The sequence below is a fragment of the Burkholderia sp. LFS061 genome (assembly GCF_047978125.1).
GTDB classification, from domain to species: Bacteria; Pseudomonadota; Gammaproteobacteria; order Burkholderiales; family Burkholderiaceae; genus Burkholderia; species Burkholderia pyrrocinia_C.
This window is the reverse complement of record NZ_JBFPFS010000017.1, coordinates 1-112969: the sequence shown is the minus strand read 5'-3', so window position 1 is coordinate 112969 and position 112969 is coordinate 1. Positions and strand designations below refer to the sequence as shown.

The 112969-nt window shown below is 65.1% G+C and carries 107 protein-coding genes, 2 tRNA genes and 1 pseudogene (1 of these 110 cut by a window edge); 61 read left to right on the top strand and 49 right to left on the bottom strand.

Annotated elements, in window-relative coordinates:
* The 23 genes from ACNQQL_RS17450 to ACNQQL_RS17340 all read left to right on the top strand — a co-directional run.
* On the top strand, window positions 1-206 hold the 3' end of the coding sequence (locus ACNQQL_RS17450) for an ABC transporter permease (protein ID WP_059888999.1). The gene continues 634 nt to the left of window position 1, outside the view; 206 of the gene's 840 nt are visible here — the last part of the coding sequence; its start codon lies off the left edge, out of view; the stop codon is at window positions 204-206.
* A 4-nt stretch (window positions 207-210) separates the two neighbouring features.
* Window positions 211-969 carry an ABC transporter ATP-binding protein gene (locus ACNQQL_RS17445; RefSeq protein WP_059888998.1) on the top strand — a complete coding sequence of 253 codons (759 nt, stop codon included), beginning with the start codon at window positions 211-213 and terminating at the stop codon, window positions 967-969.
* 72 nt (window positions 970-1041) lie between these two features.
* Window positions 1042-2424: a phenylacetate--CoA ligase family protein gene (locus ACNQQL_RS17440; protein ID WP_347064882.1), complete on the top strand. Its 1383-nt coding sequence runs from the start codon at window positions 1042-1044 to the stop codon at window positions 2422-2424.
* Window positions 2421-3995, top strand: coding sequence for a polysaccharide deacetylase (locus ACNQQL_RS17435; RefSeq protein ID WP_347064881.1), 1575 nt, complete (start codon window positions 2421-2423; stop codon window positions 3993-3995). Before ACNQQL_RS17440 ends, ACNQQL_RS17435 begins: the two co-directional genes overlap by 4 nt.
* On the top strand, window positions 3992-5113 hold the full coding sequence (wecB, locus tag ACNQQL_RS17430) for a non-hydrolyzing UDP-N-acetylglucosamine 2-epimerase (protein ID WP_347064880.1): 1122 nt from the start codon (window positions 3992-3994) through the stop codon (window positions 5111-5113). The genes ACNQQL_RS17435 and wecB overlap by 4 nt, the downstream gene beginning before the upstream one ends.
* Entirely contained in the window at window positions 5106-6347 is a 1242-nt protein-coding gene (locus ACNQQL_RS17425) for a glycosyltransferase (RefSeq protein ID WP_347064879.1), read from the top strand. Before wecB ends, ACNQQL_RS17425 begins: the two co-directional genes overlap by 8 nt.
* Before the next feature lie 13 nt (window positions 6348-6360).
* Entirely contained in the window at window positions 6361-7329 is a 969-nt protein-coding gene (locus ACNQQL_RS17420; RefSeq protein ID WP_347064878.1) for a glycosyltransferase, read from the top strand.
* Window positions 7330-7377: 48 nt separating this feature from the next.
* Window positions 7378-8532 carry a 2-deoxy-scyllo-inosose synthase gene (locus ACNQQL_RS17415; RefSeq protein ID WP_347064877.1) on the top strand — a complete coding sequence of 385 codons (1155 nt, stop codon included), beginning with the start codon at window positions 7378-7380 and terminating at the stop codon, window positions 8530-8532.
* 51 nt (window positions 8533-8583) lie between these two features.
* Window positions 8584-9876 carry a glycosyltransferase family 1 protein gene (locus tag ACNQQL_RS17410; protein WP_347064876.1) on the top strand — a complete coding sequence of 431 codons (1293 nt, stop codon included), beginning with the start codon at window positions 8584-8586 and terminating at the stop codon, window positions 9874-9876.
* Window positions 9876-10628 carry an SDR family oxidoreductase gene (locus ACNQQL_RS17405; protein ID WP_347064875.1) on the top strand — a complete coding sequence of 251 codons (753 nt, stop codon included), beginning with the start codon at window positions 9876-9878 and terminating at the stop codon, window positions 10626-10628. The genes ACNQQL_RS17410 and ACNQQL_RS17405 overlap by 1 nt, the downstream gene beginning before the upstream one ends.
* A gap of 138 nt (window positions 10629-10766) precedes the next feature.
* The gene (locus tag ACNQQL_RS17400) at window positions 10767-11768 is read left to right on the top strand and encodes a glycosyltransferase family 4 protein (protein ID WP_347064874.1); all 1002 of its coding nucleotides are present in this window, start codon (window positions 10767-10769) and stop codon (window positions 11766-11768) included.
* Window positions 11765-13522: a glycosyltransferase family 1 protein gene (locus ACNQQL_RS17395; protein WP_347064873.1), complete on the top strand. Its 1758-nt coding sequence runs from the start codon at window positions 11765-11767 to the stop codon at window positions 13520-13522. The genes ACNQQL_RS17400 and ACNQQL_RS17395 overlap by 4 nt, the downstream gene beginning before the upstream one ends.
* A gap of 88 nt (window positions 13523-13610) precedes the next feature.
* Window positions 13611-14807 (top strand): hypothetical protein, encoded by a 1197-nt coding sequence (locus ACNQQL_RS17390; RefSeq protein WP_347064872.1) that lies wholly within the window; start codon window positions 13611-13613, stop codon window positions 14805-14807.
* A gap of 11 nt (window positions 14808-14818) precedes the next feature.
* The gene (locus tag ACNQQL_RS17385; protein ID WP_347064871.1) at window positions 14819-15934 is read left to right on the top strand and encodes a glycosyltransferase family 1 protein; all 1116 of its coding nucleotides are present in this window, start codon (window positions 14819-14821) and stop codon (window positions 15932-15934) included.
* A gap of 5 nt (window positions 15935-15939) precedes the next feature.
* On the top strand, window positions 15940-17049 hold the full coding sequence (locus tag ACNQQL_RS17380) for a glycosyltransferase family 1 protein (protein ID WP_347064870.1): 1110 nt from the start codon (window positions 15940-15942) through the stop codon (window positions 17047-17049).
* Window positions 17050-17057: 8 nt separating this feature from the next.
* Window positions 17058-18095: a GDP-mannose 4,6-dehydratase gene (gmd, locus tag ACNQQL_RS17375; protein WP_131947840.1), complete on the top strand. Its 1038-nt coding sequence runs from the start codon at window positions 17058-17060 to the stop codon at window positions 18093-18095.
* Window positions 18073-18981 carry a GDP-mannose 4,6-dehydratase gene (locus ACNQQL_RS17370; protein WP_347064869.1) on the top strand — a complete coding sequence of 303 codons (909 nt, stop codon included), beginning with the start codon at window positions 18073-18075 and terminating at the stop codon, window positions 18979-18981. Before gmd ends, ACNQQL_RS17370 begins: the two co-directional genes overlap by 23 nt.
* A gap of 11 nt (window positions 18982-18992) precedes the next feature.
* Window positions 18993-20147, top strand: a complete 1155-nt coding sequence (locus tag ACNQQL_RS17365; protein ID WP_347064868.1) for a glycosyltransferase — start codon at window positions 18993-18995, stop codon at window positions 20145-20147.
* Window positions 20148-20243: 96 nt separating this feature from the next.
* A complete protein-coding gene (locus ACNQQL_RS17360; protein ID WP_347064867.1) occupies window positions 20244-21389 on the top strand; it encodes a glycosyltransferase in 1146 nt (381 codons plus the stop codon).
* 316 nt (window positions 21390-21705) lie between these two features.
* Window positions 21706-22659, top strand: coding sequence for an SDR family oxidoreductase (locus tag ACNQQL_RS17355; protein ID WP_347064866.1), 954 nt, complete (start codon window positions 21706-21708; stop codon window positions 22657-22659).
* 5 nt (window positions 22660-22664) lie between these two features.
* Window positions 22665-23696, top strand: a complete 1032-nt coding sequence (locus ACNQQL_RS17350) for a glycosyltransferase family 4 protein (protein ID WP_347064865.1) — start codon at window positions 22665-22667, stop codon at window positions 23694-23696.
* Window positions 23693-25582, top strand: a complete 1890-nt coding sequence (locus ACNQQL_RS17345; protein ID WP_131947835.1) for a polysaccharide biosynthesis protein — start codon at window positions 23693-23695, stop codon at window positions 25580-25582. Before ACNQQL_RS17350 ends, ACNQQL_RS17345 begins: the two co-directional genes overlap by 4 nt.
* Before the next feature lie 382 nt (window positions 25583-25964).
* Complete coding sequence (locus ACNQQL_RS17340) at window positions 25965-28292, top strand: protease pro-enzyme activation domain-containing protein (RefSeq protein WP_347064864.1); 2328 nt, start codon at window positions 25965-25967, stop codon at window positions 28290-28292.
* A gap of 90 nt (window positions 28293-28382) precedes the next feature.
* Here ACNQQL_RS17340 and ACNQQL_RS17335 read toward each other — a convergent pair whose 3' ends face one another.
* Genes ACNQQL_RS17335 through ACNQQL_RS17315 form a run of 5 tightly spaced genes read right to left on the bottom strand, consistent with a single transcriptional unit; the run spans window position 28383 to window position 33820 of the window.
* Window positions 28383-29489, bottom strand: a complete 1107-nt coding sequence (locus tag ACNQQL_RS17335) for an MraY family glycosyltransferase (RefSeq protein ID WP_072436168.1) — start codon at window positions 29487-29489, stop codon at window positions 28383-28385.
* Between the two features lie 27 nt (window positions 29490-29516).
* A complete protein-coding gene (galE, locus tag ACNQQL_RS17330; protein WP_347064863.1) occupies window positions 29517-30539 on the bottom strand; it encodes a UDP-glucose 4-epimerase GalE in 1023 nt (340 codons plus the stop codon).
* A 14-nt stretch (window positions 30540-30553) separates the two neighbouring features.
* On the bottom strand, window positions 30554-31690 hold the full coding sequence (locus ACNQQL_RS17325; RefSeq protein WP_347064862.1) for a glycosyltransferase family 4 protein: 1137 nt from the start codon (window positions 31688-31690) through the stop codon (window positions 30554-30556).
* 52 nt (window positions 31691-31742) lie between these two features.
* A complete protein-coding gene (locus ACNQQL_RS17320) occupies window positions 31743-32567 on the bottom strand; it encodes a glycosyltransferase (protein WP_347064861.1) in 825 nt (274 codons plus the stop codon).
* Complete coding sequence (locus tag ACNQQL_RS17315) at window positions 32564-33820, bottom strand: oligosaccharide flippase family protein (protein ID WP_034183428.1); 1257 nt, start codon at window positions 33818-33820, stop codon at window positions 32564-32566. The genes ACNQQL_RS17320 and ACNQQL_RS17315 overlap by 4 nt, the downstream gene beginning before the upstream one ends.
* Before the next feature lie 247 nt (window positions 33821-34067).
* On the opposite strand from ACNQQL_RS17315, the gene ACNQQL_RS17310 reads away from it, so the two are divergent.
* The 4 genes from ACNQQL_RS17310 to waaA all read left to right on the top strand — a co-directional run bounded on the left by ACNQQL_RS17310 (window position 34068) and on the right by waaA (window position 38925).
* Complete coding sequence (locus ACNQQL_RS17310) at window positions 34068-35462, top strand: phosphomannomutase/phosphoglucomutase (RefSeq protein ID WP_347064860.1); 1395 nt, start codon at window positions 34068-34070, stop codon at window positions 35460-35462.
* A 174-nt stretch (window positions 35463-35636) separates the two neighbouring features.
* Window positions 35637-36632, top strand: a complete 996-nt coding sequence (waaC, locus tag ACNQQL_RS17305) for a lipopolysaccharide heptosyltransferase I (protein WP_072436161.1) — start codon at window positions 35637-35639, stop codon at window positions 36630-36632.
* A 24-nt stretch (window positions 36633-36656) separates the two neighbouring features.
* Window positions 36657-37541 (top strand): Kdo hydroxylase family protein, encoded by an 885-nt coding sequence (locus ACNQQL_RS17300; protein WP_347064859.1) that lies wholly within the window; start codon window positions 36657-36659, stop codon window positions 37539-37541.
* Between the two features lie 37 nt (window positions 37542-37578).
* Window positions 37579-38925, top strand: a complete 1347-nt coding sequence (waaA, locus tag ACNQQL_RS17295; RefSeq protein ID WP_347064858.1) for a lipid IV(A) 3-deoxy-D-manno-octulosonic acid transferase — start codon at window positions 37579-37581, stop codon at window positions 38923-38925.
* A 63-nt stretch (window positions 38926-38988) separates the two neighbouring features.
* Here the strand turns inward: waaA and ureG are convergent, their stop codons facing one another.
* The 12 genes from ureG to urtA all read right to left on the bottom strand — a co-directional run bounded on the left by ureG (window position 38989) and on the right by urtA (window position 50381).
* Window positions 38989-39636 carry an urease accessory protein UreG gene (ureG, locus tag ACNQQL_RS17290; RefSeq protein WP_072436159.1) on the bottom strand — a complete coding sequence of 216 codons (648 nt, stop codon included), beginning with the start codon at window positions 39634-39636 and terminating at the stop codon, window positions 38989-38991.
* 17 nt (window positions 39637-39653) lie between these two features.
* Window positions 39654-40334, bottom strand: a complete 681-nt coding sequence (locus tag ACNQQL_RS17285; RefSeq protein WP_347064857.1) for an urease accessory protein UreF — start codon at window positions 40332-40334, stop codon at window positions 39654-39656.
* Window positions 40321-40938: an urease accessory protein UreE gene (ureE, locus tag ACNQQL_RS17280; protein WP_347064856.1), complete on the bottom strand. Its 618-nt coding sequence runs from the start codon at window positions 40936-40938 to the stop codon at window positions 40321-40323. Before ureE ends, ACNQQL_RS17285 begins: the two co-directional genes overlap by 14 nt.
* Window positions 40939-40955: 17 nt before the next feature.
* Entirely contained in the window at window positions 40956-42662 is a 1707-nt protein-coding gene (gene ureC, locus ACNQQL_RS17275) for an urease subunit alpha (RefSeq protein WP_096472644.1), read from the bottom strand.
* Window positions 42663-42700: 38 nt separating this feature from the next.
* The gene (locus tag ACNQQL_RS17270) at window positions 42701-43006 is read right to left on the bottom strand and encodes an urease subunit beta (RefSeq protein WP_034182910.1); all 306 of its coding nucleotides are present in this window, start codon (window positions 43004-43006) and stop codon (window positions 42701-42703) included.
* A gap of 8 nt (window positions 43007-43014) precedes the next feature.
* Window positions 43015-43317 (bottom strand): urease subunit gamma, encoded by a 303-nt coding sequence (ureA, locus tag ACNQQL_RS17265; RefSeq protein WP_006406310.1) that lies wholly within the window; start codon window positions 43315-43317, stop codon window positions 43015-43017.
* Between the two features lie 236 nt (window positions 43318-43553).
* Window positions 43554-44429 (bottom strand): urease accessory protein UreD, encoded by an 876-nt coding sequence (locus ACNQQL_RS17260; protein ID WP_347064855.1) that lies wholly within the window; start codon window positions 44427-44429, stop codon window positions 43554-43556.
* A gap of 142 nt (window positions 44430-44571) precedes the next feature.
* Window positions 44572-45264, bottom strand: coding sequence for an urea ABC transporter ATP-binding subunit UrtE (gene urtE, locus ACNQQL_RS17255; protein WP_047900002.1), 693 nt, complete (start codon window positions 45262-45264; stop codon window positions 44572-44574).
* Window positions 45265-45268: 4 nt separating this feature from the next.
* Window positions 45269-46126, bottom strand: coding sequence for an urea ABC transporter ATP-binding protein UrtD (gene urtD / locus ACNQQL_RS17250; protein ID WP_347064854.1), 858 nt, complete (start codon window positions 46124-46126; stop codon window positions 45269-45271).
* Window positions 46123-47310, bottom strand: a complete 1188-nt coding sequence (urtC, locus tag ACNQQL_RS17245; RefSeq protein ID WP_347064853.1) for an urea ABC transporter permease subunit UrtC — start codon at window positions 47308-47310, stop codon at window positions 46123-46125. The genes urtD and urtC overlap by 4 nt, the downstream gene beginning before the upstream one ends.
* Window position 47311: 1 nt before the next feature.
* Window positions 47312-48931 carry an urea ABC transporter permease subunit UrtB gene (urtB, locus tag ACNQQL_RS17240; protein WP_347064852.1) on the bottom strand — a complete coding sequence of 540 codons (1620 nt, stop codon included), beginning with the start codon at window positions 48929-48931 and terminating at the stop codon, window positions 47312-47314.
* A gap of 142 nt (window positions 48932-49073) precedes the next feature.
* On the bottom strand, window positions 49074-50381 hold the full coding sequence (gene urtA, locus ACNQQL_RS17235) for an urea ABC transporter substrate-binding protein (RefSeq protein ID WP_034182917.1): 1308 nt from the start codon (window positions 50379-50381) through the stop codon (window positions 49074-49076).
* 233 nt (window positions 50382-50614) lie between these two features.
* Between urtA and ACNQQL_RS17230 the strand changes: the two are divergent.
* Window positions 50615-50743 (top strand): annotated as a pseudogene (locus ACNQQL_RS17230) (beta 1,6 glucan synthase); the annotation flags it as partial.
* Between the two features lie 105 nt (window positions 50744-50848).
* Here the strand turns inward: ACNQQL_RS17230 and ACNQQL_RS17225 are convergent.
* The 4 genes from ACNQQL_RS17225 to hemN form a co-directional block, all read right to left on the bottom strand.
* The gene (locus ACNQQL_RS17225) at window positions 50849-51172 is read right to left on the bottom strand and encodes a rhodanese-like domain-containing protein (protein ID WP_006488544.1); all 324 of its coding nucleotides are present in this window, start codon (window positions 51170-51172) and stop codon (window positions 50849-50851) included.
* Between the two features lie 14 nt (window positions 51173-51186).
* Window positions 51187-51843, bottom strand: a complete 657-nt coding sequence (locus ACNQQL_RS17220) for a protein-L-isoaspartate O-methyltransferase family protein (protein ID WP_072436152.1) — start codon at window positions 51841-51843, stop codon at window positions 51187-51189.
* Between the two features lie 104 nt (window positions 51844-51947).
* Window positions 51948-52205: a hypothetical protein gene (locus ACNQQL_RS17215; protein WP_049033582.1), complete on the bottom strand. Its 258-nt coding sequence runs from the start codon at window positions 52203-52205 to the stop codon at window positions 51948-51950.
* A gap of 84 nt (window positions 52206-52289) precedes the next feature.
* Entirely contained in the window at window positions 52290-53681 is a 1392-nt protein-coding gene (gene hemN / locus ACNQQL_RS17210) for an oxygen-independent coproporphyrinogen III oxidase (protein WP_347064851.1), read from the bottom strand.
* 174 nt (window positions 53682-53855) lie between these two features.
* Here hemN and ACNQQL_RS17205 point away from each other — a divergent pair, with 174 nt between their 5' ends.
* The 3 genes from ACNQQL_RS17205 (at window position 53856) to ACNQQL_RS17195 (ending at window position 55805) form a co-directional block, all read left to right on the top strand.
* Window positions 53856-54173, top strand: coding sequence for a YkgJ family cysteine cluster protein (locus ACNQQL_RS17205; RefSeq protein WP_347064892.1), 318 nt, complete (start codon window positions 53856-53858; stop codon window positions 54171-54173).
* Between the two features lie 144 nt (window positions 54174-54317).
* Complete coding sequence (locus tag ACNQQL_RS17200; protein ID WP_347064850.1) at window positions 54318-54899, top strand: DUF1439 domain-containing protein; 582 nt, start codon at window positions 54318-54320, stop codon at window positions 54897-54899.
* Between the two features lie 75 nt (window positions 54900-54974).
* The gene (locus ACNQQL_RS17195; protein ID WP_034182924.1) at window positions 54975-55805 is read left to right on the top strand and encodes an undecaprenyl-diphosphate phosphatase; all 831 of its coding nucleotides are present in this window, start codon (window positions 54975-54977) and stop codon (window positions 55803-55805) included.
* Between the two features lie 113 nt (window positions 55806-55918).
* Here ACNQQL_RS17195 and trmB read toward each other — a convergent pair whose 3' ends face one another.
* Together trmB and ACNQQL_RS17185 are read right to left on the bottom strand one after the other, a co-directional pair.
* Window positions 55919-56686 carry a tRNA (guanosine(46)-N7)-methyltransferase TrmB gene (gene trmB / locus ACNQQL_RS17190; RefSeq protein ID WP_347064849.1) on the bottom strand — a complete coding sequence of 256 codons (768 nt, stop codon included), beginning with the start codon at window positions 56684-56686 and terminating at the stop codon, window positions 55919-55921.
* A gap of 134 nt (window positions 56687-56820) precedes the next feature.
* A tRNA-Gly gene (locus ACNQQL_RS17185) sits at window positions 56821-56895 on the bottom strand.
* 336 nt (window positions 56896-57231) lie between these two features.
* Between ACNQQL_RS17185 and ACNQQL_RS17180 the strand changes: the two genes are divergently transcribed.
* Window positions 57232-57576, top strand: coding sequence for a cupin domain-containing protein (locus ACNQQL_RS17180; RefSeq protein ID WP_047900015.1), 345 nt, complete (start codon window positions 57232-57234; stop codon window positions 57574-57576).
* Between the two features lie 406 nt (window positions 57577-57982).
* Entirely contained in the window at window positions 57983-59143 is a 1161-nt protein-coding gene (locus ACNQQL_RS17175) for an enolase C-terminal domain-like protein (protein WP_347064848.1), read from the top strand.
* Window positions 59144-59262: 119 nt separating this feature from the next.
* On the opposite strand, the gene ACNQQL_RS17170 is transcribed toward ACNQQL_RS17175, so the two are convergent.
* Window positions 59263-60192, bottom strand: a complete 930-nt coding sequence (locus tag ACNQQL_RS17170) for a LysR substrate-binding domain-containing protein (RefSeq protein WP_347064847.1) — start codon at window positions 60190-60192, stop codon at window positions 59263-59265.
* A 170-nt stretch (window positions 60193-60362) separates the two neighbouring features.
* Between ACNQQL_RS17170 and ACNQQL_RS17165 the strand changes: the two genes are divergently transcribed.
* The 3 genes from ACNQQL_RS17165 (at window position 60363) to scpB (ending at window position 63776) form a co-directional block, all read left to right on the top strand.
* Window positions 60363-61685: an MFS transporter gene (locus ACNQQL_RS17165; protein WP_072436145.1), complete on the top strand. Its 1323-nt coding sequence runs from the start codon at window positions 60363-60365 to the stop codon at window positions 61683-61685.
* A 61-nt stretch (window positions 61686-61746) separates the two neighbouring features.
* Entirely contained in the window at window positions 61747-62970 is a 1224-nt protein-coding gene (locus ACNQQL_RS17160) for a CoA transferase (RefSeq protein WP_347064846.1), read from the top strand.
* A complete protein-coding gene (gene scpB, locus ACNQQL_RS17155) occupies window positions 62967-63776 on the top strand; it encodes a methylmalonyl-CoA decarboxylase (RefSeq protein ID WP_347064845.1) in 810 nt (269 codons plus the stop codon). Before ACNQQL_RS17160 ends, scpB begins: the two co-directional genes overlap by 4 nt.
* 50 nt (window positions 63777-63826) lie before the next feature.
* Here the strand turns inward: scpB and ACNQQL_RS17150 are convergent, their stop codons facing one another.
* From ACNQQL_RS17150 to ACNQQL_RS17140, 3 genes are all read right to left on the bottom strand, one after another.
* Window positions 63827-64369, bottom strand: coding sequence for a chromate transporter (locus tag ACNQQL_RS17150; protein WP_347064891.1), 543 nt, complete (start codon window positions 64367-64369; stop codon window positions 63827-63829).
* Window positions 64370-64371: 2 nt separating this feature from the next.
* A complete protein-coding gene (locus ACNQQL_RS17145) occupies window positions 64372-64983 on the bottom strand; it encodes a chromate transporter (protein WP_347064844.1) in 612 nt (203 codons plus the stop codon).
* Window positions 64984-65125: 142 nt separating this feature from the next.
* Entirely contained in the window at window positions 65126-65881 is a 756-nt protein-coding gene (locus tag ACNQQL_RS17140; protein WP_347064843.1) for a DeoR/GlpR family DNA-binding transcription regulator, read from the bottom strand.
* 81 nt (window positions 65882-65962) lie between these two features.
* Here ACNQQL_RS17140 and ACNQQL_RS17135 point away from each other — a divergent pair, with 81 nt between their 5' ends.
* The 3 genes from ACNQQL_RS17135 to ACNQQL_RS17125 all read left to right on the top strand — a co-directional run bounded on the left by ACNQQL_RS17135 (window position 65963) and on the right by ACNQQL_RS17125 (window position 68003).
* A complete protein-coding gene (locus ACNQQL_RS17135; RefSeq protein ID WP_347064842.1) occupies window positions 65963-66562 on the top strand; it encodes an NUDIX domain-containing protein in 600 nt (199 codons plus the stop codon).
* Complete coding sequence (locus ACNQQL_RS17130; protein WP_347064841.1) at window positions 66559-66939, top strand: DUF4406 domain-containing protein; 381 nt, start codon at window positions 66559-66561, stop codon at window positions 66937-66939. The genes ACNQQL_RS17135 and ACNQQL_RS17130 overlap by 4 nt, the downstream gene beginning before the upstream one ends.
* A gap of 197 nt (window positions 66940-67136) precedes the next feature.
* Entirely contained in the window at window positions 67137-68003 is an 867-nt protein-coding gene (locus ACNQQL_RS17125) for an SIR2 family NAD-dependent protein deacylase (RefSeq protein WP_347064840.1), read from the top strand.
* A gap of 37 nt (window positions 68004-68040) precedes the next feature.
* Here ACNQQL_RS17125 and ACNQQL_RS17120 read toward each other — a convergent pair whose 3' ends face one another.
* Window positions 68041-69228 carry a S53 family peptidase gene (locus ACNQQL_RS17120; protein WP_416392643.1) on the bottom strand — a complete coding sequence of 396 codons (1188 nt, stop codon included), beginning with the start codon at window positions 69226-69228 and terminating at the stop codon, window positions 68041-68043.
* A 441-nt stretch (window positions 69229-69669) separates the two neighbouring features.
* On the opposite strand from ACNQQL_RS17120, the gene crcB reads away from it, so the two are divergent.
* Both crcB and ACNQQL_RS17110 read left to right on the top strand, forming a co-directional pair.
* Complete coding sequence (crcB, locus tag ACNQQL_RS17115) at window positions 69670-70056, top strand: fluoride efflux transporter CrcB (protein WP_034182940.1); 387 nt, start codon at window positions 69670-69672, stop codon at window positions 70054-70056.
* Between the two features lie 23 nt (window positions 70057-70079).
* The gene (locus ACNQQL_RS17110; protein ID WP_347064838.1) at window positions 70080-70430 is read left to right on the top strand and encodes a DUF190 domain-containing protein; all 351 of its coding nucleotides are present in this window, start codon (window positions 70080-70082) and stop codon (window positions 70428-70430) included.
* A 27-nt stretch (window positions 70431-70457) separates the two neighbouring features.
* On the opposite strand, the gene ACNQQL_RS17105 is transcribed toward ACNQQL_RS17110, so the two are convergent.
* Together ACNQQL_RS17105 and ACNQQL_RS17100 are read right to left on the bottom strand one after the other, a co-directional pair.
* A complete protein-coding gene (locus tag ACNQQL_RS17105; RefSeq protein WP_072436135.1) occupies window positions 70458-71021 on the bottom strand; it encodes a YggT family protein in 564 nt (187 codons plus the stop codon).
* Between the two features lie 76 nt (window positions 71022-71097).
* A complete protein-coding gene (locus ACNQQL_RS17100; protein WP_347064837.1) occupies window positions 71098-72027 on the bottom strand; it encodes a Rossmann-like and DUF2520 domain-containing protein in 930 nt (309 codons plus the stop codon).
* Between the two features lie 513 nt (window positions 72028-72540).
* Here ACNQQL_RS17100 and ACNQQL_RS17095 point away from each other — a divergent pair.
* On the top strand, window positions 72541-72846 hold the full coding sequence (locus ACNQQL_RS17095) for a hypothetical protein (RefSeq protein ID WP_027783774.1): 306 nt from the start codon (window positions 72541-72543) through the stop codon (window positions 72844-72846).
* Between the two features lie 117 nt (window positions 72847-72963).
* On the opposite strand, the gene ACNQQL_RS17090 is transcribed toward ACNQQL_RS17095, so the two are convergent.
* Window positions 72964-73629 (bottom strand): LysE family translocator, encoded by a 666-nt coding sequence (locus ACNQQL_RS17090; protein ID WP_072436132.1) that lies wholly within the window; start codon window positions 73627-73629, stop codon window positions 72964-72966.
* 58 nt (window positions 73630-73687) lie between these two features.
* Window positions 73688-75244, bottom strand: a complete 1557-nt coding sequence (locus tag ACNQQL_RS17085; RefSeq protein WP_347064836.1) for a UbiD family decarboxylase — start codon at window positions 75242-75244, stop codon at window positions 73688-73690.
* A 595-nt stretch (window positions 75245-75839) separates the two neighbouring features.
* Between ACNQQL_RS17085 and ACNQQL_RS17080 the strand changes: the two genes are divergently transcribed.
* A complete protein-coding gene (locus ACNQQL_RS17080; RefSeq protein ID WP_174417811.1) occupies window positions 75840-76952 on the top strand; it encodes a lytic transglycosylase domain-containing protein in 1113 nt (370 codons plus the stop codon).
* Window positions 76953-77060: 108 nt separating this feature from the next.
* Here ACNQQL_RS17080 and ACNQQL_RS17075 read toward each other — a convergent pair whose 3' ends face one another.
* The 9 genes from ACNQQL_RS17075 to ACNQQL_RS17035 all read right to left on the bottom strand — a co-directional run bounded on the left by ACNQQL_RS17075 (window position 77061) and on the right by ACNQQL_RS17035 (window position 85269).
* Entirely contained in the window at window positions 77061-78257 is a 1197-nt protein-coding gene (locus ACNQQL_RS17075) for a pyridoxal phosphate-dependent aminotransferase (RefSeq protein ID WP_034182946.1), read from the bottom strand.
* A 67-nt stretch (window positions 78258-78324) separates the two neighbouring features.
* On the bottom strand, window positions 78325-78762 hold the full coding sequence (nusB, locus tag ACNQQL_RS17070) for a transcription antitermination factor NusB (protein WP_072436128.1): 438 nt from the start codon (window positions 78760-78762) through the stop codon (window positions 78325-78327).
* Window positions 78759-79277, bottom strand: coding sequence for a 6,7-dimethyl-8-ribityllumazine synthase (gene ribH, locus ACNQQL_RS17065; protein ID WP_011351235.1), 519 nt, complete (start codon window positions 79275-79277; stop codon window positions 78759-78761). The genes nusB and ribH overlap by 4 nt, the downstream gene beginning before the upstream one ends.
* A 53-nt stretch (window positions 79278-79330) precedes the next feature.
* Entirely contained in the window at window positions 79331-80473 is a 1143-nt protein-coding gene (gene ribBA, locus ACNQQL_RS17060) for a bifunctional 3,4-dihydroxy-2-butanone-4-phosphate synthase/GTP cyclohydrolase II (protein WP_347064835.1), read from the bottom strand.
* Between the two features lie 140 nt (window positions 80474-80613).
* On the bottom strand, window positions 80614-81132 hold the full coding sequence (locus tag ACNQQL_RS17055; RefSeq protein WP_175962608.1) for a DUF1993 domain-containing protein: 519 nt from the start codon (window positions 81130-81132) through the stop codon (window positions 80614-80616).
* Window positions 81133-81578: 446 nt separating this feature from the next.
* Window positions 81579-82208 carry a riboflavin synthase gene (locus tag ACNQQL_RS17050; RefSeq protein WP_347064834.1) on the bottom strand — a complete coding sequence of 210 codons (630 nt, stop codon included), beginning with the start codon at window positions 82206-82208 and terminating at the stop codon, window positions 81579-81581.
* 14 nt (window positions 82209-82222) lie between these two features.
* Window positions 82223-83344: a bifunctional diaminohydroxyphosphoribosylaminopyrimidine deaminase/5-amino-6-(5-phosphoribosylamino)uracil reductase RibD gene (gene ribD, locus ACNQQL_RS17045; RefSeq protein ID WP_347064833.1), complete on the bottom strand. Its 1122-nt coding sequence runs from the start codon at window positions 83342-83344 to the stop codon at window positions 82223-82225.
* Between the two features lie 15 nt (window positions 83345-83359).
* The gene (gene hemL / locus ACNQQL_RS17040; protein WP_347064832.1) at window positions 83360-84643 is read right to left on the bottom strand and encodes a glutamate-1-semialdehyde 2,1-aminomutase; all 1284 of its coding nucleotides are present in this window, start codon (window positions 84641-84643) and stop codon (window positions 83360-83362) included.
* 173 nt (window positions 84644-84816) lie between these two features.
* A complete protein-coding gene (locus tag ACNQQL_RS17035) occupies window positions 84817-85269 on the bottom strand; it encodes a hypothetical protein (RefSeq protein ID WP_072436123.1) in 453 nt (150 codons plus the stop codon).
* Window positions 85270-85507: 238 nt separating this feature from the next.
* Here ACNQQL_RS17035 and ACNQQL_RS17030 point away from each other — a divergent pair, with 238 nt between their 5' ends.
* The gene (locus tag ACNQQL_RS17030; protein WP_347064831.1) at window positions 85508-86725 is read left to right on the top strand and encodes a Bcr/CflA family multidrug efflux MFS transporter; all 1218 of its coding nucleotides are present in this window, start codon (window positions 85508-85510) and stop codon (window positions 86723-86725) included.
* 100 nt (window positions 86726-86825) lie between these two features.
* On the opposite strand, the gene ACNQQL_RS17025 is transcribed toward ACNQQL_RS17030, so the two are convergent.
* From ACNQQL_RS17025 to zwf, 3 genes are all read right to left on the bottom strand, one after another.
* Window positions 86826-88754, bottom strand: coding sequence for a bifunctional transcriptional regulator/glucokinase (locus ACNQQL_RS17025; protein WP_072436121.1), 1929 nt, complete (start codon window positions 88752-88754; stop codon window positions 86826-86828).
* Window positions 88732-89412 carry a 6-phosphogluconolactonase gene (gene pgl / locus ACNQQL_RS17020; RefSeq protein WP_347064830.1) on the bottom strand — a complete coding sequence of 227 codons (681 nt, stop codon included), beginning with the start codon at window positions 89410-89412 and terminating at the stop codon, window positions 88732-88734. Before pgl ends, ACNQQL_RS17025 begins: the two co-directional genes overlap by 23 nt.
* Before the next feature lie 88 nt (window positions 89413-89500).
* Entirely contained in the window at window positions 89501-90970 is a 1470-nt protein-coding gene (zwf, locus tag ACNQQL_RS17015) for a glucose-6-phosphate dehydrogenase (RefSeq protein WP_347064829.1), read from the bottom strand.
* Between the two features lie 432 nt (window positions 90971-91402).
* Here zwf and ACNQQL_RS17010 point away from each other — a divergent pair, with 432 nt between their 5' ends.
* The 4 genes from ACNQQL_RS17010 (at window position 91403) to ACNQQL_RS16995 (ending at window position 95803) form a co-directional block, all read left to right on the top strand.
* On the top strand, window positions 91403-92650 hold the full coding sequence (locus ACNQQL_RS17010) for an ABC transporter substrate-binding protein (RefSeq protein WP_347064828.1): 1248 nt from the start codon (window positions 91403-91405) through the stop codon (window positions 92648-92650).
* 138 nt (window positions 92651-92788) lie between these two features.
* A complete protein-coding gene (locus tag ACNQQL_RS17005) occupies window positions 92789-93727 on the top strand; it encodes a carbohydrate ABC transporter permease (RefSeq protein ID WP_034182958.1) in 939 nt (312 codons plus the stop codon).
* On the top strand, window positions 93717-94574 hold the full coding sequence (locus ACNQQL_RS17000) for a carbohydrate ABC transporter permease (protein ID WP_072436117.1): 858 nt from the start codon (window positions 93717-93719) through the stop codon (window positions 94572-94574). The genes ACNQQL_RS17005 and ACNQQL_RS17000 overlap by 11 nt, the downstream gene beginning before the upstream one ends.
* Window positions 94575-94684: 110 nt before the next feature.
* Window positions 94685-95803: an ABC transporter ATP-binding protein gene (locus ACNQQL_RS16995; RefSeq protein ID WP_105393440.1), complete on the top strand. Its 1119-nt coding sequence runs from the start codon at window positions 94685-94687 to the stop codon at window positions 95801-95803.
* Window positions 95804-95893: 90 nt separating this feature from the next.
* Here ACNQQL_RS16995 and ACNQQL_RS16990 read toward each other — a convergent pair whose 3' ends face one another.
* From ACNQQL_RS16990 to trxB, 3 genes are all read right to left on the bottom strand, one after another.
* Window positions 95894-96517, bottom strand: a complete 624-nt coding sequence (locus ACNQQL_RS16990) for a trimeric intracellular cation channel family protein (RefSeq protein ID WP_204425958.1) — start codon at window positions 96515-96517, stop codon at window positions 95894-95896.
* Window positions 96504-97283: a Smr/MutS family protein gene (locus tag ACNQQL_RS16985; RefSeq protein WP_347064827.1), complete on the bottom strand. Its 780-nt coding sequence runs from the start codon at window positions 97281-97283 to the stop codon at window positions 96504-96506. The genes ACNQQL_RS16990 and ACNQQL_RS16985 overlap by 14 nt, the downstream gene beginning before the upstream one ends.
* A 135-nt stretch (window positions 97284-97418) precedes the next feature.
* Window positions 97419-98381, bottom strand: a complete 963-nt coding sequence (trxB, locus tag ACNQQL_RS16980) for a thioredoxin-disulfide reductase (protein WP_347064826.1) — start codon at window positions 98379-98381, stop codon at window positions 97419-97421.
* Window positions 98382-98821: 440 nt separating this feature from the next.
* On the opposite strand from trxB, the gene ACNQQL_RS16975 reads away from it, so the two are divergent.
* The 3 genes from ACNQQL_RS16975 (at window position 98822) to ACNQQL_RS16965 (ending at window position 103361) form a co-directional block, all read left to right on the top strand.
* On the top strand, window positions 98822-101131 hold the full coding sequence (locus ACNQQL_RS16975) for a DNA translocase FtsK (protein ID WP_347064825.1): 2310 nt from the start codon (window positions 98822-98824) through the stop codon (window positions 101129-101131).
* 46 nt (window positions 101132-101177) lie between these two features.
* Window positions 101178-101867 (top strand): outer membrane lipoprotein chaperone LolA, encoded by a 690-nt coding sequence (gene lolA, locus ACNQQL_RS16970; protein WP_347064824.1) that lies wholly within the window; start codon window positions 101178-101180, stop codon window positions 101865-101867.
* Window positions 101868-102050: 183 nt separating this feature from the next.
* Window positions 102051-103361, top strand: coding sequence for a replication-associated recombination protein A (locus tag ACNQQL_RS16965; protein ID WP_152855477.1), 1311 nt, complete (start codon window positions 102051-102053; stop codon window positions 103359-103361).
* Between the two features lie 39 nt (window positions 103362-103400).
* Here ACNQQL_RS16965 and ACNQQL_RS16960 read toward each other — a convergent pair whose 3' ends face one another.
* Window positions 103401-103670 carry a DUF2164 domain-containing protein gene (locus ACNQQL_RS16960; RefSeq protein ID WP_034182967.1) on the bottom strand — a complete coding sequence of 90 codons (270 nt, stop codon included), beginning with the start codon at window positions 103668-103670 and terminating at the stop codon, window positions 103401-103403.
* Window positions 103671-103916: 246 nt separating this feature from the next.
* On the opposite strand from ACNQQL_RS16960, the gene serS reads away from it, so the two are divergent.
* The 5 genes from serS to ACNQQL_RS16935 all read left to right on the top strand — a co-directional run bounded on the left by serS (window position 103917) and on the right by ACNQQL_RS16935 (window position 107619).
* Window positions 103917-105218, top strand: coding sequence for a serine--tRNA ligase (gene serS / locus ACNQQL_RS16955; protein WP_034182968.1), 1302 nt, complete (start codon window positions 103917-103919; stop codon window positions 105216-105218).
* Between the two features lie 114 nt (window positions 105219-105332).
* Window positions 105333-105423: transfer RNA gene (locus ACNQQL_RS16950), tRNA-Ser, on the top strand.
* A gap of 151 nt (window positions 105424-105574) precedes the next feature.
* Window positions 105575-105745 (top strand): hypothetical protein, encoded by a 171-nt coding sequence (locus ACNQQL_RS16945; protein WP_347064823.1) that lies wholly within the window; start codon window positions 105575-105577, stop codon window positions 105743-105745.
* Window positions 105742-105999, top strand: coding sequence for a phosphatase PAP2 family protein (locus ACNQQL_RS16940; RefSeq protein ID WP_347064822.1), 258 nt, complete (start codon window positions 105742-105744; stop codon window positions 105997-105999). Before ACNQQL_RS16945 ends, ACNQQL_RS16940 begins: the two co-directional genes overlap by 4 nt.
* An 84-nt stretch (window positions 106000-106083) precedes the next feature.
* The gene (locus ACNQQL_RS16935; RefSeq protein ID WP_347064821.1) at window positions 106084-107619 is read left to right on the top strand and encodes a methyl-accepting chemotaxis protein; all 1536 of its coding nucleotides are present in this window, start codon (window positions 106084-106086) and stop codon (window positions 107617-107619) included.
* 114 nt (window positions 107620-107733) lie between these two features.
* On the opposite strand, the gene ACNQQL_RS16930 is transcribed toward ACNQQL_RS16935, so the two are convergent.
* Window positions 107734-108894, bottom strand: coding sequence for an alkane 1-monooxygenase (locus ACNQQL_RS16930; RefSeq protein WP_347064820.1), 1161 nt, complete (start codon window positions 108892-108894; stop codon window positions 107734-107736).
* Between the two features lie 517 nt (window positions 108895-109411).
* On the opposite strand from ACNQQL_RS16930, the gene ACNQQL_RS16925 reads away from it, so the two are divergent.
* From ACNQQL_RS16925 to ACNQQL_RS16905, 5 genes are all read left to right on the top strand, one after another.
* Window positions 109412-110074 (top strand): GNAT family N-acetyltransferase, encoded by a 663-nt coding sequence (locus ACNQQL_RS16925; protein ID WP_239483370.1) that lies wholly within the window; start codon window positions 109412-109414, stop codon window positions 110072-110074.
* A gap of 158 nt (window positions 110075-110232) precedes the next feature.
* Window positions 110233-111012 carry a septum site-determining protein MinC gene (minC, locus tag ACNQQL_RS16920; protein WP_347064819.1) on the top strand — a complete coding sequence of 260 codons (780 nt, stop codon included), beginning with the start codon at window positions 110233-110235 and terminating at the stop codon, window positions 111010-111012.
* A 59-nt stretch (window positions 111013-111071) separates the two neighbouring features.
* Window positions 111072-111887 carry a septum site-determining protein MinD gene (minD, locus tag ACNQQL_RS16915; RefSeq protein WP_034182973.1) on the top strand — a complete coding sequence of 272 codons (816 nt, stop codon included), beginning with the start codon at window positions 111072-111074 and terminating at the stop codon, window positions 111885-111887.
* Window positions 111888-111899: 12 nt separating this feature from the next.
* On the top strand, window positions 111900-112154 hold the full coding sequence (gene minE, locus ACNQQL_RS16910) for a cell division topological specificity factor MinE (RefSeq protein WP_006476634.1): 255 nt from the start codon (window positions 111900-111902) through the stop codon (window positions 112152-112154).
* A 159-nt stretch (window positions 112155-112313) separates the two neighbouring features.
* Window positions 112314-112715 (top strand): YXWGXW repeat-containing protein, encoded by a 402-nt coding sequence (locus ACNQQL_RS16905; protein WP_347064818.1) that lies wholly within the window; start codon window positions 112314-112316, stop codon window positions 112713-112715.
* Window positions 112716-112969: the final 254 nt, after the last annotated feature.

Here is a 112969-nt window from a genome sequence, read left to right as displayed (position 1 = left end):
GGTCGCCTGAAATTCTGAAGGACCGCGCTTGGGTGGCTGAATACAATCCACTCTATCACTTGATGGAAATTGTGCGTGCACCGATTACCGGTCGACCGATGCATTGGGAGTCTTGGGTATGGTCGGTGGCAATGCTTGTCGCAGGGCTTGCATTCTCGCAATTCTTGATGCGACGCACCCGTAATCGGGTTCCATACTGGCTTTGATACCGTGAGCTCATCTATTGTTGCAGAGGGAATATTTGTCGAATTCCCTATTTACGAAAATTCCCATCGCTCACTGAAGAAGGCGGTACTGAACCTGACGACCGGTGGTCGTATCGGTCAGGATGCGGGAAAACATACGATTGTTCGTGCGCTCGATGACCTGAGTTTCGAGTTCGCCGACGGTGCGCGTGTCGGCCTTGTCGGGCATAACGGCTCAGGAAAGACTACGCTGTTGCGTACGCTTTCCGGGGTCTACGAGCCGGTCCGAGGCAAACTGAAGGTGCATGGTAAGGTTGCGTCGCTGCTGGACGTGTCCATGGGGCTGGATCCGGATGCCACTGGGTTCGAGAATATCTACCTGCGTGGCATTCTTGACGGCCTGTCGCCAAGCAGAATTCGCAGCAAGATCGACGAAATTGCTGATTTCAGCGATCTCGGAGAGTACTTGAACCTGCCGGTCCGGACTTATTCGAGCGGGATGATGCTGCGCCTAGCGTTCGCGATCTCGACGAGTGTTGAGGCGGACATTCTGATCATGGACGAGTGGCTCAGCGTCGGCGACGCGGAGTTCAGTGCTAAGGCAGCGCGGCGTCTTGAAACCTTGGTGGGGAATGCATCCATTGTCGTGATCGCGTCCCATGATCCGACGTTGGTCGCGCGCGTGTGTACCCGAAGAATCAGCCTTGAGCACGGGAAGATCGTGGCGGACGAGCCGATCACCCCCGCGGTGCAAGCACCGCCCACCACATCGTCGCTTTCCTGAAAGCGCTCCTACGCTGCAGGTGATCGAATATCAAACGGCGGCTCACCCGGTGAGCCGGGAAAGGCATCAAACATGCGTTCAGACCATCCTTTGATTCGCTATGGCGGGTCGTTGTTCAGGCACCAGCCTTTCCGCTTTCTGAAAGGTGCTGCGGGAGCGTACATCGCGTACCCGATCGCGGAGAGTCGCGAAAAGCGCAACGTCCGTCCCAAGGTCGCGGAATTGCACCGTCACTATGCGCTGCCGGTCGAGCAACGCAGGAGGATTGCGCTCGCCCGCTTGGTGCAAATCCTGCAGTTCGCCGGCGAGCACGTGCCTTACTACCGAGATCTATTCCGCGAAAGGAATTTCGATCCGCTGAAAGCCGGACTGGATCCGCGCTATCTCGAGTCTTTACCGTATCTGACCAAAGACATCATACGGGAGCAGGGGGCACGCCTGCTTTCAAAGCCACTGGAAGCGGTGCGGCATCATGCGTGCAAGACGGGGGGGTCCACCGGACTTTCTTGTACGATTTACTACGATCAGGAGGCTGCCGATTATTCGTCGGCCGTGACGTTCTACGCGCGTCAACGGATCGGTAAGCGCGGTTACCAGCCGGAGTTGCATTTTGCCTGCCGCTTTCCTGACGAGGTTACTCCGAATTGGCCATCCCGCGAAGACTTCAAATGCTTCGCGATGAATCGAAGCAACATCTTTTTTGACAGCATCGACGACAAGGGCCTCGAAGAGATCTGGCAAACGCTCAAGGCACGGCGACCGTTTCTCGCGCACGGGCATCCATCGACCATGTATGCGCTCGCATGTTACGTCGAAAGGAAATACGGGAGCGGCAAGGCATTCGAAATTTTCGAGTCGAGCGGCGAATTGCTTGAGCCCCAGGCGCGCTTGATCATCGAGCGTGCGCTGCAGTGTCGCGTGATCAACCGCTACGGCCTCGCCGAACTCGGAGTGATGGCGTACGAGCTCGACGGCCATGACGCAGGATTTCAGATTCTCGAATCCGAAGGGTGGCCCGAAAGTCGCCATCTCGATGCGGAAGAAGACGGCGCCAGCGAGCTGGTATTCACGGGATTCCGCAATCACCTCATGCCGTTGATTCGCTACGCAACGGGTGACCTCGCTCGTGTCGTGGAGCGCAATGGCGCAATGTATCTGAGCGACGTGGTTGGCCGGATTCACGACGTCGTACCGATCAACGGTGTGGCTCACGCGACGCATCACATTCAGGACATGCTCGATCATCGGGTGGGCGGCATTCAGGAATTTCAGATCGATCTACGTACCGTACCGCCTACACTACGCATCGTGCTTGAGCCGTGGGCGACCGAAGAGGACACGACACGTAAGCTGTGCGGCTATTGGGGTGACGCATTCGCAATCGAGTTTGTCGGTCATGATGCGCTGGTGCGGGTAGGGAGCCGTGCCAAATTCCGCCATGTGGTGACCGCATGATCGGCGTTATCTATTCAGCTGCCTCGGCGGTTGCGGGGCAATTGGTGCTGGCGTCTCTGCGTCGTTCCGTCGGGTTGGGGCAAGCGCGCGCACTTAGTTTTAGCGCGCTGAGCACCTGCTCCGCATCGGTGCTGGTTGCTATCGATGTGCCAGATGAGTTTGGCAACGCGTTGATTAGCTGGCTTGGGACGTCTGGGCGCAAATTGATAGTGTTTGGGCGAATGCCGCATGCGCTTGCAACTCGCTTGAATTGTCGGCAGATCGAGCATGTGGAAGGCTTTGCCGATGCAGCACGTAGTGCGCCGGCGGCAAGCCGTTGCACCAGTCAGAGTAGCGCAACAGTGCGTTATACGAGGTTCACCGCTTCTGTCGGCGGGCGGGAGTGGGTGCGGCCATTCGAGCGTTTCGATTTCGCTGATGAATGGAACAACCTGGGTTTTGGTGCGATTCGATCGGATGATTCAATCTGGTCGGTCGGTGCTCCGCTGGATGTCCCGGAGTCCGCTCGACTCGCGTCCGTGTATATAGAGCAAGACCGCCAGTTTGCGTATGCAGCCTTGTGGGACGACGAAGCGACGAGCGTGCTGTGGTTCAATCGGCCAGTCGGGCCTTGTGATTCGTTCGAATGGCGCATCGTCGAGAACTTCCTGTCGGGTTACAGGGCAGATGAATTGCACTGTCAACCTGTGTTGAGCGAAGTCCCGTGGGGCTATGACGCCGTGATTACCTCGCGCCTTGATTGCGACGAGGACGTCGAATCCGCCCGCCCGCTTTGGGACGCATATCGCCGACTTGGGGTGCCGTTTTCGCTGGCGGTGCATACCGCCAACCTCGGGAACACGACGCATCACGTGATCCTGAAGGAGTTGGCCGCCGATCCGAGCGCGGCGATACTTTCCCACACTGCGACGCACGCGCCAAACTGGGGAGGGAGCTACGCGGCTGCGCTTGCGGAAGGTCGTGAATCCGCGCACCTGCTCGAGTCGGTCATTGCTAGACCGGTGCGATACGCGGTATCCCCTTTTCACCAAACGCCGCACTATGCGCTCGAGGGGTTGGCCGATGCGGGTTATGCCGGATGTATCGGCGGAATCATCCGAAACGATCCGGAGTTCCTGTTGGCCCGCGGCGGCATCCTGGCTGGGATGCCGGAGGGGTTCGTAGGACATAGCCAGCAATGTATGCTTCACGGCGATTGCATGCTGGCGGAGGGCGATCCGCTCGCCGTGTTCAAGGCCGCATTCGACCTCGCCTATGAGACGAAGACGCTGTTCGGCTATCTTGATCATCCGTTTTCCGAACGATATCAATACGGCTGGCGGACCGAGGACGAACGGATTTCGGCTCACGAGGAATTCGTTCACTACATGCGCGCTCGTGCCAAACGACCGCTCTTCATCAACGAAGAAGTCGCAATGGATTTCCTGCTTGCAAAGTCGATGCATGACCTGATCGAGGACGGCGACACTTACGTCGTGACACCGATGCGTGGCGTTACATCGCCATTTCCGTTTGCGGTCGAATATCGTGGTGAACTTCTTGAGGTCAACGATAGCGGGCGGCTGCAATGAGAGTCATGGTCATAATGGGCACCCGGCCCGAAGTGATCAAGTTGGCGCCCGTCGTTGCGGCATTGCGTGGTAACGTCGACTTGATAGTGTGCACGAGCGGCCAGCACCGGGAGATGCTCGCTCAGGCGCTTGCCTATTTTGGTATCGAACCGGACATCGGCGTCGATACGATGAGCCCTGGGCAGTCGTTGAACGTCTTGTCGGCACGCATCCTGACCGAGATGGATGGTGTTCTCGCGCGAGAGAAACCGGACTGGGTGCTTGTACAAGGGGATACGACGACTGCAATGTGCGCCGGCCTCGCTGCATTTCATCGCGGCATCGCGGTCGGTCACGTCGAGGCGGGACTTCGAACTGGTGATCTCTCCAGCCCATTTCCCGAAGAAGCCAATCGCAGCCTGCTGGGACGGATTGCAACTCGCCACTTTGCGCCGACCGAATCTGCCCGCCAGAACCTGCTGCGCGAGGGGATCGACGACGCGTCCATTGTTGTGACCGGTAATACGGTCGTGGATGCGATTGCGCTGGCGAAACATGAATGGCTCGATGCGCCTGCGTCCCTTCGTTTGCCCGAGTCGTGCAATGTGACACGGCCATTCGTTCTGGTGACTTGTCATCGTCGCGAGAACTTCGGCGAAACCCTGTTGGGTATCTGCCAGGTTCTGCGGCGCTTGTGCGAGCGTTACACGCAGTACCAATGGATTTTCCCGGTCCACCTTAATCCTTCGATTCGGGAGCCCGTCATGCGCGAGTTGACGGGGGTGCGGAATCTCGCATTGATTGAGCCCGTCGATTATCCGTCCAGCCTTTATCTGATCAGCCGCAGCGCGCTTGTCATCAGCGATTCCGGGGGTATCCAGGAAGAGGCGCCGAGCTTCGGTGTTCCGGTGGTCGTGATGCGCAATCACACCGAACGAGAGGAAGGCGTCGAAGCAGGATTCGCCACGTTGGCCGGACAGACTGCCGATCGGATCGAGGCGGCAGCGTCGTCGTGGCTCGATGACGCGGAACGACGCGGGGCGCTGCGCGATCGCCCGAACCCGTATGGAGACGGGCGAGCGTCGCAGCGTATCGTTGCGAACCTGCTTGACCAGCCACAGGAGGTGTTTGGTGGCTGAAGTGAAAGGGCGGCCTGGCTCGCGTGGCGATTGTGTGCTCTTTTCGACAGCTGACTGGGACGAGCCATACTGGACGAACAAGCAACATACTGCGCGGGTGCTCGCGAAGAGCGGCTGGCGCGTACTGTATGTTGAGAGCGTAGGCTTGCGCTCGCCAAAGCTCACAAGCGGCAAGGATTGGGGGCGTATCTGGCGCCGTTTGTGGCAAGGTGTGCGGTCCAATTTCGTTGCACCGCCGCAGCGGGAGTCCAATGTCTGGGTGCTTTCGCCGCTGATGATTCCGGCAAAGCACCATTGGCCGCTGGTGCGTCGCTTCAACCAGACGTTGCTGCGGTGGAGCATCACTCGGTTTGCGCGCCGGCGTTCGTTTCAGCAGCCGATTATTTGGACTTACCACCCATTCATGCTCGATGCCGTGCGAAATCTGGAGAGTGGCGCACTTGTCTATCACTGTGTAGACGATCTCGCTGCTATTCCGGGCGTCGATGTCCCTGCCTTCCGAAGCGCCCAGCAGGACTTGCTCAAGCAGTGCGATTCGGTATTCACAACGGCTGTCGCGTTGCGAGACCAGTGCTTGCCATTTAATCCGAATACGCACTTTTTCTCCAACGTAGTCGACGCCGACCATTTCGGGAGGGCGTTGGAGCCCGGACCATTGCCACGCGACGTGGCCGATATTTCGGGCGTGCGACTCGTGTACCACGGTGTCTTGTCCGATTTCAAGGTCGATTTCCCGCTTGTTCTGGCCGCCGCGCGTGCGAGGCCGGATTGGCAATGGATCTTCATCGGAGAGGAGCGGGAAGGGCAGCGCAGCGAGCTGATCACACAGCTGAAGCGATTGCCGAACGTGCATTTCCTGGGGTATCGGCGCTATGAAGAGTTGCCTGACTATCTGCGAGGCATGGACGTCGGGTTGCTGCCGACCCTGCTGAACGACTACACGCGTTCGATGTTCCCGATGAAGTTTTTTGAGTATTTGGCAGCAGGGGTGCCGGTTGTTTCGACCCCGCTGGATTTTACCCGCGAGCGGCTGGATGGTCTGGATGTCGGCGACACGCCCGAGCGCTTCGTGGAGGCGATCGAACGGCAGCTGCAACGCGGTAGACTGACGCCCGCAGAGGCGCAGGCCGGCGTGGGCGACAATACTTGGGAAGCCCGAACCGTTAAAATGCTGAATCACGTGTGGCGGCAGGCCGGCCGGGAAAGGCCGCAGCCGCTTGCTTCCGAACATTAAACTGGAGTGTTGAATGAGCGATTCGCGTGTCTTTATCACGACCTATCCTGCCGCATTTCTGCATCGAGGCGGTGGGGAGCTTGAGCTGGTGGATCTGCTGGCGAATCTGCGGCAACTTGGCGTTCGCGCGGATCTTTACGGGCCGGGCTGCCAGCCGCTCAACCGGTACGACGTCGTCCTGCATTACTCGGTTGTGCCAACGGGTATGGAGTTCGTCCGTGAAGTGAAGGCCGCTGGCAAGAAGCTGGTCCTGTTGCCCGCAGTGTGGTGGTCGAAAGCGCCGGCGCAGGGCGAGAAGGACTCGGTCGCGGCGTTCTTCGACCTCGCCGACGTGGTTGTATTCAAGTCGAAATCTGAGTACGCGAACATCGCGCAGCACGTTTCGCTAGACGAAGCGAAAGTGGCGTATTGCCGGTGGGGTGTCGATTCGTGTTTCGAGGAGCTGGTCGACGGGAACCTGTTCAAGGAAACCTACAAGCTTGACGAATACCTGTTGTCGGTTGGAATCATCGAGGAACGCAAGAATCAATTGGCGGCGATCCACGCGCTGCGTGACTCGAAGATTCCCCTTGTGTTTGTCGGGGACTATCGTGACCGTGCTTATTACGAAGCGTGCGTGAAGGCAGCTCCATCACACTTCAAATTTTTGCCGTATATACAGCCGAAGTCGGAAATTTTGCGATCGGCCTTGCAAGGCTGTAAGGCGTTCGTTGAAGTCTCGCTTGAGCCGGCCGGTTTCTCTGCGTTTGAGGCTGCGCTGGCTCGCGTGCCAATGGTTCTCTCAGCGGGCGCGTGGGCACAGGAGCATTTTGGTGAATTGGTGCATCAGGTCGATCCGATGTCGCCGGCATCGATTCAGGCGGGGGTCAAAGCCGCTCTCGAGACACCGGTCTCGCCGCAACTGCAGCGCAACGTCCACAACCAGTACCTGATGCCGCAATGTCTTGAGCCTCTGGTTCGCGTGCTGCGCGTGCGAATCTGACCCAATTCGATACTCATTGCGACACGTTGAGTGGTCCTTTGGAAATATATGAGCGAACATACAGTACCGCGAACCTTCAACTTCCATGCTGATCGCAAGCTGGAAAGCGAAGTCATCGTGAAGAAAGATGCCCTCCGCCATCTGGATACGATGGGGATTTTCGACCATATCCGAAAGGAGTCGAAACACCTGCTGGTAACCGACAAAAATGTGGAGAAACTTTACCTGCGTCGCGTGCTGGAATGTATCGAGCGTTCGGGCCGTTCGGTTCGCACGTTGGTCGTTCCGGCAAGCGAAGGCTCGAAGAGCTTCAAGTGGTACTCACAGCTGGTCGAGAAGGCACTCGATTACGGTTTCGACAAGTATTCGGTGATCTTCAGTCTCGGCGGCGGGGTGGTGAACAACCTCGCGGGTTTCTTGGCTTCGACGCTTTACCGTGGTATCGGTCTCGTGCATTTCCCGACTAGTCTGCTGTCGCAGGTCGACGCGGCTATCGATTTCAAGCAAGCGATCAATTACGACCACGGCAAGAATCTGATCGGGAGCTATTACCCGGCCTCCAAGATTGTGGTCGACCCGCTGGTGTTGCGTACGCTGGACGTTCGTCTCATTCGGGACGGGCTGGCCGAGGCGATCAAGCACGCGATCTGCCAAGATACGAAATTCCTCGATTACATCTGTTCCAACAGCGAGCATCTCGTCGATCCAGACTTTCTGTCCGAGGTTGTGACGCAATCGATCGAACTGAAACTCGAGGTGATGAGCGGCGATCTGGATTCGGATTACGACGAAACGCTGAAGCAATACGGCCATGCGATCGGTCACGCGGTCGAGCACCTCTCGGAGGGAGAGGTGTACCACGGCGAGGCGATTTCGATCGGTATGTGCGTTTCCGCGGAAGTAGCCTTGCTGCTTGGATTGTCGGATGAGGAGACCGTTGCGATGCACTACGACGTGTTTCGCAGGGTCGGTCTGCCTACTACGGTGCCCGAGGCATTTTCGCTGTCCGATCTGTGGGAAAAGATTCGCTACGACAAGCACTTCCTCGGCGGAAAGGCCTACATGGGCTTGGTTCGTACGGCAGGCGTCATGGCACCGACCAACAACGGGAACTTCGGGCATTACATCGAGCAATCGGTGGTATTTGAGGCGATCGAAAGGAACCGTCGCCAAGGACAGCGCGACGCCCTGCGGGTCAGTTGATCGGAGCTTAGTGGGGTTTGTGGCGGGCGGCCTCATCTTATCTGAGGCTGCATGGCTCACGAATACTCGTCTTGGCTGTTTGTTTGCACCGCCGCTGATGTCGAGCGGCGGTGTCTGTTTATTTTGAGATTGAAGTTCATGCGCCACCGTTTATTCTTCGACGTGACCGAACTGGCCGGGTTTGACAAAGGGACCGGCATCCAGCGTGTCACGCGTGCTTTGCTTCATGCGTTGAGGCAAAGAACGCCTGTGGACTGGAAGGTCATTCCGGTACGAGGGGACGGGGCAAAGGGTCATTTTGTAACTGCCACCGCGCTAGCCGAGCGTCAACTGGCGGGGAATCTCGATCCGTCTGTTGAAATTGCGATCGAACCGGCGAAGGGCGATATTTTCCTCAGCGTTGATCTTGCGTACAACATCACGCCTTCGCTGCGTCAGGAACTCGTCCGATTCCGTGCGCACGGAGTCGGCGTGTATTTCGTTGTGTACGACCTCATTCCGTTGATGTATCCGGAGTGGTTCGAAGGAACCAACGCGTGGTTCGAAGGGAACGACTATCTCAAGCTATTCAATTTCTGGTTTGAGTGCGTCAGTGAAGAAAGCGATGGAATGATCTGCATCTCCGATGCCGTACGCAAGGACGTTGCTTCCTGGCTGGAGCGGTTTCCTCCGGCTCGCCAAGATCGACCGAAGCTCGAGTATTTCCATCTCGGTTCGGACATCACCGAGAGTCTCCCTTCCCACGGATTGCCGGCCAACGCACGGGACGTCCTGGAGCAACTCAGTTCGTCGACGACATTTCTCATGGTCGGCACGCTCGAACCTAGAAAGGGGCACGAACTCGCACTCGATGCGATAGAGATGCTCTGGGCGGAGGGCCGAGACGTGAAGCTCGTGTTTGTCGGGAGAGCGGGTTGGAAAATCGGGCATCTGACCGAGCGCATTGAGCGTCATCCCGAACTGAACAGGCGGCTGTTTTGGCTGGACGGCATCAGCGACGAGTACCTGCGAGAGGTATACATGGCGTCATCTGCGCTGTTTGCCCTTTCTCTGGCGGAGGGCTTTGGCTTGCCGCTCGTTGAAGCGGCGCATTTCAAACTACCATTGATCGTTCGCGACATTCCGGTATTTCAGGAAATTTGCGGCAATGCGGCAAGCTACTTTTACGGCGTGTCGAGCGAGGACTTGAAAGGCTTGCTTGTCGAGTGGCTTGCCAAGTGGAACGCTGGGCAACGTATGTCGCCCGACGGTATGGAGGTGCTCACTTGGCCGGATTCCGCCACGCAGTTGATGGCGGCTATCGGAAGAATGCGAAACAACGAATCTTTCTGGGATGCTGACTAATGCGTAAACGCGTCATCGTAACTGGGGCAAGTCGTGGCATCGGCCGTGCGATTGCCGAGGTGCTAACACTCAAGCAATACGACCTCGATCTCTTGGTCAGCAGCGAGGCGTCGGCAGAAGAGCTGCGATGCGCTGATTTCGTGAAAGAATCGGGTGCGAACGTGTTTGCGGTTGATCTGGCGAGCAGCGAGCAGATTGGTCAGTTTGTGGCCGGCTGGCGAGAGTCGTTTTGGGGTATCGTGAACAATGCGGGCATTTGCAAGACGTTCGGTATGCTCGATGAAGGTGATGATCCTTTAAATGAGGTACTGAGCACCAATCTGACCGGCCCATATCTCCTGACAAAAGGGTTGCTGCCGCGCTTGAGCCGGCCCGGTCGGATCGTCAACATTGCATCACAGCTCGGTCAGGAGGGGCGGGCCGGATACTCTGCCTACTGTGCATCCAAATTCGGCTTGATTGGCATGACGAAATGTTGGGCGAAGGAGCTTGGAGCGGAAGGTGTGACGGTCAACGCGGTCTGCCCAGGTTGGGTTGGTACCGAGATGTCATTCAAGGATGTTGATCGTATGGCTGCTGACCTTGGCATGGGCTCGGAGCAGTTCTACCAGGATACGTGTGCACCACTCGAATTGAAGCGCTTCAATACTCCGGTTGAGGTGGCCAACTTGGTCGCGTTTCTATTGTCAGACGAAGCATCGGGCGTGACGGGGCGAGATTGGCTGATGCATACGATTTGGAATCAACAGTAGTAGTGGATCGAATTTCGCGTCGTGCCGGCGACATCGGCACATGAAGGATATTTCGCGGCGCGGACGCCCGGCAAGGCCAGTGGTGACGAGCGCATATTGTCCGATGGTTTGGAAATCTATCTGTAGCGAGTGGGAATCTTGAGAGTTCTGATCGGAAGCTATCCTTGGGCCTTTGACTGCCCCGGTGGGGGGGAGCGCCAGCTATGTGCCTATTACGAGCACTTGCGTTCGCTTGGCGTTTCGGTCAATCTTTTCGACCAATGGAAGCCGGAGTTTAGAGAGCACGATGTGTTCCATTTTTTTTCGGTGATGCCGGGGTCATTTCAGTTGTGCGAGCACGCTAAGAAGCAAGGTTTACGGCTCGTGATCAGCCCGAACCTTTGGGTTACTGAAGAAACTAAATATTGGTACCCGCACGACGAGATCAAACGACTCCTTGCGATTGCCGATCGTGTGGTTGTCAATTCGAAATTAGAGGCCGAGAGTCTTGCGCGTGTTTACGAATTGCCGCGCGAGCGCTTTTCGGTCGTGTACAACGGTGTCGAAGACATGTTCCTCGGCACCGCGGATGGTCGCGATTTCAAATCTCGTTATGGGCTAGAGAACCAGCGATATCTGTTGAACGTGGCGAACATCGAGTCTCGGAAGAACCAGCTTCGGCTCATCGATGCGATCAAATCGTTTCCGGATATGAAGCTCGTCGTCGTTGGTTTGGCCCGTGATGAAGTTTATCGCGACGAATGTTTCAAACTCGCGGGCGATCAACTCATATTTGTTGGCGAACTGCCATATGGATCGCCTTTGTTGCGTTCTGCATATGCGGGGTGTGAAGCGTTCGTTATGCCAAGCACGCTGGAAACTCCGAGTATCGCTGCGCTTGAGGCAGCCGCCACCGGGGCAAAGATCGTGATTACAAGTGTTGGGTCCACTGTCGAGTACTTCGCTGACCAAGCTGAGTACGTTTCTCCGGATTCTACCCAATCAATTTCGGAAGCCATCGAGCGAACGCTTCAGTCGGCCGGTAGTTCGGAACTCAAGAACCGAATCGAACGAAATTTCACATGGCGAACAATCGCGAATGATCTCCGTGAAGTCTATCGGAATGAACTTGATATTGCGGGGCGCGCAGACGCGTCATGACTGCTATGAATGACGATCCGAAAATTTATTTCGACTGCACTTCTACGATTCGTGGAGGGCTGAACACTGGTGTTCAGCGCGTAGTGCGTGGCTTGCTCGAGCAGAAAGATGTATTCGAGCGCGAACTCGCAGCGGAGTTTGTGCCGATCTGTCATCAGTTTGACTGGTACTATCGGTTGGATGATGCGCTGAAGATGGCGGAGGCTGGCCGTACAGATCCGTCATGCTCGAAGATCTCGTTTGGTTATCGCGATATTTACTTATGCGCGGACGCTTTCTGGACCATGGGTATGACGGAATGGTTGCCGTTTATCCGCAGCCGCGGCGCGACAGTAGTAAATGTCGTGTATGACCTTATTCCGCTTACGCATTCGCAGTTTTTCGAGCCGAGTGACATCGATGGTTTTCGCCATGCGCTTGACGTCGTAATCGAAAACGCGGATCTTCTGCCATGCATTTCGCGGGCGACGCAGGCAGATTTGCGGAAGTATTTGGAAGAGAAATCGTGCGGAAAAGTCGCACCTTGCACCGGCGTATTTGCCCTGGCACCTGGCTTGCGGCCCGACGTGGTGCGGGCTACGCACGTTGATGTAGAGACGCCCGCGGCATATATGCTGACCGTCGGGACGGTGGAGCCCCGCAAGGGCATCATGCGATTGCTCGACGAACTGGAGACTGTCTGGTCGCGTAACGACGATATGCCGCTCGTGCTGGTAGGAAAGCGCGGAGCTGGTGCGGACGAGATAGTCGCGCGCATCGATTCGCTCATGGAGAGAGGGCGACCGATATCATGGCGGTCAAATGTGTCGGATAGCGAACTCAAGGTGTTGTACGAGCGGGCGACGGCCGTCATTTGCCCTTCGCATGCCGAAGGCTTCGGTTTGCCGCTCGCAGAGGCGCTGAACTATGGCAAGCCGGTCTACGCAAATCGCTTGCCGGTTTTCGGCGAGTTTGCTGGCAGCTATCCGTTTTATTTTGACGTCAGTAAGCCGGGAGATCTCGCGCGTCTTATTGGTGAGCGGGCCGGATGTTCGGTGGTTGATCATTCGCAACTCGAATTCGCGGGTTGGGCGGAATCGGCCAAGGAACTATCGGCACTGGTTCGTCAGGTCGCGCCGCAATACGCATTCGGACTGCCGCCGTTCAAGCAACAGACTTCGATCGAAGCCGTTGCGTGGGCCTATCGACTGATTCTTGGACGTGAATTGGACGACGTCGAGATAGCGCAACGATGGGTTGAACAGTGCCCGGTGATTCCGAGTCTTGCGACGGCGCTTCACGGTGAACTCCGGAACTTCGAAAGCCCGCTTGATCAAGAGGCTATCCGATGGGCGTATCGAATTCTTCTTGATCGAGAAATCGATAGCGACGAGACGCTAAAGTTCTGGCAGGAGCGCTGCCCGACCCTTGCTGATCTCAAAGGTGAACTGCAGGCTGGGTTGCTCGAATCGGACGGCGTCCTGTCTCCAGAGTCCATTAAGCTTGCATATGAAATCATCCTGGGCCGAGCAGCGGACGCCGACGCGGTAAATTACTGGATGGGGTCGAAGGCCAGCCTGGGTTATCTGCGCGACCACTTGGTATTCGGGGTGCTTCTTGATGCGGATAATGCGGTAACGCCAGCATCAATTAATTTTGCTTACCGGATTATTTTGGGTAAGCCTGCGGACGCTGATGCTATAAATTACTGGATGGGTGCGGGGGTGAAATTGAGCGGGCTGCGAGATCATTTGATGTCTGCGCTAGCCCATTGATTTGCCTGATGAGATATATATTATCGTCCTTGGGTGTGGGTGATTGGGGCGATAGGAGATTATTTTGGCTGCGGATTGGGTGTAAATCATGATCGCGAAAATACTTCAAGTTACGACGTACCCCATTGATCGCCCGGATCATGGTGGAAAGCTGCGATCTTTTTATATTAGAAAATCACTTCGGGAGAAATTTCGTGTCGAGACCCTTTCGTTCTCGCTGGGTCAGGGGGATTCGATTGCGGGACTGAGCGTCAATCTTGATCATGACGGCTGCATGCAGGTCATCAAAAATGGATACCTGGCAGATTGGGGGATAAATGATTATCTTGGAAATCGGCCGGAGTTGAAGGCGCGAGTCGTGAGCGCTGTGAAAGAGTTTTCGCCGGATATTGTCCTGATTGAGCAGCCATTTATGTGGCCTTTGATCGAGGAGATGCTTCGTGATCGCGCTATCGGTGATGCTCTTGTTGTTTATGGCTCTCATAATAATGAATATGCGCTCAAGAAAGATGTTTATGAGGGTATTTTTCGAGGGGCTGATCTTGAATCGAATCTTGCGCGCGTCGCTGAAATCGAGCGTGGTATCGCCCGGCGTGCTGATCTGTCATTGGCGGTTACGGAGGGAGACGTCGAGTATCTGAAATCGATGGCGCCGGCGACAGATGTTCTACTTTACCGAAACGGCCATCAAGGGATCAATGACGCACCAGCGAAGTCACGCTGGTTGCAAAAATTTAAAGATTACGAGCGAAATTGGGTTTTCGTCGGTAGCTGGCACCCGCCTAATATTGACGGTTTGCATGCACTGATTGGAGGCGGAATTAATGATCTGCCGAGTGGCAGGCTCAAGGTTTGGGTGTTTGGGAACGCTGGGCCGGGTTTGATGGCGACGTATGGCCTTAAGGAATCGGACCTCCCAAATTTTAGCATTCAGGGGCTCGCTGAAACGGACGAAATAAATTCGGCGATCGCCGCCGCGGCTGGTGTCGTGTTGCCGGTATGGGGGGGAGGCGGGAGTAACTTGAAGACTGCGCAGGCACTTCTCTCGGGTAAAACGGTTGTTGGGTCGAAGTATTCGTTCCGCGGGTTCGAGAATTATATGCGCGAGCATGGTGTCTTTCTGTTCGATTCACCTGCCGAACTGGTGGCAGGGATGGATTCAGTGCGGGTGGAGGAATCATATGTTCGACCGAGCGTCGAGCAGGAATTGAAATGGGAGAATCTGTTGGGCGATCTTCCGGAAAAGATTGAAGAATATTTCTTGAAAAAAAGCGTTGCGGGATAATTGAGTGGAATATGGCAATTTATTTCGACTACACCACATTGGCGCGCTGGACGGGTAATCCCACGGGAATAAGTCGCGTGGTGCATCTGATTGGTGCCGAGCTTGTGAAACTTGATGGTGATGTCGTGCCTGTTAGTTTCTCTGAGCAGGAGGGGTTGCGTTACTATGATCCAAGCGCCAAGGCGATGGGCGATCGTGTGCATCTCTCGCCGAATGACGTCATTTTTTCGGCTGGCGCAAATTGGGATATTCCAGGGTTCAATGAGTGTCTGAGGAAAGTACGAAAGGAGGGCGCGAAAGTGTCCATTCTTTTTTATGACACGATTCCGGATAAATTCCCCTATTTTTATGGTCCGGGATTTCCGGATATTTATCGCGCGTGGCTGCGAGAGACGTTGTCGCTTGCTGATTTTTCATTTTCGATATCGGAAAACACGAAGCGGGATGTTATTGAATTCGCGGAAAGAAGTGGCTTGTCGGCACCAGAGATCAAGGTGATTCGGCTGGGCGATGAAATCCATCGCGGCGAGGCGAATTCGGTAGTGCCCCGTCCTGAGATTTCGGGCCTGGGTAAGTATGTCCTGTCGGTCGGTACGGTTGAATGTCGAAAAAATCATATCGCACTATTGAATGCGTATCGCTTGCTTGCGAGCGAGGGGAAGAGCGACCTGCCGAAACTGGTGATTGTTGGTCGACAGGGATGGCTCGACTATTCGATCAAGTTCCAGGTTGAAAACGATCCGGCGGTCTCTGGCATCATTTTTGTGATGTCCGATGTTTCTGATGCGGAGCTGGACTATCTTTATGCGAACGCGATGTTTACGCTCTACCCCGCGCTTTACGAGGGGTGGGGCCTGCCGGTCGCGGAGAGCCTGCGCTATGGGAAGCAGTGCGTGACTTCGTCGACGTCGAGCATGACGGAGATTGCCCCCGAATTGACGCGCTTCGCGCACCCGTTGAAGGTGGAGCAATGGGCGCGGCAAATTGAGGAGCTTTATCTGAATCCGGCTCAACTGTCGGAGGAGACCGCTCGTGTTGTGACCAGCTACCGCGGGACGTCCTGGATGCAAAGTGCCGAGCAGGTGTTGACCGGGCTCCGCTCCGATAAGACGGTATTCAATGGATGAGCGCCATGGGACGACTATTTTTTGACTATTCGACGATGGTTCGGTGGCATGGCCGTCCCACGGGTATCCCCAGGACGGTGGAACGTCTCGCGCATTCGTTCAAGGCGATCTATCCTGAGACGATCTTTATTGCGATGGACGAGGAACTGCAAGGCTTCCGCAATTTCGATCTGGAGACGCGTCAAGCTAGCGCCGCGGTTGAGTTCGTGCGCGGAGACAGGGTATTTTCGTGTGGCGCTAACTGGGCGTTTGCTTGCTACAACCCCGTCGTCCGAGGGATGGTCGCATCGGGCGTCGACTTTCATCAACTGTTTTACGACATGATTCCCACGTTGTTTCCGCACTTTTATGAGCAGGCGGAAGGCTACGGCAACTATATGGGGAACTGGACGCGGGAAACGCTGGATCTTGTGAAATCTTCGTTCGCGATTTCCGAGGCCACGCGGCACGACGTATACGCCTGGACGGGGGTGACGGAAGAGGCAAAAGAGATCGCAGTTGTCAGGCTCGGCGATGAGCTAGATGTCCCCGAGTCTGTCGACGCAGGGGACGCCGAAGGAAAATTCGGTTACCTCGGAGATTTCATTTTGTCGGTTGGCACGCTCGAACTGCGCAAGAATCATGTGGCGCTCATGAATGCGTATCGACTGCTGAATGCTGATGGCAAGAGAGAACTCCCGAATCTCGTCATCGTCGGCCGGCCCGGATGGCTGAATAATTCGCTCGAATTCCAGTGCCAGCACGATCCAGCCATCAAAGGCAAGGTTTTCGTGCTTTCCGATATTTCGGACGGCGAACTCGATTATTTGTATCGGAAGTGCCAGTTTACGGCATTTCCTTCCTTGTACGAAGGTTGGGGATTGCCGATAGCCGAGAGCTTGCGATATGGAAAACAGTGCGTTGCTTCGTCGACTTCGAGCATGGTAGAAATCGCGCCCGACCTAGTCCGGTTGGCGCACCCCTTGAAGCCAGACGAATGGGCTTGCCACATTTTTGAGCTGACGAGCAATCCGATAAAGCTCGCATCCGAAAACGAGCTCATTCGATCGACTTACGTCGGAAGTACTTGGGACGCATGCGCACGAACCATTCTGCGCAAACTTATTGAACAGTGAGAAACAAGATGGAAAAGATTGCAATCGTTACCGGCATCACGGGCCAAGACGGTGCGTATCTCGCGGAGCTTTTGCTCGAGAAAGGCTATGTCGTACATGGAACGTATCGCCGTACGAGCTCGGTGAATTTCTGGCGGATCGAGGAACTTGGTATCGACAAGCACCCGAACCTGCATCTCGTCGAATACGATCTGACCGACTTGTCGGCCAGCATCCGGTTGTTGCAGCAAACCGGCGCGACCGAGGTCTACAACCTTGCGGCGCAGAGCTTTGTCGGCGTTTCGTTCGATCAACCTGTCACCACGGCTGAAATCACGGGTATCGGACCGCTGAACCTGCTCGAGGCCATCCGCATCGTCAATCCGGCGATCCGCTTCTATCAGGCATCGACGTCGGAAATGTTCGGCAAGGTTCAGGCGGTGCCGCAAATCGAGAGCACGCCGTTCTATCCGCGAAGCCCATATGGCGTTGCGAAGCTTTACGCACACTGGATTACCGTCAACTATCGCGAATCCTATGGCATCTTTGGATGTAGCGGAATTTTGTTCAACCACGAGTCCCCGCTGCGTGGGCGCGAGTTCGTGACGCGCAAGATCACGGACTCAGTGGCGAAGATCAAGCTTGGCATGCTCGACGTTTTGGAGCTGGGAAACCTCGATGCGAAGCGCGACTGGGGTTTCGCGAAGGAGTATGTCGAGGGGATGTGGTTGATGCTGCAGGCCGACAAGCCTGATACGTACGTTTTGGCGACGAATCGCACCGAGACGGTCCGTGATTTCGTGACGATGGCGTTCAAGGCAGCCGGTACGCAAGTCGCATGGAAGGGAGAGGCGGAGAACGAGATCGGCGTCGATGAAGCTACGGGTAAGGCCGTGGTGCGCATCAACCCGAAGTACTATCGCCCGGCTGAAGTGGAACTGCTGATCGGGAACCCGGAGAAGGCAAAAAGCGAACTCGGCTGGCAACCTCAAACTACGCTCGAGCAACTATGCGCGATGATGGTAGAAGCGGATCTGCGCCGCAATGAACAAGGGAAGTCGTTCTGACATGCCGAGCGTCCTGATAACAGGAATCGCGGGGTTCACGGGCAAGTATCTCGCGGACCTGTTGCGTATGCGTGGTTACGGCGTCAGCGGAATCGCACACAACGTGTGCTCCGAGGAGGAGCACATTTACCAGTGCGACCTGCTGGACCGGAGTGGTCTTGCGAACGTGGTGCGCGAAGTGAAACCCGACTACGTGGTTCACCTGGCTGCTATTGCGTTCGTAGCCCACGGCGATGCGGATGCCATGTATCGCACCAACGTGGTCGGCACGCGCAACTTGCTGGAAGCAGTGACGGCGGCTGGCCACATTCCTCGCTCGGTGTTGCTGGCCAGCAGTGCAAACATTTATGGCAATACTGCTATCGATCCGTTGGTCGAGACGGTCGCGCCTTCGCCTGCCAATGACTACGCAGTCAGCAAGGTTGCAATGGAGTACATGGCGAGCCTCTGGGTTTCGCGTTTGCCAGTCACGCTCGTGCGTCCGTTCAATTACACCGGAATTGGTCAGTCGGTGAATTTCCTTTTGCCGAAGATCGTCGACCATTTCAAACGAGGCGCACGCGAAATCGAACTTGGAAATCTCGATGTCGCTCGCGACTTCTCCGATGTCAGGACGGTTGTGGATGCTTATGCGCGCCTGCTCGATGTCGAGCCCACGGGTGATGTTTTCAATGTGTGCTCGGGCGACGCGGTCACCTTGCGGGACGCAATTTCGATCCTCGAGCGAATCGCCGGCTATCAGATCGACGTGAAGGTCAATCCGGCGTTCGTGCGCGCGGGGGAGGTAAAGTACCTCCGCGGCAGCAACGAAAAGCTGCGAAACCGGATCGGCGAATTGAAGGCGATTTCGCTCGAGGAAACCCTGCAGTGGATGTATGAAGCGTAAAGGCGGGCATCTTGAAGGCGCTTCATATTTATCGTACGTATTTCCCCGATCCACCGGGGGGATTGCAAGAGGCGATCCGGCAGATCAGTCTCGCCACGCGGGACTGTGACGTCGAGTCGCGGATATTCACGCTGTCGCCCACGCCAGCGCCGCGCGAATTGCGGTTCGCCGAAGGAAGCGTGATCCGGTCGAAGTCGTGGATGGCGCCGGCCTCTTGCGACATCGGCGGACCGGATGCGTTTTTGCGGTTTCGTGAGCTTGCGAATTGGGCTGATGTTCTCCACTTTCATTTTCCTTGGCCGTTTGGCGACGTGCTGCGGCTTTCCGGAATGAGGAACAAGCCGGCGGTAATGACGTACCACTCTGATGTTGTCCGGCAACGGTATCTCGGATATGTGTACGGGCCGCTGATGCGCTGGATGCTGAGCTCGATGTCAGCCGTTGTCGCAACGTCTCCTGCCTACGCACATTCAAGCCCGGTCCTGACGTCGCTCGTACGTCCGGATCGGGTACGCGTGATTCCGCTCGGCATCGCGGATTATGCGACTGATGATATTGCGCGGCAGTGCGGACCGGACACGCTGGCGCGCCTTTCGTTGCGCAACAGGCCGTATTTCCTGTCGCTGGGCGTGCTGCGTTACTACAAGGGGCTTCACACGCTGATCGAAGCTGCGCCTTCTATTCCGGCCGATTTGGTCATAGCCGGATCCGGTCCTGAGTTGAATCGCCTGAAGACACTGGCCGCCGCGGTTGGGGCGTCAAACGTGATATTCGCAGGGCAAGTTACGAACGAAGAGAAGGTGGCGCTCCTAAAAGGGTGCCGCGGGTTGGTGTTGCCGTCTCAATTGCGTTCGGAGGCGTTCGGCATGGTGTTGGTCGAGGCATCAATGTTCGGGAAGCCGATGGTGTGCTGCGAAATCGGTTCAGGTACCTCGTATGTCAACGAGCATGGTGTGACGGGCTACGTCGTGGAGCCGGAGTCGCCGCGTGCGTTGGCGGTTGCCGTTAATGCGTTGCTTGACGACGTGTATGCATCGGAGTGCATGGGCAACGCTGCGCGCGCGCGTTACGAGCGCTTGTTTTCTGCTCCTGCATTGGGTGGAGCTTACAAGGACCTGTATGAAGAGGTCTTGGGCGGCGGTCGGACGGGCAGCGTGTCCGGTTGAGCGAGGTTTTTTTCGAAGCAGGGATCATGTGTTCGCCAAATCGGAAAATACAACAGTAGCAGTACTTGTGCATGTGCACAGAAAAAGGGGCAAGAGGTGAGCGCTTTACCCGTCTGGATTGAAATATCGGTGTTTGACCATTGGGGCCCGAAGCCTCATGGTATTCCTCGCGTCACTCAGAACATCTTCATCGAGAGTCTGAAGAGAACTGGCCTGCGATACTTTTACTATCATCCGACACGCGAACAGTTCATCGTCACAGAAGACCTGGCTTACTTTGTCGCCTTAGCGAAAGGCGAACGGAGATTCGATCCCGCTGAGCTACCTGACGGGCCATTGTTCGCGGATACACTGAGCAGCCACGCGCGGGGGCTGTTTTCTGCCGTAGGTTGGGATCATCCCGGTTATTTCGGCCAGCTTGCCGAACTGAGGCGCTGTCGTCCAGATTTCGCAATACAGTTCGTTGTCTACGATCTTATCGCTATCAAGTATCCGCAGTTTTTCACGCGTGAATTTGGTGGGCGGGTGCAGGACTTTCTTCGTGCGTTGCCGCTCGTGTGTGATCGGTTCATGTGTATTTCGCAAAGCACAGCGTCCGACGTGCAGGCCTTGTTGAAGGCGGACGCCGATACTCGTGTGTTTTTGATTGGTGGCGATATCGACGATGCGAGTAAGGTGCCAGCGGATTCGCCTTCAAGTGTCGCTCGTTCGTTTGTTCTATGTGTAGGGACACTGGAGATCCGCAAGAATCATATCCTGCTGTATTACGTCTGGCGCAGGTTGGCGGAGCGCCTGGGATCGTCATGTCCAAAGCTTGTTCTTGTGGGGCGGCCAGGTTGGTTGAGCGGTGATGTTGTCTACTTGTTCTTGAACGATCCCTTGACGGCAGACCTCGTGGAAATTCGTCACGATGTGTCAAATCGTGAACTGGTGACCTTGTTCAGCGATTGCTTGTTTAGTGTCTTCCCATCGTTCTATGAGGGGTGGGGCTTGCCCGCTTGGGAGAGCTTGTTCTATGGCAAGGTCTGCGCATCGTCGAATACGGCGAGTCTTCCCGAAATCAATCCATTTCCGCAGCTGATGTTCGATCCTTACGATCACAAGCAGGCGTTCGAAGTGGTTCGGATGTTGATCGAGGAGCCGGACACGCTCGCGGAGTATGAAGCGCAGATTCCCACGAAATTCTCTAGGCAAACTTGGGAAACCTGCTTTGACGAGTTGTATCAGCAGATCGTGGCGTAACGCGGTTTCGGGGAGGGCGCATGCTTGCTTGGCGCCGTGCGCAGGCCGCTGGCTGAACGCGTACCGGCGCTATCGTTTCTGATGCCGCCGGGACGTCGGTGCTGCGCGTGCTTGACGGGTGGCACGATCCACTAGAAATGGTGAGGCGACCGGATGAACAGCCTTGCTACACGAATGTTCGATACGAGCTTGGTAATCGGCTGCCTGATAGAATGCCTGCTGCCAAGACGACGATCCGACCCACCGACAATACCTGCCGACAAGGCTGCACAGACGTGTTTGGTCCGGACGGCGGATTCACGATGAAATCTATCGAATGATTCTAGTAACAGGAGCCAGCGGGTTCGTGGGCCAAGTGACGTGTCGCGCGTTGCTGGAGCGTGGGGAGCGTGTCGTCAGGCTGGTCCGGCGCCCGACTGGTCAACCTGACCTCGGCCCCGAATGGGTGCACGATCAGGCGGATTTCGCCGGCATCGAGCAAATGTGGCCCGACTGGGTACGATGCGATTCCGTAATTCACCTCGCCGCGCGGGTTCATGTCATGCGCGACTCGGCGGTGGATCCTGCGGCTGCATACCGTGAAACCAATGTGGAGGGCACGCTTCGCGTGGCTCGAGCAGCGCATGCGATCGGCGCACGTCGATTTGTTTACGTGAGCAGCATCAAGGCGGTAGGGGAAAGCAGTGCTGGCCGCGCGCCACTTGGCGAAGTCGACGAGCCGACTCCGCTAGACCCGTACGGCATATCCAAACTGGAGGCGGAAAGGGGACTTGTCGCATTCGGACGCGAATCGGGGATGGAAATTGTGATCGTCAGGCCACCGCTGGTATATGGTCCGGGCGTGCGTGCCAATTTCCAAAGCCTGATGCGAGCGTTATCCAAGCAAATCCCTTTGCCTATCGGGGCGATTTCGGCGCGCCGCAGCTTGATCTACGTTGAGAATCTTGCGAATGCGCTGTTGGTGTGTGCGAGCGATTCCCGCGCCGCCGGGCAGGTTTTTCACGTCGCCGATGGCCGGGATCTTACTGTGACCGAGTTGGCGCGTAGCTTGGCCACGTACCTGGATGCTCCCGCTCGACTGCTTCCAGTGCCTGCGACCTGGCTGCGTATCGCGGGGCGGCTGACAGGGCACCTCCCTGAGGTCGAGCGACTTGTCGGGCCGCTGCAACTTGACACTCGTCGGATTCGAGAGGTGCTCGACTGGTGCCCTCCGCACGACGTAGAAGACGGGTTGAGACAAACGGCGATTTGGTATCGCTCCACGCAGTAAATGCAATGTTGACCAGTACGATTACATCTAGTCCTTTCCTCGTCGCGGCAAGTTGGGCGCTATGTGCCGCGCTGGCTTGCGCGGCGATTCTCTGGGGACTGCTAAAAACCGGTCTCGCATGGCACCTTGCGACGGATGTTCCGAACGATCGTTCTTTGCATACGTTGCCCACGCCAAGGGCGGGGGCTTGGGGAGTGGTTCCGGTTGCCGGGGTTGGCATATGGATGGCGGACTCCGAATTTCACTGGATCGTGGCACTCGTGGCTTTTCTGGCCATTGTGTCCCTAGTAGACGACCGACGCGGGTTGCCGGCACGGGTGCGCTTCAGCGCCCATGTCGCTGCCGTTGCCGTGCTCCTGAGTCTCTATCCGAGTGTTCAGCCATGGTGGGTATTCCTCGTGATCGCCTTCGTGCTGGTGTGGCTGATCAACTTGTATAACTTCATGGATGGCGCGGACGGGCTGGCAGGCGGTATGACGCTGTTCGGCTTTTCGGCTTTTGCCGCGGGAGCTGTCATCAGCGCTCATCCATCACCGTCGTTGGCTATCGCAGCCGCGACTGTAGCGGGGGCCAGCTTCGGGTTTCTGATATTCAATTTTCATCCGGCACGAATTTTTCTTGGTGATGCCGGGTCCATATCGCTCGGTTTTCTGGCTGGGGCAATGGGGTATTGGGGGTGGATTCGCGGAGTATGGCCTTTGTGGTTCCCGCCCTTAATTTTTTCTCCGTTCATCGCAGATGCATCCGCGACGCTGTTCAAGCGGCTTCTTCGAGGGGAGAAGTTCTGGCAAGCTCATCGTGAACATTACTATCAAAGAATGGTTCGTTCCGGGCTGGGACACGCGTTGACCGCGGTTTCATGGTACTTCGTGATGGCCATCGGCGCCGGCGTAGCGTTGTGGGGGCTCGATCGTTCACCGTTGATTCAATGGATTGTCGTTGCCGTGTGGGCCTGCATACTCATATGCGTAGGTGGTGCAATTGATGTGCGATGGCAACGATTCCTGAAACTTACAACCGAAAAGGATGAGGCATGACACCCATGTTCAAGCCGAAGGGTTCGTGGCTGTCGTTGAGCGCATTCTTCTATGATCTGATGGCGGTCGCATGTGCGTGGCTGGTCGCGTACGTGATTAGATTCAACGGTTCCGTACCGACAGAGTTCTGGATGGGCGGTCTCCTTGCGCTCACCTGGGTGCTCACCATCTACGGCCTGATGTTCCATGTTTTCGGACTTTATCGAGGACTTTGGGTATTCGCGAGCCTACCTGATCTGCTTCGGATATCTAAGGCGGTGAGTTGCGGCGGTGTGATCGTAATGGTTGGCGCCGTCATGTTGCAGCCGACGCCGATCATTCCTCGTTCCGTACTGTTGCTGTCCCCATTGTTGTTGTTCGTGACGATGGGCGGTGCGCGTGCGCTGTATCGAGCAGTCAAGGAGTTCTATCTATATGGCGGCCTGGTCGGTCAAGGCAGACCCGTCCTAGTCTTGGGCGCTGGCACTGCGGGGGCTAGCTTGGCGCGTGAGTTGTCGCGTTCCGGGAAATGGCGGCTGGTAGGCTTGCTCGATGACGACCCTGCCAAGCGGGCAAGGGAGGTCTACGGATACAAAGTGCTTGGCAGTATCGATGAACTGTCTCATTTCGCTGCGGCGCTGAAGATTGAGTATGCAATCATCGCGATTCCGTCAGCTCCGGTCGAGGCACAGCGTCGCGCAGCAACCCTTTGTGTTCGCGCTGGCGTGCGGGCAATGGTGCTGCCGTCGTTGACCGAATTGCCGCCTGGCCAAGGTTTCCTGTCGCACATTCGCCAGATCGACCTCGAAGACCTCCTCGGTCGCGACGCCGTGACGATCGACACGCCGCACGTCGAGGCGCTGCTGCGCGGCCGCGTCGTGATGGTGACGGGCGCGGGCGGCTCGATCGGCTCCGAGCTGTGCCGGCAGATCCTGCGCTTCGCGCCAGCGCAGCTTGTCGCGTTCGACCTGTCCGAGTACGCGATGTACCGGCTGACCGAGGAGCTGCGCGAACGCTTCCCCGACCTGCCGGTCCTGCCAATTATCGGCGACGCGAAGGATTCGCTGCTGCTCGACCAGGTGATGTCGCGCCATGCACCGCATATCGTGTTCCATGCAGCCGCCTACAAGCACGTGCCGCTGATGGAGGAGCACAACGCCTGGCAGGCGCTGCGCAACAACGTGCTTGGCACGTATCGTGTAGCTCGCGCGGCGATACGCCACGACGTGCGTCACTTCGTGCTGATTTCGACCGACAAGGCCGTCAATCCGACCAACGTGATGGGCGCGAGCAAGCGCCTGGCCGAAATGGCCTGCCAGGCGTTGCAGCAGACGAGCGGGCGCACGCAGTTCGAGACCGTGCGCTTCGGCAACGTGCTCGGTAGCGCGGGCAGCGTGATCCCGAAGTTCCAGCAGCAGATCGCGAAGGGCGGCCCGGTGACGGTTACGCACCCGGAGATCACGCGTTTCTTCATGACGATCCCGGAAGCGTCGCAGCTCGTGCTGCAGGCGTCGAGCATGGGGCATGGCGGCGAGATCTTCATTCTCGACATGGGCGAACCGGTGAAGATCGTCGATCTCGCGCGCGACCTGATCCGCCTGTATGGTTTCTCGGAAGAACAGATCCGTATCGAGTTCACCGGGCTGCGGCCCGGCGAGAAGCTCTACGAGGAGCTGCTGGCGGACGACGAGGCGACGACGCGCACGCCTCATCCGAAACTGCGGATCGCGCGGGCGCGCGAAGTGCCGGACAACCTGCTCGATGAATTGCTGCCGTGGCTGATGCAGCACCGCGTGCTGTCCGACGACGAGGTGCGGCGCGATTTGCGGCGCTGGGTGCCGGAATATCAGACAGCGGTTGCGCCGGTGCTACAGAGCGTGCCGAGACGGGCCGTTGCCAGCGAGTAATCGGGCCGTCGGTTGGTGGCGCCGAGATAACAGACGATCGCGAAATTCATGCCGTTCAGTAGCGTACTGAACGGCATTTTTATTGGTGGAATCGCCACGAACAAAGTCGGGTTTGAGCGCGGGGAATGCCGAGTGTAATGCCTTCAGTTTTATAACGATGTGGCGCCTATCGAGTATGACCGGACGCGCGCGCCGCGCTGAACGGGCGTATGGCTCGATACGTCAGCGTCATTTGACTGTCGGCCGATTTCTGCATATGGTTTCCTCAAGGTAGCCGTGCGATTGCCGTAAAGAACGATGTGAAAAACTGAATAAAAAATCGACGTTCGATACCAATCCAATGAAAGCGGAACATATTGCTAGGGGAGCAAGCGCAGCACTCATGGTGCTCGCGCTTGCAGGCTGCGGCGGCGGCGACGACGCGAGTCCGGCGGTGGCCACGGCGCAGGCCGGCAAACTGTCGGCGCTGCGAGCCACGGGCAACGTGGTGAGCGCAGCGCCGATGAGCGCGACTGCGCCGGTCCATGTTGCGCTGGTGCTCAAACTGAATGACGAAGCCGGGTTGAATCGCTTTCTGAAGCAAGCGCGAACGCCCGGCAGTGCGAGCTTCGGGGCCGTGCTGACGTCCGCGCAGATTGCCGCGCAGTACGCGCCCACCGCAGGTCAGGTCGCCACCGTGAAGGCCTATTTGGGAAGTAAGGGCTTCACGAACATCAAGGTGGCCGACAACAACATGATCGTCGAAGCCGATGCCCCGGCCGGCGTGATATCCGGCGTGTTCCAGACGTCCCTCGTCCCGGTCGCGATGGCGGACGGCACCAGCACGCATATCAATACCGCCCCGGAGACGATGCCCGATGCGATCAGCGGGGTCGTTCAACGGGTTCTCGGGCTCGATACCGCGACCCGCCTGCATCCGAATTTCGTGCGCGCTTCCAATGCGGGCGCTGCGCCGACCGCAAATGCGTCGCCGACTACTTCCGCGGTCACGGTGGGTCACAACCCGACGGACTTTCCCGGCATCTATTCCGTCGGCAGCACCCCGACGGCGGCCAACGTCACGGTCGGCATCATTGCCGAAGGAGACGTGACGCAGCCTGTCATCGACTTGGCGACGTTCGAGAGCAACAACCATCTGTCCGCCGTACCCGTTTCGGTGATCCGTGCCGGACTGCCGAGCGCGGACACGAGCGCGAACGTCGAATGGTCGCTCGATAGCCAGACCATCGTCGGGATGTCAGGCGGCCTCAAGCAGCTCAATTTCTACGTTGCGTCATCGCTTGCCTGGAGCGATATGGCGCTTGCAATCAATCGCGCCGTGATCGACAACACCGCCCGGGTCATCAACATGTCGATCGGCGGTTGCGAGAACTGGGCACCGACGGCGGCCATCGACACGCTGTTCCAGCTCGCCGTCGCGCAGGGGCAGACTTTCGCGGTCAGTTCCGGGGATTCAGGCAGCGTGGCGTACGGTTGCACCGGCACCTCGGTGCAATACCCGGCGACGTCCCCGTATGTCGTGGCCGTTGGGGGCACCACGCTCTATACGAACTGGAACGGCAGCTACGCGGGTGAGACGGCCTGGGACTCCAGCGGGGGCGGCATCAGTGGCATCGAGCCGATTCCATCGTGGCAGTCGAACGTTCCGGCGCTCAAGGGGCGGGCGTTCCGGGGCCTGCCGGATCTTGCGTTCGATGCCGATCCGAACAGCGGCGAAGCAGTCATCGTGGGAGGGCAACTCGAGATAGTGGGCGGGACGAGCCTGTCCGCGCCGCTGTTTGCCGCGACCTGGGCGCGCATGCTGTCCGGTGCCTGCGCGACGAATCTCGGTTTCGCGGCGCCCACGCTGTATGGCGCTAAAGCCACGACCCCATCGAGCTTTCGCGATATCACCAACGGTTCGAATGGCGCATACAGTGCGGGTTCGGGATGGGATTTCGTGACCGGCTGGGGCACGCCGAACGTCAGCGTGCTGTATTCCGCGATATGCGTTCCGGCGGCCCCGATCTACGGCGGTGTGATCAACGAAGGTACGACGCTCAAGCCGGGGCAAATCGTGTATTCGGCTTCCAAAAGCCATGCGCTGGTCATGCAGAATGATGGCAACCTCGTGCTTTACAACACGACCAATGGTGCCGCGGTGTGGAATTCCCGCACGCACGGAAACGCCGGGGCGTATGCCGTGTTTCAGACCGATGGCAACTTCGTGGTCTACAGCGCGAGCGGCAACCCGCTGTGGTACACGGCGACCAACGGCGCGTCCTACAGCCAGTATTTTGCCGTGCAGGACGACGGCAACATGGTGATCTACGGATCGTCCGTCCCGGTATTTTTCACATCGACCGCTACCAGTGGATATACGAACTCCACGAGCGGCCCGGCCGTCTGGAATGGCGGCGTCACCCTCAGCAGCGGCCAAAGCTTTACTTCAGGCAATGGCGCGAACGTGCTGGTCATGCAGGGAGACGGGAATTTGGTGCTGCTTCGCCAAGGCGTTGCGCAGTGGAGTTCAGGTACCTACAATCATCCGGGCGCCGTTGCGGTGATGCAAACGGACGGCAATTTGGTCGTCTACAGTTCGACATGGGTGCCGCTCTGGTATTCCGGCACGAGTGGGTATCCCGGTGCAGTCGCTTACGTTCAGGACGACGGTAACGTCGTGATCTATACGCAACTGCCGCGTTGGAGCACGAATACAGCGGGGGCCTAGTATTCCGCTCGTCGATTCGCGGCCGCATCGTCACGGCCCCGTCAGCAACGGAGGGCCGTGCGAGCCGGGCAACACGCTGGCGGCGGCCCCTCAATGCCCGCGCTTCTCCTTCCTCACCACCATCCACCGCGGCGCCCTGAACCGCACGATGCTGAGATAAAGCCACACATACGTCAGTGCGAACAGCACAACGAACACGAACAGGTGCACCGTGTGCCGCCAGAACAGCGTCGCGGGTATCACCGCGACGAGGCACAGCAGCCAAAGATAAGGCGACGTCAGCGAATTCCGCCGCGTCAGATCATGCGCGTGCTTGGTGCCGACCGCCCAGCGCATCAGCCGCTTGTACACGAGCATATGAAGATGCACGCCGTCCGGAATGCCGGGCGACATCCCGCGGATGAACTTCTTCCGGTAGATCGAGAAGCACGTCTCGAAGATCGGGTACATAAAAAGCAGCACCGGATACCACGCGGACACTTCGCGATTGCGCATCACGAGCATGATCGCGAGTTCCGCGAGCATGAACCCGATGAAATACGCGCCGCCGTCGCCGAGAAAGATCAGCCCGGCCGGGAAATTCCACAGGAAAAAACCGAGCACGGCGCCCATCATGATGATCGACGCGGACATCACGACCGGATCGTTGACATGGAACGCCACGTACGCGAGCGACGCGAACATCATGAAGCTGACCATCGACGCGAGTCCGTTGAAGCCGTCGATGATGTTGATCGCATTCGCGAGGGCCGCGACCGCGAGCACCGTGATGAACGCCGAGATGGCCACGTAGCCGAGCAGGAAATCGAGCGGCGGCACGCTGATGCGCTTGACCGCGATACCCATCACCCCGAACGCGAGCGCGGCCGCGCCCATCGTGCACAGCAGCCGCGCACGCGGCGACACGCGCTTGGTCAGGTCCTCGACGAGGCCTGACAGGAACGCTGGCATTCCGCATGCGGCGATCCCGAGAATGCTGCCGGCGATCGTCGGATAGCGCCGCGACAGGATCAGCGCGGCAATGACGACCCCGGCGAGGATCCCGATGCCTCCAACGCGCGGCACGGGCCGCACGTGGAATTTCTGCACGCCGGCCAGATCGCTGTCGACCGAGAATTTCTCGTGAAGGTGCGCGTAGCGCACGATGAACAGCGTGACGAGCAGGGAGACGATGAAGCCGGACGCGAAGCTGAGCATGGGATCGCTCGAAAAATGGACAGCGGATTATACAAAACCGCGCGGGTTGCCCTCCTGCCATCGCCAGTGGTCGGCACACATTTCCTCGATGCCGAGCGTCGCGCGCCAGCCGATGATGTCGGCCGCGGCCTGCGGGTTCGCGTAGCACTCGGCGATATCGCCCGGGCGGCGCGCGACGAGCTCGTACGGCACCGGGCGGCCCGATGCCTTCTCGAACGCGCGCACGACTTCCAGCACGCTGTAGCCCTGGCCCGTGCCGAGGTTCACGACGAAGCTCGCGTCGCGCTTCGCCAGCGCGTCGAGCGCGGCGATGTGCCCCTTCGCGAGATCGACGACGTGGATGTAGTCGCGCACGCCCGTGCCGTCCGGCGTCGGGTAGTCGGAGCCGAAAACGCGCAGCTTCTCCAGCTTGCCGACGGCGACCTGCGCGACATACGGCATCAGGTTGTTCGGGATGCCGGCCGGATCCTCGCCGATCAGCCCGCTCGCATGCGCGCCGACCGGGTTGAAGTAGCGCAGCGTCGCGATGCGCCACGCCGGGTCGGACACCTCGAGATCGCGCAGGATCTGCTCGGCGATCAGCTTCGACTGGCCGTACGGATTCGTTGCGGACAGCGGGAACGATTCGTCGATCGGCGAGCGCTCGGGCACGCCGTATACGGTCGCGGACGAGCTGAACACGAACTGCCTGACGTTGCGCTCGCGCATGACCTTGAGCACGGCGAGCAGGCCGCCGATGTTGTTCTGGTAGTACTCGAGCGGTTTCGCGACCGATTCGCCGACGGCCTTGAGCGCCGCGAAGTGGATCGTGCCGGTGATCGGGTGCGCGTCGAACACCTTCGCGAGCGCGGTTTCGTCGCACACGTCGACCTGGTGGAACGCGGGCGTCCTGCCCGTGATCTGCTCGATGCGCCGCACGGACTCGGCCTTGCTGTTGACGAGGTTGTCGACGATCACGACATCGTAGCCGTTGTCGAGCAGCTCGACGGCCGTGTGCGAGCCGATGTAGCCCGCACCGCCGGTGACGAGGATGGTGCCTTTAGCGGTCATGCTGATGCGCTCCTTCAGAGGGTGATGCCTGTCAACGAATGAATGGTCTGCCGGTAACGTTCGACGACCTGCTGCTCGTCGAATTCCGCCGTGACCTTCCGCCGGCCGCGCGCGCCCATCGCGTCGCGTCCGGCCGTTCCGAGTTCGATCATGCGGAGCAGTTGCTCCGCGAGGCTCGCGCTGTCGCGCACGCGGCACAGGAACCCGGTTTCGCCGTCGGCGACGACGTCGCGGCAGCCCGGTACGTCGGTCGCGACGATCGGGCGGCCCATCGCCGATGCTTCCATCAGCGTGCGCGGCACGCCTTCGCGGTACGACGGCAGCACGACGCAATCGGCGGCCGCGATATGCGGGCGCACGTCGTGCGCTTCGCCGAGATACTCGACGATGCCTTCGCCGACCCACGCGTCGACATCCGCGCGGCCGATCGCGCTCGGATTGTCGACGCCGAGCGGCCCGAGCAGCTGGAAGCGCGCGTTCGGGAAGCGGGCCCGCACGATGCGCGCGGCCTCGACGTATTCGCGCACGCCCTTGTCCCACAGCAGCCGGCCGATCAGGATGAAGACAGGCGCGTCGCCGCCGGGCAGCGGCACGGGCGCGAACTGTTCGAGGTCGACGCCTTCGCCGTGCAGCAGCCGCGCGCGGTCGGGATGCGCGAGCAGCTGCTCGTCGGTGAACGTTGCGAGATCGTCGCGGTTCAGGAACCAGACTTCACGCGGGAAGCGGAACGCGAAGCGGTACAGGCGCTTCGCGACACTCGCCGCGCGGCTCTTCTGGATGAAGACATAACCGAGCCCCGTCGTCACCGCGATCGACGGCACGCGCGCGAGCCATGCGGCGATCGAGCCGTAGATGTTCGGCTTGATCGTGTAATGGAACACGAGATCGGGCTGCAACGCGCGGTAGTGACGCACCAGCGCGGCGAGCGTGCCGAGATCCTCGCGCGGGCTCGTGCCTTTCGACGCGACCGCGAGTGCCATGTAGCGGCAGCCCATCTGCTCGAGCAGCGGCACCGTGCGGTCGTGCGGCGCGATCACGATGACCTCGGCGCCGCGCGCGACGAGCGCACGGATCAAACCGTGGCGGTACGTGTAGATCGCCCAGGCCGTGTTGCAGACGAGCGCGATGCGCAGCGGGGAGGTGGCGGACATGAAAAAAGAAAAAAATAAAGCGTCGAAAATGCCGAAGGGGCCGGATCCGCGCTCAAGCGGACGGCCGCGCGGCGAACAGCGTCCGCTTGATCCGCTGCAGCGTGCGGTACGGCGTCACGAAATGCAGCAGGTTCTTGGCGAGGCCGGCCCAGTCGTACGGGTTCAGCGCGTTGAAGTGGTGCAGCAGCAGCGACAGCGTCGACACCAGCTGGCGCCGGCGCTTGGTCGCGCTGATCCCGCCCTCGTTGAGTTCGTAATAAAGGCCGAGTTCCGGCAGGTTCGCGCAATCGTAGCGTTGCATTAACCGTAAAAAAAGATCGAGATCCTCGGCCGCGCGGTATTTCGCGCGATAGTTGCCGACCTCCAGCACGGCGTCGATGCGCAGCATCACCGACGGATGCACGAGCGGCGAGCGAAGGAAGCGCGTGCGGCGCAGCGTGCGCGGATCGGCGGGCGGCGTCAGCATGAAGCGCGGCTCGCCGGCGCGCGATACGACCTGCGTCCACATGCCGACGCAGGCCACGCGCGGATGGGCGCCGAGATACGCACGCTCCTTTGCGAGGCGCTGCGGCGCGGCGAGATCGCCCGCGTCGATGCGCGCCGCATAACGAAAGCCGCGTGCCGCGAGCGCGTCGATGCCGGCCGCGAGCGCGCGCTCGATGCCGCCGTTGCGCGGCATGCGCAGTACCTCGATCGCGAGGCCGGGCAGGTCGGGCGCGACGATCGGCGGCGTGCTGCCGTCGTCGACGATCAGCACGTGCACCGGCGCGTCCTCGCGAAACGACGCGAGGGTCCGGACGACGTCGTCGTGCCCGTTGTAGGCCGGCATCAGTACAGCCACGTCGTCGAGCGGGGGCGGGCAATCGGGGGGCGTCATGTTTGCAGCTTGAAACGGATGTAATAAAAATTGACGGCGGCCGCGGCCAGGTAGCCGGCCGCCAGCCCGACGAGCGCGCCGTACAGGCCGAGCCGCGGGATCGCGAACAGGTTGACGAGCGCGGCGATCGCGAGCGCGAGCAGCCATTTCGACAGCAACACGAATTTTGCTTGATATTTGAGAACGATAAGATTGCCTATCGCCTCGATGCCGGCCGGCACGGACAGCCAGACGGCCCAGCGGAAGATGTCGACCGATGCTTCGTAGCCGCGGCCGAACACCTTGCCGACGATCAGCGGGGCGGCCGCGTCGAGTACGAGCGCGCCGGCCGTCATCAGGCAGGCCGTCATCGCGATCAGCCGGACGATGTTGCGGCGCAGCCGCGCGACGTCCTGCACGCGGTAGACGAATGCGGGCGCGATGGTCTGCGCGAGCATCAGCGCGAGCGTGATCCAGTTCTCGTTGAGCTGCTGCGCGGCCGAGTAGCGGCCGAGATCGGCGAACGACACGTGGCGCTCGAGCATCAGGCGGTCGAGCTTCAGGAACAGGTACATGCAGATGAGGCCGAGCCAGAACACGGTGCCGGCCGTCGCAAAGTGCCTGAACAGCGGTTTATCGAACGTCCAGCCGAGCGCGCCGCCGTTACGATGCCGGTAGTAGAGCAGCAGCGCGAAGCCGATCGCGGCGGCCTCGAGCGCCCACAGCCACCCGAAGCGCGCGGGGCCGGCGGCCGCGCGGACCAGCAGCCAGACGAGCAGCGCCTTCGCCAGCGCGGTGATCATGCTGGTGACGAGCTGCGGCTTGCTGTAGGTCAGGCTCTGCAGCCACGCGTTGATCACGCCGACGAACGGCTCGCGGAACACCATCGTGACGGCCAGGCCGGCGAGCATCGCGCCGACCAGCGGATCGAAGGCGCCCGCGGCGATCGCGATCCAGGTCGCGACGAGCGCGGCTGCCGATACGGCGATGCGCAGCGCGAACGCGCTGCCGAGCACCGCGCCGAGCTGGGCAGGCGGGCGCTGGACGATGGTCGGAACGAGGATTTCCGCGCCGCACACCCAGGTGAGCGGTGCCAGTACCAGGAGGAGCGTATTCGCATACTGCCATTTGCCGAACACATCCGGCCCGAAATAACGGGCCAGAAGACCGCTGATCGCGATCGCGACGCCGATCTGCGTGAGCCGTTCGAGCCCCAGCCAGACGAGGTTCGCGACGGCCTTCGCGACATCCGGGTTGCCGAAGCGCTTCAGCATGCGCGGCGGCCGCATGTACGCGGGGCGGCCGGCAGGGCGCCCGGAGGCTGCGGGTTGGCGGCGGCGGGTCGGCTAGGCATTAAAATGGGCGACATGCGCGTCATCAAAACCCGCGATTATAAGTGGGATCGGTGCCGCTCCAGCCGTTCCGTTCCTTGTTTCGCCGGGCCTGCCTGTATCATGCGCGGCACCGGCGAGACGCGGCCAGACAATTTTCCATGCACGCAACCGAGAGAGAAGAGAATCGATGATCTCCCAATCCATCTTCAAGGCATATGACATTCGTGGCGTGGTCGGCAAGACGCTCGACGTCGACACGGCGCGCGGGATCGGCCGGGCATTCGGCAGCGAAGTGCGCGCCCAGGGCGGCGACGCGGTCGTCGTCGCGCGCGACGGCCGCCTGTCCGGCCCCGACCTCGTCGGCGCGCTCGCGGACGGCCTGCGTGCGGCGGGCGTCGACGTCGTCGACGTCGGCATGGTGCCCACGCCGGTCGGTTATTTCGCGGCGAGCGTGCCGCTTGCGCTGAAGGGCGGCGAGCGCCGCGTCGATTCGTGCATCGTCGTCACGGGCAGCCACAACCCGCCCGACTACAACGGCTTCAAGATGGTGCTGCGCGGCGCCGCGATCTACGGCGAGCAGATCCAGGCGCTGTACCGCCGCATCGTCGACGAGCGCTTCGAGACGGGCAGCGGCACCTACGAGCAGGTCGACGTCGCCGATCAGTACATCGCGCGTATCGTCGGCGACGTGAAGCTCGCGCGGCCGCTGAAGCTCGTCGTCGACGCTGGCAACGGCGTCGCGGGCCCGCTCGCGACGCGCCTGTTCAAGGCGCTCGGCTGCGAACTCGTCGAGCGCTTCACCGACATCGACGGCACGTTCCCGAACCACCACCCCGATCCCGCGCACCCGGAAAACCTGCAGGACGTGATCCAGGCGCTGAAGGACACCGATGCCGAGCTCGGCTTCGCGTTCGACGGCGACGGCGACCGCCTTGGCGTCGTCACGAAGGACGGCCAGATCATCTATCCGGACCGCCAGCTGATGCTGTTCGCGGAAGAAGTGCTGTCGCGCAACCCGGGCGCGCAGATCATCTACGACGTGAAGTGCACGCGTCACCTCGCGCAGTGGGTGAAATCGAAGGGCGGCGAGCCGCTGATGTGGAAGACGGGCCACTCGCTCGTGAAGGCGAAGCTGCGCGAGACGGGTGCGCCGCTCGCCGGCGAAATGAGCGGCCACGTGTTCTTCAAGGATCGCTGGTACGGCTTCGACGACGGCCTCTACACGGGCGCGCGCCTGCTCGAGATTCTCGCGAAGACGGCAGATCCGAGCGCGCTGCTCAACGGGCTGCCGGACGCGATGAGCACGCCCGAACTGCAGCTGTGGCTCGAAGAGGGCGAGAACTTCCGCCTGATCGACAAGCTGCAGAAAGAGGCGAAGTTCGACGGCGCCGAGGAAGTCGTGACGATCGACGGCCTGCGCGTCGAATACCCGGACGGCTTCGGCCTCGCGCGTTCGTCGAACACGACGCCGGTCGTCGTGATGCGTTTCGAGTCGGAGACGCAGGAAGGGCTCAAGCGCATCCAGGAGGACTTCCGCCGCGTGCTGACGGCCGCGAAGCCGGACGTCAAGCTGCCGTTCTGAGCGTCGGCGGCCTGCGGGCCGCCAACGGCGCGACGTCCGATTCATCGGTCGCGCCATCCCCGAAAAGCGGCGCACGCCACAGCGTGCGGCCGCTTTTTGTCTGTCTGCTCCCCCGGGCGAGATAAAATCGCTCCTTTATGTCTGTCGCCGGCTGCCAGCCGGCGTTTTTTCAGCGTGCAAAAGATCCTGATCGTGCGCGTGTCGTCGCTGGGCGACGTCGTGCACAACATGCCGGTGATCGCCGATATCCGGCGCCGCCACCCCGATGCGCAGATCGACTGGCTCGTCGAGGAAAGCTTCGTCGACCTCGTGCGGCTCGTCGACGGCGTGCGCGAGGTGCTGCCGTTCTCGCTGCGGCGCTGGCGCAAGAAGCCGTTCTCGGGCGCCACGTGGCGCGAGATCCGCGCATTCCGCCGGCGCCTCGCGGCCGAGCAGTACGACCTCGTGATCGACTGCCAGGGCCTCATCAAGACGGCCTGGGTCGCGAGCTGGGCGCGCGGCCCGCTCGTCGGGCTCGGCAACCGCACCGACGGCGCCGGCTACGAATGGCCCGTGCGCTTCTTCTACCGCAAGCGTGTGCCGATCGCGCCGCGCACGCACGTCGTCGAGCGCTCGCGGCAACTCGTCGCGGCCGCGCTGGGCGATCCGGTGCCGACGCCGGCCGATCCGGTCGACTTCGGCCTCGACACGCGCGCGGCGGCGCTCGCGGTGGCCGCGCTCGGCCTGAACTTGCCGGTGCCGTACGTGGTGTTCGTCCATGCGACGTCGCGCGCCGACAAGCAGTGGCCGGACGCCGCGTGGATCGAGCTCGGCCAGGCGCTCGTGCGGCGCGGCGCGTCGCTCGTGCTGCCGTGGGGCAACGACGCGGAGCGCGCGACGAGCGAGCGGCTCGCGAAGGAGTTCGGCGCGGCGGCGATCGTGCCGCCGAAGCTGTCGCTGCCGGCCGTGGTCGGGCTGATCGACGGCGCGGCCGCAACCGTCGGGGTTGATACAGGTCTGGTTCACATCGCGGCCGCGCTGAAGCGTCCGACGGTCGAACTGTACAATTTCGCGACGGCCTGGCGGACCGGCGGCTACTGGTCGCCGAACGTCGTCAATCTCGGCACGGCGGGGCAACCCCCGTCGATCGCGCAGGTGAAGTCGGCGCTCGCGGGCTTCGGTCTCCTGTAACGCTGTCATACACGCGAACCGATCATGAGCGAATCCCAGATCATCGAAGTCCCGTCCGCCGACTGGAGCGGACACAACCTGTCGGCGCCGCGCGAGCAGCTGCTGGCCGCGGTCGAGGAAGGCAAGGTGCTGTATTTCCCGCACCTGCGCTTCGCGATCGAAGGCGGCGAGGAAGCGCTGCTCGATCCGGCGCTCGCCGATCCGAAACGCAAGAACATCAGCCTCGCGCCGAACGGCGGCGCGCTCGCCGGCGTGCTCGGCGACAGCGTCACGCAGTCGGCCGTGCGCGCGCTCGTCGCACGCTTCCAGCAGCAGGCCGGCACACTCGTCGACGGCCTGTTCCCCGAATACCGCGGCAAGCTGCGCGTCGCGCCGACGAGCCTGCGGCTGATGCAGGTCGAGACGCGCCAGACGTCGTGGCGCAAGGACGACAGCCGGCTGCACGTCGACGCGTTCCCGTCGCGGCCGAACTACGGCGAGCGCATCCTGCGCGTGTTCACGAACGTGAACCCGGCCGGCGTGCCTCGCGTGTGGCGCGTGGGCGAGCCGTTCGAGGACGTCGCGAAGCGTTTCCTGCCGCGCATCAGGCCGCAGTTCCCCGGTTCCGCGTGGCTGCTGAACCTGCTGCACGTGACGAAGTCGCCGCGCAGCGCGTACGACCACCTGATGCTGAACCTGCACGACGGCATGAAGGCCGATCTCGACTACCAGAAGACGAGCCCGCAGCAGACGATGCCGTTCCCGCCGGGCAGCGTGTGGATATGTTTCTCGGATCAGACTTCGCACGCTGTGATGTCCGGCCAGTTCATGCTCGAGCAGACGTTCTTCCTGCCGGTCGATGCGATGGTCCGCCGCGAATGCGCGCCGCTCGGCATTCTCGAGCGCCTGACGGGCAGGGCGCTGGTTTGAGCGCGTACCTGCTTCGATGCAATACGAGGGCCGCCGCATGCTGAGGGCGATCTATCGCGCGCTGTGGTGGCTCGTCGCACCCGCTGCGGTCATCCGGCTTTATGTGCGCTCGCGCAAGGAGCGCGGCTATCGCGAGCACATCGGCGAACGTTTCGGCCGCGTGGCGGGCCGCTCGCGCGACGACCGTGCGCCGCTGATCTGGGTGCATGCGGTATCGGTCGGCGAAACGCGCGCCGCGCAGCCGCTGATCGATGCGCTGATGCACGCGCGCCCCGATGCGCGGATCTTGCTCACGCACATGACGCCGAGCGGCCGCGCGACCGGCGAACAGATCTTCGGCGATCGCGTGCTGCGCTGCTACCTGCCGTACGACATGCCGGGCCTGGTGCGGCGCTTCCTGCACGCATGGCGGCCGACGCTCGGCCTCGTGATGGAAACCGAGGTGTGGCCGACGCTGATCGACGAGTGCCGCCGCGCGGACGTGCCGCTCGTGCTGACCAATGCGCGGATGTCGGCGCGTTCGTTCCGGCGCGCGGCGAAGTTCGGCGCGGCGACGCGCGACGTGTTCGGCGGCTTCTCGCGCGTGCTCGCGCAGAGCCCGGCCGATGCGGAGCGGCTGACGTCGCTCGGCGCGCGCAACGTGACCGTGCTCGGCAACCTGAAGTTCGACATGGCGACGCCGCCGGAACTCGCGGCGCGCGGCCATGCGTGGCGCGACGCGATCGGCACGCGGCCCGTGTGGGTCGCCGCCAGCACGCGCGAGAACGAGGAGGCGCTGGTGCTGCAGGCGTTCGCCGCGATGCGCACGCCCGGCGCGCTGCTGGTGCTCGTGCCGCGTCATCCGCAGCGTTTCGCCGAGGTCGAGGCGCTCGTCGAGCGCGGCGGGCTCAAGTGCGTGCGACGCTCGGCGTGGGCGGCCGACACGGCCGCGCTCGCGGCCGGCCACCCGGCTGCCGAACCGCTGCCGGGCGACGTGACGGTGCTGCTCGGCGATTCGATGGGTGAACTCGGCGCGTACTACGCGGCCGCCGACGTCGCGTTCATCGGCGGCAGCCTGCTGCCGCTCGGCGGACAGAACCTGATCGAGGCGTGCGCGGTCGGCGTGCCGGTGCTGATCGGCCCGCACGTGTTCAACTTCACGCAGGCGACCGCCGATGCGGTCGCGGCCGGCGCGGCGATGCAGGTCGAGGATCCGCTCGATCTCGCGCACGTGCTCGACGCGCTGTTCGCCGACAAGGCGCGGCGCATCGCGATGGGCGCGGCCGGCGCCGCCTTCGCGTCGCGTCACCGCGGCGCGACCGCGCGCACGGTCGACGTGCTCGCGGCGCTGCTGCCGCCCGCCGAACGCGGCGAGCGTGAGCAGCAGGACACTTCCGACGAATAGGCGAGGGCGGCGCGATGCCGCCCCGGGCACGCGTGGCGGCGTCGTGTGCCGCCGCCGCGCTGCTCAGACCGTCAGCAAGCCCTTCTTCTCGATGAACGCGATCACGTCCGCGACGCCGTCGAGCGCCTTCAGGTTCGTCATCACGTAAGGCCGCTCGCCGCGCATCTTCTTCGTGTCGGACGCCATCACGTCGAGGTTCGCGCCGACCAGCGGCGCGAGATCGGTCTTGTTGATCACGAGCAGGTCGGACTTCGTGATGCCGGGGCCGCCCTTGCGCGGAATCTTCTCGCCGCCCGCGACGTCGATCACGTAGATCGTCAGGTCCGACAGCTCGGGGCTGAACGTCGCCGCGAGATTGTCGCCGCCCGATTCGATGAACACGATGTCGGCGTCGGGAAAGCGCGACAGCATCCGGTCGACGGCCTCGAGGTTGATCGACGCATCCTCGCGGATCGCCGTGTGCGGGCAGCCGCCCGTCTCGACGCCCATGATGCGCTCTTCGGGCAGCGCGCCCGCAACCGTCAGCAGCCGCTGGTCTTCCTTCGTATAGATGTCGTTGGTGATCGCGACGAGGTCGTACTTGTCGCGCATCGCCTTGCACAGCATTTCGAGCAGCGTGGTCTTGCCGGAGCCGACGGGGCCGCCGATGCCGACGCGCAGCGGCGGCAGTTTCTTCGTGCGGCGGGCGGAGGAGGGAGCAGGTGCGTTCATGGCGGGTAGCGTCGTGTTCAGGAGCGGAACAACCGCGAGTACTGGGTTTCGTGCCGCGCGGACAGGATGCCGAGCTGCGGCGCGAACGTGTTGACGGCGTCGGGCGGCGTCGCGAGCGCGCGGCGTACGGCCGCGTCGATCGCGCCGCGCAGCGCGACGATGATGCGTTGCCCGGCGAGCTGGCCGAGCGGCACGGCCTTCAGCGCGGCGGACGTCTGGTTCTCGACCCAGCCGAATGCGTATGCGGCGAGCGTCGCGTCGGCGCCGGCGTCATGTGCGGCAGCCGCGTATGCGAATGCGGTCGGCAGCGCGATAGGCGACATCGACGCGAGCGTCGCGCGGCGCGCGGCATCGCCCCATTCGAGCGACGCGCAGAGCTGCGCGAGCGACCAGCCCATCTGTTCGGTTTCGCGACGCAGTTCCGCCGATTCGCGGCTCGCGACGAACCATGCGTTCTCCGTGGCGAGCGCGTGCGCGTCGTGCGCATGCCAGCGCGCGAGCTGGTGCGCGAGGAACGGCAGCTCGCCGTGCGCGAGCACGTCGGTCAGGCCGCTCGCGATCCAGTCGCGCGCGGAATCGGCGTCGTGGATCAGGTTCGCGTCGAGCGCGGCCTCGAGGCCCTGCGAATAGCTGTACGCGCCGATCGGCAGCGCCGGCGACGCGAGGTGCAGCAGCGCGACGAGTTCAGTGGTGGTCATGGCCGTGGCCGTGCGTGCATCCGGGACCATGTTGATGATCGTGATCGTGATCGTGATCGTGATCGTGATCGTGCGAATGCGAATGTCCGTGGTGTTCGCCGAACACCTGCTGCGCGAGCGCGTAGTCCTCGGCGAACGTCGCGTCGTGCCCGTGCTTGTGGCCGCCGCCGTACGCGCCGGCTTCCGGCTGGAACGGCGCGTTTGCTGCTTCGACCTGCGTGCCGAGCCGGCGCAGCATGTCCGCGAGCACCGGATCGGCTTCGAGCTTCAGGTAGCCGTCGCCGATCTCGACCGGCGTGTGACGGTTGCCGAGGTGGTACGCGGCGCGCATCAGCGTGAGCGCATCGGCCGTGCGCACGAGCAGTACGGCTTCGGGCGCCGCGGCGACGCGCACGAGCGAGCCGTCGTCGGCGACGAGCACGTCGCCGTCCCGCAGCACGGTGCCGCGCGGCAGCAGCACTGCGACGTCCTCGCCGGTGTCGAGCGTCGCCGCGAGGCGGCTCTTGCAGCGGGCGTCATACGCGAGCGTGAGCGTCGGTGCGCGCGCAACGAGCGACGCGGCGAGTTTCACGTTCGGGGCAATGCGTTTGTCGAGGGTGCGCATAAAACGAAAACCGGAAATCAGAACAGGAAATAGCGCTGCGCCATCGGCAGCACCGTTGCCGGCTCGCAGGTGAGCAACTGGCCGTCGGCGATCACGTCGTAGGTTTCGGGATCGACGCTGATCGACGGGCGCCATGCGTTGTGGATCATGTCGGCCTTCGTCACGTTGCGGCAGTTGCGCACGGGCACGATCCGTTTTGCAAGGCCGTAGCGCTCCGCGATGCCCGCATCGGCCGCCATCTGCGACACGAAGGTCAGCGACGTGCGCGCGAGCGCGCCGCCGCGCGTCGCGAACATCTCGCGATAGTGGACGGGCTGCGGCGTCGGGATCGACGCGTTCGGGTCGCCCATCTGCGCGACCGCGATCATCCCGCCCTTCAGGATCATCGACGGCTTGATCCCGAAGAACGCGGGCTCCCACAGCACGAGGTCGGCCCACTTGCCGGGCTCGATCGAACCGACTTCGTGCGCGATCCCGTGAGTGATCGCCGGGTTGATCGTGTACTTCGCGACGTAGCGCTTCGCGCGGAAATTGTCGTTGCGCGCACCGTCCCCGGGCAGCGCGCCGCGCTGCACCTTCATCTTGTGCGCGGTCTGCCACGTGCGGATGATCACTTCGCCGACGCGGCCCATCGCCTGCGAATCGGACGACAGCATCGACAGCGCGCCGAGATCGTGCAGGATGTCCTCGGCCGCGATCGTCTCGCGGCGAATCCGCGATTCGGCGAACGCAAGATCCTCGGCGATCGACGGATCGAGGTGATGGCACACCATCAGCATGTCGAGATGCTCGTCGAGCGTGTTGATCGTGTACGGGCGCGTCGGGTTGGTCGACGACGGCAGCACGTTCGCCTCGCCGCACACCTTCAGGATGTCGGGTGCGTGGCCGCCGCCCGCGCCTTCGGTGTGGTACGTGTGGATCGTGCGGCCCTTGAACGCGGCGACCGTCGATTCGACGAAACCGGCTTCGTTCAGCGTGTCGGTGTGGATCGCGACCTGCGTGTCGGTGTCGTCCGCAACCGACAGGCAGTTGTCGATCGCGGCGGGCGTCGTGCCCCAGTCCTCGTGCAGCTTCAGCCCGATCGCGCCGGCCGCGATCTGCTCGACGAGCGGCTCGGGCAGGCTCGCGTTGCCCTTGCCGAGAAAGCCGAGGTTGATCGGCCAGCCGTCGGCGGCCTGCAGCATCCGCTCCATGTGCCAGGGGCCCGGCGTGCAGGTCGTCGCGTTGGTGCCGGTGGCCGGCCCGGTGCCGCCGCCGAGCATCGTCGTGACGCCCGATGCGAGCGCCTCGTCGATCTGCTGCGGGCTGATGAAATGGATGTGCGTGTCGATGCCGCCCGCGGTCACGATCAGCCCTTCGCCAGCGATCACTTCGGTCGCAGCTCCAATCGCGATCGTCACGCCCGGCTGGATGTCGGGATTGCCGGCCTTGCCGATCGCGGCGATGCGGCCGTGCTTGATCGCGATGTCGGCTTTCACGATGCCCCAGTGATCGAGGATCACCGCGTTCGTGATGACCGTGTCGGGCACGTCGGCGGCCACGCGCTGCGACTGGCCCATCCCGTCGCGGATCACTTTCCCGCCGCCGAATTTCACTTCCTCGCCGTAGGTCGTGAAGTCGCGTTCGATCTCGATCAGCAATTCGGTATCGGCGAGCCGGACGCGGTCGCCCGTCGTCGGCCCGAACATTTCCGCGTACGCGCGGCGGCTCAAGCGTAGTGTCATGTCGTGCTGTTCCTGAAGAGACGGACGTGAGGCGTCGCTCAGAGCGGCCCCATCACCTTGCCCTGAAAACCGTAGACGGCGCGGTCGCCCGCGAGCGCGACGAGCTCGACCGTGCGCGTCTGGCCCGGCTCGAAGCGCACGGCCGTGCCGGCCGCGATGTTGAGCCGGAAGCCGCGCGCGGCTGCGCGGTCGAACGACAGTGCGTCGTTGACTTCGAAGAAGTGGTAGTGCGAGCCGACCTGCACCGGGCGGTCGCCGGTGTTCGCGACGACGAGCGTCAGCGTTTCGCGGCCCGCGTTCAGTTCGTGCTCGCCGTCGTCGGTGAGGATTTCGCCGGGGATCATGCGTTGCCTCACGGAATCGGATGATGAACGGTCACGAGCTTCGTGCCGTCGGGGAAGGTCGCCTCGACCTGGATGTCGGGAATCATTTCGGGCACGCCATCCATCACGTCGTCGCGCGTGAGCAGCGTCGTGCCGTAGTGCATCACCTCGGCAACCGTCTTGCCGTCGCGCGCGGCTTCCATCAGCGCGGCGGTGATGAAGGCGACCGCCTCCGGATAGTTGAGCTTCAGGCCGCGCGCGCGACGGCGTTCGGCCAGCAGCGCCGCCGTGAAGATCAGCAGCTTGTCCTTTTCTCGGGGAGTCAGTTTCATGAAGGCAAACGTTCAGGAAAACGTGATTTTTATCGGTACGCGCGCAACCGGGCGGACGTGCGGGTCATCGTAGCACCGCGCCGTTTTGCGCGCGCCGTGTATCGGTTATGTAAGCAGCAAGGCGCGTGCCATGTGCATGGAACGCAGCGCAATGCGCGTTCGTGGTGCGCGGTGCATGGGTAACGTGCAGCGCCTGATGCGGGGATGCGCCGAAACGGTGCGTGGCGCAGGCGCGCTCAGGTTTGCCAGAGGCGCAGCGGCCGTGCGTCGACGCCGTGCACGATCGGCCGCAACTGCAGCCAGCAATCGGTGAAGTGGCGCTGCAGCGCTTCCATCGACGTCGACAGCGCGCGCACGAGCACGACGCCGGGCGTTACGCAGGTTGCGCCCGCGCGCAGCGTATCGTCGAACGGCATCCGCGCGGCGAGCGATTCGGCCAGTGAGGCGTCGCACGCGGCGCCGGCGGCCCACAGCGTGCCGTAGGCGGGAAAACCTGCGAGGCTCTGTAGCGCGCCGCGCAGCGGATCGCGCGCGTCGAGCAGCGCGCGCTCGGTCCACAGCGGCCGGCCGTCGGCACCGACGAGCGCGGAGGTCGACGCGATGCGGCCCGCCGACCAGGTTTCGCCGGCCGCCTGCCGGCCGAGCTGCGTCGCGTCCCAGCCGATCGCGCTCGCGCCTGCGCCGAGCGTCACCGTGAAATCGAGCGCTGCGTGCGCCGCGTCGAAGAACAGATTGTTCTGCGGCAGCCAGTCGAGCTTCGCGTTCTCGCCGACGGTAATGGCGATGCGCTGCGTCGCGTCGAGGCCGTTCGACTTGTACCACTTGGTCGCGCCGGGCGTCGTCAGCACCGCGTGCGTGCCGTCGCCGAGCGCGATGTCGATGTCGAGCCGGTCGCCGCCCGCGACGCCGCCAGGCGGGTGGACGATCACCGCATGGCAGATCGCGTCGCCTTCCGGGTATAGCGGCCGCTGCACGCGCAGCGGGCCATCGTGCAGCCGGTGCGCGAGCGTCGTGCGTGCGCCGTGCCGCTCGAAGCCGAGTTCGAGGCGGCCGCGCCACGACTTGGCGACGGCGGGGCGGGACAGCGGGGCGTGGGAATCGGGGGCGGACATCGGTGGCGAGCGGGAAACAAGAGAAACGGGCGCGAAGGACGTGGATGCTACCGGAACAATAATCCAGATGCCGCGTTCGTTGAAAGCGCCGCATGTGGCCGCACCGCGAACCGCACGCCCGTGCCCGCTGCCGTGCCGCGCGTCACACCGCGATCAGCTCGCGCACGCCGTTCGTTTCCATGTCGCGCGCGTCGCCGCCCGCGACGATCTCGCCGCGGCTCATCACCCAGTAGCGGTCCGCGATCGAGCGCGCGAAATCGTAATACTGTTCGACGAGCAGCACGGTCATGTTCGATTCGTCGACGAGCTGGCGCAGCGTGCGGCCGATGTCCTGGATGATCGACGGCTGGATGCCCTCGGTCGGCTCGTCGAGGATCAGCAACTGCGGCTCGCTCATCAGCGCGCGGCCGATCGCGAGTTGCTGCTGCTGGCCGCCCGACAGGTCGCCGCCGCGCCGCGCGCGCATGTCCTTCAGCACGGGGAACAGGTCGTAGATGCGGTCGGGCACTTTCGACGGCGCCTTGCGGCTCGCCGCGCCGACGAGCAGGTTTTCCTCGACGGTCAGCCGCGGAAAGATGTCGCGGCCCTGCGGCACGTACGCGAGCCCGGCCGCGACGCGCGCATACGGCGGCAGCGCGCCGAGCGCCGTGCCGCGCCACGACACGGTGCCGCTCTTCGCGGCGACCACGCCCATCAGGCAGCGCAGCAGCGTGCTCTTGCCGACGCCGTTGCGGCCGAGCAGCACGGTGAGCTTGCCGTCGTCGGCGGCGAGGTTCACGTTGCGCAGGATATGGCTGCCGCCGTAGTACTGGTTCAGTGCTTCGATCTTCAGCATCGTTTCAACGTCCGAGATAAGACTCGATCACCGCGTCGTCGCGCTTGACCTGGTCGAGCGTGCCTTGCGCGAGCACCGCGCCTTCGGCCATCACCGTCACGCGGCCCGTGTCGCCCGCGAGCGCGGCGACGAATTCCATGTCGTGCTCGACGACCATCATCGAGCAGGTGCCGCGCAGCGTGTTCAGCAGCTCGGCGAGTTCCATCGTCTCGTGATCGGTCATCCCGGCTGCCGGCTCGTCGAGCAGCAGCAGCGCGGGGCGCTGCATCAGCAGCATGCCGATCTCGAGCCGCTGCTTCTGCCCGTGCGACAGCTCGCCGGCCGCGCGGTACGCGTGGCTTTCGAGGCCGATCAGCGCGAGCGTCTCCTCGATCTTCGCCTGTGCCGTGCGGTCGAGCCGTGCGCGCAGCGATGCGAGCCAGCCCTTGTCGGTCTGCATCGCGAGTTCGAGGTTTTCCCATACCGGATGCTGTTCGAACACGGTCGGCTTCTGGAACTTGCGGCCGATGCCGGTGCGCGCGACCTCGGGCTCGCTCATCCGCGCGAGGTCGAGCGTCTGGCCGAGAAACACCTTGCCGGCGTCGGGGCGCGTCTTGCCGGTGATCACGTCCATCATCGTCGTCTTGCCGGCGCCGTTCGGGCCGATCACGCAGCGCAGCTCGCCCGCGTCGATCGCGAGCGACAGCTTCTTCAGCGCGCGGAAGCCGTCGAAGCTCACCTCGATATCTTCGAGGTACAGGATCGTGCCGTGCGACGTGTCGATGCCGGGCGGCACGACGCGGCCCATCGAAGCGGTGCCGCTGACGGCCAGCAGCTCGTCTTCCGGCGGCGGCGTGAATTGATAAAGGGCTGTTCCGTTCATCCACGTTTCCCCTTCGCGAGCACGGTTTCGACGAGGCCCATGATCCCGCGCGGCAGCAGTAGCGGCACGAGCACGAAGATCAGGCCGAGGAAGAACAGCCAGTATTCGGCGAAGTACGCGGTAAAGAAACTCTTCGCGCCGTTCACCGCGAACGCGCCGACGATCGGCCCGATCAGCGTCCCGCGCCCGCCTACCGCGACCCAGATCGCCATTTCGATCGAGTTGCCGGGCGACATCTCGCCGGGATTGATGATGCCGACCTGCGGCACGTACAGCGCGCCCGCGATGCCGCACAGCACGGCCGACACGGTCCACACGAACAGCTTGTACGCGAGCGGGCTGTAGCCGAGGAACATCAGCCGCGTCTCGCCGTCGCGCACCGCGGTGACGACGCGCCCGAGCTTGCTCGTGACGATCGCGCGCGCGGCGATGAACGAGAGCACCAGCGTCGCGAACGTCAGCAGCAGCAGCACCGTGCGCGTGCCGGGCGACGTGATCGCGAAACCCGCGATGCGCTTGAAGTCGGTGAAGCCGTTGTTGCCGCCGAAGCCGGTTTCGTTGCGATAGAACAGCAGCATCGCGGCGAACGTCAGCGCCTGCGTGATGATCGACAGGTACACGCCTTTCACGCGCGAGCGGAACGTGAAGAAGCCGAACACCCACGCGAGCACGGCCGGCACGAGCACGACGAGCGCGAGCGCCCACGCGAGATGCTGCGTGCCGCTCCAGTACCACGGCAACTGGTGCCAGTCGAGGAACACCATGAAGTCGGGCAGGTCGCTGCCGTACTTGCCGTCGCGGCCGATCTCGCGCATCAGGTACATGCCGATCGCGTAGCCGCCGAGCGCGAAGAAGAGGCCATGGCCGAGGCTCAGGATGCCGCAGTAGCCCCACACGAGATCGAGCGCGAGCGCGGCGATCGCGTAGCACATCAGCTTGCCGGCGAGCGTCATCGCGTAGGCGGACAGATGGAATGCGCTCGCTTCGGGCGCGACGAGCGCGGCGAGCGGCACGCCGATGCCGATCGCGATGCACAGCGCGACGAGCGCGAGCCATGCGCGGCGCGACAGCAGCGCAGGGCGCGGCGGCAGGCCGAGCGCAAAGCCGTCTGCCGCGCGTGCGGCGGCAGCGGGCTTCGGTGCGTCGGCGACCGGCTTCGACATCGAATCGGTAATGAAAGTCACGTCACGCCTCCGCGCTGCGGCCCTTCGGGGCGAACATGCCCTGAGGACGTTTCTGGATGAACAGCACGATCATCACGAGCACCGCGATCTTCGCGAGCACGGCGCCCCAGAACGGCTCGATCGCCTTGCTCGCGAGGCCGAGCCCGAAGCCGCCGAGCACGGTGCCGGCGATCTGCCCGACGCCGCCGAGCACGACCGCCATGAACGAATCGATGATGTAGTTCTGGCCGAGATCGGGGCCCACGTTGCCGATCTGCGACAGCGCGCAGCCGCCGAGTCCGGCGATGCCCGCGCCGAACGCGAACGCATACGCGTCGACGCGCGCGGTCTTCACGCCGACGCACGCGGCCATCCGGCGGTTCTGCGTGACCGCGCGCACGAACAGGCCGAGCCGCGTCTTCGTCAGCACGGCCCACGCGACGAATACCACCGCGAGCGCGAACGCGAGGATCGCGAGCCGGTTGTACGGCAGGATCAGGTTCTGCATCACGGTCACGCCGCCGCTCATCCACGACGGGTTCACGACCTGCACGTTCTGCGCGCCGAACAGCATGCGCGTCGCCTGGATCAGGATCAGGCTCACGCCGAAGGTCGCGAGCAATGTTTCGAGCGGGCGGCCGTACAAGTGTCGCAGCACGAGCCGTTCGAGCACGATGCCGACGAGCGCGGCCGTCGCGAACGACGCGGGCACCGCGACGAGCGGATACCAGTCGAACGCGGCCGGGGCATAGCGCTGGATCAGTGTCTGCACGACATAGGTTGCGTACGCACCGATCATCAGGAATTCGCCGTGCGCCATGTTGATCACGCCGATCAGCCCGTACGTGATCGCGAGGCCGAGCGCGGCGAGCAGCAGCACGCTGCCGAGCGACAGGCCCGCGAACAGCGTGCCGACGATCTCGCCGCGGCGCTGCAGCGAGTGCAATGCGTCGAGCCCCTGCTGTGCGGCATCGCGCACGCGCGCGTCGGGCTCCGCGTAGCTGCCGTCGGCGTTCTTCGCGACGAGCGGGCGCAGTTGTTCGATCATGTCGAGGTCGTGGCGAGCGGCCACCACCTGCACGGCTTCGAGGCGTTTCGCCGGATCGGCATCGTGCAGCGCGGCGATCGCCCACAGTGCATCGAGGCGGCGCTTCAGCGCGGGATCGGTTTCCTTTGCGCGCGCGCGGTCGATCATCGGCTTGAGTGCCGGGTCGGGCGACTTCAGCAGCGCATCGATCGCGTCGCGTCGCGCGGCGACGTCGGGCGATGCGAGCGCGAGGCCCGACAGTGCGCCCGCGATCTTCGTGCGCAGCAGGTTGTTCAGCATCACGGGCTGCGCGTCGCCGGCCGGCGTCGCGGCCTGCGTGAGCGCATCGTGTGCGGTGTCGCCGGCCTGGATCAGCAGGCGGCCGTCGCCGGTCGCGAGCGCGTCGCCGGTCGACAGCGCGTTGAGCACGGCAACGGCGCGCGGATCGGCATCGGCGGCGAGCCGGTCGATCGCGGCCGTCTTCGCGTCGAAGTCGTCGCCGGCGAGCGCGGCGGTATCGGCGGCCGTCAGCGCGAACGCGGCGCGCGGCAGTGCACCCGCGAGGGCGGCGCATGCAATGATCGCGACGGCGGCTCGGCGAAAGCGGATAGGCATCGGGAAATCCTGTCGGGCGTGGGGAAGCGGATTCATGCGGCGATGCGCCGGCGCGTGCGGTTCGTCACCGCAAGCGCGGCCGGCGCATCCGCACCGGCATGCGAGCGGCACGTCACGCCGGTGCGCGACGCGCCGCACCGCGTCAGGCCAGCGCCGCGCGCTGCCGGCGCAGGAACGCCGGGATCGACGAGACGATATCCGGCTTGCCCTGGTTGCCTGCGATGAACGGGCTCCACGGCTGCGCGCGCACCGCGGTCTTCGTCTTCCACACGACGTTGAACTGCCCGTCGCCGCGGATCTCGCCGATCATCACCGGCTTGTGCAGGTGATGGTTGCCATCCATCGCGAGCGTGAAGCCCGACGGCGCGGCGACGGTCTGGCCGATCATCGCGACGCGCACCTTGTCGACGTCGGTGCTCTTCGCCTTCTCGACGGCCTGCTTCCACATGTGGATGCCCACGTAGGTCGCTTCCATCGGGTCGTTGGTCACGCGCTTCGCGCCGCCCGGCAGGTTGTTCGCCTTCACCCATGCGGCGAACTGGTCCTTGAACTTCGTGTTGGTCGGGTTCTTCACCGACATGAAGTAGTTCCACGCGGCGAGATGGCCGACGAGCGGCTTCGTGTCGATCCCGCGAAGTTCCTCCTCGCCGACCGAGAACGCGACGACCGGCACGTCGGTTGCCTTGATGCCCTGGTTGCCGAGCTCCTTGTAGAACGGCACGTTCGAGTCGCCGTTGATCGTCGAGATCACGGTCGTCTTGCCGCCCTGCGAGAAGGTCTTGATGTTCGCGACGATGGTCTGGTAATCGCTGTGGCCGAACGGCGTGTAGACCTCCTGAATATCGGCGTCCTTCACGCCCTTCGATTTCAGGAACGCGCGCAGGATCTTGTTGGTCGTGCGCGGATACACGTAGTCGGTGCCGAGCAGGAAGAAGCGCTTCGCGCCGCCGCCTTCCGCGCTCATCAGGTACTCGACGGCCGGAATCGCCTGCTGGTTCGGCGCGGCGCCCGTGTAGAACACGTTGCGCGACATTTCCTCGCCTTCGTACTGCACCGGGTAGTAGAGCAGCCCGTTCAGTTCCTCGAACACCGGCAGCACGGACTTGCGCGACACCGAGGTCCAGCAGCCGAACACGCACGCGACCTTGTCCTGCGTGAGCAACTGGCGCGCCTTCTCGGCGAACAGCGGCCAGTTCGACGCGGGATCGACCACCACGGGCTCGAGCTTGCGACCCATCACGCCGCCGCTCTTGTTGATGTCGGCGATCGTCATCAGCGCGGTGTCCTTCAGCGACGTCTCCGAGATCGCCATCGTGCCCGACAGCGAGTGCAGGATGCCGACCTTGATCGGGCCGGTGCCCGCATCGGCCGCATGCGCGAACGGGCTCTTGCCCGCCAGCGCGAGCGCGCCGGCCATCGAACCGAACTTCAACAGACTGCGACGTTTCATCGGGTTCCCCTTGACGTGTTGGATATGCGTGCGCCGTGGCGGCGCCTGCCATCGGATAACGCAAGGCATGTGCCAGTCCGCATGCATGCACGCCGGACGTGCCGGTGTGGGCGAACGCGCGGTGCGCGTGACGCTTCGTGCGGCATCAATGGTCCGTTGCGGTGCAGATTCGCGGGCGCAAATGGTGCACGGGCGCGCTTCACCGTTCCGGTGCCTGCACGCGCTGCCGGAACGGCGCGATGGAGCGCTATACGGACGATACGGGCGACATCCCCGCGTTCTCGCCGCCGCTCGTCATCGACGACGCGCAGATTGCCGGGCTGTTCGCGATCGTTGCCGATGCGCTGAAGGAAACGGAGTAGGGCGGGAAAGCGAAACGGGCGCGCAGTGCGCGCCCGTTCGGCGGATCGTGTGGCCGGCGCGGCGCCGGTCACCGTATGGCGGCGCGCGATGCGCCGCCGGAGAGATCAGTAACGCGGCACGGACGGATCGACGTCGCGCGACCACGCGTCGATCCCGCCTTGCAGGTTGTACAGCTTCGTGAAGCCGCGCGATTCGAGGAACATCGCGACCTGCGCACTGCGCATCCCGTGATGGCACACGCAGACGATTTCCGCTTCGTCGTCGAGCTCTTCGCTGCGCGCGGGAATCTGCTGCATCGGGATCGATACGCTGCCGGCGATCTGCGCGGTCGCGATTTCCCACGGCTCGCGCACGTCGAGCACGACCGGCGCGGGGCGCGCCGTATCGCCGAGCCATTCCGCGAGCATTGCGGGCGTCAGGATCTGCATGGAGGCTCCGCCGCTCAGAACTTGAAGCGCGACGGCTCGATCGCGTTGACGAGGTGGTCGATGTAGGTTTCGAACACGTCGGCGACGCGGTACTGCTTGTCGTCGATGCGCGTGATGATCTGCGCCTTCATCACCGGACGGCCGCCGACGAACGCCGACAGGCGGCCGCCGACCTTCAGCTGTTCGAGCATTTCCTGCGGCACGACGGGCAGGCCGCCCGCGACGCAGATCACGTCGTACGGCGCCTTGCCGGCCCAGCCGCGCGAACCGTCGCCGAGCACGACTTCCGCGTTGGTCACGCCATCGTTGCGAAGGTTGTCTTCCGCGAACTTCGCGATCGCCGGATCGATCTCGACAGCCGTCACGTGCTGCGCGCGATGCGCGAACAGCGCGGCCAGGTAGCCCGAGCCCGCGCCGATCAGCAGCACGTTTTCGTGCTTCTTGACCGTCAGCTCCTGCAGCACGCGCGCTTCGACGCGCGGGAACAGCATCTTGCTGCGGCCGCCGGGCAGCGGCAGTTCGAGATCGGCGAACGCGAGATCGCGGTATTCGGGCTGAACGTAGTTTTCACGCTTGACGATCGACAGCAGGCCCAGGACGTCCAGATCCAGCACGTCCCACGGCCGGATCTGCTGTTCGATCATGTTGAAACGCGCGTTTTCGATATTCATGGTGTGGTCACGCAGCCTGGTCGGCCATCAGCGGGGGTAGATAAACTACGCGATTGTACCAAACAGGGCGGCGGTCAAGCCTTCAGGCAGCCTGCAACAGACCTTTACCCTTTGCTCTTCTTGATCTGCGCCTCGAAAGCGAGGTCGAGCTTGCTCGCCTTGCGCGGCTTTTGGGGGCCGAATTCGTCGACGAACTTGACGAACTCGTCGAGCGGCAGCGGCTCGCAGCGCTTCTCGGCGGTGCCGCCGGAGCGGTCGACGAGATAGAACAGGCCGCCCGCCATCGCGACGGCCGCGAATTGCGGGTTGCCGGAGCGGGTCTTCAGGCGTTCGACCGCGTGGGTCGCTTTGGTGGTGCGCATCGTGCGGGTTCTGGCGGAGCGGAAGCCTCACACTGTAGCAAACCGGCGGCACGCCCGCGTGCGGCCGCCGGTTTGGCGCCGGCGCTAGACCGTGCGCGAGTAGCGCTGTCGAGACGTCTGGCCGAGATACGCGTCGAACGCCATCGCGATGTTGCGCACGACCATCCGGCCGGCCGGATGGATCGTCAGGCGCTCGCGCGCGATCGTCAGCAGCCCGTCACGTTCGAACGGGCGCAGCGCGTCGAGCTCGCGCGCGAAATGATCGGCGAAGCGGATGCCGTGCGCGGCCTCGACATGCGAGAACGGCAGTTCGAGGTTGCACATCAGTTGCGTGATCACGTCGCGGCGCAGCCGGTCGTCGGGCGTGAGCCGCACGCCGCGCACGATCGGCAGCCGGCCCGCGTCGAGCGCGGCGCCGTACGCGGGCAGATCCTTCGCGTTCTGCGCGTACACGTCGCCGACCTTGCCGATCGACGACACGCCGAAACCGACGAGGTCGGTATCCGCGCGCGTGCTGTAGCCCTGGAAATTGCGCTGCAGCGTGCCGTTCCGTTGTGCTCGCACGAGCTCGTCGGACGGCCGCGCGAAGTGGTCCATCCCGATGTACACGTAGCCGGCCGACGTCAGCATGTCGATCGCGAGGCCGAGCAGCGCGATGCGCGTTTCGGGCGGCGGCAGCGTCGCATCGTCGATCTGCCGCTGCATCTTGAACAGGTGCGGCATGTGCGCGTAGCCGAACACCGACAGCCGGTCGGGCGCGAGTTCGATGATCGTCTCGAGCGTGCGCGCGAACACGGCGACCGTCTGGTGCGGCAGCCCGTAGATCAGGTCGACGCTGACCGAATGGAAGCCCGTCGCGCGCGCGGCGGCGAGCAGGTCGGCCGTCATCGCGAGCGGCTGGATGCGGTTGATCGCCTGCTGCACGACCGGATCGAAATCCTGCACGCCGAGGCTCAGCCGGTTGAAGCCGATCGTGCGCAGGTGCACGAGCGTCGCGGGCGTGACCGTGCGCGGGTCGATCTCGACCGAGAACTCGGCGTCGGCGTCCGGCGCGAGTGCGAAGTGCTCGCGGGTGGCCGCCATCAGCTCGGCCGTTTCGTCGTCGGAAAGAAAGGTCGGCGTGCCGCCGCCCCAGTGCAGTTGCGTGACCGGGCGGGCCGGATCGAACAGCGCGGCCTGCAGCGCCATCTCGCGCTTGAGCTGGTCGAGATACGGGCGCGCGCGGCGGCGGTTGTTGGTCGCGATCTTGTTGCAGCCGCAGTAGAAGCACGCGGTGTTGCAGAACGGGATGTGGAAATACAGCGACAGCTCGCTCGACGACGCGCCGGGGTCGCCGGCCGCGCGCACGTAGTCGGCCGGGTCGAAATCGTCGCGGAACTGCAGCGCGGTGGGGTACGACGTATAGCGCGGCCCGTTCGCGCCGTATTTCGTGAGCAAATCGGGACGGAACATTATGTCGGCAGAACCGGAGCTCATGATGGTCTCGCGCTTTTTAGATGCTTTCGAGTATATAAACGCGCGATTCGGCTGCATTGCGTAATAACGTCGCAGCCGGCGATGGCACAATGCGGGGTGGGCTGCCGGACGCCGCGTCCGGTTGCCGCACCGCTTTTTTTGTTGTTCGTTCGAGAGAGCCGAGTGTCCGTCGAAATGCCTGTCCGCCCGGCACCCGCCGATGTCCCGCCGCCGCACGCGTGCCGCGAGGGCTGCGGCGCGTGCTGCATCGCGCCGTCGATTTCCAGCCCCATTCCGGGCATGCCCGACGGCAAGCCGGCCGGCGTGCGCTGCGTGCAGCTCGGCGACGACCTGCGCTGCCGGATCTTTGGCCGGCCCGAGCGTCCCGCGTGCTGTTCGGGGCTGCAGCCGTCCGCCGACATGTGCGGCGCATCGCGCAGCGACGCACTCGCGTGGCTTACGCGCCTCGAGGCCGCGACGCAGCCGGCGCCGCGTGGCGGCATGGGGCGGTAGCGGATTGCCGGCCGCGCTCGACCCGAATACGACGCATGGAACCCGCGGCGCGGGTTGAAGCACTAACTCCGGTCGATTGTCCGGCATGGGCGCAGTACCGACAGCCCGATCGCCGCTGCGCCGGATACAGGAGATTGTTCAAGCATGACCGCACCTCGCGCGCCCGGCCGGCGCCGTTTTCTCGCCGCAACCGTCGGCGCCATCGGCGTGACGCTGTCGCTCGCCGCGTGCGCGTCGACATTCCCGTTCATCCCCGATCACTACACGTTCTCGCGCGGCGACGTGCAGAAAGCCGTCGCGCGCAAGTTCCCGTACCAGAAGACGGTCGCGCAGGTCGTCGACGTGTCGCTCGCGAACCCGGCCGTCAACCTGCTGCCCGACCAGAACCGCGTCGCCGTGCAACTCGACGCGAATTTCGCGAGCCCGTTCCTGCGCGCGCCCGTCAGCGGCAAGTTCACCGTGTCGGGCCAGCTCGCGTACGACGCGCCGAGCCGCTCGGTCGTGCTGAAGGCGCCGTCCGTCGACAGCCTCGTGCTCGACGGCGACGCGCAGATGTATGCGCAACAGGTCGGCGCGGCCGCCGGCCTGCTCGCGACGCAGGTGCTGACCAACTATCCGATCTACACGTTCAAGCCCGAACAATTGCAATTTGCCGGGGTGAACTACGAACCCGGTACAATTACGATTCTTACAAACGGCATACGCGTGGCGATCGTCGAAAAATGACGTCGAACCGCGCGGCCGAGCGGGCCGCGCGGCAACCTGGCCCTTCCTTTCGACCATTTCGGAGTTGGGCCACGGATGGACTGGATCCTGATCTGCAAGGCATTGATCCTCGGCGTCGTCGAGGGGCTGACGGAATTCCTGCCGGTGTCGAGCACCGGTCACCTGATCGTCGCGGGCAGCTTCCTGAATTTCAACGATTCGCACGCGAAAACCTTCGACGTCGTGATCCAGTTCGGCGCGATCCTCGCGGTCTGCTGGGAGTACCGGCAACGGATCGCGTCCATCGTCTCCGGGCTGCCGAGCCGGCCCGACGCGCGGCGCTTCACGCTGAACGTCGTGATCGCGACGATTCCCGCGATCGCGCTCGGCCTGCTGTTCGAGAAGAAGATCAAGGCCGTGCTGTTCTCGCCGGTGCCCGTCGCGTTCGCGCTCGTCGTGGGCGGCGCGATCATCCTGTGGGCCGAGGCGCGGCAGCGCGAGCGCGGCGAGCCGCCGCGCGTGATGTCGGTCGATGCACTGACGCCGCTCGATGCGCTGAAGGTCGGCATCGCGCAGTGCTTCGCGTTGATTCCCGGCATGTCGCGGTCGGGCTCGACGATCATCGGCGGGATGCTGTTCGGCCTCGACCGGCGTGTCGCCACCGAATTCTCGTTCTTCCTCGCGATTCCGATCATCTTCGGCGCGACGCTTTACGAAACCGTGAAGGACTGGCAGGCGTTCACCGTCGATTCGCTCGGCCTGTTCGCACTCGGGCTCGTCGCTGCGTTCGTCAGCGCGTTCGTGTGCGTGCGCTGGCTGCTGCGTTACGTCGCGACGCACGATTTCACGGTGTTCGCGTGGTACCGGATCGCGTTCGGGCTGTTCGTGCTGCTGGTCGGGTACAGCGGCTGGTTGAACTGGGCGTGATGCAGATACGGAGGCGGGCGCGCTTCCGATAAAAAACGGCCCGATCGGCAGATGCCGGTCGGGCCGTTTTGTCGTCCGGGGCAGAGCGACGTGCGCCGCCTCGGCGGAATGGCTCAGCCTGCGCGCTTGCGGAACACCAGGTCCCACACGCCGTGGCCGAGCCGCAGCCCGCGCCGTTCGAACTTCGTCACCGGGCGATAGTCGGGCCGCGGCGCATAGTCGGCGGCCGTGTTTTCGAGCGTCGGTTCCGCGCCGAGCACTTCCAGCATCTGTTCCGCGTAGTTCTGCCAGTCGGTCGCGCAGTGAATGTACGCACCGGGCTTCAGGCGCGATGCGAGATGCGCGACGAGCGGCGGCTGGATCAGCCGGCGCTTGTGGTGGCGCGCCTTGTGCCACGGATCGGGGAAGAAGATATGCACGCCGTCGAGGCTTTCCGGCGCGAGCATGTGCTCGAGCACTTCGACCGCGTCGTGCTGGATGATGCGGATGTTCGACAGGTTCTGCTCGCCGATCAGCTTCAGCAGCGCGCCGACGCCCGGCTCGTGCACCTCGACGCCGAGGAAGTCGTCGCCAGGGCGGTTCGCGGCGATTTCCGCGGTTGATGCACCCATTCCGAAGCCGATCTCGAGGATGCGCGGCGCGCTGCGGCCGAACACTGCATTCCAGTCGGGCATTTCCGGCACATACGGGACGACGAAGCGCGGGCCGAGCTCGTCGAGCGCGCGGCGCTGGCCGGTCGACACGCGGCCGGCGCGCGTGACGAAGCTGCGGATGCGGCGGTGGTGCAGCGGGTTGACTTCGTCGGCGCCGTCGGCGGCTTCGTCGGGAATGGCGTCGTCGTGCGGCGGCAGGCCGGCTTCGTTCGGATCGTCGTGCATCATCGGTGACAGAGAAAGGCTTTGTTGCGGGCGAAGGCCCGTTGCGCGAAGCAGTGCGCCGGGGGAACCGGCACATGGTACAAAAAAGCCGCCTTCGACGAGGCGGCTTTTGCGCAGGCTGCGATGCAGCCGGAAAGTGGAGCGGGCGATGGGAATCGAACCCACGTCATCAGCTTGGGAAGCTGAGGTAATGGCCATTATACGACGCCCGCAGAACGGCGGATTGTACAGGGTTTGGCGTGGGGATGGCAAGCGGGTGGTTTTGGGCGGTGGCAGCGAAACTGGCATGGATGGAGCGTGGGGCGGTGGCATCGCCGAGAATGGTCGTCAAAGATCGGCCAAAAACGGCTCGTCGACGCAATTTGCTCGATTGGTTGAATCCGCAAATAGCCGGGGCCATTCCGCCCAAGCCAGGGGCAGCGAACAGGCAGCGCGCTTGCAGGCGAGTCGGTGTCGAAAATAGACGAGTCGGTGTCGGAAGCACGCAAGCCCCGGAAACGCTTCCGAACTAACGTGACGGATCACTTACCCGATCGTTTGGAGCTGACATGTCCGATTTCATCACCGTTTTGCGCGAAACCTGCCCGACTCCGGTCCTTGACGCGACCAAGTGGAAGCGCATCGGCGGCGATCCGCACACTGTGAACCTCAACGCTTACGTCTCCAAGGACGGCAGCAAGATCATGGGCACCTGGATCTGCACCCCGGGCAAGTTCGAGGTGAACTACGAGAAATGGGAGTTCTGCCATTTCCTCGATGGCTACTGCATCATCACGCCAGAAGGCGAGGAGTCGGTGCACCTGAAAGCCGGCGATGTGTTCGTGATCGAACCCGGCATGAAAGGAACCTGGGAAGTGGTGGAGACGGTGCGCAAGTACTTCGTCTTCGCCTGAGCGGGCTTGTAGATTCGACCACGCATATCGTCGTCGTCCGGATACCTTCCCGGTTCGCGGCCTCTGTCATCGCGGCCCTTGCATGTTGCAAGGGCCCATACACATTTAAAACAAGACGACGCCCGCAGAACACGTGATTCGACACGCAACCACACCGAAATGGCAACGGGACGATTCTGACCGGTTGAACGGCTGCCGTGTTCGCGATATCGGTCCGCGGCATCTTCGCCGTGACCCAGGCCGACTTCTCGGCGACCGTACAGCCGCGGCGGCGCGATCGCCGACACCGGTAACGAACGCCTGCAACCGGCCGCGCCAGCGCCTATGATGCAGCAGTCCGCCCACCGTTCCAGCGACAGCGCGTGAGAACCATCCGCATGCGCCGGACGTCCACCGGAACCCGACCATGCGCATCACCGCCGTCCGCGAGCAAGCGATCCCCGTCTCCCGCTACGCCGACCCGGCCATTCCCTCCGGCGGCCTGACGACGAGTGTCGTCACGGTCGTCACCGATGTCGTGCGCGACGGCCGGCCCGTGACGGGCTACGGCTACGCATCGGTCGGCCGTTTCGCGCAGGGCGGCCTGATTCGCGAACGGTTCGCGCCGCGCCTGCTGGCCGCGGCCGACACGCTCGCCGACGAAGCCGGCACCAACCTCGACCCGTTTAGCGCATGGCGCGCGATGATGGCTGGCGAAAAACCCGGCGGACACGGCGAACGATGCGTCGCGGTCGGCACGCTCGACATGGCGATCTGGGACGCCGCCGCGAAAATCGCCAACCTGCCGCTTCATCGCTTTCTCGCCGACCGGCTCGCACGCACGGCAGCGCCACGCGTGCGCGTGTACGCGGGCGGCGGCTACCGCTATCCGCATGACGATCTCGCGCGCCTGTCGGACGAGATGCGCCGCATTGCCGATCTCGGCTACACGCACGCGAAGATCAAGATCGGCGGCGCGGATCTCGATCAGGACCGACGACGCATCGAAGCCGCCGCTGCCCAGCTCGTCGACAGCTCGCATCTCGCGGTCGATGCGATGAACACATACGACGCGACGACCGTGCAAGCCGCCGCGACGATGCTCGCGCCGTTCGACCTCTGGTGGTTCGAGGACATCTGTGACCCGCTCGACCTACCGCTCCAGGCGGAGCTTGCCGCGCGATACTCACCGCCGATCGCGGCCGGCGAAGCGCTGTTCTCGCTCGCGGAAGCGAAGCTGCTCGACCGCTACGGCGGCCTGCGCAACAACCGCGACGTGCTCGTGTTCGATCCGGTGCATTGCTACGGGCTGCCGGGCTATCTGCAGATCGTCGACCACTTCGTGTCGCGCGGCTGGCGGCGCGACGCGTTCTGGCCGCACGGCGGCCACCTGTTTTCGCTGCACGTCGTTGCGGCGCTCGGGCTCGGCGGCGCGGAAGTCAATCCGTTCGCGTTCCATCCGTTCAGCGGACTGGCCGATGGCGAAACCGTCGACGCCGGCTACGCACGCGTAGCGCAAGCACCCGGCATCGGCTTCGAACTGCATGCCGACGCGCACAACGCGTTTCGCAAGCTATCGGGCCGCTGACGCCTGAAGCGCATCGATCGCGAAACGTACCGCGAAGCCGAGCATCATCACCGCGACGAAGAAATCGAGCACGCGCCATGCGAGCGAACCATGCGCGGCACGCGCCCGCGCCGCGCCGGTCACGCGCGGCCGACATCGCCGGCCGCCCACTCCGTCCGCCGCCCGAGCATGTCGAACAGCCGCACGATCTCGGCCTTCACCTTCTGCACCGCGTTGCTGACGAGCGCCGTATCGTGCCAGCACAGCGACAGGTCGCGCGCGAACAGCCGGTGCGCGACCGTCGACAGCTTGAGCTTGCGTTCCTCGATTTCGACGTGCGCGGCCGTCCACGGCAGGATCGTCACGCCGAGTTGCGCCATCACGGCCGCGAACAGCAGCCCGGTCGAGCTCGCCTCGAAGCTGATCTCGTACGACAGCCCGGCCTCGCGCATCGCCCAGTCGACGCGGTTGCGGATCGTGTTCGGTGCGCTCGGCAGCACGAGCGGCATCCGCGCGATCGTATCGAGCGGCACGGGATCGTCCGGCACCGGAAACCCGGGCCACGTGATCAGGTACAGCGTTTCCGTCAGCAGCCGGTGGATCGCGATGCCGCGCGTGTTGACCGCGTCGACGACGATCGCGAGATCGAGCCGCGCACGCTCGAGCAGCGTGTCGAGATCGGCGCTCGGCGCCTCGATCAGCTCCAGCATGATGCCCGGATAGCGGTCGCGCACCGCGCGTGCGAGCGGAATGGCCAGCACGCGCGCGGTGCTCGACGGCATGCCGACCGTCACGCGGCCCTGCGGCGTATCGGCGTCGCGGCGCAGCAGCTCGCGCGTGCCGTCGGCCTGGCGCAGCAGTTCGAGCGCATGCTGGTACAGCGTTCGGCCGGCGGCGGTCGGCGCGACGCCGCGCACGCTCCGTTCGAGCAACTGCATCCCGAGATCCTGTTCGAGATTGCGCATCTGCTGGCTCACCGCGGGCTGCGCGACATGCAGCGCCTCGCTCGCATGCGTGACGTTGCCGCATTCGACGACCTTCACGAAATAGCGCAACTGTCTCAAGTCCATCGCCGCCGTCTCCCGATTCAAGCCATAAGCCAATCCGATCGATCAAGATGAATATCATATTTTTCGGCGATCGAAGGTATTTCTATACTCGTCTCACAAAAGAGCCAGCCTGCCGGCCATCCCGGACCGGACGCGGCAACAGCGCCGGCCCCGCCGGCAAGGAGACGAAGATGTTCAAGGCGATCGACGCGCCGGCGGCCGGCGCGAAGCCGCGGCGCACGCCGCTCACGCGCGAGCAGGTCAAGGGCTTCTGGGCCGTGTACGCGGGCTGGGTGCTCGACGGCGTGGATTCGGTGATCTACGCGCTCGTGCTGATTCCCGCACTGACCGAACTGCTGCCGGCATCCGGCATCGCGGCGACGCCCGCGAATCTCGGGATGTACGGCTCGATCCTGTTCGCGCTGTTCCTGATCGGCTGGGGGCTGTCGTTCGTCTGGGGGCCGCTCGCCGACCGCTTCGGCCGCGTGCGCACGCTCGCCGCGAGCATCCTGATCTATTCGGTGTTCACCGGCGCGGCCGCGTTCGTGCACGACGTGTGGGCGCTGGCCGCTTGCCGGCTGATTGCCGGGATTGGCGTCGGCGGCGAATGGGCGCTCGCGGGCACCTACGTCGCCGAGAGCTGGCCGGAGGACCGCCGCAAGATGGGCGCCGGCTACCTGCAGACGGGCTACTACTTCGGCTTCTTCATCGCGGCCTGCCTGAACTACACGATCGGTGCGACCTACGGTTGGCGCGCGATGTTCCTGTGCGGGCTGGCTCCCGCGCTGCTCGCGGTGTTCACCGTGATGCGCGTGAAGGAGCCGGGGCAGTGGCGCCGGCACGACGCGCGCGACGGCGACGTGGCCGACGCGCGGCGGGCGCATCCGCTGCGCGAGATCTTCGCGCCGGCGTTGCTGCGCCGCACGCTGACGAGCGCGAGCCTCGTCGGCGTCGCGATCGTCGGGCTGTGGGCCGGCTCGGTCTACGAGGCGAGCGCGGTCAGCACGCTGGCGGCGCGCGCGGGCATCGATCACATCGGCGCAATGCGGCTTGCATCGGTCGGCGCGGCGATCCTGTCGTGCGCGACGATCGCCGGCTGCCTGGTCGCGCCGTGGCTGTCGGAGCGGCTCGGCCGCCGCGCGGCGCTCGGCGTGTATTTCACGGGCATGGCCGGTGCGATCGTGTTCGCGTTCGGCTGGGCGTTCTACCAGCCGAACGGGCTCACGGCGTTCATGGTGTCGCTCGCGTTTCTCGGTTTCTTCGGCGGCAACTTCGCGATCTTCTCGCTGTGGCTGCCCGAGCAGTATCCGACGCGCGTGCGGGCGACCGCGTTCGCGTTCAACGCGTCGGTTGGCCGCTTCATCGGCGCGGGCGTGAACTTCCTGCTCGGCGCCGCGATTCACGGCTACGGTTCGCTCGGCGTACCGGTCGCGTGGACCGCGGCCGCCTTCGTGCTCGGCATCCTGATCCTGCCGTTCGCGGTCGAAACGCGCCACCAGACGCTGCCCGAATGAGCGGCGCGCCGCGATCGCACGGAAGCACGCAACATCCAGTCATCAATATCAGGAGTCCGGAATGCAGGCATTACAAGGAATCAGGGTCGTCGATCTGAGTCGCGCGCTGTCGGGGCCGTTCTGCTCGATGGTGCTCGCCGATCTCGGCGCCGACGTGATCAAGGTCGAGTCGGGGCCGAACGGCGACATGAGCCGCGCGTGGGGGCCGTTCGATCGCGGCGTGAGCACGTACTACCTGTCCTGCAACCGCAACAAGCGCGGCGTCTGCGTGGATTTCCGGCAGCCGGCCGGCCTCGACGTCGTGCGGCGGCTGATCGCGCAGGCCGACGTCGTGATCGAGAATTTCAAGGCCGGCACGATGGACGCGATGGGGCTCGGCTACGCCGCACTGAGCGCGCGAGATCCGCGGCTCGTGATGGGCAGCGTCACCGCGTTCGGCCCGCGCGGCCCGTTGCGCGACTGGCCGGGCTTCGACCAGATCGCGCAGGGCTATGCGGGGCTGATGAGCCTCACCGGCTTCCCGGACGGCGAGCCGACCCGCACCGGCACCGCGATCGGCGATCTCAGCTCGGGGATGTGGGTCGCGACCGGCGTGACGGCCGCGCTGTTCGAGCGCGAGCGCACGGGGCGCGGGCAGCATGTCGGTACGTCGCTGCTCGAAAGCCTCGTCGCGCTGCTGAGCGTGCACGGGCAACGCTACCTGAGCCTTGGCGACGTGCCGCGCCGTACCGGCAACGCGCATGCGGTGATCGCGCCGTACGGCGTGTTCGAGACGGCCGACGGGCCGCTCAACCTCGCGCCGATCACGACCGACATGTGGCTGCGGCTGTGCCGGTTGCTGGATCTGTCCGAGCTGCCGAACGATCCGCGCTTCGCGACCAACGATGCGCGCGTCGAGCACCGCGACGCGCTGAAGGCACTGCTCGAAAGCCGGCTGCGCACGCGCGGCAAGCGCGAATGGACGCAGCGTTTCGTCGAGGCTGGGCTGCCGGCCGGGCCGATCAATACGCTCGACGAAGTGTTCGACGATCCGCAGCTCGCATACTGCGGGCTGGTCGAACCGGTCGCGCATCCGACGCTCGGGACACTGCATCAGGTCGTCACGCCGCTCGGCGGGATGGGCGACGAAGTGCCCGCGCCGCGCACGCGCCATGCGCCGCCGCTGCTCGGCGAGCATACGGTCGACGTGCTGCGCGAAGCGGGCTACGGCGACGACGCGATCGACGCACTGTTGGCCGGGCGTGTGATCTTCCAGGCGGAAGCGATGGCGGAGGCCGTGCAATGACCGATACGACGAAACACGAAAGCGCATCGCGCGTGACGGTCGACATGATCGGCGAGCGGATCGCGCGCGTGCGGTTCGCGAATCCGGCGCGGCGGCATGCGCTCGACGCGCCGTTGCTCGATGCGCTCGTCGCGCGCCTCGATGCGCTTGCCGAGCTGGGTCCACCGCCCGTCGTGATCCTGTCGAACGACGGCAGCGGCGACGTGTGGAGCGCGGGGCACGACCTGCGCGAACTGGCCGACGACCGCGATCCGCTCGCATACGACAAGCCGCTCGAACGGGCGCTGCGGCGCGTGCGGACCTATCCGGGCGCGGTGATCGCGGCGGTGGCGGGATCGGCGTGGGGCGGGGCGGTCGATCTCGTGATGAGCTGCGACCTGGTCGTCGCGGCGCGCGACGCGCGCTTCGCGATGACGCCCGCGAACATCGGCCTGCCGTATTCGACGAGCGGCCTGCTGCGCTTCTACGACAACCTGCCGATCCACGTGCTGAAGGAGATGTTCTTCTGCGCACAGCCGCTCGATGCGGAGTGCGCCGCGCATCACGGGCTCGTGAACCGGCTGGCCGACACGGGTGGCGTAGACGATGCGGCGCTCGACGTCGCGCGCACGATCGCCGCGAAGGCGCCGCTCGCGGTGCACGCCGTGAAGGAGCAGTTTCGCGTGCTGCAGGACGCACGGCCGTTGCCGGTCGATGCGTTCGAGCGGATCGCCGAGCTGCGCCGGCACGCGTGCGAAGGCGCGGATTTCGACGAAGGGCTGCGTGCGTTTGCGGAGCGGCGCGCGCCGGTGTTTCGCGGCGTCTAGGCGTTCAGGTGTTCGCGTGGCGCGGCGTTGAGGTGCGACGGCGGTATGCGCTACACGCCGCCGATCGCGTGCACGCCGACGAGCAGCAGCGCGCCCGCCACGATCAGCAGCAGCGCGTGAATGCGCGAAACCATCACGCACAGCGTCGATGCGACCGCGATCGCGCGTGCTGGCCAGCCGCCGTCGAGCGCCTGCAGCAGCACCCACACCGACGCGACGATCATGCCGGCCGCGACCGGACGCAGGCCGGCTTCGAGCGCGATCTGCCAGCGCGCGCCCTGGTGTCGCCGCCACAGGTGCGCGACGCCGTAGATCAGGAACGCGGTCGGGCCGAACAGCGCGAGCGTCGCGATCACCGCACCCCAGAAGCCGGCCACCTGCCAGCCGATCAGTGTGGCAAGCAGCGAGCCGGGGCCGGGCGCCATCCGCGCGATCGCGAAGTCGTTCACGAACTGCGTGGCGGTCATCCAGTGATGCACGTCGACGATCTGCCGCTGGAGGTCGGCGATGATCGTCTGTCCGCCGCCGATCGTCGCGATCGACAGCGGCGCGAACACGCCGAACAGCGCGGCGTAGCGTTGCGACGCGGTCATTGTCATGGCTTGTCGTTCCCGGTCGGCGCGGCGGCCGCGCGGCGGTATTCGAGCGCGACGCTCACCGTGCCGCCGACCAGCACGGTCCATACGAGCGGCCAGTGCAGCACCGCGACCGACACGAAGGTGAGCGTCATTACCGCGAACGGCAGCGCGCGGCGCGGCAGCCGGCGCACGGCCGTGATCGCCATCGAGATCGACAGCCCGATCGCCGCGGCCGCCGCGCCGGCGAGCGCGACATGCGTGAGCGGGAAGCGCGTGAGGGTCGAGAACGCGACGCCGAACAGCACGATCAGCACGGCCGGCGGCGCGATGATGCCGGTGAAGCCGGCCACCGCGCCGCGCCATCCGGCGAGCCGGTAGCCGATCCAGATCGCGAGGTTCTTCACGTTGACGCCCGGCAGCGCCTGCGACAGCGCGAGGCCGTTGAGGAACGCCTCTTCGTCGAGCCAGCGCCGCTCGTGCACGAAGTCGCGCATCATCCGCCCGCTGAGCCCGCCGCCGAAGCTGGTCAGGCCTATCTGCGCGAACGCGACGAACAGCGCGAGGACGCCGGGCGGCGGTGCATCGCCTGCGGGCGGTGCAGGCGGAATCTTGGCGGAGGGCGAGGGCATCGTGCGTGCGGCGCGTGGCGATCGGGCGGGCGCCCATGTTAGCAAGCGGCACCTGTCAGCACGCTGACATCGGTGCGGCGTTGGCGTGATGAAAGCCCGCAGTCGAGGTCCTGCGCAACAGCACGGATTCGAACCGCTGCCGCTATGCTCGCACGACCGTCACGCCGGCGGCCTCGATCGGCTTCGTCAGCGCGGCTTCGGTTTCCTTCTCGACCACGACGGTTTGCGCGAGCGTGATGTCGCCGATCACGAACTGCGACGCCGCGCGCAGTTTCGACTGCGACGCGAGCACGACCGTCTCGGCCGCGCGTTCGGCCAGCGCGCGCTTGATCGCCGCTTCCTCGAAATCGCCGGTGCTCAGCCCCGCGACCGGATGCACGCCTGTGACGCCCATGAAGTAAAGATCAGCATGGATGCGCGCGATGCCTTCCATCGCCGCGGCGCCGACCGCGACGATCGAATGCTTGTAGAGCCGCCCGCCGATCAGGATCACGTCGATCGACGGATGCGCGGCCAGCGCGACGGCGACGCTCGGGCTGTGCGTGACGATCGTCGCGCGCAGGTCGGCCGGCAACTGGCTGACGAGCAGCGCCGACGTCGTGCCGCCGTCGACGATCGCCACTTGCCCGGGCGCGATCATCTGCGCGGCCCGCCTTGCGATGCGCCGCTTTTCCGCCGTTTCGAGCACCTCGCGCTGCGCGAACGACGCGACGGCCGGCGACGCCGGCAGCGCGCCGCCATGCACGCGCTGCAGCAGGCCTTCGGCCGCCAGCTCGCGCAGGTCGCGGCGGATCGTGTCGTCGGACACACCGAATTGCGCGCTCAATTCGACCGCCAGCACTTGGCCGTCGCGCGCGAGCGTATCGAGGATCGCTTTCTTGCGTTGCGTCGTCAGCATCGTGTTTGCACGAAATTTCTTGAAGTTGCACGAATATGCACGTTACCATGGGCGCCGTCTTTTGTCGAATGGGAGGTTGCGATGGCTGCAACGCGGGATCGCGTGCGCATCGTCGATACGACGGTGCTGTCCGATGACTGGTATGTGCTGAAGAAGGTGACGTTCGATTTCCTGCGCCGCGACGGAACGTGGCAGCGCCTGAGCCGCGAGACCTACGACCGGGGCAACGGCGCGACCATCCTGCCGCGCAATGCCGGCACGGGCGACGTGCTGCTGACGCGGCAGTTCCGGATGCCGGCGTTCGTCAGCGGGCACGACGGGATGCTGCTCGAAGCCGCTGCCGGCCTGCTCGACGACGCGACGCCCGAAGCACGCATCCGCGCGGAGGCCGAGGAGGAGACCGGCTATCGCGTGCGCGGCGTGCGCAAGGTGTTCGAGGCGTTCATGAGCCCTGGGTCCGTGACGGAGAAGCTGCATTTCTTCGTCGGCGAATACGATGCGTCGCTGCGCACCGGCGACGGCGGCGGCGTCGCGGAAGAGGGCGAGGATCTCGAGGTCGTCGAGATGCCGCTGCAGGCGGCGCTGGACGCGGTCGAGCGCGGCGAGATCGTCGACGCGAAGACGATCATGCTGTTGCAGTACGTCGCGCTGCGGGAAACCGCCGGCGCGCGCACGGCATGACGCCGCTGCTCGTGCTGGTCGCCGGCCCCTATCGCAGCGGCACGGACGGCGACCCGGCGCGCATCGCCGCGAACCTGCACCGGCTGGAAGCGGCGGCGCTCGCCGTGTATCGCCGCGGGCATGTGCCGATGATCGGTGAATGGGTGTCGCTGCCGCTCGCGGTCGCGGCCGGGTCGCGGCAGGTCGGCGACGAGATCAGCGAGGCGTTCCTGTATCCGGCCGCGCACCGGCTGCTGCGGCGCTGCGATGCCGTATGGCGGATCAACGGCGCGTCGCGTGGCGCCGATGCGGACGTCAGCCTCGCGCGGCAGCTCGGCAAGCCGGTCTATTTCTCGGTCGACGAGATTCCGGTCGCGCAAGACGATTTGGATGGCTGAGCAGGCGGGGAGGCGGGCGGATCGCGACGTTGCCCGGGCTTCGCTGCGTCGGCTGCAGCGGGAAAAGCCGGGCGCCGCGCGGACTCACGACGTTGCGATCGCGTCGTGCCTGTGCATCGCGCATGCGGCACGGCACCCGAACCGGCGTATGATCGCGACGCCGCCCGCGCACCGTTCGACGTTACCGCCGCCCCATCATGCCGTTCCCCGATTCCGACGACTCCACCGCTGCCGCCGCGCAGCTTCCCGCCGATCTCGTCGCTGCCGCCGTTGACGCGCTCGCGCGCGCCGACGCGTTGCTCGTGACGGCCGGCGCGGGCATCGGCGTCGATTCCGGGTTGCCCGATTTTCGCGGCACGGACGGCTTCTGGCGTGCGTATCCGGCGCTGCGCCACGAGCGTTTCGAATTCCACGAGATCGCATCGCCGCACGCGTTCCGTGCGCGTGCGCAACTCGCGTGGGGGTTCTACGGGCACCGTCTCGCGCTTTACCGCGCGACGGTGCCGCATGCGGGTTTCGCGATCCTGCGTCGCTGGATCGACGCGATGCCGAATGGCGGCTTCGTGCTGACGAGCAACGTCGACGGCCAGTTCCAGAAGGCCGGCTTCGATCCGACTCGGATCGTCGAGATCCACGGCTCGATTCACGCGATGCAGTGCCTGCGGCCGTGCTCGGACGACACGTGGGACGCGGCGCCGTTCGTGCCGGACGTCGACGAAGCTACCTGCCGGCTGGTCGGCGAAGCGCCGCGCTGTCCGCGCTGCGGGGGCCTCGCGCGGCCGAACATCCTGATGTTCGGCGACACCGGCTGGCTCGGCGCGCGCTACGACGCGCAGGAACGTGCGCTGGAAGACTGGATCGCGTGGGCCGGGCGTGTCGCCGTGGTCGAGATCGGCGCGGGTACCGCGATTCCGACCGTGCGCCTGCTGAGCGAGCGGCTCGGCGCCGACGTGATCCGCATCAACGCGCGCGAAGCGCATGCGCGCCGTGCGGACGTGATCGGGTTGAAGGGCGGTGCGCTGGCGACGCTGACCGCGCTCGACCGCGCATGGCGCGGCGGCTGAACGCCGCGCCGCGGACCGACCGGCGGCGGCCGCGCGGCTAGGGCTGGGCGACGAGCGCCTGCACGAGCGCAGGTGCCTGAGGCGAACCGAGACCCGTCACGTAGTCGTAGCCGCCGGCTGCGTTGCAGACGCTGCCGCAATTGCCGTTGGACCCGGTCGTCACGTCGTGAAAATCGCTGCCGTACGCGGTTTTCCCGACCGTATAGAGCGAGTCGTAGGTGCCGCTCAACCGGCTCTTGCCGGCCGCCGCGCGCAGCGAATTCGCGATCGCGACGAGCGCCGACCATTGCGGCGCGCCCGCGCTCGTGCCGCCGACCTGGAACCAGCCCGCCTGCCCCTGGTAGGTGACCGAGTCGTACACCGCGAAACCGCTGGACGGATTCGCGTCGTAGCTGACGTCGGGCACGCCGCGCTTACCGGCGACCGGAACCGGCCACGCGGTCTGGCCGGCCGGCTCGGCCTCGACGGTGCTCACGCCGCCGCCGCTGCCGCTCCACGCCGCCTCGCCGACGTAGTTGCCGTACGCATCGATGGACAACGTCGTGCCGCCCACCGCCACCACGTACGGCGACGCGGCCGGGTATTCGGTCCCGGTGCCGCTGTCGCCGGACGACGCGACGAACGTGACGCCCGCGACGTTGAAGTGGCTGTCGAAGCCGGTCTCGCTGCCGAACTCGCTGCCGCCGAAACTCATCGACACGACCGACGCGCCGCGCGTGACCGCGACGTCGACCGCGGCCAGCAGGTCGCTGAAGCTGGCCGACGCGGCCTCGACGAGCATGATCTTGGCCTTCGGCGCGATCGCATGCACCCATTCGACGTCGAGCGACATCTCGAGCGCCCAGCCCGAATCGGTCCTGGGCCGTGTACCGCGTGCGTACACCTTGGTGAAACAACCGTTCGACGACGTGCAGGCCGGCAGCGAGAACGCGTTGCTGAACACGCCGAGATCGGCCTCGATCTTCGGGTCGTCGTACGCGTCGACGATCGCGACGACCATCCCGTCGCCCTGGTTGGCGATCGTGTCGAACCCGTACGCGTGTCGGGCGAGCGCGGGCGTGAGGCCGGATATCGAAGCCGTGCTCGCGCGCGGCTTCGTGTGGAACGGTGGGCGCGCGTATCCTTTCGGCGCGCGGTTGCCTTCGACGTAGGACGGCGGTCCGTTGCCGTCGGCGAGCGCGACGCTCGATGCGAGCAGCGACGCACACAGAGCCGGAATCAACATGAATGACGGGCGGATATTGTTCATTTTTCGAGTCTCCATGTCGATGGAGTGGGTTGGCGGAACAAGTCTACAAAATCGGCAAAGTCAATTGCATGGAATATCGGCCGAATACGGGAATGTCTGATAAGGGAAACTACGCGGAAGCCCCGTGAAATATGGGATTTTCAAGGTTGGCACACAGCGTGCGAAGCGGCTTTGCCGATTTTGAAAATGCGGCTAGATAATCAATCTGTTTTTTTAATTTATTTGTAATGTCCTGCGTAATGCATCGGAAAATATCGAGTGCGGCGGATTCGCGGGAATAATGAAATGCATCGCGCCCGTGCGACACGATCCGGCGTATGACGGCCCGCTCCGCCGGCGTTGCCGCCGCGGCGCGATTCCGCATACAGTTCAGCGTAGGCCGCATCCGCCACGCGGCGTCGTCAGCGAGGAGTGCCCTTGTTCTATTCGATCGTCGCGATCTTCGTCGGCGCCGGGCTCGGCGCGTTGCTGCGCTGGTTCCTGAGCCTCGCGCTCAACGAATTCTTTCCCGAGGTGCCGCTCGGCACGCTCGCCGCGAACCTGATCGGCGGCTACGTGATCGGCATCGCCGCCGTCGTGTTCACGACCCGCGTCGGGCTGCCGCCCGAGTGGCGGCTGTTCGTGATCACGGGCTTCCTCGGCGGCCTCACGACGTTCTCGACCTATTCGGTCGAGGTGATGACGCATGCGTTGCAGGGCGAATTCGGATGGGCGTTTGCGGTGGCTGCCCTACACTTGACTGGATCGTTCGCGCTGACGGCGCTCGGCATGTGGACCGCGCGCGCGTGGCTCGCGGCGGCCTGAGCGTGCCGCCATCGGAGGGAGCGATGGACAGGGTGTTCTTGCGTTTCTATGTGCACGAGCAGCACCGGCTGCACTGGAAGCCGCTGTGGGAATGGCTGCTGGAGGAGGCGAACCGGATGGGCGTCGCGGGCGGTTCCGCGTTTCGCGCGATGGCCGGCTTCGGCCAGCATCGCGTGCTGCATGAGGACCGCTTCTTCGAGCTGCAGGGTTCGCTCGCGATCGAGGTCGAATTCATCGTCACCGAGGACGAGGCGCAGCGTTTGCTCGAACGGTTGTCGCGCGAGAAAGTGCGCGTGTGCTACGCGATGATTCCTGCGCGCTTCGGCGTGATCGACACGCTCGGCGTGCCGCCGGCGCAGGGGCCGGCGGCGTAGGGGCAGCGGCGTAGGGGGCAGCGTCGGTCAGATGCCGAAGATCGTCAGCGACACGGCGGCGCGCGTGACGATCATCAGCAGCACCTGCACGATCACGAACAGCAGGATCGGCGACAGGTCGATGCCGCCGAGGTTCGGGATGATGCGGCGCAGCGGGTTCAGGAACGGCGCGGTGAGCTGGTAGAGGATCGGCATCGCCGGCGAGCGCGGGTTGAGCCACGACAGCAGCGCCATCAGGATCGTCATCCAGATCACGAGGTTGAGCGCCCACTTCACGACGGTGAGCAGCGCGACCACGACCAGCGTCGGGATCACCGCGGCCGGGTCGAAGCCGGCCATCACGACCATCAGCACGACGTAGACGAGTGCGGTCAGCAGCGCGGCGACGACGCTGGCCCAGTCGATGCCGCGTACGCCCGCGATCACGCGGCGCAGCGGCAGCACGAGCCAGTTGGTCGCCTGCAGCACGGCCTGCGTGACGGGGTTGTACGGCGGCACGCGGACGGCCTGCATCCAGACGCGCAGGATCAGCGCGGCGCCGAACAGCGTGAAGACGGTATTGAGCAGAAAACGGGCGATCTCGCCGAACATCGTTGGCATCCTTTTTATACAGTCGAGTAGCGTGCGGCCGCCAACGCCGGATGGCGGCGCATCGGCCGACACCTTATCACGCCTCGTCTTGCGACGGGGAGGGGTGTGCGGCCGTGCGCGCGAGCGATGTTTCGACGGCTTCGGCGAGCGCCGGCAGCGACGCCGGCGGCGCGGCACGCTTCGCGGCGAGCGCGACCGCACGGCGCGTCATCAGCGCGTACAGCGTCGCGTGATCGCCGCCACGCGCTTCGAGCAGCGCGAGCTGGCGTTCGACGATGCCGGTATCGCCGCGCGACACCGGGCCGGCGAGCGCGTTCGCGAGCCCCTTGTCGCGCGCGGTTTCGATCGTGCCGGCGAGCATCGGCAGCAGTGCGCGCAGCGCGGCTTCCTCGTCGAAACCGAGGCCGCGCCACAGCTCGACCGCTTCCGACAGCCCGCACAGCGCGAAGCTCGCCGCGTAATGCGCGGCCGCGTGATAGAGCATCCGGCCGCCGGCCGGAATCGACAGCGGATGGCAGCCGAGTGCGGCGGCAAGTCGCATCAGCGTCGCGTGCAGCGCGCCGTCGGCTTCGATCGTGACCGAGCAGCCATCGATGCGTGCGAGGTCGGCGTCGGTGCCGCCGAACAGGTAGAGCGGATGGAAGCCGCCGGTGGCCGCGCCTTGCCGTTTCGCCGGATCGAGCAGCGCGACCGCCGACGCGCCGCTGCAGTGGACGACTGCCTGACCGGCGGCGCGCGATGCATCGAAGCGGAGCGCCGCGGCGGTCGACGCGAGATGGTCGTCGGGAACCGTCAGGAAGATCAGGTCGGCGGCGTCGGCGACCTGCTGCGGCGTGTCGACGGCTCGGCAGCCGGCGATGCGCGCGGCGAGCGCCGCGGCCGATTCGGGCGTGCGGCTCGCGATCGCGACAACGGGAAAGCCGGCCTGCGCGAAGCGCTGCGCGACGCAGCGCGCGAGGCGGCCGGCGCCGATGAAGCCGAGACGGGGTGTGTCGGGAAGAGGCATGGCGGCGGACGTAAGCGAAAACGAAGCAGCCGCCAGTATCGCAGGAATGAAGGTGTGGTCGTGGAAGGTCGATTGCCGCGCGGACGCATGTGTTCATTACCGGCGTGCGGCACGATTCGCACGCGTATGGTGTCCGGCATTACGGTTGAATTCCGATCGATGAATCGACCCCGAAACATGTCGTGCGCGCGGTCCTCTTGAATCGTCGGCGTCCTGTTTCAAATTTGTAATCGTTCATTACGTGCGCGTGCCCGCCGCGCGTGCCGTATCCGGTAAGACTGACCGGCCGTCGCGTCGCGCCCCGACTCGTCGGACGGAATCGCGCGACCCGCAAGGGTCGCCGCAGGCCGCGGAAGCCACGCCGCACGGCGGCTCCGGCCGCCTGCAATTGCAATTTGCAACAAATGCGAAACACGCGAGAGGCGGGTTTTCGCTACATTGCTTCCATGCGACGTGCATGCCCGCCGTTGCCGACAGGAGCGCATAAAATACCGCTCCAGCAGGAGAATCGAAGTGAAAAAGCTCATTCCGTTCATCGCCGCCGCCGCGCTGGGTCTGGGTGCCGCAAGCGCCGCGCAGGCTCACGTGTCGATCGGGGTCGGCATCGGTATCCCGGTTGCGCCCGCGTATCCCGTTTATGCACCGCCGCCGCCCGTGTACTACGCGCCGCCGCCCCCGCCCGTGTACTACGCACCGGCACCGGCCTACTATGCGCCGCCGCCCGCCGTGGTCGTCGGCGGCTACGGTGGTTACTACGGTCGTCCGTACTGGCGTCATGGTTACGGCGGCTGGGGCCATCACGGCTACTGGCGTCGCTGATCCGTCCCGCGCGGCCTGACCGCGCGTGGCAAAACGGCGCAACGTCCCGCGAGGGGCGCTGCGCCGTTTTTTATTAGTGCCGCCGCTCGACGCGCGGCTCGTGCAGGTCGGCTTCGCTTACGCCGCGTGCGCGATCAGGTCGCGGTAGCCGCCGACGATCACGCTGTACGAGAAATACGCAAACAGCAGCGCCGACGCGACGTGGCACGCGCGCATCAGCCCGGCGCCCGCGCGCTTGCGGCCCTGGCTCGCGAGCGTGCACATGAAGAGCGTCCACGCGAGGCCGCCGAGGAAGAAGCCCGACAGGAACACCGACGCGGTGGCCGGCGTGGTCGCGCCGGCTTTCGCGATCAGTGCGCCGCCGACCGCCGCGAACCACAGGATCGCGCTCGGCGACGACATCGCGAGCAGCATCCCGCGCAGGAAACTGCGCCGCGCGCTTGCGCGCGGCGGCGGTGCCTCGTCCGCGTCGTCGGCCGCCCTGGCCGGCGCCAACGCTTCGCGCGTCATCTTCCACGTGAGGAACAGCAGCACGGCGCCGCCGCCGATCCACACGATCCAGCGCACGGCCTCGAACTGCAGCAGCACGGCCATCCCCGCGAGCGCGAGCGCCGCGTAGAGGAGATCGCCGACGCACGAGCCGACGCCGAGCCAGAAGCCCGGCCGGAAGCCATGCGACAGCGTCAGCGACAGCATCGCGACGTTCACGAGGCCGATGTCGAGACACAGCGACAGCGACAGGAAGAAACCGTCGGACAGCATCGAGGCGGGAGGAAAGCTCATCTTCGTCGTTCTGGTGATGGGTGCGATGCACGGGCCGGCGGGCGCCGGCCGTACGGCCTCAGAGTCCGATCTCCTGCCAGAGCCGGTCGACGCGCGCCTTCACGGCCGCATCCATCTCGATCGGACGGCCCCATTCCCGGTTCGTCTCGCCGGGCCACTTGTTGGTCGCGTCGAGCCCCATCTTCGAGCCGAGACCGGCAACCGGCGACGCGAAATCGAGATAGTCGATCGGCGTGCTGTCGACCATCACCGTGTCGCGCACGGGGTCGACGCGCGTCGTGATCGCCCAGATCACTTCCTTCCAGTCGCGGATGTTCACGTCCTCGTCGACGACCACGATGAACTTCGTATACATGAACTGCCGCAGGAAGCTCCACACGCCGAACATCACGCGCTTCGCGTGGCCCGCGTAGCTCTTCCTCATCTGGACGATGGCCATCCGGTAGCTGCAGCCTTCGGGCGGCAGGTAGAAGTCGGTGATCTCCGTGAACTGCTTCTGCAGCAGCGGCACGAATACCTCGTTGAGCGCGACGCCGAGCACCGCGGGCTCGTCGGGCGGTTTGCCCGTGTAGGTCGAATGGTAGATCGCGTCGCGGCGCATCGTGATGCGCTCGACGGTGAACACAGGGAACCACTCCTGCTCGTTGTAATAGCCGGTGTGGTCGCCGTACGGCCCTTCGAGTGCGTGTTCGTACGCGGCGGACGCGTTGCCGGCCGGCCGCGGCGGCGCGCCGGCCGGAGCGGGAGCAGGGGGGCCGTCCTGCGGATGGATGAAGCCTTCGAGCACGATCTCCGCGCGCGCGGGCACCTGCAGCGTGTCGACGCCGGGTGTCAGGCACTTCGCGAGCTCGGTGCGGCTGCCGCGCAGCAGGCCGGCGAACTGATATTCGGACAGCGAATCGGGCACGGGCGTCACCGCGCCGAGCGTCGTGGCCGGATCGGCGCCGAGCACGACCGCGACCGGATACGGCTTGCCGGGGTTCTGCAGCGCGAATTCGCGGAAGTCGAGCGCGCCGCCGCGATGCGCGAGCCAGCGCATGATCAGCTTGTTGCGGCCGATCAGCTGCTGGCGGTAGATGCCGAGGTTCTGGCGCGACTTGTTCGGACCGCGCGTGACCGTCAGGCCCCACGTGACGAGCGGCCCCGCGTCGCCGGGCCAGCAGGTCTGGATCGGCAGCTTGTGCAGGTCGACGTCGGCGCCTTCCCAGACGATCTCCTGGCACGGCGGCGACGACACCGACTTCGGCGCCATGTCCCACACGGCCTTCGCGAGCGACAGCAGCTTGCCGGCGTCCTTCAGGCTCTTCGGCGGGTCGGGCTCCTTCAGCGCGGACAGCAGGCGCCCGAGATCGCGCAGCGAGCCGAGCGCGGCATCGTCGCCTGCATCGACGCCCATCCCGAGCGCGACGCGGCGCGGTGTGCCGAACAGGTTGCCGAGCACGGGAAACGCATTGCCGGGCGGCGCGTTGAACAGCAGCGCAGGGCCGCCGGCGCGCAGCACGCGGTCGCACAGCTCGGTCATTTCGAGCACGGGCGACACGGGTTGCGTGACGCGCCGCAGTTCGCCGAGCGCCTCGAGGCGTTGGATGAAATCGCGTAAGTCTTTGTATTTCATGAAGAAGGTCCGGGCCGCCCGCATGGCGGGCGACGGTGGGCGGGCGCAGCGGCCGGCTGCGGCCCCGAATCGACCGACGATTTTACCCGGGCCGCCGCATGGACGCCCGGCCGCGAAAAAAGTCGATCGCGCGCAAACCCCCTACGGCACGGGGCTCCCGATCTGAAGGGCGGCTTTAAATTACTTTTTGTTATGATTTTTAGATTTTATAGTGTTGACGATCTATAAAACCCTGCTAGAATCCGCTCACATTGGTTGCAGGGTAAAAGGCTTCGAGCCGCCAATCACCGATCTTTGACGCAGCGCGTCACCGTCCGCCGAACCCTGCACGGCGTATTCGACGGCCTTAGTCGTAGTCCCAGCCAGCGCTACCAGACGCTGGTTTTTTGCGTGGGTGCCACCGCGTATGCCCGTCTCGCCCAGTGTGCGAAGGCGTCGGCCTTCTTACACCGTGGCCTCGAACGGTACTTATACCGTTTCCCCGATGCTTGCACGTCCCAACCAAGGCGTGCGGCGTCGTGATTCCGCGGCGCGTTTCTGTCTCGCCATCGAGCTGAGCGAGCCGCACGAGTCATGTTCATGGGAGATGATCTGAATGAACGCTTGGTTATCGTGGCGTCCCACTGAGCAGCATGCGCAAATCGTGCGCAACATGCTGCGTCGCGGGACGCGTGTCAGTCACCATCTATTCAGCGTTGTCGGCTGTCTCGCTGTCGCGGTTGCACTTGCACTGTGGCTGCTGCCAACCGTGCGCGGCACGCTTGCCGCGAAGCTGATGCCGGTCGTATCCGCGGCCGTGCAGGCCGGGCCTGCCCGTTTGCTGTCCGGCCATCCGCTGCCGAACTTCGCGCCTGCCGGCGCGCAGCCGCAGCAGGAAGAGAGTCCCGAAACGGACGCGCTTGCGGTCGGCCTCGATGTCGCACCGGAAGCCGCTGCGCAGGGCGATGCGTCCGATCCGGCCCGCAACGGCCCGTCGCCCGTCGCGCTCGCGAAACTGATCCCGACCCAGCGGGTGCCGGCCGACGCGCGCGACGATCGTGCGCTCGCGTCGAACCGCGAACAGGCGCTCGTCGCGACCTATCTGTCGCGCCGTTACCGCATCGCACAGGAGCCGCTCGGCCAGCTCGTCAAGGCCGCGTTCCAGACCGGCCGTGACGTCGGCCTCGATCCGCTGCTGCTGCTGTCCGTGATGGCGATCGAGTCGGGCTTCAACCCTTACGCCGAAAGCGGCGTCGGCGCGAAGGGCCTGATGCAGGTCATGTCGAAGGTCCATTCCGACAAGTTCGAGTATTTCGGCGGCACCGATACCGCACTGCAGCCGCTCGCGAACCTCCAGGTCGGCGCGCTCGTGCTGAAGGACTGCATCGCCCGCGGCGGCTCGCTCGCGAACGGCCTGCGGCTGTACAACGGCTCGACGAACCCCGACGACAACGCATACGGCGCGAAGGTGATGGCCGAGCGCGGCCGGCTGCGCGACGTGTCGCACGGCCGCAGCGTGCCGGTCAATGCACCGCAGGCGCCGGCGAAGCCGATCGTCACGGCCGCTGCCGTAACGGCATCGGCAGGCGGCGCGAAGCGCGTGCGTGCGACGCTCGAAACCGCGACGTCGGCGAAGACGACGGCGTCGAAGGAAACGTCGCCGCAGGACGACGCGAGCGTCGATACCGCGAAGCAGGCGCACGGCGACCATTCGGAGCTCGGCGCGTAACCTGACGCGTACCGCGCGGTTCCGGCCGGCAGGAAATGAAAAAGGCACCCGATGCGGGTGCCTTTTCCTTTTGTGGCGTGTGGAACGGCCGGTGTGCCGGCCGCGACGTCAGTGCTGCCCGAACAGCGTCGCGAGCCGATCGACCGCTTCTTCGAGCCGCGAGTAGGCCGTTGCATAGGACAGACGGATATAGTCGCGTGGCGCATGGACACCGAAGTCCATGCCGGGCACCAGCACGACACCCGCGTCGTGCAGCATTGCCTGCGTGAGCGCGGCGCTGTCGCCGGCGGCCGGGTGGGCGACGCCGCCGCAATGCGCATACACGTAGAACGCACCGTCCGGCATCACCGGAACCGTGAAGCCGAGCCGTTCGAGCGCCGGTGCGATGAAATCGCGGCGGCGCTTGAATTCGAGCCGGCGCGCTTCGTAGATGTCGAGCGTGGCCGGCTCGAAGCACGCGAGTGCCGCGTGCTGCGCAAGTGCGGACGGGCAGATGAACAGGTTCTGCGCAAGCTTTTCGAACGTACCGACCAGCGCGGGCGGCACGACGAGCCAGCCGAGCCGCCAGCCGGTCATGCTGAAATACTTCGAGAAGCTGTTCACCGTGATGACATCGTCGCCGAACGACAGCGCCGACACGGGCGCAGCGTCGTAGCTGAGCCCCTGATAGATCTCGTCGACGATCGTGAAGCCGCCGCGTGCGCGCACGGCTTCGACGATCCGCTTCAGTTCGTCCGGCTCGAGCGACGTGCCGGTCGGGTTCGACGGCGACGCGAGCAGCACGCCGCGCGTGCGGTCGCCCCAGCGCGTGCGGACGTCGTCCTCGGTGAGCTGGAAGCGCGCGTCCGGGCCGCTCGGCACGAGCACCGCGCGGCCTTCGGCCGCCGCGACGAAGTGCCGGTTGCACGGATACGACGGGTCGGGCATCAGCACCTCGTCGTCGCGGCCGACGAGTGCGAGGCACGCGAGCAGCAGCGCGGCCGACGCGCCGGCCGTCACGACGATCCGTTCGGGGCTGATCGTGAGGCCATACGCGCGCGCGTAGTGCGCGGCGATCGCCTCGCGCAGCGGCGCAATGCCGAGCGCGCTCGTGTACTGCGTGACGCCGCGGCGCAGCGCGGCCGCGGCCGCTTCGACGACAGGCTCCGGCGCGGTGAAATCCGGTTCGCCGATGCCCATGTGGATAACGTCGCGCCCGGACGACTCGAGCCGCTGTGCCTCCTTCATCAGTTCCATCACGTAGAAGGGCTGGATCGCGTCGACGCGTGCGGCGAGCGTGACGAGCGAATCGGCGGTGGTATTCATCGGTCGGGCGGGGCGGGGGAGAGAATGAAAAACGGGCGCTTGCGCGCCCGTGGACAAACAAACGGTATCAGCCGTTGCGGCGCGCCTGCGTTTCGGCGGGGCGCAGCTTCGCGGCGAGCTTGTCGAGCACGCCGTTCACGTACTTGTAGCCGTCGGAGCCGCCGAACGTCTTCGCGAGTTCGACCGCTTCGTTGATGATCACGCGATACGGCGTTTCGACGTGGTGCGTGAGCTCGAACGTCGCGATCAGCAACACGGCGCGTTCGACCGGCGACAACTGCTCGATCGGACGGTCCAGCGACGGCGTCAGCGCTTCGACGAGTGTCGCGTGCTCGCGGATCACGCCGTGCAGGATGGCTTCGAGCAGCTCCTTGTCAGCCTTGTCGTAACCGAGCGCGCCGCGCAGTTGCGCGTCGATCTCGCCGGAGGGCGCGTTCGACAGCAGCCACTGATACAGGCCCTGCGTCGCCAGCTCGCGCGATTGTCGGCGGGCGCTCTTCTTCATGCGCGCTCCTCTTCGTCGTCTTCGTCCTCTTCTTCATCCTCGTCGTCGTCGCCGAGTTGGTCGAGCGCCATCGTCAGGTTGGCCATCTCGACGGCGACGCGTGCGGCGTCACGACCCTTTTCGGTCATGCGCGCGACGGCCTGCTCGTCGTTTTCGGTCGTCAGGACCGCGTTCGCGATCGGCAGGTTGAAGTCGAGGCCGATGCGGGTGATGCCCGCGCCGCTCTCGTTCGACACGAGTTCGAAGTGGTAGGTCTCGCCGCGGATCACCGCGCCGAGCGCGATCAGCGCGTCGAACTGGCCGCTTTCCGCGAGCTTCTGCAGCGCGAGCGGGATTTCCAGCGCGCCGGGCACCGACACGAGCAGCACGTCTTCACCGGTGACGCCGAGGCGCTCCAGTTCTTCGACGCACGCGTCGGCGAGACCGTTGCACACGGGTTCGTTGAAGCGCGATTGCACGATGCCGATACGCAGGCCGTCGCCTTCGAGATTCGGTTGGTATTGTCCGATTTCCATGATCTTGTCCGTGGTGTGGATGAACGGTTATAGGGCGAAAGCGCCGTGGCGGGTTACGCGTGGGACGCCGGGCAGGACTTGGCTTCGCCGCCGGGCATCGGAATGAAGCCCGTGACTTCGAGGCCGTAGCCGGACATGCTGCCCAGCTTGCGCGGATTCGACAGCACCTGCATCTTGCCGACGCCGACATCGCGCAGGATCTGCGCGCCGATGCCGAACGTCTTGAAATCGACCGGCCGGCGCTTCAGCGCAGCAGCCTTTTCTTCCTCGTCGAACGCCTTGAAGACGTCGATCAGGTGTTCCTTCGTGTCGCCGCAGTTGAGCAGCACGATCACGCCGAGGTCGCGCTCCGCGATCTCGCGCATCGCGGCGTCGAGCGTCCACGAGTGCGTCGACACGCCGGTTTCGAGCAGGTCGAGCACCGACAGCGGCTCGTGCACGCGCACCGGCGTATCGACGTCGGGCGACGGCGCGCCGCGCACCAGCGCGATGTGCGGCGAACCGCTCGGCTGGTCGCGGTACAGCACCGCGCGGAACGTGCCGTGCGCGGTCTGCATCGTGCGCTCGGCGATCCGCTCGATGATCGATTCGGTGCGGCTGCGATAGTGGATCAGGTCGGCGATCGTGCCGATCTTCAGGCCGTGTTCCTTCGCGAATTCGATCAGGTCGGGCAGGCGCGCCATCGTGCCGTCGTCCTTGATGATCTCGCAGATCACCGCGGCCGGCGTGAGGCCCGCAAGCGCGGTGAAGTCGCAGCCGGCCTCGGTATGGCCCGCGCGCACGAGCACGCCGCCCGGCTGCGCCATGATCGGGAACACGTGGCCCGGCTGCACGATGTGCTCGGGACGCACGTCGTGCGCGACCGCCGTGGCGATCGTGTGCGCACGGTCGGCGGCCGAGATGCCGGTCGTCACGCCTTCGGCCGCTTCGATGCTGACCGTGAACGCGGTGCCGTATTGCGTGCCGTTGCGGTAGGTCATCAGCGGCAGGTGCAGCTGCTTGCAGCGTTCCTGCGTCAACGTCAGACAAACCAGGCCGCGGCCGTACCTGGCCATGAAGTTGATCGCTTCCGGCGTGACGAATTCGGCGGCGATCACGAGGTCGCCCTCGTTTTCGCGGTCTTCTTCGTCGACCAGGATCACCATCCGGCCGGCTTTCAGCTCGGCGATGATGTCGAGCGTGGAGGCGAGCGTCATAAGGGGGCGAGAAAGAGGAAAGTGCGTATTTTACGCCAGCCGGACGGCGTTTCGGCTGGCGCGGGTTGCGCTCGGCCGGCAAGCGCTCCGGAAGGCGGTGCGGCCGGCCTGCGCGGCAGGCCCGGCCGGGCCGCCGCGCGTCATGCGTGCAAGTCGCGCCCGCCGAGGTAGTCGAGCTTGCCGAGCTCGACGCCGCTGTGGCGCAGGATGTCGTACGCGGTCGTCACGTGGAAGAAGAAGTTGGGCAGCACGAAGTTCAGCAGGTACGACTGGCCGGTGAACTCGATCGGGCCGACGCGCATCTTCAGCACGATCTGGCGCGCCTCGCTGCCGTCGATCTGCGCGGCGTCGAAGCTTTTCAGGTAGTCGATCGTCTTCTGGATGCGCGCGTGCAGTTCGTCGAAGGTCTGCTCGACGTCCGGGTAGCTCGGGATCTCGGCGCCGGCGAGCCGCGCGGCGCAGCCCTTGGCCGTGTCGGTCGCGATGTAGACCTGGCGGACGAGCGGCAGCATGTCCGGGTAGAGGCGCGCGCCGACGAACACCGACGGGTCGATCTGCTTCTCGGCCGCGTGCGCCTGCGCCTTGCCGAGGATGTGCTGCAGGTTGGTCAGGCCGCGGATCAGGACGGGCAGCGAAGCCTGGTACATCGAGATGGACATGGGAACGACTCCTGTGGGAAGAGGGGCGGCCGGTGCGCGGCGCGTCGTGCGTTGCGGCGTTGAAACCGCTGTCGACGCATCTTAGCGCGGCGGCGTGACCCGTGCGCGTCGTTGGCCGTTCGGCCGAGGATCGGGCCCGCGGGTCGACGAGCGGATGCGACGGGGAATCGTATCGATGGACCGCAGATATCGGAATCGACCGGCCGACGGGACAGGCTGCGGTTTGATATGGGGCCAGGACGTCGCCCCGTCATCGACGAGGCAGTGAAGCGCTGAACGGCGGATCGCCCGACGAGGCGGCAACGCGCTCATGGAGCGGCTCGCCGGTACACGTAGCGGTTCGCGCACGGCGGCCGGTGTGGGCAGAAAACGGCGGCGATGCGGACCCGGCCGGCCGGGGGCCGAACCGCCGGCCGCGATTCTCAAGAAAGCACGAAAAAGGACGATCAGTCCTGATGCACGCCTTGCGACGTCGACAGCATTCGCTCCACATACCGCGCAATCATGTCGACTTCGAGATTGACCTTGTCGCCGGCCTTCAGGTGACGCAGCGTCGTGACCTCGACCGTGTGCGGAATCAGGTTGATCGAGAATTCGCAGCCGTCCGCGCGATCGTCGACCGTGTTGACGGTCAGGCTCACGCCGTTGACCGTGATCGACCCCTTGTACGCAAGATAGCGGCCCAGCTCGCGCGGCGCGACGATCCGCAGCTCGTGCGACTCGCCGACCGGCGCGAAGCGCGACACGGTGCCGAGGCCGTCGACGTGGCCCGACACGATGTGCCCGCCGAGGCGGTCGTGCGCGCGCAGTGCCTTCTCGAGGTTCACTTCGCCGGGCTGGGCGAGGCCGACCGTGCGGTTCAGGCTTTCGCGCGACACGTCGACGTCGAACGCGACGTCGGTCTTTTCGATCACCGTCATGCACGCGCCCTGGATCGCGATGCTGTCGCCCAGCGCGACATCGGCGAGATCGAGCCCGCCGGCCAGCACGGTCAGGCGCACACCTGCATCGGCCGACGTGCCGAGCGGATCGATCGATTCGATGCGGCCGACGGCCGCGACAATTCCGGTAAACATCGTGACGGTCCCGTTCAGTGCGTGGCGTCGGGTGGCGCGACACGCGCCAGGATCCGCAGATCGTCGCCGATCCGCTCGATGCCGTGGAACGACAGTCGCGTGCGTGCGTCGAGGCTCGCCGGCGCGGCGAGGTCGAACATGCCGGCCGCGTCGGCGCCCAGCAGGCTCGGCGCGAGATAGACGAGCAATTCGTCGACGCATTGCTCGCGCAGCAGCGAGCCGTTCAGCTTGTGGCCGGCCTCGACGTGCAGTTCGTTGACGCCGCGCGCGCCGAGCGCCGCGAGCATCGCGGGCAGGTCGACCTTGCCGTGCGCATTCGCGAGCGACACGATTTCCGCGCCGCGCGCCTTCAGCACGTTCGCGCGCATTTCGCCGCTCGCGTCGAGCCGGCCGCAGAAGATCAGCAGCGGCGCGCCCTCGAGCAGTCGCGCGTCGAGCGGCAGGTCGAGGCGGCTGTCGACCAGGATGCGCTGCGGCTGGCGCGGCGTGTCGATGCCGCGCACGGTCAGCAGCGGGTTGTCCTCGCGCACGGTGCCGATGCCGGTGAGGATCGCGCAGGCGCGCGCACGCCACGCGTGCCCGTCGAGGCGCGCGGCCTCGCCGGTGATCCATTGGCTTTCGCCGGACGGCAGCGCGGTGCGGCCGTCGAGCGACGCGGCGGTCTTCATCCGCACCCACGGACGGCCGCGCGTCATCCGCGACACGAAGCCGATGTTCAGTTCGCCGGCTTCGTGCGCGAGCAGCCCGCAGCGCACGTCGATGCCCGCGTCGCGCAGCATGCCGAGGCCGCGCCCCGACACCTGCGGATTCGGGTCTTCCATCGCGGCGACGACCTTCGCGACGCGCGCTTCGCTCAGCGCGTTCGCGCACGGCGGCGTGCGGCCGAAATGGCTGCACGGCTCGAGCGTCACGTAGACGGTCGAGCCCGCGACGTCGTGGCCGCGCGAGCGCGCGTCCTTCAGCGCCTGCACTTCCGCGTGGTCCTGGCCGGCCGGCTGCGTGAAGCCTTCGCCGATCACGTCGCCGTCCTTGACGATCACGCAGCCGACGCGCGGATTCGGCGCCGTCGTATACATGCCGCGCGCGGCGAGCGCGAGCGCGCGCTCCATGTGGGCGAAATCGGTATCCGAGAACATGCGCGCGGCCCCCGGTCAGGCGGCGAGTGCCGCGAACGCGCGGCGTGCGGCCGCGAGCGTCGCGTCGATCACCGCGTCGTCGTGCGTGCTCGACACGAAGCCGGCTTCGTATGCGGACGGCGCGAAGTACACGCCCTCGTCGAGCATCAGGTGGAAGAAGCGGTTGAAGCGTCCGGTGTCGCTCTTCGTGACTTCCGCGAAGCTGGTCGGCACGCGCTCGGCGAAGTAGAGGCCGAACATCGCGCCGATCGAGTCGGCCGCGAACGGCACGCCGGCCGCGCGCGCTTCGGCCGCGAGGCCGTCGGCGAGACGCTTCGTCTGCGCGGTGAGCGCATCGTAGAAGCCGGGCGCCTGGATCAGTTGCAGCGTCTTCAGGCCCGCGGCGACCGCGATCGGGTTGCCCGACAGCGTGCCGGCCTGGTAGACGCCGCCGAGCGGCGCAAGGTGGGCCATGATGTCGCGGCGGCCGCCGAACGCGGCGGCCGGCATCCCGCCGCCGATCACCTTGCCGAGGCAGGTGAGGTCGGCCGTGATCCCGTAGTACGCCTGCGCGCCGCCGAGCGCGACGCGGAAACCGCACATCACCTCGTCGAAGATCAGCACGGCGCCGTGCTTCGTGCACAGCGCGCGCAGCGCGTTCAGGAATTCGGGCGTGCCGCGCACGAGGTTCATGTTGCCCGCGACGGGCTCGACGATCACCGCGGCGATCTCGTCGCCGAACGCGCCGAATGCTTCCTCGAGCGCGGCGACGTTGTTGTATTCGAGGACGGTCGTGTGCTTCGCGATGTCGGCGGGCACGCCGGCCGACGTCGGGTTGCCGAACGTCAGCAGGCCGGAGCCGGCCTTCACGAGCAGGCTGTCCGCGTGGCCGTGGTAGCAGCCCTCGAACTTGACGATGCGGCTGCGGCCCGTGAAGCCGCGCGCGAGACGCAGCGCGCTCATCGTGGCCTCGGTGCCGCTCGACACCATCCGCACCTGCTCGATCGACGGCACGAGTTTGCAGATTTCCTCGGCGATCTCGATCTCGGCCTCGGTCGGCGCGCCGAACGAGAAGCCGTCGGCGAGCACGTTCTGCACGGCCGACAGCACGTCCGGATGGACGTGGCCGACGATCATCGGGCCCCACGAGCCGATGTAGTCGATGTACTGCTTGCCGTCGGCATCCCAGAAATACGGACCTTGCGCGCGCGCGACGAAACGCGGCGTGCCGCCGACCGAACGGAATGCGCGCACCGGCGAGTTGACGCCGCCGGGAATGGTCTTCTGGGCGCGTTCGAAAAGGATCTGATTATTGGACATGGGCGAAACCTGCGAGAGAAGGGCGCGGGGGCCTGTGCACGGGCCGCGGCGCCTGGGCGGAACGATCGTCTGATTGTACCGGAGACGCGCGCGGCGGGCCCGCGCGACGGTCTGCGGCCTTTCGGCACGTGGGCTGGAAAGGAGGGCCCGATTTGTCCCGGCGATCGGCCCGGTTATCGCGGGGGCTTGCGCTTGCCGGTCAGCTCCGCCCAACGCTTCTCGAGCGGGCCTTCGACCATCGGCTTGATCGACGTGCCGGAGCTCTGCGCATCCCAGGTCTGCACCGAGTACGGGTGGACGCGCAGCGCGTCGCGCGCGATCACGACGTCCCGGTGCGCGTCGACCAGCCAGTCGTACACGAAGTCGATGCACAGCCGGTAACCGCGCTTCGTCGACGGATCGGGCACTTCGTACGGCGCGCGTGTCACGTAGCCGGAGCCGAACACGCCCTTGGGCTCCTTCGCGACGCGGTGCAGGAACACGCGGTCGCCCGGCAGGATGCCGCGTGCGAAGCCGCAGCCCCACACGTCATGCACGGCCTCGCCGGCCTTCACGCGCGCGGCGACGTCGGGCAGCTCGGGCCATGGCCATTTCTTGGGGCTCCAGATCAGCAGGAAAGCGGTCATCGTTCGGTCGTGCGTCGAATTGGTCAGACAAGAGAAGCGGGCAGCAGCAAGCTTAATCGAATCCGCGCGCGATCCCACGCGTCGCGTCGGCGTTTCCCGTCCTGCTGCCTGACACCGCCCTCAGCACGTAAAAAAGTTGCGCGTACAATCATGGGCCTGAGCGCGCCGTCCGCGGCGCGGCCTCCCGTCTTCACCGCCACGCGCGCCCCGATGCGCGCGGGCTCCATTCCGGATACCCATGTCTCACGTCGTCCGGCGCCGGCCCGATGCCCGGCTGATCCTGTTGCTCGGCGCGCTCGCCGCCTGCGGGCCGATCGCCACCGACATGTACCTGCCGAGTCTGCCGTCGATCGCCGACGGCTTCTCCGTCAGCCCCGGCGCCGCGCTGCGCACGCTGACGAGCTTCATGGCCGGCTTCTCGGTCGGCATGCTGCTGTACGGCCCGCTGTCCGACACGTGGGGCCGCCGCCCCGTGCTACTCGGCGGCATCGCGCTGTTCACGCTCGCGAGCATCGGCTGCTTCGTGTCGGGCTCGATCGACATGCTGATCGTCGTGCGCTTCCTGCAGGCGCTCGGCGCCGGCGCCGCGTCGGTGCTGGCCCGCGCGATCGCGCGCGACGCGCACGAGCCGAGCGACGCGGCGAAGGTGCTGTCGATGGTCGCGATCGTCACCGCGGTCGGGCCGCTGCTCGCGCCGCTGATCGGCGGCCAGATCCTGCGCTTCTCGGGCTGGCGCGGCGTGTTCGTCGTGCTGGCCGTGTTCGGCGCGGTGTGCGCGGCGACCGCGTACCTGCGCGTGCCCGAAACCTGGCCGAAGGAGCGGCGCAAGAGCACGGCCGTGCTCGCGTCGTTCGCGTCGTACGGGCGCATCCTGTCCGACCCCGTCGCATGGGGGCACATGCTGTGCGGCGGCATGGCATTCGCGTCGATGTTCTCGTACATCACCGCGACGCCGTTCGTGTACATCGAGTATTTCCATGTGTCGCCGCAGCACTATGGGCTGCTGTTCGGCCTGAACGTCGTCGGGATCATGATCGGCAACTTCGCGAACACGCGGCTCGTCGGCCGCGTCGGCTCGCTGCGCATCATCGCGGCCGCGTCGCTCGTGAGCTGCATCGCGTCGCTCGCGGTCGCGCTCGTCGCGCTGACCGGGTGGGGCGGGCTGTGGTCGATCGTCGTGTGCCTGTTCTTCGTCGTCGGCGTGGTCGGGATCCTGTCCGCGAACTGCACGACCGACCTCATGCATCGCTATCCGCACAACGCGGGCGCGTCGGCGGCCGTGTTCGGCGCGATGCAGCTCGCGCTCGGCGCGCTCGCGAGCGTCGCGATCGGCGCACTCGCGGACGGCACGCCGTTCGCGATGGGCGTGACGATCGGCGTCACGGGCATCCTGTGTTTCGCCGGACGCATCCTCGTGCTGCGCTGGCACGGGCGGCCGGTGAAAGCGGGCGCCTGAACCGGCGCAGCCGGGCGGCACAACGAAAAACGCCACCGCGCGCGATGCGCCGGTGGCGTTTTTTTTGAAGTGCGGGAGGCGGCCGACGCCGCGCTGTGCATCAGTCCCGCGCGACGTCCTTCGCCGCCGGCGACGCGCCGTGGCTCAGCCAGTCGAGCACGTCGGCCGTTTCGTCGTCGCTTGCGCGCGCCTTCGCCTGCGCGACGGCCTCGGGCAGTTCGCCGTTCGGCGACGCGCGGCGGATCGCGACGCCCACCGCGAGGATGTCGATCATCAGCAGATGCAGGATCCGCGAGATCATCGACAGTTGCGACTCGCGCATCTCGATGTGGTCGGTTTCGAGCGCGACGGTCGCGCGCTTCGCGAGCGGCGTGTTGCTCGACGTGATCGCGATCACCTTCGCGCCGGCCTGCATCGCGACGTCGAGCACGCGCAGCAACTCGGGCGCGCGCCCCGACTTCGACACCGCGACGATCACGTCGCCCTTGCCGAGCAGTGCGGCCGACGCGGCCTGCATGTACAGGTCGCCGTACGCGATCGTCGGAATCCCGAAGCGGAAGAACTTGTAGTGCGCGTCCTGCGCGACGATGTTCGAGTTGCCGAGCCCGTAGAACTCGATGCGCCGCGCGCCGTTCAGGATCTCGATCGCGTTCTCGACATGCTCGAAGTTCAGGTGCTCGCGCAACTGCAGGATCGCCGACACCGTGTTGTCGAGCACCTTCGCGCCGAAGTCGGTGGCCGTGTCGCCGAGATGCACCTGGCTGTGGCTCATCGGGATCGTGCCGGTGAGGCCGGTGGCGAGCTTCAGCTTGAAGTCCGACAGCCCCTGGCAGCCGAGCGAGCGGCAGAAGCGGATCACGGTCGGCTGGCTCACGTCGGCCTTGCGCGCGATGTCGACGATCGGATCGTTGATGATCGAGCGCGGATGGTTCAGCGCGAGATCGGCGACGCGGCGCTCGGCCGGCGTCAGCGCATCGCGCATCTGGCGGATCCGCTCGAATACGGCCGACGACGCGCCGCCCGAGCGGTTCGACAGCTGCTCCGCGAGGATCGCCGACACGCCGAGGAATGCCGGGTATTCGGCGGTGATCAGGTAGGTCGGGATGTTCTCGAGATAGTGCGTGAAGCGGCCCTTCGCCTCGAAGCGCGCGCGGAACGACGAGCGCGTGAACAGTTCGCCGAGCTTCAGCGCGACGCCGCCGCCGATGTACACGCCGCCGAGCGCGCCGAGCGTCAGCGCGACGCTGCCGGCGAACGCGCCGAGAATCCCGCAGAAGCATTCGACCGTCTCGAGCGCGAGCGCTTCGCCGGCATGTGCGCGCTCGACGATCTCGACCGTGTCGACGCTTGCGGCGACGCGCTTCTTGTCGCGCGCGGCGAGCGCGCGATAGATGATCTCCATGCCGGGGCCCGCGCACACGCGCTCGAACGACACGTGCGGAAACTTCTTGCGCGCGTACTGCAGCACCAGGTCCTCGCGCTCGTCCTGCGGCGCGAACGACGCGTGGCCACCCTCGCTGCCGAGTGCGATCCAGCGGTCGTCGGCCGGAATCAGCCCCGACACGCCGAGCCCGGTGCCGGGCCCGAGCAGCCCGATCACGCTGTTCTGGCGGCGCGTGCCGCCGCCGACCTGCACGCGCTGCGCGTCGGTCAGGCCCGGCAGCGCCATCGCGAGCGCAGTGAAATCGTTGACGACGAGCAGCGTGTCGAAACCGAGCGCACGGCGCGTCGCCTCGATCGAGAAGCTCCAGTCGTGGTTGGTCATCGTGACCTGGTCGCCGTCGACCGGATTGGCGATCGCGATCGCCGCGTGGTTCACGCGGCTGATCTTCACGTCCTTCAGGTACTTGCGGATCGCGTCGGTGATCGTCGGATAGTCGGTGCCGGGATATACGCGGATCTGCGTGATCTCGCCCGGACCGGTTTCCAGCGCGAAGCGCGCGTTGGTGCCGCCGACGTCCGCGAGCAGGCGCGGGCCGTCGGCATGCTGACCCGCGACGACCGCCTTAGTTTGCGCACCAGTAGACATCGAGCTGGGTCCCCTTGTCGTTGGCCAGTTGGGAAATCGCGTTCTTCTGCATCGACGCGGCCGCGGCGTCGAGCACGGCGCGCTTGGCGGGGCCCGCGATCAGCAGGAACAGCCGGTCGACGCGCTTGAGCGCATCGAGCGAAAAGCTCACGCGCGCATGCGGCGCGGCGCCCGGATGCACGGCGACGAAACGCTCGGGCGTCGCGATCGCGTGGTCCCATTCGGGCGCGTCCGCGAAGATCGACGCGGTGTGGCCATCCTCGCCCATGCCGAGCACCGCGACGTTCGGCACGCGGTAGTCGGCGCTCGCGTTCAGCGCGGCGACGTGCGCGTCGAGCGTGGCGCGCGTGTCGACGAGCGGCAGGAAGCGGGCAGGGGCCGCCGCGTGCTGCAGCAGCGTGTCGCGCACGAGGTGCGCGTTGCTGGCCGCGTCGTCCTCCGGCACCCAGCGGTCGTCGACCAGCGTCACGTCGACGCCGGCCCAGTCGAGCGTGGCATGCGACAGCGTTTGCAGGAACGGGCGCGGGCTCGTGCCGCCGGACACCGCGAGCGTCGGGCGCACGGTGCCGGCGAGCGCGGCGCGCAGCGCATCGCCGACGGCGCGCGCAAGCGCTTCGCTTTGCGCTTCCTGGGTGTCGAAAGCGTGGATCTCGATCACATCTCCTCCGGACTGCTTTGTATGTTCAAATCGTACGAATCGTGGGGCACGTTGCCGCACGCAGTCACGCGCGCGGCAACGGCTTGCATCAGTTTTCTTCTTCGAGCCAGCAGGTGCCGTGCTGCGCGAGCATCGCGCTCGCCGCAGCCGGCCCCCACGTGCCCGCGGCGTACGGCTTCGGCGGCTTCAACGAGCGCGCCCATTCGTTCAGGATCGGCTCGACCCAGCGCCATGCGGCTTCCTGTTCGTCGCGCCGCACGAACAGCGCGAGCCGGCCGTTGATCACGTCGAGCAGCAGGCGCTGGTACGCCTCCATCTGCCCTTCCTTGAAGAACCGGTCGAACGCGAGGTCGAGGTGCACGCTCGCGAGGTTCATCCCTTCGCCGGGCTGCTTCGCGAGGCAGTACAGGCGGATCGTCTCGTTCGGCTGCAGCCGGATCACGAGGCGGTTCGAACCGGGACGCAGCGCGGTGGGCCCAAGCGCCGAATGCGGCACCGGGCGGAAGTTGACGACGATCTCCGCGACGCGGTCGGCGAGACGCTTGCCGGTGCGCAGGAAGAACGGCACGCCGGCCCAGCGCCAGTTCTCGATCTCGACCTTCAGCGCGACGAAGGTTTCGGTCTGGCTGTCGGGCTTCACGCCCGGCTCGGTCGCGTAGGCCGGCACCTGCGCGCCCTTGATCACGCCCGCATGATACTGGCCGCGCACGGCAACCTTGCCGATCTCGCGCGGATCGACCGGCTTCAGCGCGCGCAGCACGCGCAGCTTCTCGTCGCGCACCGAGTCGGAATCCATCGAGTGCGGCGGCTCCATCGCGACGATCGACAGCAGCTGCAGCAGGTGGTTCTGCACCATGTCGCGCAGTGCGCCGGTGTTGTCGTAGAAATCGCCGCGCGCTTCGACGCCGAGCTCCTCGGCGATCGTGATCTGGATGCTCTCGACCCATTCGCGGCGCCACAGCGGCTCGAACAGCGCATTGCCGAAGCGCAGCGCGAGCAGGTTCTGCACCGGCTCCTTGCCGAGGTAGTGGTCGATCCGGTAGATCTGGCCTTCAGCGAAGATCTCGCCGACCGCGTCGTTGATCGCATTCGACGAGCGCAGGTCGTAGCCGAGCGGCTTCTCGAGCACGATGCGCGAGCCTTCGCTCAGGCCGACCGACGCGAGCGCGTTGCAGATCGGCACGAACAGCGACGGGCCCGTCGCCAGATAGAACACGCGGATGCCGGGCAGCGACGCGATCGCATCGCGCAGCACGGCGTAGTCTTCCGCGCGGCCGAGATCGAGCTTCACGTACTCGATGCGCTGGAGAAAGGACTTCCACGCGGCTTCGTCGAAGGCCTTGCCGGCCGCCTTGACCGCATGCGGCTTCACATGCGTGTCGACCCACTCGAGATAACCCGCCTGATCCGATTCGTGCCGCGCCACGGCGACGATCCGGCCGCTCTCCGCCAGCATGTTCGCACGATGCGCTTCGAACAGCGCAGGCAGGATCTTGCGCATCGACAGATCGCCGGTGCCGCCGAAAAGTACGAAGGTAAAGCTGGAATCGGTATGCATGTGTCTCCGCCGGGTTTTGGGGTGCTGGGAAGCAATCCGTAGTGCGATAAAAATATTTTTGACACTGAATTGTAGTTTAACTACAATCCGCCGCAAGGGGTAGCACCTGGGTGAAGAAAAAAAGAAGTGCGGTCGATGAACTGCGCGAGCTTCGCCTTCGGGAGCGCCTTGTGCCGAATGTTATCGGACATTGACGGCGCGCATCGTCCGCGCACCGTTGGCCCCGGGCTCGCGTCGCATCATCGCGGCGGGCCAGAAACACAAAGAGGAGACACGCCGTTGAATCTCGATTCACGCTTTCTGTAAGAGCCCGGCCGGTCATCGGCCCCGTACGCTGCATGCGTCCCGCGGCTCGATTTCCCCGTCGTTATCAAGAAGCCGGTTCCCGGTCAGGGAACCTCACGAGTTGATTCAGTCTGGAGGAGATAAGTAATGAAAGTTCGCTCGATCATGGGTGCGCTCTGCGCGGCAGGTCTGATGGCTGGCGCCGTGGCGGCGCAGGCAGCCGAGAATGTAACGGTGCTGCACTGGTGGACCTCGGGCGGCGAGTCGAAGGCCGTCGGCGTGCTGAAGGACGACCTGCAGAAGCAGGGCTACGTGTGGAAGGACTTCGCGGTCGCGGGCGGCGCGGGCGCCGCGGCGATGACCGCGCTGAAGACCAAGGTGATCAGCGGCGACGCACCGTCGGCCGCACAGATCAAGGGCCCGCTGATCCAGGACTGGGCCGACCAGGGCGTGCTCGTCAACATCGATTCCGCCGCCGCCGACTGGAAGCAGACCCTGCCGCCGGAAATCGACAAGATCATCAAGTACAAGGGCCACACCGTCGCCGCGCCGTTCTCGGTGCACCGCGTGAACTGGCTGTACATCAACAAGGCCGCGCTCGACAAGATCGGCGCGAAGGTGCCGACCACCTGGCCTGAATTCTTCGCGGTGGCCGACAAGCTGAAGGCCGCGGGCATCCAGCCGGTCGCGATGGGCGGCCAGCCGTGGCAGGACCTGACGCTGTGGGAAGACGTCGTGCTGTCGCAGGGCCCGGCGTTCTACAAGAAGGCGCTGGTCGATCTCGACCAGGCGACGCTGACGTCGCCGCAGATGCTGTCCGTGTTCGACACGGTGCGCAAGATCCAGGGCTACTTCGATACGGGCCGTAACGGCCGCGACTGGAACCTCGCGACCGCGATGGTCATCAACGGCAAGGCCGGCATGCAGTTCATGGGCGACTGGGCGAAGGGCGAGTTCGAGAACGCGGGCAAGAAGGCGGGCAAGGACTACATCTGCGCGGCGGTGCCGGGCACCGCGAATTCGTACACGTTCAACGTCGATTCGTTCGTATTCTTCCAGCAGAAGGGCGACAAGGCCGCGACGGCCGGCCAGCTCGCGCTCGCGAAGACGATCATGACGCCGGACTTCCAGGAGCAGTTCAGCCTGCTGAAGGGCTCGGTGCCGGTGCGCCTCGGCGTGAAGATGGACAAGTTCGACGACTGCGCGAAGAAGTCGTATGCCGACGAGCAGACCGCGATCAAGTCGGGCGGCTTCGTGCCGTCGCTCGCACACGGGATGGCGCAGAGCGATGCGACCGCCGGCGCGATCACGGACGTCGTGACGAAGTTCATGAACTCGCAGCAGGATTCGAAGAGCGCGGTCGCCGCGCTCGCGAAGGCCGCGAAGGTCAAGTAACGCACGACAGGCGCCCGGCCGGACACGCTTCATCGGCCGGGCGTTTTTGCAAGTGCAGCAAACGGGCTCGCCCGCGAGCCCGTGCCGTACCCGGCGCCGGCCCGGCCTGCGCCGCCCTCGTTCCAGGAGTCGAATCAAGTGGCTGCCCCTCTTAGCGGAAACGGATCCGGCGGTGCCGATGCACGGCGTACGTCGCCGATGTCGGCCCTCGCCGATCGCTGGATTCCGAAGCTCGTGCTTGCGCCGAGCGTCGCGATCGCCGTGGTGTTCATCTACGGCTTCATCCTGATTACCGGCTATCTGTCGCTGACCAACTCGCGACTGTTGCCGAACTACGAATTCGACGGCTTCGGCCGTTACTCGGACCTGTTCCAGAACGACGTGTGGTGGACCTCCGCCGCGAACCTCGGCTGGTTCGGGATTCCGTTCATCGCGATCTGCGTCGCGCTCGGGCTGTTCCTCGCGATCCTGCTCGACCAGCGGATTCGCAACGAAGGCGCGCTGCGCGCGATCTTCCTGTACCCGATGGCGCTGTCGTTCATCGTCACCGGCACCGCTTGGCAGTGGATCCTGAACCCGGGCCTCGGCCTCGAGAAGGTGATGCACGACTGGGGCTGGACGAGTTTCTCGTTCGGCTGGCTCGACGATCCGGACAAGGCGATCTTCTGCGTGGTGGTCGCGGCCGTGTGGCAGTCGACCGGCTTCGTGATGGCGCTGTTCCTGGCAGGCCTGCGCGGTGTCGACGCGGAGATCTTCAAGGCCGCGCAGGTCGACGGCGCGACGCTGCCGACCATCTATCGCAAGATCGTGATCCCGAGCATGCGCCCGGTGTTCTTCTCGGTGCTGCTGATCCTCTGCCACATCACGATCAAGACCTTCGACCTCGTCGTCGCGCTGACGGCGGGCGGCCCGGGCACGTCGTCGTCGCTGCCGGCGATGTTCATGTATACGTTTTCGTTCAACCGCGGCCAGCTCGGGCTCGGCGCGGCGTCGTCGGTGATGATGCTCGCGACCGTGGTCGCGGTGCTGGTGCCGCTGATGTATATGGAATCGAGGAGCACCCGCAATGCAGCCTAAGATGACGATCAGCCGGGCAGTGATCTACGCGGCGCTGATCCTGTTCGCGCTGTATTTCCTGTTCCCGATCTACGTGATGCTGTCGACGTCGTTCAAGGACCTCGACCAGTTGCGCACCGGCAACCTGCTGACGCCGCCCACCAGCTGGACCGTCGAGCCGTGGGTGAAGGCGTGGAGCGGCGCGTGTACCGGCGTGCGCTGCGACGGGATGAAGCCGTTCTTCCTGAATTCGCTGCAGATGGTGATCCCGGCCGTGCTGATCTCGTCGCTGATCGGCGCGTTCAACGGCTACGTGCTCACGCACTGGCGCTTTCGCGGCGCGGACGCGCTGTTCACGATGATGCTGGTCGGCTGCTTCATCCCGTTCCAGGTGATCCTGCTGCCGATGGCGCGCCTGCAGGGGATGCTCGGCCTCGCCAACACGATTCCCGGCCTCGTGTTCGTGCACGTCGTGTACGGGATCGCGTTCACGACGATGTTCTTCCGCAACTTCTACGTGAGCGTGCCGTCCGAGCTCGTGAAGGCCGCGCGCATCGACGGCGCGGGCTTCTTCACGATCTTCACGAAGATCCTGCTGCCCGTGTCGCTGCCGATCTTCATGGTGTGCCTGATCTGGCAGTTCACGCAGATCTGGAACGACTTCCTGTTCGGGATCGTGTTCTCCGGCGTCGATTCGATGCCGATCACGGTGGCGCTGAACAACCTCGTCAACACGTCGACGGGCGTGAAGGAGTACAACGTCGACATGGCCGGCGCGATCATCGCCGCGCTGCCGACGCTGCTCGTCTACATCGTCGCCGGCCGCTACTTCGTGCGCGGGCTGACGGCGGGCGCGGTGAAGGGGTAGGCGCGGCCTTATCCGATACGACGAACCGGCCGCGCACGTCGCGCGGCGCATCGAAACGAACCCGACGCGGCGCCGTAGCGCCGCGCGAGACGAGACAGAGGATTCACAGCATGGCAAGCCTTTCCATCCGTGACGTGTACAAGACCTACCCGAACGGGGTGCCGGTCCTGAAGGGTGTCGACATCGAGATCGAGGACGGACAGTTCCTGATCCTGGTCGGCGGTTCGGGCTGCGGGAAATCGACGCTGCTTAACATGATCGCCGGGCTCGAGACCGTGACGAGCGGCGAGATCTGCATCGACGGCAAGGTCGTCAACGACCTGTCGCCGAAGGATCGCGACATCGCGATGGTGTTCCAGTCGTACGCGCTGTATCCGTCGATGACGGTGCGCGAGAACATCTCGTTCGGCCTGAACATCCGCAAGGTGCCGAAGAACGAACAGCAGCAGATCGTCGACCGCGTGTCGCAGATGCTGCAGATCCAGCATCTGCTCGACCGCAAGCCGGGCCAGCTGTCGGGCGGCCAGCGCCAGCGCGTCGCGATGGGCCGCGCGCTCGCGCGCGATCCGTCGCTGTTCCTGTTCGACGAGCCGTTGTCGAACCTCGACGCGAAGCTGCGCATCGAGATGCGCGCGGAAATCAAGCTGCTGCATCAGCGCCTCGGCACGACGATCGTCTACGTGACGCACGACCAGATCGAGGCGATGACGCTCGGCGACCGGATCGCGGTGATGAAGGACGGCGTGGTCCAGCAGTTCGGCGCGCCGCAGGAGATCTACGATTCGCCGTCGAACCTGTTCGTCGCGGGCTTCATCGGCGCGCCGCCGATGAACTTCATCAACGGCAAGCTGGTCGAGCAGGGCAGCGGGATCGCGCTCGAGATCGACACGGGCCTCGCGCGCAGCGCGCTGAAGCTGCCGTTCGACGCGAAGCGGATGAACGGCCACGTCGGCCGCGAGGTGATCCTCGGCCTGCGTCCGGAGCGCATCACCGACGCGCGCAACGCGCACAACGGCGAGGCGTCGAGCCTGCAGCCGATCGACGTGCGCGTCGACGTGACCGAGCCGACCGGGCCGGACACGCACGTGTTCGCGCAGGTGAACGGCAAGCGCATCGTGAGCCGCGTGCATCCGGCCGCGAACCCGCAGCCGGGGCAGACGCAGTCGCTGCTGTTCGACGTGTCGAAGGCCGTGCTGTTCGATCCGGCGTCGGAAGAGCGGATCGCGTGATGCGGCGTTCGTGCTGAATGAAGGAGAAGGGGCCGTCTCGAATGAGCGGCCCCTTTTGTTTTGGCGCTGAAGTTGGAGTTGCGGCGGCAGTCAGTGCGGCAGCCGCACGTCGAACTTGAACGTCGCGAGCCGCGCGGCGAGGATGAAGCCGGTCGCGAGCAGCACGCTGTACACCGAATCGAACTGCAGCCACACGAGCAGCAGGTAGAACCAGCAGCCGACGAATGCGCAGGTCGCGTAAGGCCGCGAATCGCGCAGGATCAGCGGGATGTCGTTGCACAGCACGTCGCGGATGATCCCGCCGACCACGCCGGTGATCACGCCCATCATCACCGCGATGAAGCGCGGCATTTCGGCGTCGAGCGCGATCGCCGTGCCCGAGATGCTGAAGATGCCGAGCCCGATCGCGTCGGCGACCAGCAGCAGCCGCTCGGCCGACAGCCGCGACAGCATCCGCAGCACGAACGGCGCGAACAGCGCGAGCACGAAGATCGCGATCACGTAGTCGTCGTGCACGACCCAGTAGAACGGCCGGCGCTCGAGCAGGATGTCGCGCAGCGTGCCGCCGCCGAACGCGGTGGCGAGCGCGACGACGAACGTGCCGACCGAGTCGAGGCGGTTCTTGCGCGCCTCGATGAAACCCGAAATCGCAAATGCCAGCGTGGCGATCGCCTCCAGTACGGCGATCGCGAGCGTCAGCCTAGGATGCGGCACGCGGCCCCCGGTCGGCGGGCGCCGCGAGCGGCTGCAGCAGCACGAGCACGGCGCCCGCGCCGCCGTCGATGCCGCGCGCCTCGCAGAATGCGATCACTTCTTCCTTCTGCACGAGCCACGCGCGCACCTTGCCTTTCAGCACGGGTTCCTTGCCGATCGAGCCGAGCCCCTTGCCGTGGATCACGCGCAGGCAGCGCAGCCCCTTCTTGCCGGCTTCGCGGATGAATTCGGCAAGCGCGTCGCGTGCCTCGTCGCGGCGCATTCCGTGCAGGTCGAGCTGCGCCTGCACGATCCACGCGCCGCTCCTCAGCTTGCGCACGACGTCGCGGCTGATGCCGGGGCGGTGGTAATACAGCGAGTCGTCGCTGTCGAGCAGCGTTTCGGGATCGAATTCGTCGGACAGCGTCGCGTTCAGCACGTCTTCCTCGTCGCGCTGCGTCTGCTTCGGCACCGGGTCGGGCGGCATGCGGCCGGACACCGCGCGCGGCGGCGCGTTCAGCGGCCGGATCGCGCCGATTTCGTTGCGGAACAGGTTCGCGTCGGCTTCCGCCTTGCGTTCGGCCTTCGCGGTTTCGATGCGCTCGCGTTCGCGGCGATCGGCTTCGCCTTGCAGCGACTTGCGCAGCGCGCCGAGGCCGGCGAGGCCCTGGCCGCGCAACGCGGCCGGATCGGGCGCGGGCGGCGCGGCGGCCGGCGCGGGGTTCGCGGGACGGGCGGCGATCTGCCGCTTCGCGGGATCGCTCGGATGGGGCTGGTTCTTCGCCATGATTCGATAGCAGGGCAGGCGCGTTCGGGCGCGCGGGCAAAAAAAAGCCGCTGCGCGGCGGCAGCGGCTTTCCGTTCGGGCCCGCTTCGCGGCAGCGGACGCCATTGTAGCGCCCGGCGCGGCACGGCTTGCGGCTTACTTCTTGACGTGCAGGCTTTCGAGGTAGCGCTGCGCGTCGAGCGCGGCCATGCAGCCCGTGCCCGCGCTCGTGATCGCCTGGCGGTACACGTTGTCCTGCACGTCGCCCGCGGCGAACACGCCCGGCACGCTCGTCGACGTGGCGTTGCCGTGCAGGCCGCTCTTCGTCAGGATGTAGCCGTCCTTCATCTCGAGCTGGCCCTGGAACAGGTCGGTGTTCGGCTTGTGGCCGATCGCGACGAACACGCCCTGCACGTTCAGGTCTTCCGTCGCGCCGGTCTTCACGTTCTTGATGCGCAGGCCCGTGACGCCCGAATCGGCGCCCGTCACCTCGTCGAGCACGTGATCCCACTTGATCACGACGGCGCCTTCCTTTTCCTTCTCCAGCAGGCGGTCGATCAGGATCGGCTCCGCGCGGAACTTGTCGCGGCGATGGATCACCGTGACCTTCTTCGCGATGCCCGTCAGGTAGAGCGCTTCCTCGACGGCCGTGTTGCCGCCGCCGATCACCGCGACTTCCTGGCCGCGATAGAAGAAGCCGTCGCAGGTCGCGCAGGCCGACACGCCCTTGCCCATGAACGCTTCCTCGGACGGCAGGCCGAGATACTGCGCGGACGCGCCGGTCGCGATGATCAGCGAGTCGCACGTGTATTCGCCCGAGTCGCCGATCAGGCGGATCGGCTGCTCGTGCAGCTTCGCGGTGTGGATGTGATCGAAGACGATTTCGGTGTTGAAGCGCTCGGCGTGCTCGAGGAAGCGCGCCATCAGCTCCGGACCCTGCACGCCTTTCGCATCTGCCGGCCAGTTTTCGACATCGGTCGTGGTCATCAGCTGGCCGCCCTGCGCGATGCCGGTGATCAGCACCGGGGACAGGTTGGCGCGTGCCGCGTAGACGGCAGCCGTGTAGCCGGCGGGGCCGGAACCGAGAATCAGGACTTTGGCGTGTTTGGGCGTGGACATGTGCGAATCCGTAAAAGGCGGCCGCGGCGGGCGGGATAGGGCTCGCCGTACGATCCGGGGTTGGCCGGGATGCCGTCATAGATGGGTATCAGTCGCGCATTATAAAGGCCCCGTTGCTGCGTTGCCGAACGAGAGTTTCAATCGAGGCGATAGTGTCGCGCGGCGCAACGGCCGCGCACGCGGGGCGGGCGGGACGCGCGGCGGCGCGTTGTCGCACGGGGGTTGCAGGGCGGGACGCAGGCTCGAAGCGGCGCGGCAGCGGTGCCCGGCGGGGAGCCGGACCGGGGCAAAAGGGCCGCTGCGGAGCACTTCCGCCAAGCCGGCCGTACCCCGTCCCCGTTATGTAACCGTCATTTACACTTGGCGGCCCGGTGCAGCGTTTACAATAAGCGCGATCGAACGACAGGCGGGCGCACGGCCCGTCCTCTTTATACGGATTCATGGCAAAAGCTCCTTATTCCGCCCAGGCACAGGCGTTGCCGCACCGGATGTCGAAGCTCCTCACGGAGATCCGCTGGATTCTCCAGGTCGCGCTCTGCGCATTTCTGGTGATGGCCCTGCTGAGCTACAGCCGGCGCGATCCGAGCTGGACGCACGCCGCGCAGGTGGACCACATCACGAACTGGGCCGGCCGCGTCGGCGCGTGGACGGCCGACATCATCCTGCTGCTGTTCGGCCTGTCGGCCTACTGGCTGATCGTGCCGCTCGGGCGGCGCATCGCCGTCAACTACCGTCGCATCACGCGCCACGAGGCGATTCCCGACGAACCCGAGCGGCCGATCGGCTGGCTCACCGAGATCTTCGCGTTCGTGCTCGTCGTGCTGGCGTGCGACGGCATCGAGGCGCTGCGCATGTGGTCGCTGAAGGTGCAGTTGCCGCGTGCGCCGGGCGGCGTCGTCGGCGAGGCCGTCGCCGGTGCGATGTCGCATGCGTTCGGCTTCACGGGCGGCACGCTGCTGCTGCTGATCGCGCTCGCGATCGGCCTGTCGCTGTATTTCCGCTTCTCGTGGCTGTCGGTCGCCGAGCGCGTCGGCGGCGCGATCCTGTCCGCCGTCAACGTCGCGAAGCTGCGCCGCGAGGCCGAGCGCGACCGCAAGCTCGGCGAGGCCGCGGCCGTGCGCCGCGAAGGCAAGGTCGAAGAGGAGCGCGTGCGCATCGAGGATCACGAGCCCGTGACGATCGTGCCGCCGGTCGTCACGCCGGCGAAGTCCGAGCGCGTCGAGCGCGAGCGCCAGGTGCCGCTGTTCACCGACCTGCCGGGCGATTCGACGCTGCCGCCGGTGTCGCTGCTCGATCCCGCGCCGAAGACGCAGGAAGCGATTTCGGCCGATACGCTCGAATTCACGTCGCGCCTGATCGAGAAGAAGCTGAAGGATTTCGGCGTCGAGGCGAGCGTGGTTGCCGCGTATCCGGGCCCGGTCGTCACGCGCTACGAGATCGAGCCGGCCACCGGCGTGAAGGGCAGCCAGATCGTCAACCTCGCGAAGGATCTCGCGCGCTCGCTGTCGCTCGTGTCGATCCGCGTCGTCGAGACGATCCCCGGCAAGAACTACATGGCGCTCGAACTGCCGAACCAGCGCCGCCAGACCGTGCACCTGTCCGAGATCATCGGCTCCGAAGTGTATGCGGCCGCATCGTCGGCGCTGACGCTGAGCCTCGGCAAGGACATCGGCGGCAAGCCCGTGTGCGCGGATCTCGCGAAGATGCCGCACCTGCTCGTTGCCGGCACGACCGGTTCGGGCAAGTCGGTCGGGATCAACGCGATGATCCTGTCGCTGCTGTACAAGGCGACCGCCGAGCAGGTGCGCCTGATCCTGATCGATCCGAAGATGCTCGAAATGAGCGTCTACGAAGGCATTCCGCACCTGCTGTGCCCGGTCGTCACCGACATGCGCCAGGCCGGCCACGCGCTGAACTGGACGGTCGCGGAGATGGAGCGGCGCTACAAGCTGATGAGCAAGCTCGGCGTGCGCAACCTCGCGGGCTACAACAACAAGATCGACGACGCGGCGAAGCGCGAGGAGAAGTTGCCGAACCCGTTCAGCCTGACGCCGGAAGATCCCGAGCCGCTCGGCCGCCTGCCGAACATCGTCGTCGTGATCGACGAGCTGGCCGACCTGATGATGGTCGTCGGCAAGAAGGTCGAGGAGCTGATCGCGCGGATCGCGCAGAAGGCGCGCGCGGCCGGCATTCATCTGATCCTCGCGACGCAGCGTCCGTCGGTCGACGTGATCACGGGCCTGATCAAGGCGAACGTGCCGACGCGAATCGCGTTCCAGGTGTCGTCGAAGATCGACTCGCGCACGATCCTCGATCAGATGGGCGCCGAATCGCTGCTCGGGATGGGCGACATGCTGTACCTGCCGCCGGGCAGCGGGCTGCCCGTGCGCGTGCACGGCGCGTTCGTCGGCGACGACGAAGTGCATCGCGTCGTCGAGAAGCTCAAGGAGCAGGGCGAGCCGAACTACGTCGAGGGCCTGCTCGAAGGCGGCACCGCCGACGGCGACGAGGGCTCGGCCGGCGCGGGAACCGGCGAAGGCGGCGGTGAGTCTGATCCGCTGTACGACCAGGCGGTCGAGATCGTCATCAAGAACCGCCGCGCGTCGATCTCGCTCGTGCAGCGTCACCTGCGGATCGGCTATAACCGCGCGGCACGGCTGCTCGAGCAGATGGAGCAGTCGGGGCTCGTATCGGCGATGTCGTCGAGCGGCAACCGCGAAATTCTTGTGCCGGCGCGCGACGCGGAATGAGTCCGCGGCGCCCGCAGCGCCGGCCACCCACGGAGAAAACCGCAATATGCAGCAACATTCGTTCGCAATGTCTCTTCGTTCGACGCGGCGCTGGCTCGGTGCGGCGTTCGCCGGCGCATCGCTGATGCTCGCGGCGACGCACGCGTTCGCGGGCGGTACCGAGCAACTGAAGGCCTTCGTGTCGCAGGTGCGTTCGGCGAAGGGCGACTTCACGCAGCAGATCGTCAAGGCGCCGGCCAAGGGCGCGAGCGCCGCGCAGGCCGCGCCGAAGCCCACCGACAATTCGAGCGGCACGTTCGTGTTCGCGCGGCCGGGCAAGTTCATCTGGACGTACCAGAAGCCGTACCAGCAGGTGCTGCAGGCCGACGGCGACAAGCTCTACGTGTACGACCGCGACCTGAACCAGGTCACCGAGCGCAAGCTGAACGGCGCGCTGGGCGCGAGCCCCGCCGCGATCCTGTTCGGCAGCAACGATCTCGACAAGAACTACACGCTGCGCGATGCCGGCGAGAAGGGCGGCATCGAATGGCTCGAGATGCTGCCGAAGGCGCAGGACACGCAGTTCCAGCGGATCGGCATCGGCTTCCGGAACGGCACGCTCGCCGCGATGGAACTGCATGACGTGTTCGGCAACGTCACGCTGCTGACGTTTACGAACATCCAGACGAATCCGCCGCTGAAGGGCGATACGTTCAAGTTCGTCGTGCCGAAGGGCGCCGACGTGATCAACGGCTGACCGGCGCCACGCGCCGCTTTTCCGCAACGGGCCTGCCGGCGACGGCGGGCCCGTGTCGTTTGCGGGCGCGGGCACCGGGCGCGGGCACCAGACACCAGGCGCGGCGGCGCCGTCGCGCGGCTGTCATAATGTCGGGTCCGGCGGCCGGTTCGGCCGCCATCGTTTGATGTGGAGCGAGGGTTCATGTCCGACCTGTTTCAAGTCGAGCCGCGCCGGCCGCTCGCCGAGGCGCTGCGGCCGAAGACACTCGCCGAGGTGATCGGCCAGACGCATCTGCTGGGCGAAGGCAAGCCGCTGCGGCTCGCGTTCGAATCGGGCAAGCCGCATTCGATGATCCTGTGGGGGCCGCCCGGCGTCGGCAAGACGACGCTCGCGCGGCTCACCGCGCTCGCGTTCGACTGCGAGTTCATTGCGCTGTCCGCGGTGCTCGGCGGCGTGAAGGACATCCGCGAGTCGATGGAGCAGGCGAAGGACACGCTGAACCGCACCGGCCGCCACACCATCCTGTTCGTCGACGAGATCCACCGCTTCAACAAGGGGCAGCAGGATGCGTTGTTGCCGTTCGTCGAGTCGGGGCTCGTGACCTTCATCGGAGCGACGACCGAGAACCCGAGCTTCGAGGTCAACTCGGCCTTGTTGTCGCGCGCGCAGGTGTACGTGCTGAAGTCGCTGGACGACGACGAGATGCGCCAGTTGCTGAAGCGCGCGCAGGAAATCGCGCTCGACGGCCTAGCGTTCGACGACAAGGCGATCGATACGCTGGTCGGTTATGCGGACGGCGACGCGCGGCGCTTCCTGAACCTGCTCGAACAGGCGCAGACGGCGGCATCGTCGGCCGGCGTCGCGACGATCGACGCCGAATTCGTCAGCAGCGCGATGACGCTGAACGCGCGGCGCTTCGACAAGGGCGGCGACAACTTCTACGACCAGATCTCGGCGCTGCACAAGTCGGTGCGCGGTTCGAGCCCCGACGGCGCGCTGTACTGGTTCTGCCGGATGATCGACGGCGGCGCGGATCCGAAGTATCTCGCGCGGCGCATTGTGCGGATGGCGTGGGAAGACATCGGCCTCGCCGATCCGCGCGCGCTGCAGATGGCGAACGACGCGGCCGAGACCTACGAGCGGCTCGGCTCGCCGGAAGGCGAACTCGCGCTCGGGCAGGCGGTGATCTATCTCGCGTGCGCGGCGAAGAGCAACGCCGGCTACAACGCGTTCAACCAGGCGATGGCGTTCGTGAAGCAGGACAAGTCGCGCGAGGTGCCCGTGCATCTGCGCAACGCGCCGACCAAGCTGATGAAGGAACTCGGCTACGGCCACGCGTACCGTTACGCGCACGACGAACCGAACGCGTATGCGGCCGGCGAAACGTACCTGCCGGACGGGGTGCGCGAGCCGCACTGGTACAAGCCGGTGCCGCGCGGGCTCGAATCGAAGATCGCCGACAAGCTCGCGTGGCTGCGCGAGCTCGACCGCGAGGCCGGCAAGAAGGACTGACGGGCGGCGCGCGGCCCGGCCGGCGCCGTACCGGATGCGTCAGCGCTTGCGGCCCGGCTGTTGTTTCTTCCAGTACTCGAACGGCTCTTCGTGGCAGTCGATGTCGAGCTCGGCGACCCGCGCGTGCAGGCGTTCCTGCGCGTCGGCGATCGCGAGGTTGTAGATCGCGGGCGCGATCTCCTCGACGAAGAAGTGCAGCAGCGCGCCGGCCTGGATGTTGCCGATCGGCTCGTCCATGTTTTCTGTGAAATAGCGTTGCAGCGACGCGATTGCGCGGTCGCGTACTTCCTTGTCCAGTTCGATGGCCATCGGGTTCCTTGAATGGCGGTGATGCGGATGCGGGTGCGTCGTACGACGCGTTGCGTGCGGCCGGTGCAGGCGTTTCGCCGTCCGCAATGGTTTGGCACAATGTGACGCCCCGGCCGCTTAGGCAAGCCGGTATGGCGATACTGCCACGACCGGCCGTTTTCGGGCATCGTCCATCAGGCCGGTGCCGTGGCGGCCGCGCGGTGCGTTAGAATTCCCGTCTCATACAACGATTTTCCAAGTCCTCCCATGCTCGACATCCAGTTGCTGCGCAAAGACCTCGACGGCGTCGCCAAGCGCCTCGCCGATCGCGGCTACACCCTCGACATCGCCGCGTTCTCCGCACTCGAAGCGGAACGCCGCGCGATCCAGACCCGCACCGAAGAGCTCCAGGCGCGCCGCAACAGCCTGTCGAAGCAGATCGGCGCGATGAAGGGGAAGGGCGAGGACACGTCGGCCGTGATGGCCGAGGTCGGCGGGATCGGCGACGAGATGAAGGCGGGAGAAGCCAAGCTCGGCGACATCCAGGCGCGCTTGTCCGACCTGATGCTGGGCATGCCGAACGTCGCGCACGAAAGCGTGCCGGTCGGCAACGACGAAGCCGACAACGTCGAGGCGCGCCGCTGGGGCACGCCGCGCCAGTTCGACTTCGAGGTGAAGGATCACGTCGATGTCGGCACGCCGCTCGGCCTCGATTTCGAGACGGGCGCGAAGCTCGCCGGCGCGCGCTTCACGATGCTGCGCGGCCCGATCGCACGCCTGCACCGCGCACTCGCGCAGTTCATGATCGACACGCACACGCAGCAGCACGGCTACACCGAAACGTATACGCCGTACATCGTGAACCCGGAGATCCTCTACGGCACGGGCCAGTTGCCGAAGTTCGCGGATGACATGTTCAGGGTCGAGAAGGGCGGCGCGGAGAATACGGTCACGCAATACCTGATCTCCACGTCCGAGATCTCGTTGACGAACACCGTGCGCGAGTCGATCGTCGACGCGTCCGCGCTGCCGATCAAGCTGACCGCGCATTCCCCGTGCTTCCGCTCGGAAGCCGGTTCGTACGGCCGCGACACGCGCGGGATGATCCGCCAGCACCAGTTCGACAAGGTCGAGATGGTGCAGGTCGTCGCACCGGAAACGTCGTACGCGGCGCTCGACGAGATGGTCGGCCATGCGGAGGCGATCCTGCAGAAGCTTGGTCTGCCGTACCGCGTGATCACGCTGTGCACGGGCGACATGGGCTTCTCGGCCGCGAAGACGTTCGACCTCGAGGTGTGGCTGCCCGCGCAGAACACCTATCGCGAGATCTCGAGCTGCTCGAACACCGAGGCGTTCCAGGCGCGCCGGATGCAGGCGCGTTTCCGCAACGCGCAGGGCAAGCCCGAGCTCGTGCATACGCTGAACGGTTCGGGTCTCGCGGTCGGCCGTACGCTCGTCGCGGTGCTGGAGAACTACCAGAACGCGGACGGCTCGGTCACGGTGCCGGAAGTGCTGCGTCCGTACATGGGCGGCATGGAGCGGATCGACGCGCCGGCACAGGCGTCGTGAAATCGGCTACCGAAGCCCTCGCAAAAAATTGCGGAAAGGGCTTGTCAGCTCAGAAAAGATCGTTTTATAATCTTTTCTTTCCCGGACATGACCAACCGGGAAGTGCAGTAAAACGGAGAGGTGGCAGAGTGGTCGAATGTACCTGACTCGAAATCAGGCGTACGGTTTCCCCGTACCGTGGGTTCGAATCCCACCCTCTCCGCCAGAATACGAAACCCCTTGATCCGAAAGGATCAAGGGGTTTTTCGTTTTGGGTCTGCGTCGCGATGTGTCGATTGGCCGTTGCAGTGGCAACGGTTTTGGCCATCGGCACATCGGACGTGCTGATGCGATGACGACGAACTGCGCGCACGATCGTGGCGATTGCGCGAATCGGCCTGTGCATCGTCGCGCTTGCCGCCTTCAGCCGGGCTGTCGTGGCACTCGACTACCTATGCGTCGCGCCAGCACAGCCGTCGATCGTGGGCGATCTCGTCCGGTTCGACGCATTGCCCGGCTTTCACTGGCCCGACCTGTATCGCTGGTGAGCACGCACGCCGAGCTGCACCTTGTGCTCGAGTTCGCCTATCGCAGCAGCATCGTGCAACTGATCGCCGTACCGTTCGTCCTTGCGAGCACGCGGCGGCATGACGATCTCGCCGAATTCATCGCGTTGTTTCCATGCGCGCTGCTTGCCGTTGTCCTCGTCTCGAACTGCCGCGACAGACGGGCAGCATGCGACACATCCGACCTGATCGGTCTGCGCTGCGCTGCCGGTCCTTGCCGCTTTCCTCAGTTTTAAGCCTTTGCGTCCCGCGCCGTTAACACGGTGCGGCGGCCGGCGCCCGTGCCGGGCCGCATCGTCCCCCCGTCGATTGAAGGTCCCATGAAGCTGAGCTACAAGATTCCCCTCGCATTCGCCGTTGCGCTGTTGCTGATGTTCGGTGGTGCGCTGTACGGCATCCACATCCTCAACCGATCGATCAATACGTTCGCCGAAGACGTGCAGACGAACGTCGGCGACGAACGGCTCGTGTCGGCCACGCTCTTGCAGTTCAAGTTGCAGGTGCAGGAATGGAAGGACACGCTGCTGCGCGGCAAGCAGCCCGACAAGCTCGACCGGTACTGGCAGGCGTTCCAGACGCGCGAGCGGACGGTCGATTCGCTCGCTGCGCAGCTCGTCCGTCAGTTGCCGCCTGGCGACAGCCGCTCGCTCGTCGAGCAGTTCATGCGTGCGCACACGGCGATGGGCGACGGCTACCGGCGCGGCTTCGACGCGTTCAAGGCGGCCGGCTTCGAGCCATCGGCCGGCGATACCGCCGTCACGGGCGTCGACCGCGAACCGGCTGCGCTGCTGGAGCGGGCCGCGAAGTCGATCGCCGACGAGAGCGCCGCCGTGTCGGCGCAGGCGAGCCGGGACGCGCAGCGCGCGACTACCGCGAGCCTCGCGCTGATGCTGGTCGTGCTCGGCGTCGCGATGGTCGGCGCGTTCCTGTTCAGCCGTGCGATCCTGCGTCCGCTCGACCGTGCGGTGGCGTGTGCGCAGGCCGTCGCCGGCGGCGACCTGACGCGCGACGTCGATGCAACCGGCCGCGACGAGATCGCCGATCTGCTGCGTGCGCTGCAGGCGATGCAGACGAGCCTGTCGGGCGTCGTGCTCGAGGTGCGGACGCATGCCGAAGCCGTCGCGACGGCGAGCGCGCAGATCGCTTCGGGCAATCACGATCTGTCGTCGCGTACCGAATCGCAGGCCGCGTCGCTCGAGGAGACGGCGGCCAGCATGACCGAACTGACCGGCATCGTGCGCCAGTCGGCCGAACACGCGCAGCATGCGGCGCAGCTTGCGCGCGACGCATCGAACATCGCGTCCGCAGGCGGCGGCGTGATGACGGACGCCGTCCGCACGATGAACGGCATCGCCGACAGCGCGGCAAAGGTCGGCGAAATCATTGCGGTAATCGACGGCATCGCGTTCCAGACCAACATCCTCGCGCTGAACGCGGCCGTCGAGGCGGCACGCGCGGGCGAGCAGGGTCGCGGCTTCGCGGTCGTCGCGGCGGAGGTGCGCACGCTCGCGCAGCGCAGCGCGTCGGCCGCGAAGGAGATCAAGGGGCTCATCGAGCAATCGACGCAGCGGGTCGACGAGGGTGCCGTGCTGATCGGCCGCGCGGGAGAGTCGATTCACGAGATCGTCGGCGCGGTGCAGCGCGTCACGACGATCGTCGGCGAGATCTCGTCCGCGTCGCAGGAGCAGAGCGGCGGCATCCAGCAGGTGAACGTCGCGGTCACGCAGATGGACGAAGCGACACAGCGCAACGCGGCGCTCGTCGAGCAGGCCACGGCCGCGACGCAGGCGCTGGCCGAGCAGGCGAGTGCGCTGCGGCACGCGGTGGCCGTGTTCAGGTTGCCGGAAATGGCGTGACGGCGTCGCCGTTGCGCCTGGCTCAAACGGAACCGGATGCCGTCGCGCCAGCGGCTTTCAGCGGCACGCGCCGTGGCGAACGCGTGCCGATTCCCGCCGGCCCGTCATCCGCAATCATGCCGCGGCTGGATACTGCGCGAGCACCCGGGCGCGAATCGACGGCTTGATGTTCGATTGCGCCATGTCGCCGCCGTAGTGCGCGACGACGCGCGGATTCATCACCCGATACCAGAGCGGCGGCACGTAAGCGAACAGGATCATCGTCGCGTAGCCGGCCGGCAGTTGCGGCGAATCGTCGAAGTGGCGCAGCGCCTGGTACGAACGCGTCGGATTCGCGTGATGGTCGGCGTGCCGCTGCAACTGGTACAGGAACAGGTTGGTGACGACGTGATTGCTGTTCCACGAATGCTGCGGCGTGCAGCGCTCGTAGCGGCCGCTCGGCAGCTTGCGGCGGCCGAGTCCGTAGTGCTCGACGTAGTTCACGACTTCGAGCAGCGACGCGCCGTAGACGGCCTGGATCACGAGGAACGGGATCACCACTTTGCCGGCCATCGCGATCGCAATGCCCCACACGACGACGGTCATCGCCCACGCGTGCAGCACCTCGTTGCGCCAGGTCCACGGCGAATGCCCGAGCCGCTCGAGGCGTGCCTTTTCGAGCCGCCACGCCGAGCGGATGCTGCCGGTCACGGTGCGCGGCAGGAACGCCCAGAACGACTCGCCGTAGCGCGCGCTCGCCGGATCTTCGGCCGTCGCGACGCGCACGTGGTGGCCGCGGTTGTGCTCGACGTAGAAGTGGCCGTACGCGACCGGCGCGAGCGTGATCTTCGCGAGCCAGCGTTCGAAGCGGTTCGTCTTGTGCCCGAGTTCGTGAGCGGTATTGATCGAGATGCCCGTAGCGGCGCCGAGCGACAGCGCGAAGCCGACGTAGTCGTACCACGCGAGCGTGTGCGTGCCGACGATCCATACGCACATGAAGAATGCGACGTACTCGACGAGCGTCGCGAGATAGACGATGAACCGGTAATAACGCTCCCGTTCGAGATGTGGCACGACGGCTTCGGGCGGATTGTCGCGATCGTCGCCGATCAGCGTGTCGAGGATCGGGATCACGCCGAACGCGAACAGCGGGCCGAACCACCAGAACACGTGAAGGCCCGTCGAAAGCGCGAGCTGGGCGGAGAGGATCGGCAGCGTGATCGTCAGCGCGCCGAGCAGCCACAGATATCGCTTGCCATCCGACCAGCCCGAAGCCGATCCGTCGGTCATTGCCATTGTCTCCCTCCAGTCGGCCGGCCCGGTGGGCGACCGCATGCACGGTTGTTCGAATCCTCGTTGGCCCGCGACACGCGCGGTGGCGCCGGATCGTCGTCCGGTTCTGCCTGTTATACGACCCGCGCACACGCTTTCCAAACCCCGGCGCTAGGCGCGAGGCTCCAAACGAAGGGGCGCGTGCGACGCATGTCTGGAAGGGCCGGCACGCGCCGATTGAAACATGCCGGGGAGGCCGGATCGGCCCGCGTGATCCGCTTGTTTGTCAGATGATTGGCGCGGTGTGGCGCGCGCGGGTATCGTCCCGCGGGCTCGCAACGAATGTTGCGGTGCAATAAGCAAAATGGGGCTGATATCGGCGGGGCACCTGTTTCGGCTACATATGTTACGGATCATTACAGCCTCCGGGACGAGATGCAAAGCGCCCGAAACGCGTCTGCCGCGTATCGCAAGGCGAACGAAGCGAGGCGTCGAACGAAGAGGCCGCGGCTGCCGTCCATCGACACGCGTCGATACGCCGATGCTGCATCTGCACACCGGTTGGTACACGCCGCCAGCGGCGACGCCTGTCGCCTTTCGATTCGCGCCGCCGTTTGAAAATAACGATTTGACTCATGCCCCGCTTTCGGTTGAAGCTACTAGCTTGCTGTCCGAAGGGGGCTGTGCCTGCATGAGTTCGACCTTGACCGTTCGTCGTATCGTTGCCGACCAGGGCGGCGTGTATCGCGAACTCCGCGCCGCGTCGCTGCGTGAGCCCTACGCACCCGGCGAAGCGCCGGAGGCCGAATTGCTGAACGTCGAAACGGACGCAGCGTCGGCGATTGCCGCGCAGCGTGCCGTGTCCGACGAGTCGACGACTTTCCTGCTGTACACCGAAGGCCATCCGGCCGGCATGATCGGCGCGTATTTCGACAACACGCCCGACCGGCGTGCGTTCGTCAGCGAGCTGTGGGTCGCGCACGCGGTACGTCACCTGCGCGGCGGCGTGCTGCTGCTGGAAACGGCCACCGCGTGGCTCGCCGAGCGCGGTGCCCGGGAGGTCTATGCATGGATCGCCGATGCGAACCGCAACGCGATCCGTTTCTACGAGCGCGCAGGTTTCGGCAACACCGGCGAACACGCGCCGATCGCGCGGATGCCCGGCGCGATGAAATCGCTGTTCGTGTCGCAAGTGAAGCACTGACGTGACGCCCGCGCGGCGCGATGAAGGTCTGGTCGCCCGCCTGCCTGCCCATCTGCCGGTTGCGCGCCCGCCCGGGCCATCGCAACCCGGTGTCCCAAAAATAATGGCCGCGCGCGTGGACGCCTGTAAAATACGCAAAAAATTTTTGCAGAGTGTCCATGTCGCTTAAAAAATCGCCATTCTTCGAGCTGCGCAGCGGATCGGTCGATACGTTGCTGTTCACCGTGAAGACGACCGATCTCGACGCGTTGCGTGCCGAACTGGTCAAGCGCTTCGAAGCGACTCCCGAGTTTTTTGCCGACGATGTCGTCGCGATCGACGTCCGCCGCCTGGCGGAGGGCGAGCGCGTCGCGCTGGCCGATATCCGCCAGATGCTGAACGACGTGCGGATGCGTCCGGTGGGCGTGGTCGCATCGGCAACGCAGGGCTGGGCGGGGGAAGCCGGCCTGCCGTTGCTCGAGGCGCGCGATCGCCGCGTGCCGGCCGCGAAGCCGGCCGAGGGCTCGGAAGCGTCGCCGGTCGCCGAGGCCGTCGTCGCTGCAGCCGCCGCGGCGGCGCCCGAACAGGCGTCCGAGCCGGCGCCGGCGTCGAACCAGACGGGCGGCCAGACGCTCGTGATCGACCGGCCGTTGCGTTCGGGGCAGCAGATTTACGCGAAAGGAGACCTCGTGGTGCTCGCGCCGGTCAGTCACGGCGCGGAGATCATCGCGGAAGGCAATATCCACATCTACGCGCCGTTGCGCGGCCGCGCACTCGCGGGCGTGCACGGCAATCACGACGCGCGCATTTTCTGCACGTGTCTCGAACCGGAACTGATTTCGATCGCGGGTATCTATCGAACAACCGAGAACCCGTTGCCCGCCGAAGTACTGGGCAAAGCGGTGCAGATCCGGCTCGAAGAGGAAAAACTGATGATCGAACCGCTGCGCCTGACGTAATTCACGCGGTGCGCGCCGGATCGATCGGCTCTCATTGACGAACACAGGGTATTGGGTAAATGGCAAAAATCATCGTGGTGACCTCGGGCAAGGGCGGCGTGGGCAAGACGACGACGAGCGCGAGCTTTGCGTCCGGTATCGCGCTGCGCGGCCACAAGACGGCCGTGATCGACTTCGACGTCGGCCTGCGCAACCTCGATCTCATCATGGGCTGCGAGCGCCGCGTGGTGTACGACCTCGTGAACGTGATCCAGGGCGAAGCGAACCTGAACCAGGCGCTGATCAAGGACAAGAAGTGCGAGAACCTGTTCATCCTGCCGGCGTCGCAGACGCGCGACAAGGATGCGCTGACGCGCGACGGTGTCGAGAAGGTGCTGAACGACCTGGTCGCGATGGACTTCGAATACATCGTCTGCGATTCGCCGGCCGGCATCGAGGCCGGCGCGCTGCACGCGATGTACTTCGCGGACGAGGCGCTGATCGTCACGAACCCGGAAGTGTCGTCGGTGCGCGACTCGGACCGCATTCTCGGCATCCTGTCGTCGAAGACGAAGCGCGCGACCGAAGGCAAGGATCCGATCAAGGAGCACCTGCTGATCACGCGCTACAGCCCGAAGCGCGTGAGCGAAGGCGAGATGCTGTCGCTCGAGGACATCAGCGAGATCCTGCGCATCAAGCTGATCGGCGTGGTGCCCGAGTCGGAAGCCGTGCTGCACGCGTCGAACCAGGGCCTGCCGGCCGTGCACATCGACGGCACCGACGTCGCCGAAGCGTACAAGGACGTCGTCGCGCGCTTCCTCGGCGAGGACAAGCCGCTGCGCTTCACCGATTACCAGAAGCCGGGCCTGCTGCAGCGCCTCTTCGGCAGCAAGTAACGGAGGCCGCCCATGTCCATCCTTTCGTTTCTCCTCGGCGAGAAGAAGAAGTCCGCATCGGTCGCGAAGGAGCGCCTTCAGCTCATCATCGCGCACGAACGGGTCGGCGGCCGGCCGCCGGCCGACTACCTGCCGGCGCTGCAGAAGGAGCTCGTCGCGGTCATCTCGAAGTACGTCCATATTTCGGACGATGACATCCGCGTGAGCCTCGAGCGCCAGGACGATCTCGAAGTCCTTGAAGTGAAGATCGAGATTCCGCAAGCCTGACGCTTGCCTGTCCCTCCGCACGGCGGCACCCGCCGCCGTGCGCGTCTTACGCCCTGTTGCACTTTCGGGCACGCCGTAACAACGCGTCTGTCGGCCGTTATCGGTCCTCCCGCATTGAACGAATACGCTTTGCGTTACTTGTTCAACCAGGAGGTTGTGATGGCTGTCTCTACCGTTCACCGTCGTATCGTTTCGCTCGCGCTGTTTGCCGCGGGCCTGTCAGCCGTCGCCGCGCCGTTTGCCGCGCATGCGGACGAGATTCTCGTCGGCGCACCCGTGATCGCGCCGCAGGGCCGCGTGGTCGTCGCCGAGCCGGTCGCCGTGCGCACCGAGGAAATCGTCGTCGTCGCGCCGAATGCGCCGCCGCCCGTGCGCTACGAGGTCCTGCCGACGGCGCGGGTGGGCTATGTGTGGGAGCGCGGTCACTGGCACTGGGACCATGGGCGCTACGAGTGGATCGGTGGTCACTGGGAAGCCGAGCGCGTCGGCATGCACTGGGTGCCGGGCCACTGGAATCAGCGGGGTCCGAACTGGTTCTGGACCCGCGGCCACTGGGCGTGACGGAGGCGCGTGATGAAAAGAACCGCAATCGCCATCGCGCTCGTCGCGATCACGCTGGCCGGGTGCATCGTCGTGCCGGCGCGGCCCGTCTACTACCGGCCGGCACCCGTCGTGATTTACTGAGCGTCGCGCGGGCCGGGCTGCGCCCCGCCCGCACCACCGGTGTCATATAAAAAAATACCAGCCCACCAGACCTAGAATTCGATCGCGGGTTGCGGGGTGGGGGGGTGTATGGGGGGGGGGGGGGGGGGGGG

Bases quoted from the DNA above. Each gene is read 5' to 3' on its own strand.
- ACNQQL_RS17440 (WP_347064882.1), top strand. From the start codon at position 1,042: ATGCGTTCAGACCATCCTTTGATTCGCTATGGCGGGTCGTTGTTCAGG.
- ACNQQL_RS17435 (WP_347064881.1), top strand. From the start codon at position 2,421: ATGATCGGCGTTATCTATTCAGCTGCCTCGGCGGTTGCGGGGCAATTG.
- wecB (WP_347064880.1), top strand. From the start codon at position 3,992: ATGAGAGTCATGGTCATAATGGGCACCCGGCCCGAAGTGATCAAGTTG.
- ACNQQL_RS17420 (WP_347064878.1), top strand. From the start codon at position 6,361: ATGAGCGATTCGCGTGTCTTTATCACGACCTATCCTGCCGCATTTCTG.
- ACNQQL_RS17415 (WP_347064877.1), top strand. From the start codon at position 7,378: ATGAGCGAACATACAGTACCGCGAACCTTCAACTTCCATGCTGATCGC.
- ACNQQL_RS17410 (WP_347064876.1), top strand. From the start codon at position 8,584: ATGGCTCACGAATACTCGTCTTGGCTGTTTGTTTGCACCGCCGCTGAT.
- ACNQQL_RS17405 (WP_347064875.1), top strand. From the start codon at position 9,876: ATGCGTAAACGCGTCATCGTAACTGGGGCAAGTCGTGGCATCGGCCGT.
- ACNQQL_RS17395 (WP_347064873.1), top strand. From the start codon at position 11,765: ATGACTGCTATGAATGACGATCCGAAAATTTATTTCGACTGCACTTCT.
- ACNQQL_RS17390 (WP_347064872.1), top strand. From the start codon at position 13,611: ATGATCGCGAAAATACTTCAAGTTACGACGTACCCCATTGATCGCCCG.
- ACNQQL_RS17385 (WP_347064871.1), top strand. From the start codon at position 14,819: ATGGCAATTTATTTCGACTACACCACATTGGCGCGCTGGACGGGTAAT.
- ACNQQL_RS17380 (WP_347064870.1), top strand. From the start codon at position 15,940: ATGGGACGACTATTTTTTGACTATTCGACGATGGTTCGGTGGCATGGC.
- gmd (WP_131947840.1), top strand. From the start codon at position 17,058: ATGGAAAAGATTGCAATCGTTACCGGCATCACGGGCCAAGACGGTGCG.
- ACNQQL_RS17370 (WP_347064869.1), top strand. From the start codon at position 18,073: ATGAACAAGGGAAGTCGTTCTGACATGCCGAGCGTCCTGATAACAGGA.
- ACNQQL_RS17355 (WP_347064866.1), top strand. From the start codon at position 21,706: ATGATTCTAGTAACAGGAGCCAGCGGGTTCGTGGGCCAAGTGACGTGT.
- ACNQQL_RS17350 (WP_347064865.1), top strand. From the start codon at position 22,665: ATGTTGACCAGTACGATTACATCTAGTCCTTTCCTCGTCGCGGCAAGT.
- ACNQQL_RS17345 (WP_131947835.1), top strand. From the start codon at position 23,693: ATGACACCCATGTTCAAGCCGAAGGGTTCGTGGCTGTCGTTGAGCGCA.
- ACNQQL_RS17340 (WP_347064864.1), top strand. From the start codon at position 25,965: ATGGTGCTCGCGCTTGCAGGCTGCGGCGGCGGCGACGACGCGAGTCCG.
- ACNQQL_RS17335 (WP_072436168.1), bottom strand. From the start codon at position 29,489: ATGCTCAGCTTCGCGTCCGGCTTCATCGTCTCCCTGCTCGTCACGCTG.
- galE (WP_347064863.1), bottom strand. From the start codon at position 30,539: ATGACCGCTAAAGGCACCATCCTCGTCACCGGCGGTGCGGGCTACATC.
- ACNQQL_RS17325 (WP_347064862.1), bottom strand. From the start codon at position 31,690: ATGTCCGCCACCTCCCCGCTGCGCATCGCGCTCGTCTGCAACACGGCC.
- ACNQQL_RS17320 (WP_347064861.1), bottom strand. From the start codon at position 32,567: ATGACGCCCCCCGATTGCCCGCCCCCGCTCGACGACGTGGCTGTACTG.
- ACNQQL_RS17315 (WP_034183428.1), bottom strand. From the start codon at position 33,820: ATGCTGAAGCGCTTCGGCAACCCGGATGTCGCGAAGGCCGTCGCGAAC.
- ACNQQL_RS17310 (WP_347064860.1), top strand. From the start codon at position 34,068: ATGATCTCCCAATCCATCTTCAAGGCATATGACATTCGTGGCGTGGTC.
- ACNQQL_RS17300 (WP_347064859.1), top strand. From the start codon at position 36,657: ATGAGCGAATCCCAGATCATCGAAGTCCCGTCCGCCGACTGGAGCGGA.
- waaA (WP_347064858.1), top strand. From the start codon at position 37,579: ATGCTGAGGGCGATCTATCGCGCGCTGTGGTGGCTCGTCGCACCCGCT.
- ureG (WP_072436159.1), bottom strand. From the start codon at position 39,636: ATGAACGCACCTGCTCCCTCCTCCGCCCGCCGCACGAAGAAACTGCCG.
- ACNQQL_RS17285 (WP_347064857.1), bottom strand. From the start codon at position 40,334: ATGACCACCACTGAACTCGTCGCGCTGCTGCACCTCGCGTCGCCGGCG.
- ureE (WP_347064856.1), bottom strand. From the start codon at position 40,938: ATGCGCACCCTCGACAAACGCATTGCCCCGAACGTGAAACTCGCCGCG.
- ureC (WP_096472644.1), bottom strand. From the start codon at position 42,662: ATGACACTACGCTTGAGCCGCCGCGCGTACGCGGAAATGTTCGGGCCG.
- ACNQQL_RS17270 (WP_034182910.1), bottom strand. From the start codon at position 43,006: ATGATCCCCGGCGAAATCCTCACCGACGACGGCGAGCACGAACTGAAC.
- ureA (WP_006406310.1), bottom strand. From the start codon at position 43,317: ATGAAACTGACTCCCCGAGAAAAGGACAAGCTGCTGATCTTCACGGCG.
- ACNQQL_RS17260 (WP_347064855.1), bottom strand. From the start codon at position 44,429: ATGTCCGCCCCCGATTCCCACGCCCCGCTGTCCCGCCCCGCCGTCGCC.
- urtE (WP_047900002.1), bottom strand. From the start codon at position 45,264: ATGCTGAAGATCGAAGCACTGAACCAGTACTACGGCGGCAGCCATATC.
- urtD (WP_347064854.1), bottom strand. From the start codon at position 46,126: ATGAACGGAACAGCCCTTTATCAATTCACGCCGCCGCCGGAAGACGAG.
- urtB (WP_347064852.1), bottom strand. From the start codon at position 48,931: ATGCCTATCCGCTTTCGCCGAGCCGCCGTCGCGATCATTGCATGCGCC.
- urtA (WP_034182917.1), bottom strand. From the start codon at position 50,381: ATGAAACGTCGCAGTCTGTTGAAGTTCGGTTCGATGGCCGGCGCGCTC.
- ACNQQL_RS17225 (WP_006488544.1), bottom strand. From the start codon at position 51,172: ATGCAGATCCTGACGCCCGCAATGCTCGCGGAATGGCTCGGCGATACG.
- ACNQQL_RS17220 (WP_072436152.1), bottom strand. From the start codon at position 51,843: ATGAATATCGAAAACGCGCGTTTCAACATGATCGAACAGCAGATCCGG.
- ACNQQL_RS17215 (WP_049033582.1), bottom strand. From the start codon at position 52,205: ATGCGCACCACCAAAGCGACCCACGCGGTCGAACGCCTGAAGACCCGC.
- hemN (WP_347064851.1), bottom strand. From the start codon at position 53,681: ATGAGCTCCGGTTCTGCCGACATAATGTTCCGTCCCGATTTGCTCACG.
- ACNQQL_RS17205 (WP_347064892.1), top strand. From the start codon at position 53,856: ATGCCTGTCCGCCCGGCACCCGCCGATGTCCCGCCGCCGCACGCGTGC.
- ACNQQL_RS17200 (WP_347064850.1), top strand. From the start codon at position 54,318: ATGACCGCACCTCGCGCGCCCGGCCGGCGCCGTTTTCTCGCCGCAACC.
- ACNQQL_RS17195 (WP_034182924.1), top strand. From the start codon at position 54,975: ATGGACTGGATCCTGATCTGCAAGGCATTGATCCTCGGCGTCGTCGAG.
- trmB (WP_347064849.1), bottom strand. From the start codon at position 56,686: ATGATGCACGACGATCCGAACGAAGCCGGCCTGCCGCCGCACGACGAC.
- ACNQQL_RS17180 (WP_047900015.1), top strand. From the start codon at position 57,232: ATGTCCGATTTCATCACCGTTTTGCGCGAAACCTGCCCGACTCCGGTC.
- ACNQQL_RS17175 (WP_347064848.1), top strand. From the start codon at position 57,983: ATGCGCATCACCGCCGTCCGCGAGCAAGCGATCCCCGTCTCCCGCTAC.
- ACNQQL_RS17170 (WP_347064847.1), bottom strand. From the start codon at position 60,192: ATGGACTTGAGACAGTTGCGCTATTTCGTGAAGGTCGTCGAATGCGGC.
- ACNQQL_RS17165 (WP_072436145.1), top strand. From the start codon at position 60,363: ATGTTCAAGGCGATCGACGCGCCGGCGGCCGGCGCGAAGCCGCGGCGC.
- ACNQQL_RS17160 (WP_347064846.1), top strand. From the start codon at position 61,747: ATGCAGGCATTACAAGGAATCAGGGTCGTCGATCTGAGTCGCGCGCTG.
- scpB (WP_347064845.1), top strand. From the start codon at position 62,967: ATGACCGATACGACGAAACACGAAAGCGCATCGCGCGTGACGGTCGAC.
- ACNQQL_RS17150 (WP_347064891.1), bottom strand. From the start codon at position 64,369: ATGACCGCGTCGCAACGCTACGCCGCGCTGTTCGGCGTGTTCGCGCCG.
- ACNQQL_RS17145 (WP_347064844.1), bottom strand. From the start codon at position 64,983: ATGCCCTCGCCCTCCGCCAAGATTCCGCCTGCACCGCCCGCAGGCGAT.
- ACNQQL_RS17140 (WP_347064843.1), bottom strand. From the start codon at position 65,881: ATGCTGACGACGCAACGCAAGAAAGCGATCCTCGATACGCTCGCGCGC.
- ACNQQL_RS17135 (WP_347064842.1), top strand. From the start codon at position 65,963: ATGGCTGCAACGCGGGATCGCGTGCGCATCGTCGATACGACGGTGCTG.
- ACNQQL_RS17130 (WP_347064841.1), top strand. From the start codon at position 66,559: ATGACGCCGCTGCTCGTGCTGGTCGCCGGCCCCTATCGCAGCGGCACG.
- ACNQQL_RS17125 (WP_347064840.1), top strand. From the start codon at position 67,137: ATGCCGTTCCCCGATTCCGACGACTCCACCGCTGCCGCCGCGCAGCTT.
- ACNQQL_RS17120 (WP_416392643.1), bottom strand. From the start codon at position 69,228: ATGTTGATTCCGGCTCTGTGTGCGTCGCTGCTCGCATCGAGCGTCGCG.
- ACNQQL_RS17110 (WP_347064838.1), top strand. From the start codon at position 70,080: ATGGACAGGGTGTTCTTGCGTTTCTATGTGCACGAGCAGCACCGGCTG.
- ACNQQL_RS17105 (WP_072436135.1), bottom strand. From the start codon at position 71,021: ATGTTCGGCGAGATCGCCCGTTTTCTGCTCAATACCGTCTTCACGCTG.
- ACNQQL_RS17100 (WP_347064837.1), bottom strand. From the start codon at position 72,027: ATGCCTCTTCCCGACACACCCCGTCTCGGCTTCATCGGCGCCGGCCGC.
- ACNQQL_RS17090 (WP_072436132.1), bottom strand. From the start codon at position 73,629: ATGAGCTTTCCTCCCGCCTCGATGCTGTCCGACGGTTTCTTCCTGTCG.
- ACNQQL_RS17085 (WP_347064836.1), bottom strand. From the start codon at position 75,244: ATGAAATACAAAGACTTACGCGATTTCATCCAACGCCTCGAGGCGCTC.
- ACNQQL_RS17080 (WP_174417811.1), top strand. From the start codon at position 75,840: ATGAACGCTTGGTTATCGTGGCGTCCCACTGAGCAGCATGCGCAAATC.
- ACNQQL_RS17075 (WP_034182946.1), bottom strand. From the start codon at position 78,257: ATGAATACCACCGCCGATTCGCTCGTCACGCTCGCCGCACGCGTCGAC.
- nusB (WP_072436128.1), bottom strand. From the start codon at position 78,762: ATGAAGAAGAGCGCCCGCCGACAATCGCGCGAGCTGGCGACGCAGGGC.
- ribH (WP_011351235.1), bottom strand. From the start codon at position 79,277: ATGGAAATCGGACAATACCAACCGAATCTCGAAGGCGACGGCCTGCGT.
- ribBA (WP_347064835.1), bottom strand. From the start codon at position 80,473: ATGACGCTCGCCTCCACGCTCGACATCATCGCCGAGCTGAAAGCCGGC.
- ACNQQL_RS17055 (WP_175962608.1), bottom strand. From the start codon at position 81,132: ATGTCCATCTCGATGTACCAGGCTTCGCTGCCCGTCCTGATCCGCGGC.
- ACNQQL_RS17050 (WP_347064834.1), bottom strand. From the start codon at position 82,208: ATGTTTACCGGAATTGTCGCGGCCGTCGGCCGCATCGAATCGATCGAT.
- ribD (WP_347064833.1), bottom strand. From the start codon at position 83,344: ATGTTCTCGGATACCGATTTCGCCCACATGGAGCGCGCGCTCGCGCTC.
- hemL (WP_347064832.1), bottom strand. From the start codon at position 84,643: ATGTCCAATAATCAGATCCTTTTCGAACGCGCCCAGAAGACCATTCCC.
- ACNQQL_RS17035 (WP_072436123.1), bottom strand. From the start codon at position 85,269: ATGACCGCTTTCCTGCTGATCTGGAGCCCCAAGAAATGGCCATGGCCC.
- ACNQQL_RS17030 (WP_347064831.1), top strand. From the start codon at position 85,508: ATGTCTCACGTCGTCCGGCGCCGGCCCGATGCCCGGCTGATCCTGTTG.
- ACNQQL_RS17025 (WP_072436121.1), bottom strand. From the start codon at position 88,754: ATGTCTACTGGTGCGCAAACTAAGGCGGTCGTCGCGGGTCAGCATGCC.
- zwf (WP_347064829.1), bottom strand. From the start codon at position 90,970: ATGCATACCGATTCCAGCTTTACCTTCGTACTTTTCGGCGGCACCGGC.
- ACNQQL_RS17010 (WP_347064828.1), top strand. From the start codon at position 91,403: ATGAAAGTTCGCTCGATCATGGGTGCGCTCTGCGCGGCAGGTCTGATG.
- ACNQQL_RS17000 (WP_072436117.1), top strand. From the start codon at position 93,717: ATGCAGCCTAAGATGACGATCAGCCGGGCAGTGATCTACGCGGCGCTG.
- ACNQQL_RS16995 (WP_105393440.1), top strand. From the start codon at position 94,685: ATGGCAAGCCTTTCCATCCGTGACGTGTACAAGACCTACCCGAACGGG.
- ACNQQL_RS16985 (WP_347064827.1), bottom strand. From the start codon at position 97,283: ATGGCGAAGAACCAGCCCCATCCGAGCGATCCCGCGAAGCGGCAGATC.
- trxB (WP_347064826.1), bottom strand. From the start codon at position 98,381: ATGTCCACGCCCAAACACGCCAAAGTCCTGATTCTCGGTTCCGGCCCC.
- ACNQQL_RS16975 (WP_347064825.1), top strand. From the start codon at position 98,822: ATGGCAAAAGCTCCTTATTCCGCCCAGGCACAGGCGTTGCCGCACCGG.
- lolA (WP_347064824.1), top strand. From the start codon at position 101,178: ATGCAGCAACATTCGTTCGCAATGTCTCTTCGTTCGACGCGGCGCTGG.
- ACNQQL_RS16965 (WP_152855477.1), top strand. From the start codon at position 102,051: ATGTCCGACCTGTTTCAAGTCGAGCCGCGCCGGCCGCTCGCCGAGGCG.
- ACNQQL_RS16960 (WP_034182967.1), bottom strand. From the start codon at position 103,670: ATGGCCATCGAACTGGACAAGGAAGTACGCGACCGCGCAATCGCGTCG.
- serS (WP_034182968.1), top strand. From the start codon at position 103,917: ATGCTCGACATCCAGTTGCTGCGCAAAGACCTCGACGGCGTCGCCAAG.
- ACNQQL_RS16935 (WP_347064821.1), top strand. From the start codon at position 106,084: ATGAAGCTGAGCTACAAGATTCCCCTCGCATTCGCCGTTGCGCTGTTG.
- ACNQQL_RS16930 (WP_347064820.1), bottom strand. From the start codon at position 108,894: ATGGCAATGACCGACGGATCGGCTTCGGGCTGGTCGGATGGCAAGCGA.
- ACNQQL_RS16925 (WP_239483370.1), top strand. From the start codon at position 109,412: ATGCTGCATCTGCACACCGGTTGGTACACGCCGCCAGCGGCGACGCCT.
- minC (WP_347064819.1), top strand. From the start codon at position 110,233: ATGTCGCTTAAAAAATCGCCATTCTTCGAGCTGCGCAGCGGATCGGTC.
- minD (WP_034182973.1), top strand. From the start codon at position 111,072: ATGGCAAAAATCATCGTGGTGACCTCGGGCAAGGGCGGCGTGGGCAAG.
- minE (WP_006476634.1), top strand. From the start codon at position 111,900: ATGTCCATCCTTTCGTTTCTCCTCGGCGAGAAGAAGAAGTCCGCATCG.
- ACNQQL_RS16905 (WP_347064818.1), top strand. From the start codon at position 112,314: ATGGCTGTCTCTACCGTTCACCGTCGTATCGTTTCGCTCGCGCTGTTT.